Annotated in this window: 105 protein-coding genes, 1 tRNA gene and 9 pseudogenes (1 of these 115 cut by a window edge); 65 read left to right on the top strand and 50 right to left on the bottom strand. The window is 64.5% G+C overall.

Features of this window, described 5'->3' with window-relative positions:
• Together AUC68_RS04210 and AUC68_RS04205 are read left to right on the top strand one after the other, a co-directional pair.
• Positions 1-1,562: the 3' portion of an ABC transporter permease gene (locus AUC68_RS04210; protein ID WP_083240392.1), read on the top strand. 952 nt of this gene lie to the left of the window's left edge; 1,562 of the gene's 2,514 nt are visible here — the last part of the coding sequence; its start codon lies beyond the left edge, outside the window; the stop codon is at positions 1,560-1,562.
• Between the two features lie 160 nt (positions 1,563-1,722).
• Positions 1,723-2,478 carry a Bax inhibitor-1/YccA family protein gene (locus tag AUC68_RS04205; RefSeq protein WP_069436483.1) on the top strand — a complete coding sequence of 252 codons (756 nt, stop codon included), beginning with the start codon at positions 1,723-1,725 and terminating at the stop codon, positions 2,476-2,478.
• Between the two features lie 263 nt (positions 2,479-2,741).
• Here the strand turns inward: AUC68_RS04205 and AUC68_RS04200 are convergent, their stop codons facing one another.
• The 3 genes from AUC68_RS04200 to acnA form a co-directional block, all read right to left on the bottom strand.
• Complete coding sequence (locus AUC68_RS04200) at positions 2,742-3,125, bottom strand: DUF2794 domain-containing protein (RefSeq protein WP_083240406.1); 384 nt, start codon at positions 3,123-3,125, stop codon at positions 2,742-2,744.
• A gap of 433 nt (positions 3,126-3,558) precedes the next feature.
• Positions 3,559-4,212, bottom strand: coding sequence for a DUF1223 domain-containing protein (locus AUC68_RS04195; protein ID WP_158008223.1), 654 nt, complete (start codon positions 4,210-4,212; stop codon positions 3,559-3,561).
• A gap of 278 nt (positions 4,213-4,490) precedes the next feature.
• On the bottom strand, positions 4,491-7,190 hold the full coding sequence (gene acnA / locus AUC68_RS04190; RefSeq protein ID WP_244500386.1) for an aconitate hydratase AcnA: 2,700 nt from the start codon (positions 7,188-7,190) through the stop codon (positions 4,491-4,493).
• Between the two features lie 304 nt (positions 7,191-7,494).
• Here acnA and ccmA point away from each other — a divergent pair, with 304 nt between their 5' ends.
• From ccmA to AUC68_RS04165, 5 genes are all read left to right on the top strand, one after another.
• Positions 7,495-8,145 (top strand): heme ABC exporter ATP-binding protein CcmA, encoded by a 651-nt coding sequence (gene ccmA, locus AUC68_RS04185; RefSeq protein ID WP_069436482.1) that lies wholly within the window; start codon positions 7,495-7,497, stop codon positions 8,143-8,145.
• On the top strand, positions 8,142-8,807 hold the full coding sequence (gene ccmB / locus AUC68_RS04180; protein WP_083240390.1) for a heme exporter protein CcmB: 666 nt from the start codon (positions 8,142-8,144) through the stop codon (positions 8,805-8,807). The genes ccmA and ccmB overlap by 4 nt, the downstream gene beginning before the upstream one ends.
• Positions 8,808-8,902: 95 nt before the next feature.
• On the top strand, positions 8,903-9,661 hold the full coding sequence (gene ccmC, locus AUC68_RS04175) for a heme ABC transporter permease CcmC (protein WP_069436481.1): 759 nt from the start codon (positions 8,903-8,905) through the stop codon (positions 9,659-9,661).
• 15 nt (positions 9,662-9,676) lie between these two features.
• Positions 9,677-9,883, top strand: a complete 207-nt coding sequence (gene ccmD / locus AUC68_RS04170) for a heme exporter protein CcmD (RefSeq protein ID WP_069436480.1) — start codon at positions 9,677-9,679, stop codon at positions 9,881-9,883.
• A 13-nt stretch (positions 9,884-9,896) separates the two neighbouring features.
• The gene (locus AUC68_RS04165; protein ID WP_069436479.1) at positions 9,897-10,727 is read left to right on the top strand and encodes a DsbE family thiol:disulfide interchange protein; all 831 of its coding nucleotides are present in this window, start codon (positions 9,897-9,899) and stop codon (positions 10,725-10,727) included.
• An 11-nt stretch (positions 10,728-10,738) separates the two neighbouring features.
• Here AUC68_RS04165 and AUC68_RS17495 read toward each other — a convergent pair.
• The 6 genes and pseudogenes from AUC68_RS17495 to AUC68_RS04140 all read right to left on the bottom strand — a co-directional run.
• Positions 10,739-11,008 (bottom strand): annotated as a pseudogene (locus tag AUC68_RS17495) (MarR family winged helix-turn-helix transcriptional regulator); the annotation flags it as partial.
• 256 nt (positions 11,009-11,264) lie between these two features.
• Entirely contained in the window at positions 11,265-11,891 is a 627-nt protein-coding gene (locus AUC68_RS04160; protein WP_083240388.1) for a septation protein A, read from the bottom strand.
• Positions 11,875-12,840, bottom strand: a pseudogene (gene ftsY / locus AUC68_RS04155) (signal recognition particle-docking protein FtsY); the annotation flags it as partial. The pseudogene ftsY and the gene AUC68_RS04160, both read right to left, overlap by 17 nt.
• Positions 12,834-14,105 (bottom strand): tRNA (N(6)-L-threonylcarbamoyladenosine(37)-C(2))-methylthiotransferase MtaB, encoded by a 1,272-nt coding sequence (gene mtaB / locus AUC68_RS04150; protein ID WP_069436477.1) that lies wholly within the window; start codon positions 14,103-14,105, stop codon positions 12,834-12,836. The pseudogene ftsY and the gene mtaB, both read right to left, overlap by 7 nt.
• 51 nt (positions 14,106-14,156) lie before the next feature.
• A complete protein-coding gene (gene dapF / locus AUC68_RS04145; protein ID WP_342027453.1) occupies positions 14,157-14,912 on the bottom strand; it encodes a diaminopimelate epimerase in 756 nt (251 codons plus the stop codon).
• 188 nt (positions 14,913-15,100) lie between these two features.
• Positions 15,101-16,226 (bottom strand): annotated as a pseudogene (locus AUC68_RS04140) (MFS transporter).
• Between the two features lie 190 nt (positions 16,227-16,416).
• On the opposite strand from AUC68_RS04140, the gene AUC68_RS04135 reads away from it, so the two are divergent.
• The 15 genes and pseudogenes from AUC68_RS04135 to AUC68_RS04070 all read left to right on the top strand — a co-directional run bounded on the left by AUC68_RS04135 (position 16,417) and on the right by AUC68_RS04070 (position 28,797).
• Positions 16,417-17,613, top strand: a complete 1,197-nt coding sequence (locus tag AUC68_RS04135) for an amidase (protein ID WP_069436476.1) — start codon at positions 16,417-16,419, stop codon at positions 17,611-17,613.
• Between the two features lie 17 nt (positions 17,614-17,630).
• Complete coding sequence (locus AUC68_RS04130; RefSeq protein ID WP_069436475.1) at positions 17,631-17,972, top strand: DMT family transporter; 342 nt, start codon at positions 17,631-17,633, stop codon at positions 17,970-17,972.
• Positions 17,973-18,332: 360 nt separating this feature from the next.
• Positions 18,333-18,758 (top strand): SH3 domain-containing protein, encoded by a 426-nt coding sequence (locus AUC68_RS04125; protein ID WP_083240404.1) that lies wholly within the window; start codon positions 18,333-18,335, stop codon positions 18,756-18,758.
• Complete coding sequence (gene ffh, locus AUC68_RS04120; RefSeq protein ID WP_069436474.1) at positions 18,758-20,245, top strand: signal recognition particle protein; 1,488 nt, start codon at positions 18,758-18,760, stop codon at positions 20,243-20,245. The genes AUC68_RS04125 and ffh overlap by 1 nt, the downstream gene beginning before the upstream one ends.
• A gap of 52 nt (positions 20,246-20,297) precedes the next feature.
• Complete coding sequence (gene rpsP, locus AUC68_RS04115; RefSeq protein WP_069436473.1) at positions 20,298-20,789, top strand: 30S ribosomal protein S16; 492 nt, start codon at positions 20,298-20,300, stop codon at positions 20,787-20,789.
• Between the two features lie 50 nt (positions 20,790-20,839).
• The gene (rimM, locus tag AUC68_RS04110; protein WP_069436472.1) at positions 20,840-21,382 is read left to right on the top strand and encodes a ribosome maturation factor RimM; all 543 of its coding nucleotides are present in this window, start codon (positions 20,840-20,842) and stop codon (positions 21,380-21,382) included.
• A gap of 41 nt (positions 21,383-21,423) precedes the next feature.
• The gene (locus AUC68_RS04105) at positions 21,424-23,151 is read left to right on the top strand and encodes a riboflavin biosynthesis intermediates N-glycosidase (protein ID WP_069436471.1); all 1,728 of its coding nucleotides are present in this window, start codon (positions 21,424-21,426) and stop codon (positions 23,149-23,151) included.
• 13 nt (positions 23,152-23,164) lie between these two features.
• A complete protein-coding gene (trmD, locus tag AUC68_RS04100; RefSeq protein WP_069436529.1) occupies positions 23,165-23,863 on the top strand; it encodes a tRNA (guanosine(37)-N1)-methyltransferase TrmD in 699 nt (232 codons plus the stop codon).
• A gap of 85 nt (positions 23,864-23,948) precedes the next feature.
• Positions 23,949-24,272 (top strand): c-type cytochrome, encoded by a 324-nt coding sequence (locus AUC68_RS04095; protein WP_083240387.1) that lies wholly within the window; start codon positions 23,949-23,951, stop codon positions 24,270-24,272.
• Between the two features lie 196 nt (positions 24,273-24,468).
• Positions 24,469-24,831: pseudogene (rplS, locus tag AUC68_RS17490) on the top strand (50S ribosomal protein L19); the annotation flags it as partial.
• Positions 24,832-25,367: 536 nt separating this feature from the next.
• Complete coding sequence (leuC, locus tag AUC68_RS04085; RefSeq protein ID WP_141701083.1) at positions 25,368-26,774, top strand: 3-isopropylmalate dehydratase large subunit; 1,407 nt, start codon at positions 25,368-25,370, stop codon at positions 26,772-26,774.
• Positions 26,775-26,909: 135 nt separating this feature from the next.
• On the top strand, positions 26,910-27,443 hold the full coding sequence (locus AUC68_RS04080; protein ID WP_244500385.1) for a class I SAM-dependent methyltransferase: 534 nt from the start codon (positions 26,910-26,912) through the stop codon (positions 27,441-27,443).
• A 38-nt stretch (positions 27,444-27,481) separates the two neighbouring features.
• A complete protein-coding gene (locus AUC68_RS17485) occupies positions 27,482-27,706 on the top strand; it encodes a hypothetical protein (protein ID WP_244500384.1) in 225 nt (74 codons plus the stop codon).
• A gap of 7 nt (positions 27,707-27,713) precedes the next feature.
• On the top strand, positions 27,714-28,112 hold the full coding sequence (locus AUC68_RS04075; RefSeq protein ID WP_069436469.1) for a metallopeptidase family protein: 399 nt from the start codon (positions 27,714-27,716) through the stop codon (positions 28,110-28,112).
• Between the two features lie 112 nt (positions 28,113-28,224).
• On the top strand, positions 28,225-28,797 hold the full coding sequence (locus tag AUC68_RS04070) for a hypothetical protein (protein ID WP_069436468.1): 573 nt from the start codon (positions 28,225-28,227) through the stop codon (positions 28,795-28,797).
• A gap of 51 nt (positions 28,798-28,848) precedes the next feature.
• Here AUC68_RS04070 and AUC68_RS04065 read toward each other — a convergent pair whose 3' ends face one another.
• Positions 28,849-29,169 carry a hypothetical protein gene (locus AUC68_RS04065; RefSeq protein WP_069436467.1) on the bottom strand — a complete coding sequence of 107 codons (321 nt, stop codon included), beginning with the start codon at positions 29,167-29,169 and terminating at the stop codon, positions 28,849-28,851.
• 14 nt (positions 29,170-29,183) lie between these two features.
• Positions 29,184-29,579 (bottom strand): PH domain-containing protein, encoded by a 396-nt coding sequence (locus tag AUC68_RS04060; RefSeq protein ID WP_069436466.1) that lies wholly within the window; start codon positions 29,577-29,579, stop codon positions 29,184-29,186.
• 123 nt (positions 29,580-29,702) lie between these two features.
• On the opposite strand from AUC68_RS04060, the gene leuD reads away from it, so the two are divergent.
• A complete protein-coding gene (gene leuD, locus AUC68_RS04055) occupies positions 29,703-30,308 on the top strand; it encodes a 3-isopropylmalate dehydratase small subunit (protein ID WP_069436527.1) in 606 nt (201 codons plus the stop codon).
• Positions 30,309-30,487: 179 nt separating this feature from the next.
• On the opposite strand, the gene AUC68_RS04050 is transcribed toward leuD, so the two are convergent.
• Positions 30,488-30,919, bottom strand: coding sequence for a hypothetical protein (locus AUC68_RS04050; RefSeq protein ID WP_069436465.1), 432 nt, complete (start codon positions 30,917-30,919; stop codon positions 30,488-30,490).
• A gap of 85 nt (positions 30,920-31,004) precedes the next feature.
• Here AUC68_RS04050 and leuB point away from each other — a divergent pair, with 85 nt between their 5' ends.
• The 3 genes from leuB to AUC68_RS04035 all read left to right on the top strand — a co-directional run bounded on the left by leuB (position 31,005) and on the right by AUC68_RS04035 (position 34,190).
• A complete protein-coding gene (gene leuB / locus AUC68_RS04045) occupies positions 31,005-32,108 on the top strand; it encodes a 3-isopropylmalate dehydrogenase (RefSeq protein WP_083240384.1) in 1,104 nt (367 codons plus the stop codon).
• 5 nt (positions 32,109-32,113) lie between these two features.
• Positions 32,114-33,001 carry a hypothetical protein gene (locus tag AUC68_RS04040; protein ID WP_069436464.1) on the top strand — a complete coding sequence of 296 codons (888 nt, stop codon included), beginning with the start codon at positions 32,114-32,116 and terminating at the stop codon, positions 32,999-33,001.
• A 160-nt stretch (positions 33,002-33,161) separates the two neighbouring features.
• Positions 33,162-34,190: an aspartate-semialdehyde dehydrogenase gene (locus AUC68_RS04035; RefSeq protein WP_069436463.1), complete on the top strand. Its 1,029-nt coding sequence runs from the start codon at positions 33,162-33,164 to the stop codon at positions 34,188-34,190.
• Positions 34,191-34,247: 57 nt separating this feature from the next.
• Here AUC68_RS04035 and AUC68_RS04030 read toward each other — a convergent pair whose 3' ends face one another.
• Positions 34,248-34,886: a carbonic anhydrase gene (locus tag AUC68_RS04030; protein ID WP_069436462.1), complete on the bottom strand. Its 639-nt coding sequence runs from the start codon at positions 34,884-34,886 to the stop codon at positions 34,248-34,250.
• Positions 34,887-35,232: 346 nt separating this feature from the next.
• Between AUC68_RS04030 and AUC68_RS04025 the strand changes: the two genes are divergently transcribed.
• The 8 genes and pseudogenes from AUC68_RS04025 to AUC68_RS18580 all read left to right on the top strand — a co-directional run bounded on the left by AUC68_RS04025 (position 35,233) and on the right by AUC68_RS18580 (position 41,167).
• The gene (locus tag AUC68_RS04025; protein ID WP_069436461.1) at positions 35,233-36,438 is read left to right on the top strand and encodes an NAD-dependent formate dehydrogenase; all 1,206 of its coding nucleotides are present in this window, start codon (positions 35,233-35,235) and stop codon (positions 36,436-36,438) included.
• Positions 36,439-36,697: 259 nt separating this feature from the next.
• On the top strand, positions 36,698-38,101 hold the full coding sequence (locus tag AUC68_RS04020) for an L-lactate MFS transporter (RefSeq protein ID WP_069436460.1): 1,404 nt from the start codon (positions 36,698-36,700) through the stop codon (positions 38,099-38,101).
• Positions 38,101-38,238, top strand: a complete 138-nt coding sequence (locus tag AUC68_RS16280) for an MFS transporter small subunit (protein WP_141701082.1) — start codon at positions 38,101-38,103, stop codon at positions 38,236-38,238. Before AUC68_RS04020 ends, AUC68_RS16280 begins: the two co-directional genes overlap by 1 nt.
• Before the next feature lie 174 nt (positions 38,239-38,412).
• On the top strand, positions 38,413-38,502 hold the full coding sequence (gene pqqA, locus AUC68_RS15535; protein ID WP_045363338.1) for a pyrroloquinoline quinone precursor peptide PqqA: 90 nt from the start codon (positions 38,413-38,415) through the stop codon (positions 38,500-38,502).
• A gap of 248 nt (positions 38,503-38,750) precedes the next feature.
• Positions 38,751-38,840 carry a pyrroloquinoline quinone precursor peptide PqqA gene (gene pqqA, locus AUC68_RS16275; protein ID WP_045363338.1) on the top strand — a complete coding sequence of 30 codons (90 nt, stop codon included), beginning with the start codon at positions 38,751-38,753 and terminating at the stop codon, positions 38,838-38,840.
• 280 nt (positions 38,841-39,120) lie between these two features.
• Positions 39,121-39,444, top strand: a complete 324-nt coding sequence (locus AUC68_RS04010) for a DMT family transporter (protein ID WP_069436526.1) — start codon at positions 39,121-39,123, stop codon at positions 39,442-39,444.
• A complete protein-coding gene (locus AUC68_RS04005; RefSeq protein ID WP_069436458.1) occupies positions 39,441-40,511 on the top strand; it encodes a MaoC family dehydratase in 1,071 nt (356 codons plus the stop codon). The genes AUC68_RS04010 and AUC68_RS04005 overlap by 4 nt, the downstream gene beginning before the upstream one ends.
• A gap of 73 nt (positions 40,512-40,584) precedes the next feature.
• Positions 40,585-41,167, top strand: a pseudogene (locus AUC68_RS18580) (superoxide dismutase family protein).
• Positions 41,168-41,224: 57 nt separating this feature from the next.
• Here AUC68_RS18580 and AUC68_RS03995 read toward each other — a convergent pair.
• Positions 41,225-41,644 (bottom strand): hypothetical protein, encoded by a 420-nt coding sequence (locus AUC68_RS03995; protein WP_141701081.1) that lies wholly within the window; start codon positions 41,642-41,644, stop codon positions 41,225-41,227.
• Positions 41,645-42,163: 519 nt separating this feature from the next.
• Here AUC68_RS03995 and AUC68_RS16660 point away from each other — a divergent pair.
• The 5 genes from AUC68_RS16660 (at position 42,164) to AUC68_RS03975 (ending at position 45,952) form a co-directional block, all read left to right on the top strand.
• Positions 42,164-42,319: a hypothetical protein gene (locus tag AUC68_RS16660; RefSeq protein WP_158008222.1), complete on the top strand. Its 156-nt coding sequence runs from the start codon at positions 42,164-42,166 to the stop codon at positions 42,317-42,319.
• Between the two features lie 146 nt (positions 42,320-42,465).
• On the top strand, positions 42,466-42,870 hold the full coding sequence (sdhC, locus tag AUC68_RS03990) for a succinate dehydrogenase, cytochrome b556 subunit (protein ID WP_069436456.1): 405 nt from the start codon (positions 42,466-42,468) through the stop codon (positions 42,868-42,870).
• A gap of 2 nt (positions 42,871-42,872) precedes the next feature.
• Entirely contained in the window at positions 42,873-43,247 is a 375-nt protein-coding gene (gene sdhD / locus AUC68_RS03985; RefSeq protein WP_244500383.1) for a succinate dehydrogenase, hydrophobic membrane anchor protein, read from the top strand.
• 6 nt (positions 43,248-43,253) lie between these two features.
• Positions 43,254-45,095, top strand: a complete 1,842-nt coding sequence (gene sdhA, locus AUC68_RS03980; protein WP_244500382.1) for a succinate dehydrogenase flavoprotein subunit — start codon at positions 43,254-43,256, stop codon at positions 45,093-45,095.
• A gap of 68 nt (positions 45,096-45,163) precedes the next feature.
• Positions 45,164-45,952 carry a succinate dehydrogenase iron-sulfur subunit gene (locus AUC68_RS03975; protein ID WP_069436455.1) on the top strand — a complete coding sequence of 263 codons (789 nt, stop codon included), beginning with the start codon at positions 45,164-45,166 and terminating at the stop codon, positions 45,950-45,952.
• Positions 45,953-46,079: 127 nt separating this feature from the next.
• On the opposite strand, the gene AUC68_RS03970 is transcribed toward AUC68_RS03975, so the two are convergent.
• Complete coding sequence (locus tag AUC68_RS03970) at positions 46,080-46,556, bottom strand: hypothetical protein (protein WP_069436454.1); 477 nt, start codon at positions 46,554-46,556, stop codon at positions 46,080-46,082.
• A 161-nt stretch (positions 46,557-46,717) separates the two neighbouring features.
• On the opposite strand from AUC68_RS03970, the gene AUC68_RS03965 reads away from it, so the two are divergent.
• Entirely contained in the window at positions 46,718-47,188 is a 471-nt protein-coding gene (locus AUC68_RS03965) for a cupin domain-containing protein (protein ID WP_069436453.1), read from the top strand.
• Between the two features lie 18 nt (positions 47,189-47,206).
• Here AUC68_RS03965 and AUC68_RS03960 read toward each other — a convergent pair whose 3' ends face one another.
• The gene (locus AUC68_RS03960) at positions 47,207-47,707 is read right to left on the bottom strand and encodes a hypothetical protein (protein WP_069436452.1); all 501 of its coding nucleotides are present in this window, start codon (positions 47,705-47,707) and stop codon (positions 47,207-47,209) included.
• A gap of 191 nt (positions 47,708-47,898) precedes the next feature.
• Between AUC68_RS03960 and mdh the strand changes: the two genes are divergently transcribed.
• The 6 genes from mdh (at position 47,899) to lpdA (ending at position 56,810) form a co-directional block, all read left to right on the top strand.
• Positions 47,899-48,867 carry a malate dehydrogenase gene (mdh, locus tag AUC68_RS03955; protein ID WP_069436451.1) on the top strand — a complete coding sequence of 323 codons (969 nt, stop codon included), beginning with the start codon at positions 47,899-47,901 and terminating at the stop codon, positions 48,865-48,867.
• 32 nt (positions 48,868-48,899) lie between these two features.
• Entirely contained in the window at positions 48,900-50,066 is a 1,167-nt protein-coding gene (sucC, locus tag AUC68_RS03950) for an ADP-forming succinate--CoA ligase subunit beta (RefSeq protein ID WP_069436450.1), read from the top strand.
• Between the two features lie 61 nt (positions 50,067-50,127).
• On the top strand, positions 50,128-51,000 hold the full coding sequence (sucD, locus tag AUC68_RS03945) for a succinate--CoA ligase subunit alpha (protein WP_069436449.1): 873 nt from the start codon (positions 50,128-50,130) through the stop codon (positions 50,998-51,000).
• Positions 51,001-51,077: 77 nt separating this feature from the next.
• Positions 51,078-53,966, top strand: a complete 2,889-nt coding sequence (locus tag AUC68_RS03940) for a 2-oxoglutarate dehydrogenase E1 component (RefSeq protein ID WP_069436448.1) — start codon at positions 51,078-51,080, stop codon at positions 53,964-53,966.
• A gap of 136 nt (positions 53,967-54,102) precedes the next feature.
• Positions 54,103-55,383: a 2-oxoglutarate dehydrogenase complex dihydrolipoyllysine-residue succinyltransferase gene (gene odhB / locus AUC68_RS03935; protein WP_069436447.1), complete on the top strand. Its 1,281-nt coding sequence runs from the start codon at positions 54,103-54,105 to the stop codon at positions 55,381-55,383.
• A 23-nt stretch (positions 55,384-55,406) separates the two neighbouring features.
• Positions 55,407-56,810: a dihydrolipoyl dehydrogenase gene (gene lpdA, locus AUC68_RS03930; RefSeq protein WP_069436446.1), complete on the top strand. Its 1,404-nt coding sequence runs from the start codon at positions 55,407-55,409 to the stop codon at positions 56,808-56,810.
• Between the two features lie 31 nt (positions 56,811-56,841).
• Here lpdA and AUC68_RS03925 read toward each other — a convergent pair whose 3' ends face one another.
• The 5 genes from AUC68_RS03925 to AUC68_RS03905 form a co-directional block, all read right to left on the bottom strand.
• Positions 56,842-58,014 carry an ABC transporter permease gene (locus AUC68_RS03925; protein WP_069436445.1) on the bottom strand — a complete coding sequence of 391 codons (1,173 nt, stop codon included), beginning with the start codon at positions 58,012-58,014 and terminating at the stop codon, positions 56,842-56,844.
• Positions 58,011-58,937 carry an ABC transporter ATP-binding protein gene (locus AUC68_RS03920; RefSeq protein WP_069436444.1) on the bottom strand — a complete coding sequence of 309 codons (927 nt, stop codon included), beginning with the start codon at positions 58,935-58,937 and terminating at the stop codon, positions 58,011-58,013. Before AUC68_RS03920 ends, AUC68_RS03925 begins: the two co-directional genes overlap by 4 nt.
• Positions 58,934-59,932: an HlyD family secretion protein gene (locus AUC68_RS03915; RefSeq protein ID WP_069436443.1), complete on the bottom strand. Its 999-nt coding sequence runs from the start codon at positions 59,930-59,932 to the stop codon at positions 58,934-58,936. Before AUC68_RS03915 ends, AUC68_RS03920 begins: the two co-directional genes overlap by 4 nt.
• On the bottom strand, positions 59,929-60,612 hold the full coding sequence (locus tag AUC68_RS03910; RefSeq protein WP_083240381.1) for a TetR/AcrR family transcriptional regulator: 684 nt from the start codon (positions 60,610-60,612) through the stop codon (positions 59,929-59,931). The genes AUC68_RS03915 and AUC68_RS03910 overlap by 4 nt, the downstream gene beginning before the upstream one ends.
• Positions 60,613-60,908: 296 nt before the next feature.
• The gene (locus tag AUC68_RS03905; protein WP_069436442.1) at positions 60,909-61,868 is read right to left on the bottom strand and encodes a tyrosine recombinase XerC; all 960 of its coding nucleotides are present in this window, start codon (positions 61,866-61,868) and stop codon (positions 60,909-60,911) included.
• A 203-nt stretch (positions 61,869-62,071) separates the two neighbouring features.
• On the opposite strand from AUC68_RS03905, the gene AUC68_RS03900 reads away from it, so the two are divergent.
• From AUC68_RS03900 to AUC68_RS03875, 6 genes are all read left to right on the top strand, one after another.
• On the top strand, positions 62,072-64,186 hold the full coding sequence (locus tag AUC68_RS03900; protein WP_342027447.1) for a primosomal protein N': 2,115 nt from the start codon (positions 62,072-62,074) through the stop codon (positions 64,184-64,186).
• Between the two features lie 248 nt (positions 64,187-64,434).
• Positions 64,435-64,995, top strand: coding sequence for a F0F1 ATP synthase subunit delta (locus AUC68_RS03895; RefSeq protein ID WP_069436441.1), 561 nt, complete (start codon positions 64,435-64,437; stop codon positions 64,993-64,995).
• Positions 64,995-66,524 (top strand): F0F1 ATP synthase subunit alpha, encoded by a 1,530-nt coding sequence (gene atpA, locus AUC68_RS03890; RefSeq protein WP_069436440.1) that lies wholly within the window; start codon positions 64,995-64,997, stop codon positions 66,522-66,524. Before AUC68_RS03895 ends, atpA begins: the two co-directional genes overlap by 1 nt.
• Positions 66,525-66,532: 8 nt before the next feature.
• Positions 66,533-67,420: a F0F1 ATP synthase subunit gamma gene (locus tag AUC68_RS03885; RefSeq protein ID WP_069436439.1), complete on the top strand. Its 888-nt coding sequence runs from the start codon at positions 66,533-66,535 to the stop codon at positions 67,418-67,420.
• A gap of 19 nt (positions 67,421-67,439) precedes the next feature.
• Positions 67,440-68,927, top strand: a complete 1,488-nt coding sequence (atpD, locus tag AUC68_RS03880) for a F0F1 ATP synthase subunit beta (protein ID WP_083240379.1) — start codon at positions 67,440-67,442, stop codon at positions 68,925-68,927.
• Positions 68,927-69,328 (top strand): F0F1 ATP synthase subunit epsilon, encoded by a 402-nt coding sequence (locus AUC68_RS03875; RefSeq protein ID WP_069436438.1) that lies wholly within the window; start codon positions 68,927-68,929, stop codon positions 69,326-69,328. The genes atpD and AUC68_RS03875 overlap by 1 nt, the downstream gene beginning before the upstream one ends.
• 48 nt (positions 69,329-69,376) lie before the next feature.
• Here the strand turns inward: AUC68_RS03875 and AUC68_RS03870 are convergent, their stop codons facing one another.
• From AUC68_RS03870 to rplU, 13 genes and pseudogenes are all read right to left on the bottom strand, one after another.
• Positions 69,377-69,880 (bottom strand): RNA pyrophosphohydrolase, encoded by a 504-nt coding sequence (locus AUC68_RS03870; protein ID WP_083240403.1) that lies wholly within the window; start codon positions 69,878-69,880, stop codon positions 69,377-69,379.
• 87 nt (positions 69,881-69,967) lie between these two features.
• A complete protein-coding gene (locus AUC68_RS03865; RefSeq protein WP_083240378.1) occupies positions 69,968-70,873 on the bottom strand; it encodes a divergent polysaccharide deacetylase family protein in 906 nt (301 codons plus the stop codon).
• Positions 70,874-71,376: 503 nt separating this feature from the next.
• Positions 71,377-72,726, bottom strand: coding sequence for a S41 family peptidase (locus AUC68_RS03860; protein ID WP_069436436.1), 1,350 nt, complete (start codon positions 72,724-72,726; stop codon positions 71,377-71,379).
• Positions 72,723-74,087 carry a murein hydrolase activator EnvC family protein gene (locus AUC68_RS03855; RefSeq protein WP_069436435.1) on the bottom strand — a complete coding sequence of 455 codons (1,365 nt, stop codon included), beginning with the start codon at positions 74,085-74,087 and terminating at the stop codon, positions 72,723-72,725. Before AUC68_RS03855 ends, AUC68_RS03860 begins: the two co-directional genes overlap by 4 nt.
• 84 nt (positions 74,088-74,171) lie before the next feature.
• Positions 74,172-74,657 (bottom strand): 23S rRNA (pseudouridine(1915)-N(3))-methyltransferase RlmH, encoded by a 486-nt coding sequence (gene rlmH / locus AUC68_RS03850; protein ID WP_069436434.1) that lies wholly within the window; start codon positions 74,655-74,657, stop codon positions 74,172-74,174.
• 39 nt (positions 74,658-74,696) lie between these two features.
• Complete coding sequence (rsfS, locus tag AUC68_RS03845; RefSeq protein WP_083240377.1) at positions 74,697-75,107, bottom strand: ribosome silencing factor; 411 nt, start codon at positions 75,105-75,107, stop codon at positions 74,697-74,699.
• Between the two features lie 175 nt (positions 75,108-75,282).
• Positions 75,283-75,854 (bottom strand): annotated as a pseudogene (locus tag AUC68_RS03840) (nicotinate-nucleotide adenylyltransferase).
• Between the two features lie 83 nt (positions 75,855-75,937).
• Positions 75,938-77,179: a glutamate-5-semialdehyde dehydrogenase gene (locus AUC68_RS03835; RefSeq protein ID WP_069436519.1), complete on the bottom strand. Its 1,242-nt coding sequence runs from the start codon at positions 77,177-77,179 to the stop codon at positions 75,938-75,940.
• A gap of 83 nt (positions 77,180-77,262) precedes the next feature.
• Positions 77,263-78,387, bottom strand: a complete 1,125-nt coding sequence (proB, locus tag AUC68_RS03830) for a glutamate 5-kinase (RefSeq protein WP_069436518.1) — start codon at positions 78,385-78,387, stop codon at positions 77,263-77,265.
• Positions 78,384-79,428, bottom strand: a pseudogene (gene obgE / locus AUC68_RS03825) (GTPase ObgE). The gene proB and the pseudogene obgE overlap by 4 nt, the downstream one beginning before the upstream one ends.
• A gap of 58 nt (positions 79,429-79,486) precedes the next feature.
• Complete coding sequence (locus AUC68_RS03820; protein ID WP_158008221.1) at positions 79,487-79,990, bottom strand: GNAT family N-acetyltransferase; 504 nt, start codon at positions 79,988-79,990, stop codon at positions 79,487-79,489.
• 107 nt (positions 79,991-80,097) lie between these two features.
• Positions 80,098-80,361, bottom strand: coding sequence for a 50S ribosomal protein L27 (gene rpmA, locus AUC68_RS03815; protein ID WP_069436433.1), 264 nt, complete (start codon positions 80,359-80,361; stop codon positions 80,098-80,100).
• 11 nt (positions 80,362-80,372) lie between these two features.
• A pseudogene (gene rplU / locus AUC68_RS03810) lies at positions 80,373-80,893 on the bottom strand (50S ribosomal protein L21).
• Positions 80,894-81,281: 388 nt separating this feature from the next.
• Here rplU and AUC68_RS03805 point away from each other — a divergent pair.
• The 3 genes from AUC68_RS03805 to AUC68_RS03795 all read left to right on the top strand — a co-directional run bounded on the left by AUC68_RS03805 (position 81,282) and on the right by AUC68_RS03795 (position 83,332).
• A tRNA-Ser gene (locus AUC68_RS03805) sits at positions 81,282-81,371 on the top strand.
• 196 nt (positions 81,372-81,567) lie between these two features.
• The gene (locus AUC68_RS03800) at positions 81,568-82,614 is read left to right on the top strand and encodes a D-alanyl-D-alanine carboxypeptidase family protein (protein WP_069436432.1); all 1,047 of its coding nucleotides are present in this window, start codon (positions 81,568-81,570) and stop codon (positions 82,612-82,614) included.
• 88 nt (positions 82,615-82,702) lie between these two features.
• Complete coding sequence (locus AUC68_RS03795) at positions 82,703-83,332, top strand: hypothetical protein (RefSeq protein WP_069436431.1); 630 nt, start codon at positions 82,703-82,705, stop codon at positions 83,330-83,332.
• A 35-nt stretch (positions 83,333-83,367) separates the two neighbouring features.
• On the opposite strand, the gene mdoH is transcribed toward AUC68_RS03795, so the two are convergent.
• The 3 genes from mdoH to AUC68_RS03780 form a co-directional block, all read right to left on the bottom strand.
• Positions 83,368-85,266 (bottom strand): glucans biosynthesis glucosyltransferase MdoH, encoded by a 1,899-nt coding sequence (gene mdoH / locus AUC68_RS03790; protein WP_083240375.1) that lies wholly within the window; start codon positions 85,264-85,266, stop codon positions 83,368-83,370.
• A gap of 3 nt (positions 85,267-85,269) precedes the next feature.
• Positions 85,270-86,811, bottom strand: coding sequence for an OpgD/OpgG family glucan biosynthesis protein (locus AUC68_RS03785; protein ID WP_083240374.1), 1,542 nt, complete (start codon positions 86,809-86,811; stop codon positions 85,270-85,272).
• A gap of 255 nt (positions 86,812-87,066) precedes the next feature.
• On the bottom strand, positions 87,067-87,324 hold the full coding sequence (locus tag AUC68_RS03780) for a hypothetical protein (RefSeq protein WP_069436429.1): 258 nt from the start codon (positions 87,322-87,324) through the stop codon (positions 87,067-87,069).
• A 193-nt stretch (positions 87,325-87,517) separates the two neighbouring features.
• Here AUC68_RS03780 and AUC68_RS03775 point away from each other — a divergent pair, with 193 nt between their 5' ends.
• Positions 87,518-88,324 (top strand): metallophosphoesterase family protein, encoded by an 807-nt coding sequence (locus AUC68_RS03775; RefSeq protein ID WP_069436428.1) that lies wholly within the window; start codon positions 87,518-87,520, stop codon positions 88,322-88,324.
• Here AUC68_RS03775 and AUC68_RS03770 read toward each other — a convergent pair.
• The 3 genes from AUC68_RS03770 to AUC68_RS03760 all read right to left on the bottom strand — a co-directional run bounded on the left by AUC68_RS03770 (position 88,284) and on the right by AUC68_RS03760 (position 91,131).
• Positions 88,284-88,769, bottom strand: coding sequence for a Crp/Fnr family transcriptional regulator (locus AUC68_RS03770; protein WP_069436515.1), 486 nt, complete (start codon positions 88,767-88,769; stop codon positions 88,284-88,286). The two genes, AUC68_RS03775 and AUC68_RS03770, sit on opposite strands and share 41 nt — an antisense overlap.
• A 65-nt stretch (positions 88,770-88,834) precedes the next feature.
• Positions 88,835-89,581, bottom strand: a complete 747-nt coding sequence (locus AUC68_RS03765; protein WP_193407073.1) for an AsmA-like C-terminal region-containing protein — start codon at positions 89,579-89,581, stop codon at positions 88,835-88,837.
• Positions 89,503-91,131 (bottom strand): AsmA family protein, encoded by a 1,629-nt coding sequence (locus AUC68_RS03760; protein ID WP_069436426.1) that lies wholly within the window; start codon positions 91,129-91,131, stop codon positions 89,503-89,505. Before AUC68_RS03760 ends, AUC68_RS03765 begins: the two co-directional genes overlap by 79 nt.
• A 228-nt stretch (positions 91,132-91,359) precedes the next feature.
• Between AUC68_RS03760 and gpmA the strand changes: the two genes are divergently transcribed.
• Positions 91,360-92,103 carry a 2,3-diphosphoglycerate-dependent phosphoglycerate mutase gene (gene gpmA, locus AUC68_RS03755; RefSeq protein WP_069436425.1) on the top strand — a complete coding sequence of 248 codons (744 nt, stop codon included), beginning with the start codon at positions 91,360-91,362 and terminating at the stop codon, positions 92,101-92,103.
• A gap of 19 nt (positions 92,104-92,122) precedes the next feature.
• Here the strand turns inward: gpmA and AUC68_RS15530 are convergent, their stop codons facing one another.
• From AUC68_RS15530 to AUC68_RS03740, 3 genes are all read right to left on the bottom strand, one after another.
• A complete protein-coding gene (locus AUC68_RS15530) occupies positions 92,123-93,232 on the bottom strand; it encodes a hypothetical protein (RefSeq protein WP_083240372.1) in 1,110 nt (369 codons plus the stop codon).
• Positions 93,233-93,654: 422 nt separating this feature from the next.
• Positions 93,655-94,470 (bottom strand): WecB/TagA/CpsF family glycosyltransferase, encoded by an 816-nt coding sequence (locus tag AUC68_RS03745; RefSeq protein ID WP_069436424.1) that lies wholly within the window; start codon positions 94,468-94,470, stop codon positions 93,655-93,657.
• Positions 94,471-94,931: 461 nt separating this feature from the next.
• Positions 94,932-95,984: a GNAT family N-acetyltransferase gene (locus tag AUC68_RS03740; RefSeq protein ID WP_069436423.1), complete on the bottom strand. Its 1,053-nt coding sequence runs from the start codon at positions 95,982-95,984 to the stop codon at positions 94,932-94,934.
• Between the two features lie 662 nt (positions 95,985-96,646).
• On the opposite strand from AUC68_RS03740, the gene AUC68_RS16655 reads away from it, so the two are divergent.
• From AUC68_RS16655 to AUC68_RS03725, 3 genes are read left to right on the top strand one after another with little or no spacing between them, the layout of a single operon-like run.
• Positions 96,647-97,222, top strand: coding sequence for a polysaccharide biosynthesis protein (locus AUC68_RS16655; protein ID WP_069436422.1), 576 nt, complete (start codon positions 96,647-96,649; stop codon positions 97,220-97,222).
• Entirely contained in the window at positions 97,165-98,031 is an 867-nt protein-coding gene (locus AUC68_RS03730; RefSeq protein ID WP_141701079.1) for a lipopolysaccharide biosynthesis protein, read from the top strand. Before AUC68_RS16655 ends, AUC68_RS03730 begins: the two co-directional genes overlap by 58 nt.
• Complete coding sequence (locus tag AUC68_RS03725; RefSeq protein WP_069436420.1) at positions 98,028-99,215, top strand: glycosyltransferase family 4 protein; 1,188 nt, start codon at positions 98,028-98,030, stop codon at positions 99,213-99,215. Before AUC68_RS03730 ends, AUC68_RS03725 begins: the two co-directional genes overlap by 4 nt.
• A gap of 301 nt (positions 99,216-99,516) precedes the next feature.
• On the opposite strand, the gene AUC68_RS15525 is transcribed toward AUC68_RS03725, so the two are convergent.
• The 6 genes from AUC68_RS15525 to AUC68_RS03690 form a co-directional block, all read right to left on the bottom strand.
• Positions 99,517-100,452, bottom strand: coding sequence for a JmjC domain-containing protein (locus AUC68_RS15525; RefSeq protein WP_083240371.1), 936 nt, complete (start codon positions 100,450-100,452; stop codon positions 99,517-99,519).
• 533 nt (positions 100,453-100,985) lie between these two features.
• Positions 100,986-102,194 carry a hypothetical protein gene (locus tag AUC68_RS03710; RefSeq protein ID WP_141701078.1) on the bottom strand — a complete coding sequence of 403 codons (1,209 nt, stop codon included), beginning with the start codon at positions 102,192-102,194 and terminating at the stop codon, positions 100,986-100,988.
• A gap of 210 nt (positions 102,195-102,404) precedes the next feature.
• Entirely contained in the window at positions 102,405-103,595 is a 1,191-nt protein-coding gene (locus tag AUC68_RS03705) for a glycoside hydrolase family 5 protein (protein WP_069436416.1), read from the bottom strand.
• Positions 103,595-104,401: a WecB/TagA/CpsF family glycosyltransferase gene (locus AUC68_RS03700; protein WP_069436513.1), complete on the bottom strand. Its 807-nt coding sequence runs from the start codon at positions 104,399-104,401 to the stop codon at positions 103,595-103,597. The genes AUC68_RS03705 and AUC68_RS03700 overlap by 1 nt, the downstream gene beginning before the upstream one ends.
• Positions 104,402-104,409: 8 nt before the next feature.
• Positions 104,410-106,203, bottom strand: a complete 1,794-nt coding sequence (locus AUC68_RS03695; RefSeq protein ID WP_069436415.1) for a GumC family protein — start codon at positions 106,201-106,203, stop codon at positions 104,410-104,412.
• Positions 106,200-106,649 carry a Wzz/FepE/Etk N-terminal domain-containing protein gene (locus AUC68_RS03690; RefSeq protein WP_069436414.1) on the bottom strand — a complete coding sequence of 150 codons (450 nt, stop codon included), beginning with the start codon at positions 106,647-106,649 and terminating at the stop codon, positions 106,200-106,202. Before AUC68_RS03690 ends, AUC68_RS03695 begins: the two co-directional genes overlap by 4 nt.
• A 417-nt stretch (positions 106,650-107,066) precedes the next feature.
• On the opposite strand from AUC68_RS03690, the gene AUC68_RS03685 reads away from it, so the two are divergent.
• Entirely contained in the window at positions 107,067-108,527 is a 1,461-nt protein-coding gene (locus AUC68_RS03685) for an undecaprenyl-phosphate glucose phosphotransferase (RefSeq protein ID WP_083240370.1), read from the top strand.
• 123 nt (positions 108,528-108,650) lie between these two features.
• Here the strand turns inward: AUC68_RS03685 and AUC68_RS03680 are convergent, their stop codons facing one another.
• Positions 108,651-109,724 (bottom strand): GNAT family N-acetyltransferase, encoded by a 1,074-nt coding sequence (locus AUC68_RS03680; protein ID WP_069436413.1) that lies wholly within the window; start codon positions 109,722-109,724, stop codon positions 108,651-108,653.
• Positions 109,725-110,009: 285 nt separating this feature from the next.
• On the opposite strand from AUC68_RS03680, the gene AUC68_RS03675 reads away from it, so the two are divergent.
• The 4 genes and pseudogenes from AUC68_RS03675 to AUC68_RS03665 all read left to right on the top strand — a co-directional run bounded on the left by AUC68_RS03675 (position 110,010) and on the right by AUC68_RS03665 (position 114,144).
• Positions 110,010-111,377: a lipopolysaccharide biosynthesis protein gene (locus tag AUC68_RS03675; RefSeq protein ID WP_141701077.1), complete on the top strand. Its 1,368-nt coding sequence runs from the start codon at positions 110,010-110,012 to the stop codon at positions 111,375-111,377.
• A complete protein-coding gene (locus AUC68_RS15520) occupies positions 111,374-111,865 on the top strand; it encodes a glycosyltransferase (protein ID WP_083240369.1) in 492 nt (163 codons plus the stop codon). Before AUC68_RS03675 ends, AUC68_RS15520 begins: the two co-directional genes overlap by 4 nt.
• Positions 111,856-112,562: pseudogene (locus tag AUC68_RS16270) on the top strand (glycosyltransferase family 4 protein). Before AUC68_RS15520 ends, AUC68_RS16270 begins: the two are co-directional and overlap by 10 nt.
• Before the next feature lie 397 nt (positions 112,563-112,959).
• Positions 112,960-114,144 carry a glucosamine inositolphosphorylceramide transferase family protein gene (locus tag AUC68_RS03665; protein WP_069436411.1) on the top strand — a complete coding sequence of 395 codons (1,185 nt, stop codon included), beginning with the start codon at positions 112,960-112,962 and terminating at the stop codon, positions 114,142-114,144.
• Positions 114,145-114,268 lie beyond the last annotated feature (124 nt).

Genomic DNA, 114,268 nt, shown 5'->3' with positions numbered 1-114,268 from the left:
GCCTTGCCCTCGGGGCGCTCGCCCCGCTCGCCATCGCAACGCTCTACGAAGAGGCCCTGCCCTTGCCGCTCGCCATCGAGCCCCATCCGGTGCCGCTCATCGTGGCCGCACTTGCGGGTCTTCTCACCATGGTGCTGTTCGTGTTGTGGCCCTTGGGGCGCGCCAGTCTCGTGTCCCCGGCACGGCTTATGCGGTCCGGTCTCACTGAAGAACGGACGCGTTCGGCCAAGCCCTTTGCGGCCGGGTCGGCGGCGGCGGGCTGGCGCTCTTCGTCCTGGCGATCGCGGCGAGCGACGAGCGGCTTGTCACCGCCGCCATCTCGCTCGGCATTCTCCTGGCGTTCGGCCTGTTGCTGGGATTCGGCGCCCTCGTGCGCGCTACGCGGCGCGGCACCGGCGCACGAAGCGCCGGCGGTCGCGCTCGCCTGGGCGAGCATCGGCGCCCCGGGCTCTCTCGCCCGCGCCATCGCCGTCTCGCTGGGGCTCGGCCTCGGGCTGCTCATCGCCGTCGCTTTGATCCATGGCTCGCTGCTGGCCGAGATCGAAAGCCATGTGGAGGTCGACGCGCCCGCCTATTACTTCCTCGACGTGGAGCCCGACGACCTTGCCGCGTTCACGACGACGGCCAAGACCATCGAGCCGGACGCAAGATGGACAAACGCGCCGATGCTGCGCGGGCGCATCGTCGAACTGAAAGGCGTGCCCGTCGACAAGGCCGAGGTCTCGCCCGATACGCGCTGGGTCATTTCCGGCGACCGCGGCTTGACCTACACCGACAGCGTCCCGGGCTCCTCCGAGGTCGAGGAAGGCGAATGGTGGTCCAAGGACTATGACGGACCGCCGCTCGTGTCCTTCGACGGCGAACTCGCGCGCGGCCTGGGGCTGAAGCTTGGGGACATGGTCACGGTCAATATTCTCGGCCGCAACGTGGAAGCCAAGATCGCCTCCATGCGCAAGATCGATTGGGAGTCGCTCGCCATCAACTTCGTGATGGTATTCTCGCCGAACACGCTGAAAGGCGCGCCGCACCGGCTCGTCACCACGCTCGAACTGCCGAAGGGGACGTCACCGGAGACGGAAGCCAAGATCGTTCAGTCCCTGGCCGAGCGCTTCCCACTGGTAACGGCGATCAAGATCGGCGACATCGTCGATGCGGCCAAATCCATGCTGGCAAAGCTCATGGCGGCGATCAGCGCGACCGCCGGCTTCACCTTGCTGATCGGCGCGGCGGTGCTCGCCGGCGCCGTCTCCGCGGGCCAGCAGCGCCGGACCTATCTCGCCGTCCTCTACAAGACCCTGGGTGCAATACGGCGGCAGATCCTCGGCGCCGAACTCATCGAATTCGGCCTGCTTGGACTCGCCACGGCGCTGCTCGCCGTGATCATCGCCACGGTGACGGCCTGGGCACTGTGCACCTTCGCCTTCGACATTGCCTTCGTGTTCGACCCCTGGGCCGCGCTTCTGACCGTTGCGATTGCCCTCGCCCTGGTGCTGTCGGTGGGCGCGATCACCACCTGGCGCGTGCTCTCGGTCAAGGCGGCGCCGTATCTGCGGGCGGAGTAGAGTCGAATCGATCGGAGAACGGCGACAATTCGATCGGCCTTTCCGAAGATCCGGACACGATCCCTTCATCTTGCGGAAATAGTCTGAAAACCCCATATTTCAGGCAAATGTGGCCTTTGCCATACCCAACTCTGAGCAACGGAACAAAGGATTGAAATTTATGGCGGAACTCGAAAGACGTTATGGGCAGACCATCGGACGCGCAGATGCGGGCGTGATCGATGAGGGCCTGCGCGCCTATATGATCCGCGTCTACAACTACATGGCCTCCGGCGTGGCCATCACCGGTGTCGTTGCCTATGTGATCTACGCCATGTCGGTCGTGACGGGCGCGGACGGCACGATCACGGGGCTGACCTCGTTCGGTAACCTGATGTATGCCAGCGCCTTCAAGTGGATCGTGATCTTCGCTCCGCTGGCGATGGTGTTCTTCCTCTCGTTCAAGATTCAGAGCATGAGCGTCGGCACGGCCCAGATGCTGTTCTGGCTGTTCTCCGCGCTCATGGGCGCATCGATCTCGTCGATCTTCCTCGTCTATGCGGGGACAAGCATCGCGCGGGTGTTCTTCATCACGGCCGCCGCGTTCGGCGCGCTGTCCCTGTGGGGCTACACCACGAAGAAGGATATTTCCGGCTGGGGCTCGTTCCTGTTCATGGGCCTGATCGGCATCATCCTCGCGTCGCTCGTGAACCTGTTCATCGGCTCGACGGCGCTGCAATTCGCGGTGTCCGTGATCGGCGTGCTCGTGTTCGCGGGCCTGACGGCCTACGACACGCAGCAGATCAAGGAGATGTACAGCGTCAACGACGATGGCACCGTGGCCGGCAAGAAGGCCGTCATGGGCGCCCTTCGGCTCTATCTCGACTTCATCAACCTGTTCATGATGCTGCTGCAGCTTTTGGGCGATCGCCGCTAAGCGCAACGCAGGCTTCGAGAGGCACGAAAGGCCCCGGCACCCAGCCGGGGCCTTTTTTTCGTTGCGGGACGCGGCCTTTTGACATTCGACGGCTCCTGGCCGCTGCAAGGCTTGAAAAGCGGCGGATCGTCGCCAGATTCCCAGTTCGCGGCGGGCCTCCCTCCCCGTCGCGAGGTTCCCCCCGTACGGAACCGGAGAAGCCCCGAGTCCCCCCGTCTCCGGGGCTTCTCTATTATCTGCTGTCCAAAATCGGCGAAGTCGTCTCAGAATTTGACGAGCTGCAAACCCTTGTCCAGGGCCCGCAAGACGCGCTTCAGATCGTGTCCGCGCTTGAGGATCAGCCCCGTGGCCGCGACCACGCTGTAGGCGCCCTGGCGGCGCGCCAGCTTGGGTATTTTTTCGATGCGATAGAGCGGCATCTCCGAGGAGCGGCGGAAGACCGAAAAAACGGCCTTCTCCTTCAACACGTCGATGGCATAGTCGCGCCACTCGCCGCTCGCGACCTTGCGCCCGTAGACGTTGAGAATTTCGCTGAGTTCCGCGCGATCGAATGCAATGCCTTCGCGCCGCGCCGCTCCCTCATAGCCATACTGATCGCCGCCGGCGCCCCGTGCCAGCGGCAAGACTATTGGCTCCGTTTCGCTCAACACGCGCCTCCTGTGACGGAACCGTCATGATGGCCCTGCGGCGGGGGAAATTCAAGCGGCTCGGGCGACGCGGCGGCAGCCGGATCGGCGCAGCACGACCTGTAACAAAACGTAATATAAATCACAGTTCCGCCCCGTTTCAGTCAACGGCACGCCCCACAAATCCTTACGATCCCTATCGTTGCCTTATGGCCCGGTTCTCGTTGAGAGGTTTCGGAATCTAAGCCCCCCAGCCCCCCGGGGCTTCTCTTGAGGACCGGGCCAATGTTTTCAGTGGCACTGCAAAGGGCCGGCACTTGCCGGTCCTTTGTTTTTTAGGCTGGGTCTCTTCGGAAATCGTTCGCGGCCGGACGCGGCAAACCTGGGGTTTCGCGGGGCGGGCGCTTGCCCTCACGTCCTTGGCTCGAGCCGCGCGTCTATCGAGGCGCGAACGTCATTGGGGCTCGAACATCGCGGCGCCGAGGATCGGCCCTGCGCCTTCCACCTGAAGCAGCGACACGAGGCAATCGCCGCCAATGCCGTGCAGGTCTTTGAGCGGTAGGCGGAGCGTCACCGGCTGGCCCTTCCACATGCCGACCGGCATCAGTTCACGGACAGGGTGCGTGTAGGTGATCGTTTCGCCGCGATTCTCGCCGCGCGTGATCTCCACCACTTCCTTGTCCTTGGCCACCGCAAGCCACACGGTGGCCTCGCGCATGTCGGAGTCCGCAGGCGCCGCGGCGATATCGACAAGCAGGCTGTCGCCTTCCGCCCTCATGGTCATGGGCACTTTCACATCCTTGAGCCGCCGCTCGGCGGTGCGAATGGCCATCTCGATAGCCGCTTCATTGGCGCCGTTCACATGCTTGATGCCGTCGACCACCACTTGCGGCGTGTACACCTTGCCGTCGCCGCGCGCGAGCGCGTAGTCGCGCTGCCGTTCGCTGTTCTCGGGGCTCGAGAGGGTGTCGTGCCAGCCGAGATAGTTCCAATAGTCCACGGAGAACGACAGCGTGATCACACCCGGCTTATCGCGCAAGGACTCCAGAAGCGCATCGGCCGGCGGACACGACGAACAGCCCTGGCTGGTGAAGAGTTCCAGCAGCACCGGCATCTCGCTTTGTGGATCCCGCTCTTCGGCGAGGCTATGGGATATGCTCCAAGACCCAGAAGGACAAACGCCAAAGCGCCGCCGAGATGCGCCAGAGAGGCTCTGGAAATGGCAATTGTCATGGCGCACAGCATGCCGGAATCACGTCCAGTTTTCTGGAAAAATCGCATCGCGCACGGTCACAACTCGGTGACCTGGATCCGCCGAAACTCCGGCAATTCAGGCCCCGATCCGTGTTGGCCGGCGCGCACCCTCTCAAGCCAGGCCAAGTGCTCCTAAGCGGCTTCTTTCACGAGACCACGCAGCACGTAGTGCAGGATGCCTCCGTTCCGGAAGTAGTCCAACTCGTCGTAGGTGTCGATACGCACCTTCAGCGGAACGGTCCGCGCATTGCCGTCCGGATAGGTGATGACGGCCTCGACGATCTGACCCGGCTGTATATCCCCGAGTCCCTTCAGAGTCACGGTCTCGCTGCCCACGAGCCCGAGGGTCTCCCAAGACGCATTGTCCGTGAACGTCAACGGCAGGACGCCCATGCCGATCAGGTTCGACCGATGGATGCGCTCGAAGCTCATGGTGATGACGGCGCGCACGCCCAACAGGCGCGTGCCCTTGGCCGCCCAGTCGCGCGAGGACCCGGTGCCGTACTCCTTGCCGGCGAACACGACCAGCGGAACGTTCTCCTCCTTGTAGCGCATCGCCGCGTCGTACATCGCCAGGCGTTCGCCCGACGGGTAGTGCACGGTGACACCGCCTTCGACGCCCGGGACCATCTGGTTCTTGATGCGGGTGTTGGCGAACGTGCCGCGCATCATCACCTCGTGATTGCCGCGCCGGGACCCGTAGGAATTGAAGTCCGCCTGGGCCACGCCGTTCTCGGTGAGATAGCGGCCCGCCGGGCTGTCCGCCTTGATCGCGCCCGCCGGCGAAATATGGTCGGTCGTGATCGAATCGAGGAACAGGCCAAGGACGCGCGCATCTTCGATATCGGTCAGCGGCGCGGGCTCCATGGTCATGCCGGCGAAGTAGGGCGGCTCCTGGACATAGGTCGAGGTGGTGTCCCACTGATAGGTGAGGCCGCCTTCGACGCATCGCCTGCCACTCCGGGTCGCCCTTGAACACGTCGGCGTAGCGGTCCTGAACATGGACTTCTTGACCGCCTTGCGCACGAGCTTCGCGATTTCCTTCGTCGACGGCCAGATGTCCTTGAGATAGACCGGCTTGCCGTCCTTGCCGGTGCCGAGCGGCTCGGTGGTGAGATCGACCGTCACCGACCCCGCCAAGGCGTACGCGACCACAAGCGGGGGCGACGCGAGATAGTTCGCCCGGACGTCATTGTTGACCCGGCCTTCGAAGTTGCGGTTCCCCGACAACACCGAGGCAACGGCAAGGCCGTTCTCGTGGATCGTGCGCGAAATCTCGTCCGGCAACGGTCCCGAATTACCGATGCAGGTGGTGCAGCCATAGCCGACGAGGTTGAAGCCCAGCTTGTCGAGGTCGTCTTGCAGATCCGCCTGTTCCAGATAGTCGGTGACCACTTGCGAACCCGGCGCCAGCGAGGTCTTCACCCAGGGCTTCACGGTGAGGCCCTTCTCGACCGCGTTGCGGGCAAGAACGCCCGCGCCCACCATCACGTAAGGATTCGAGGTGTTGGTGCAGGAGGTGATGGCGGCGATGACCACGTCGCCATGGCCGAGGTCGTAGTTCTTGCCCTCCACGGGGACGCGCTTGTCCGCCTCGCCGCCCTTGCCGTATTCCTGGTCCAGGACCTTGGAAAAGGACGTGGCGGCGTTGGTGAGTGCGACGCGGTCCTGCGGCCGTTTCGGACCCGCGATGGACGGCACGACGTCTCCAAGATTGAGCGACAGCGTATCGGTGAAGACGGGATCGTCCGTGTCCGCCTTGCGGTACATGCCTTGTGCCTTGGCGTAGGCCTTCACCAGCTCCACGCGCGAGTCCTTGCGCGCGGTCGCCTCCAGATAGTCCAGCGTCTCCTTGTCGATGGGGAAGAAGCCGCAGGTCGCACCGTATTCCGGGGCCATGTTGGCGATGGTCGCCCGGTCCTCGAGCGGCAGGTGATCCAGCCCCGGGCCGTAGAACTCCACGAATTTTCCGACCACGCCCTTTTCGCGCAGCATCTCGACCACGGTGAGCACGAGATCGGTCGCCGTGACGCCCTCGCTCAGCTCGCCCGTGAACTCGAAGCCGATCACTTCGGGAAGGAGCATGGAGATCGGGCTGCCCAGCATCGCCGCTTCCGCCTCGATGCCGCCCACGCCCCAGCCGAGCACCGAGAGCCCGTTGACCATGGTGGTGTGGGAGTCGGTCCCCACAAGCGTGTCCGGGTAGGCCAGCGTCGCGCCGTTCTCCTCTTTCGTCCACACGGTCTGGGCCAGATATTCGAGATTGACCTGGTGGCAGATGCCGGTCCCCGGCGGCACCACGCGGAAATTGTCGAACGCGCCGGCGCCCCAGCGCAGAAACGCGTAGCGCTCGCCGTTGCGTTCGTATTCCTTGTCGACGTTGAACTTGAATGCAGCCCCCGAGCCGAAAGCATCGACCATCACCGAATGGTCGATCACGAGATCGACGGGCGCCAGAGGATTGATCTCCTTGGAATCGCCGCCGAGCTTGGCGACCGCGTCGCGCATGGCCGCGAGATCCACCACCGCCGGAACGCCGGTGAAATCCTGCATCAGCACGCGCGCGGGCCGGAAGGCGATTTCGCGGTCGCTGCGCTTGTTCTGTACCCATTCGGCCAGGGCCCGGATATCGTCGGAGGTCACGCTGCGCCCGTCCTCGTGCCGCAGCAGGTTCTCGAGCAACACCTTGAGGGAGAACGGCAGGCTGCCGACGCCGGTCAGCCCGGCCTTCTCCGCCCCTTTCAGATCAAAATACTCGTACTCGTGCTTACCGACCTTCAGAGTGCGCCGGCACTTGAAGCTGTCGAGCGAGGTCAAAACCGCCGATGTCAATGAAATCTCCTTTACGAGCCCGATCGATGGGCAAGTCCCAGCAAATATGAGCGCCTACGCCAATGGCATGCAAAGACGCAGCCAACCGTGCCCAGCCTTTGGCCAAACCTCACCGAATGAGGCCGCCGAGCCCGTTTTCGGGGCCAATCTGGAGCGGAACCGCCGTCTTGACCTTTGGATACACGCTTTTCCGCCACTATAAAGACCCTTGCGACGACCAGACAATGACGCGAAGAGACGCGGTTTCCATCCATAGAGCCCATCGAAATGCCGAAACTTTGCGCAGCCCGGCCATAGACCTTTCATGAACACCCCCTTCACCGTCACCCTCGAAGCCCGGGGCGTCGCCTGCGACCGCGGCGGGCGCCGCCTTTTCGAGGACCTGTCCTTCGCGCTCGCGCCGGGAGAGGCCCTCCTGGTTCAGGGCCCGAACGGGACCGGCAAGACCAGCCTCATGCGCCAGATCGCAGGCCTGCTGCCGCTCGCGGCCGGGGAAATTTCGGCGAAGGGCGCCGAAGCCGGCACGCCGACGGCCGAGCTTTGCCACTATGTGGGTCACCTGAACGGGGTGAAGACCAGCTTGAGCGTCCGGGAGAACCTGACGTTCTGGGCCGACTACCTGCGGGGAGATGCGACGGGCGGCGACGTGAATGCTGCCCTCGGGGTGTTCGGACTGGCGCCGATCGCGGACATTGCCGCGGGGCTCCTCTCCGCCGGCCAGAAACGAAAATTGGCGCTTCTGCGTCTGTTCGCCTGCCCGCGCCCGATCTGGCTGCTGGACGAGCCCTCCGTTTCGCTCGACGTGGCATCCGTCGAACGGCTCCGGCAGGCGATTACAGGCCACCGAGAGGCCGGCGGGATCGCGATCGTCTCGACCCACGTTCCGCTCGGCGAGGCGTTCACCCATACGCTCGATCTGCACGCGCTCGACATGGCCGAGGAGCCCGCACCGTGAAGGCCGTGCTCGCCCTCGTCCGCCGCGACATCGCTCTGTCCTTTCGCGAAGGAGGCGCGATCGGCGTCGCGCTCGGCTTCTATCTGGTGGTCGTGGCCATCGCTCCCTTCGGGCTCGGGCCGGACCTCAACTTGCTTGCGCGCGTGGCGCCGGGCCTTCTTTGGATCGCGCTCCTCCTCGCCGCGCTGCTCTCGGCCGACCGCATCTTTCATAACGACTACGAGGACGGATCCCTCGACGTGCTGGCCATGGGGCCCTTGCCGCTCGCCGGCGTGGCCGCGTCCAAGTCGCTCGCCCATTGGGTCACCACCTGCGTGCCGCTAGCGCTGCTCGCGCCAGTGCTTGGGCTTCTGTTGAACTTCCCCATTCACACGATCCCGCTCCTGGTGCTCGCCATGCTCGCGGGCACGCCGGCCGTCAGCTTCATCGCCGGTATCGGCGCGAGCCTCACGCTGGGATTGCGGCGGAGCGGGCTCTTGATTGCCCTGCTTGTCCTGCCGCTCTACGTTCCCGTGCTGATTTTCGGGGTCTCCACCATCTCCGCGGCAGTCACGGACCCGGTTCGCCTTGGCCGCCGTTTCATGCTGTGCGCGATCAGCCTGGCCAGCATGGTCCTGGCGCCGCTCGCCGCGGCGGCCGCGCTCCGTACCGGCTTTCGCTGAGGACGCCCACCCGGCCATATTTTCGGCGCCGCTATCGGATTTTTCTTGCCGCTTCTGCTTTGCGCTTTGCGGCCAAAGCCACTAGATCAGCAACGATGACATTCTCTCTGACCAATCTCGCCAACCCGACGCGCTTCCTGAACTTCGCCGGAACGGTGATTCCCTGGCTCGCCGCGCTGACGGTGCTCCTGCTTGGCGTGGGGCTGTACCAAGCGGTCTTCGTCGCCCCCACGGACTACCAGCAGGGCGAGACGGTCCGCATCATGTACATCCACGTGCCCGCCGCCTGGGTCGGGATGGGCTGCTACGCGGTGATCGCCATCGCCGCGCTCGGCACCCTGATCTGGCGCCACCCGCTGGCCGATGTCGCGGCCAAGGCCGCGGCGCCCATCGGGGCCGCCTTCACCTTCGTCATCCTGGTCACCGGGTCGCTCTGGGGCAAACCCATGTGGGGCACCTATTGGGTCTGGGATGCGCGGCTCACCTCGCTGCTCGTCCTGTTTCTCCTGTATCTCGGGCTGATCGCCCTGTGGCAGTCAATCGAGGACCCGGGCCGCGCCGGTCGCGCCGCCGCGATCCTCGCGCTGGTCGGGGCCGTCAATCTCCCGATCATCAAATTCTCGGTGGACTGGTGGAACACGCTGCATCAGCCGGCAAGCGTGTTCCGCACCGGCGGATCCACGATCGACCCCGCGCTCCTCACCCCGCTTTTCGTGATGGGCGGCGCCTTTCTCGCGCTCTTCGTGCTGCTGCATCTCATCGCCATGCGCGCCGAAATCCTGCGCCGCCGGGTGCGCGTGCTGCAACAAACCCAAGTTCAACAAGCCCAAATCGCCCAGGCGGCGCGGGCTTAAGCTCAGGACCTTTCGATGCTCGGCCTCGGACCTCATGCCAGCTTCATCATCGCCGCCTACGCGGTGGCCTTTGTCGCCTTGGGCGCGCTGACCGTCGCGACGGTGGCCGACGACCGCAAGCAGCGCCGCCTGTTGGCCGATCTCGAACGGCGCGGCATCACCCGGCGTTCCGCGAAGCCGAGGCCCGCGGCAACGCCGACCGTGACGCGGACCGCCCCATAGCGAAGACATCCGTATGATCGAACACACGGACCCGAACCGCGGCAAGGAAGCCGCGCCGAAGACCGAGGCGCCCAAGCGCCGGTTCGGTGTCTTGCTGCCGTTTGTGATCTTTGCGGCCGTCGCCGGCCTATTCTTCCTGGCCCTGAAGGCTGGCGATCCATCGAACCTACCTTCCGCCCTGATCGGAAAGCCGGCGCCGCCGTTCGATCTGCCGCCGCTGATGGAGGCCGGCACGGCAACGGTTGCGCCACGGAACGTGACCTCCGCGTCGCTCGGCAACGGCACGCCCGCGATCATCCACTTTTTCGCATCGTGGTGCGGGCCCTGCCGCGAGGAGCATCCAAACGTCATGGCGCTCGCGGAGAAACTGCGCGCGCAGGATCCGGCGATCCCGTTCTACGGCATCAACTACAAGGACGATGCGAGCGCGGCACGCCGCTTCCTTGGCGGCTACGGCGATCCCTACACCCATATCGGCGTCGACCGCTCGGGGCGGACAGCCATCGATTTCGGCGTATACGGCGTACCGGAGACCTACGTGATCTCAGGCGACGGAACGGTCGCGTTCCGGCAGGCCGGGCCGCTGACACAGGACGTCATCGAGGAGAAGATCCTGCCGCTGTTGCAGAACAAGGGCGGGCCCGCGGCAACGGGCCAGAAGCCGGGCGGTGACGAAGCCTCGCCGGGGTCGTCCCCGGCCGCCACGATCCGGCCGAGCGTCTGCAAGAACTCGTTCCGCTTGGTGGCGCTCAGTCCCGCCAACAGCCGGGAATCGGCCGCAGATGCTGCCGGCTGCGCTTTGCTCAGGGCGCGCATGCCCTTGGCGCTCAGCTTGATGGCGTAAGCCCTGCCGTCCTCCTTGGCGCGGCGGCGCTGAATCAGTCCCCGCCCCAAGAGCCGGGCCACGATGTCGGCCAGGGTCGACCGGTCGATCCCGGTCCGCGCGACGAGTTCGGCCTGCGGCAAGCCTTCCTCCAGTGACACGGCCGTCAGGACCGCATACTGCCGGGGCGTGAGGCCACCCTTCTTTGCTTCTTCGGCGAAGATGTCAGCCGCCCGCTGACCTGCGCGATGCAACAGATGCGTGGCTGAGTTATCGAGCGGATTCTTGCTCTTTGTCGTCATAAGGACGTTCCCCGTATCGAACGGCGCCTCGGCCCAGAAGACTCGGACCTAACAACTTCCGGCGCCCAATGTCTCTCAATTCAAGGACACACCCGGCCGAACCATGCGGCAACCGGACATGCTGTCACCCCGAAACCAAACCTCAGAGTACGTTCCAACTTGGGAGCCGAACCGCACACTGAGGAGCTCATATCGGCACCGAGAACGCAACCTGCAAGGGACTCGCGTAGAATCCCCGCATGCGGAACATGCCGTCTCAATGGTGCTGGGAGTTTTCCCCGACCCCATAGCGCTGCATCAGCGGCACCTGGGACATTGCGAAGACGAATGTGATCGGGAGGAAACCGAAGGCTTTGAAACTCACCCAGGTATCGGTCGAGAAACTACGCCAGACAAACTCATTGAGTATCGCCATGGCTACGAAGAATATCGCCCAGCGTATTGTCAGTTTACGCCAACCTTCATCGGTTAGATTGAAAACCGGACCGAACAGCAACGCCAACACCGGTTTCCGCGCAACGAGCCCGCCGATCAGCAGGACCGCGAACATCGTGTAGACGATCGTCGGCTTGAGCTTGATGAACGTGTCGTCGTGCAGATAGAGCGTCAGCCCGCCGAAGGCGAGAACGAGCCCCGCACTGACGATCGGCATCACGGGCACCTTGCGGTAAAGCCACCAGGCAAGGCCCAGCGCGATGAGCGTCGCCACCATGAAGGCGGCCGTCCCCACGAAAATACCGGAGACCGCATTCACCCCGAAAAACACGAGCAGCGGACCGAGCTCGATGAGAAGCTTTCCGGCGACGGATTGCTCGGAGTCCTTGGCCTTCTTGATTTCGACCTTCGGTCCCGTCTCGGGCGCGGACTTAAGCGGCTGCGTCATTTTCCTGTCCCGCTCCTGCAATCGCGGCTGCGAAATCGTGTGGATCGAATGGCTCGAAGTCCTCGATCCCCTCGCCGACACCGACGGCGTTGATGGGAAGACCGAACGTCTCCGCGATCGCCACCACGATGCCGCCGCGCGCCGAACCATCGAGTTTGGTCACGACGAGATTGGTGACGCCGGCGATCTCGCGAAAGGTCTGGACTTGGTTCAATGCGTTCTGCCCCGTGGTCGCGTCAAGCACGAGCAACACCGTGTGCGGCGCGGTCTCGTCGAGCTTCTTGAGAACGCGTACAATCTTTGCCAGTTCCGCCATGAGGTCGCCCTTGTTGTGCAAGCGCCCCGCCGTATCGATCAACAGCACGTCGGTACCGCTCGCTTGCGCACGTTCCAGCGCCTCGAAGGCGACACCGGCGGGATCGGCGCCGACGGACTTCGCGATCACCTCGGCGCCGACGCGCGCGCCCCAGATCTTGAGCTGATCGATGGCGGCCGCACGGAACGTATCGCCGGCGGCCAGCATCACGCTCTTGCCGTTGCGGGCGAACAGATGTGCCAGCTTGCCGATCGTCGTGGTCTTGCCGGTGCCGTTGACACCGACCACCAGGATCACATGGGGCTTGGCCGCGTCGTCGAGTTCGAGCGGTTGGGCGACTGGCTCCAGCACGCGCGCGACCTCCTCCGCCAGGATCGCGCGCACATCGTCCGCGCCGAGGCCCTTGTCGTGCCGGCTCTTCGACAGCGCGCGAATGCGGTCGGCCATGGCGAAGCCGAGATCCGCCTTGAGCAGGACCTCTTCCAGTTCGTCGAGCGTCTCCTCGTCGAGTTTGCGCTTGGTCAGAACGCCGGTGAGGTTGTCGCTGAGCGCGTTCGACGTGCGCGACACGCCGGCCCTGAGCCGCGCGAACCATCCCTTCTTTTCCGCAGGAGTCTCGCCGCCGCTCACCGCAGCGCCTCCGCGAGCCATGCCGCACCGTCGTCGCCCGAAACCACGCAATCGACCAGCGCGCCCGCAGCTGCCGCGCACGGATCGACGCGGACAGGCGTGAAGTCCGCCGAGCGGCCTTGGGTTCCGGTTTCCATGAGAACCTGGATGCGGCGACCCTTGGCGTTTTCCAGATGCGCCCGGAGCGCGGCGGTGCCCTTTTCGCGCAAGGCCCGGGCGCGCTCGGCGACGGTTGCGCCGTGGACCTGCGGCATGCGCGCGGCGGGCGTGCCTTCGCGCGGCGAGAACGGGAACACATGCAGGAAGGTCAGGCCGCAATCGTCCACCAGGGCGAGCGAGTTCTCGAACATGCCGTCGGTCTCGGTGGGAAAGCCGGCGATGATATCGGCACCGAACACGATGTCGGGACGCGCACGCCGCATCGCCTCGCAGAACGCGACCGAATCGGCGCGGGCGTGACGTCGCTTCATGCGCTTCAAGGTGAGATCGTCGCCTGCCTGCAACGACAGGTGCAGATGCGGCATCAGCCGTTCTTCCTCGGCAATGGCCGCGATGAGGTCGGGGTCCGCCTCGACGGAATCGATCGAAGACAGGCGCAGGCGCGGCAATTCGGGCACGAGCTTCAGCACCGACCGCACGAGCTTGCCCAGCGTCATGGCGCCGGGAAGGTCCTTGCCGTAGGCCGTCATGTCGACGCCGGTCAGCACGATCTCCCGGTAGCCGTTCTCGACGAGGCGGCGGACTTGCGCAACGACCTCGCCCGCGGGCACCGAACGCGAGGGACCGCGCCCGAACGGAATGATGCAGAACGTGCAGCGATGATCGCAGCCGTTTTGGATTTGCACATAGGCCCGCGCGCGCCCGCCGAATCCTTCGATCAGATGGTTCGCCGTCTCCGTGACCGACATGATGTCGTTGACGGAGACTTTCTCGGTGTCGCTCGTGCCGAGGCCCGCCGGCGCAAGCGCGTGGAAGGTGTGCGCCTCGAGCTTTTCCTGGTTGCCGACGACGCGGTCCACCTCGTCCATGGCGGCAAACCGATCCGGATCGATCTGGGCCGCGCAGCCGGTCACCACGATCTTGGCATCGACTTCGCGCCGCGCCTTGCGGATCGCCTGGCGCGCCTGGCGCACCGCCTCGCCCGTCACCGCGCACGTGTTGACGATCACCGCGTCGGCGAGACCGGCGGCGTCGGCATGCTGGCGCATGACTTCGGACTCGTAGGCATTGAGCCTGCAGCCAAAGGTGATGATTTCCAGATCGGACATGTCGCGGCTTCTAACAGAATTCCAGGAGTGTGTCAGACACCTTTGGGCGTGTCAGACACCTTGCGCCTCGCCGGCATCGAACAGCTGCGCCGGCAGCGTGCCTTCGAAATCGAGCGCGTAGGGGCCGGTCATCAACACGTGGCCGTCGCCCTCGCGCCATTCGATCACGAGGTCGCCTCCCGGCAACGTCACCGTGACTTTGCGGTCCGTCAGGCCGCGCCGCACGGCCGCCACGCCCGCCGCGCAGGCCGCCGTCCCGCACGCGCGGGTGAGACCGGCGCCGCGCTCCCAGGTCCGCAAGCGGACGTGCTCGGGGCTCAGGACCTGCGCGATCGAGATATTGGCACGCTCGGGAAAGAGCGGATGGTGCTCCAGCATGGAGCCGATCCGGTCGAGCGCGATCGCATCCACATCGTCGACGAAGAAGATCGCATGGGGATTGCCCATGCTGACCACGCCCGGCGAATGCATCACCGGCGCATCGATGGGACCGGCTTGAAGTTCGATGCGGCTCGTGTCGTGGAAGTCCTCGGCGAGCGGAATCTCGTCCCAGCGAAGCCGCGGCTCGCCCATGTCGATGGTTACGAGACCGTCGGCGCCCGCGTAGGCCCCGAGCACCTGGTCTTCGGTTTCGATGGTGACGGCGGGCCGTCCCAGCTCGCTCGAGACCACCGCCGCCACGCAGCGCGCGGCGTTGCCGCACGCGGCCACCTCGCCGCCGTCGGCGTTCCAGATCCGCATGAACACATCCGCCTCCGAGGACGGATCGAGCGCGATCAGCTGATCGCAACCGATCCCCCGTCGCACGGTCGGCAATGGCGCGCACCGTATCGGCGGACAAGGCAAGGCCGTCCGTGCGGCGGTCGATCACGACAAAGTCGTTCCCGAGCCCGTTCATCTTACGGTAGCTATGGGCAGTCGCGTCCATCGTCTCCAGTCCAAAATCCCGGTCATTCTATAACGCCGCTCGCGCCTTTGCGGCTAGCTCTCGGCAGCTAGGCCCGCGCGGCAGGACGCACCGCCACGAACGCGGCCATGGCAACCACGGCGAATCCCGCGCCAGCGAGGAAGGTCGCCTCCGGCGACACCGCCTCCCACAGCACCCCGGCGATCACGCTCGCCACCAGCGTGGCGGCCCCGACAACAAGGCCGAACACGCCGAAGGCGTCCCGCGAACCTCCGCGGGCGCCGCATGGGCCACGAGGGCCGCCAAGACACCCTGTGTCAGTCCCAAATGGAGACCCCAAAGCCCGATGGCAAGGAAGATGGCGGCGAGCCCGCCGCCGAACGCCAGCAGCAGATCGGCGGCGACCAGCGTGCCGAGGCCCGCCAGGAGCAGCGGCCGTGCGCCGAAATGATCCTGCAAGCGGCCCGCCGGATAGGCCGTGACCGCGAAAACGATGCTCATCACCGCGATCACCGCGGGCGCCAGCGCCAAAGGGAGCCCCGCCCCATAGGCGCGGATGACCAGGAACGCCTCGCTGAACCGGGCCAGCGTGAACACGGCGCCTGCGCCCACCACCAGCCAATAGAACCGGCCAAGGCCGCCGAGCTGGCGAAGCTTGATGGGCACCCGTTTCGGCGCAGCGGGCCTTGCCTCTTGCGATCCCGGGTCCCGCACGAAAATGACGAGAATGGCCACCGCGATCACGGCCGGAATGACCGCGAACCACAGCACGGCGCGGATGTCGTCGTTGAAGGCCGCCATGAGCCCGATCGCGGCGAGCGGCCCGAGTGTCGCGCCGACCGTGTCGAGCGACTGCCGCAGGCCGAAGGCCGCGCCCCGCTGTTCGGGCGGCGTCACGTCGGCGACCAGCGCATCGCGCGGTGCCGCGCGAATGCCTTTGCCGAGCCGGTCCACGAGGCGGGCGAAGGCCACGAGCGACACCGTACCGGCCAGGGGAAAGAGCGGCTTGGTCACGGCCGCGAGGCCATAGCCGACGACCGCGAGCGCCTTGCGCCGCCGGAGCGTGTCGGACAGCCAGCCCGAAAACACCTTCACGATCTGCGCCGCGGCCTCGGCGATCCCCTCCACCAGCCGAGAACGGCGGCGCTGGCCCCCAGATTGACCACCAGGAACAGGGGCAGAAGGCCGTGAATCAGCTCCGACGACACGTCCATGAACAGCGACGTGAAGCCGAGCGCCCAGACGGTGGGCGGGAGCGCCTTGCGGGGTGTCGTCGTCGTTGCACGCACCGGACCTCGGCCTCCTCGCAAACCTTTCGGGCTCGTCAAGCGTTGCGGTGGGGGCACTTCTATGGCGTTGTGTTGGTTCCTGCACCCTCTTTTCAGAAGACGGAGGCTGAGAAAAATGTTGGGCGTCCCCGAACACGATGCTGTCCACGCACTCGTCCCCCACACGCTGGAGGAACCCATATTGGGGGCGCAGGACGGCCCCCTCGCCGGACGCAGCTTCATGGTGAAGGACCTGTTCGCCATCGAAGGGCGGAAGACCGGAAACGGCAATCCGGAGTCCTATGCCGCCGCCGCGCCGGCCGCCGAGACGGCGCCCGCGATCGCGAAGCTCCTGGGCGCCGGCGCCTCGCTCACGGGCATTACCATTTGCGATGAGTTCTTCTACAGCGTGCTCGGGACCAACGCCCATTACGGCCAGCCGGTCAACCCGCGCGCCGGGCGCTATGTGACCGGCGGCTCGTCCTGCGGGTCTGCGGCGGCGGTGGCCGCGCAGATGTGCGATTTCGCGCTGGGTTCGGACACGGGCGGTTCGATCCGCGTCCCGGCCTCCTTCTGCGGGCTCTACGGCCTGCGTCCCAGCCATGGCCGCATCGACTTGACCGGCGTCACCCCCATGGCCCCGAGTTTCGACACGGTGGGCCTTCTTGCCCGGGACGCAGGTCTGTTTCGCACGGTCGGCCGCACGCTGCTTCAAGGGAGCGGCACCGAGGCGCCCGTCGAACGCTTGATCCTCGCAACGGACATTGTCTCGGAATGCGAGGCCAGCGTGGACCAGCTCGTGTGGGATACGCTCGAAACCCTCTCGCCAGCGCTGCCGGAGGTGGAGCACGCGACCATCGCCGGCGGGACCCTTGCCGCCTGGCGCGCCGCCTTCGCCACCATCCAGGGCTTCGAAGTCCAGTCGACGCTCCTGCCCTTCGTCGAAGCCAACAACGTGGAGCTCGGGCCCGGGATCAAGGAGCGCTTCGAGATCGCCTCCCGGATCACGCCGGAAGAGGCCGAGGACGCGCGGGGCGTCCGCCGCACCGTGGAGTCCCACCTCAAGACGATCCTGCAGCCGGGGACCGCCATCGTCCTGCCGACGACGCCGACCCAGCCGCCGGAGCGCGATATCCCCGACGGCGCCTCCTTCGTGGAGTTCCGAACCCGGACCCTGCAGACAACGTGCCTCGCCGGACTGGCCGGCCTGCCACAGATCTCGGTTCCCGTTGGGGAAGCCGCGGGCTGTCCCGCGGGCCTGTCCTTCGTCGGCTGGGTAGGCGGCGACGAATCCTTGCTGGACTTCGCCGTGGGCCTCTCCGATCTGCTTTAGAAGGCGGCAACTGACCCGTGTCCACGCTCAAACCCTATCTCTATCTCGCCGTTGCGATCGTCTTCGAGGTGATCGGGACGTCGGCACTCAAGGAATCCGATGGGTTCACGCGCCTCGGCCCGAGCATCGTCACCGCGCTGGCCTATGCCGTCTCCTTCGGCGCGCTCGCGCTGACCCTGAAGACGATCCCCGTGGGGTTGGCCTATGCCATCTGGTCGGGCGTCGGCATCGTCCTGATCGCGACGATCGGCTGGATTCGCTTCCGCCAGACCCTCGACACGCCGGCGATCGTCGGGCTTGTCCTGATCGTCGCGGGTGTCGTGGTCATCAACGCCTTCTCGAAGTCGCTCCCCCATTAGGTCGAATTCCCGGATGCGCTTGACTTCTAGGATGCGCTGACCGACATTCCGCGGAAATTCATGGCAGCTCCGTTTCGAGCCGCCACCCTTTCCGGGGTCTTCGCAAGAGGAAGATTAGGAAAGGGCGGTCAACACCCGTCAGCGCGATGCGCCCACGGGTGCTTTTTTTGGTTGCGCTACCGGCCTTTGGCCTACTTGAGCGCGGGTTTGGTCGCGCTACCGGCCTTCGGCCTACTTGAGCGCGGCTTTGGTTGCGCTACCGGCCGTTTTTCTGGCCCTACCGCGCTTCGCGCTACTTGAGGGCTGTGGCCTGATCGAGCGCAGCAGAACGAGTGTCTAGTCCGCGTGGAGGCGGATGTGATGAGGCGAACAGTGACGGCAGGAGATGCGAAGCGGCACGTCTTTGGCGTGACGGCCGCGCTTGCGCTCTCGAGCCTCTCCATGACGGCCCTCGCCCAGCAGCCCGAGATTCCGGTCCTTGCGGGCGGAGAGGCGGATTTCGACGCCTGCGGCTCGCAAGGCGTGGTGCGCGGCCTCGATCCGAGCGGCGACGGCTTCCTGGCCGTCCGTTCCGGCCCCAGCTCCAAACACGCCGTGCTGGATAGGGTCTACAACGGCGCCATTCTCAATCTCTGCGACCAGCGCGGCCGCTGGCTGGGTGTTGTCTACTCTCACGAGACCATGGATTGCGGCGTCGGCACGCCCTGGCCCCGCAGAGACGCCTATTCCGGCCCATGCCGCTCCGGCTGGGTCTTTCGCAAATACGTAGCGGATTACGCCGGCTGATGTTCGAGACCCTTTCAGATCGCCTTTCCGGAATCTTCGACAAGCTCACGCGCCGCGGCGCGCTGAGCGAGGCCGATGTCTCCGAAGCCATGCGCGAGGTGCGCCGGGCCCTGATCGAGGCCGATGTCGCGCTCGACGTGGTGAAATCCTTCACCGACCGGGTGAAGGCCAAGGCCGTCGGCCAGGACGTGGTGAAGTCGGTGACGCCCGGCCAGATGGTCGTCAAGATCGTCAACGACGAGCTGGTCCGCATGTTGGGCTCCGATGCCCAAGGGATCGACCTCCGCCGCAACCCACCCGTCGTCATGATGATGGTCGGCCTGCAAGGCTCCGGTAAGACGACCACCACGGCCAAGCTCGCCCATCGCCTCACCACCCGCGACAAGCAGAAGGTCATGATGGCCTCGCTCGATACGCGCCGCCCGGCCGCGCAGGAACAGCTGCGGGTCCTGGGCGAGCAGGCGAATGTCGCGACGCTCCCGATTGTCGAAGGCCAGAGCCCGACCGAAATCGCCGAACGCGCCGTCAAGGCGGCTCGGCTCGGCGGCTTCGACGTGCTGCTGCTGGACACCGCCGGCCGCACCCATATCGACGAAGAGCTGATGGCCGAGACGGCCGCCATCGAGAAGATCGCCCAGCCCCACGAGACGCTGCTCGTCGCCGATGCGCTCACCGGTCAGGACGCGGTGAACCTCGCCAAGAACTTCGGCGAGCGCGTCGATCTCACCGGCATCGTCTTGACCCGCGTGGACGGCGACGGGCGCGGCGGCGCGGCGCTGTCCATGCGCGCGGTCTCGGGCAAGCCCATCAAGCTGATCGGCGTCGGCGAAAAGCTGGACGCGCTGGAGGACTTCCATCCGGACCGGATCGCCGGCCGCATTCTCGGCATGGGCGACGTGGTGGGCCTCGTCGAAAAGGCCATGGAGACCGTGGAGGTCGACAAGGCTCATAAGATGGCCGAGCGCATGAAGAAGGGCGCGTTCGACCTCAACGACCTCTCCGAACAGCTCGGGCAGATGCAGAAGCTCGGGGGTATGGGCGGCGTGCTCTCGATGCTGCCCGGTATCGGCAAGGTGAAGAAGCAGCTCGACGCCGCCAATCTCGACGACACCGTTCTCAAGCGCCAGCAGGCGATCATCGGATCGATGACGAAATCCGAGCGCAAGAATCCAAAGCTCTTGAACGCCTCGCGCAAGAAGCGCGTGGCGGCGGGGTCGGGCACGAGCGTGCAGGACATCAACAAGCTCGTGAAAATGCACCGCCAGATGGCCGACATGATGAAGGCCATGGGCAAGAAGCGCGGCGCGCTGGCGGGCCTATTCGGCGGCGGCATGCCGCAAATGCCGGCAGACATGCCCGAAGGCGGAAGCCTTCCGAAGGGCGCCGAGCTTCCGGCCAATTTCCCGGGCCTGCCCGGGGGCGGACTTCCCGGCGGCTTGCCGCCCGGGCTTCCAGGACTTCCCGGCCAGCGCAAGAAGAAGCGCTGACCCGATCTCAAATGCCAACGTTAATTCGACTAACACTTAGGAGTAAGAAACCATGTCACTGAAGATCAGACTGTCGCGGGGCGGCGCCAAGAAGCGCCCGTTCTACCGCATCGTCGTCGCCGACTCGCGCAGCCCGCGCGACGGCCGCTATATCGAGAAGGTCGGCACATTCAACCCGCTGCTGCCCCGCGACTCGGCGGACCGCATCCAGCTGGACACCGACCGCGTGAAGCACTGGCTCTCCAACGGCGCCCTGCCGACGGACCGCGTGCTCCGCTTCCTGGACGCCGAAGGCCTCATGAAGCGCGAGCCCCGCAACAACCCGGAGAAGGCCAAGCCCGGCAAGAAGCGCCTCGAACGCGAGGAAGCCAAGCGCGCCGCCGAGGAAGAAAAGGCCGCTGCCGCCGCCGAAGCCGAGAAGGACGCGGCCGAGAAGGCTGCCGCCGAGACCGAGGCCGACGACGCTGCGGCCGCCGAGGAAGAGGCCGACGAAGAGGCCACCGACGCGGTTGCCGACGAGGAAGCCAAGGAAGCCTCCGAGTAGGGCACGATCCCATTCGAGGGCACGACAGGACCTGAGACGAGGAGACGGACTTGAAAGGACAGCCGGACCTCGTACTCGTCGGCGAGATCGGCGCGGCGCAAGGGCTGAAGGGCGAAGTGCGCCTGCGCTCCTATACGGCGGACCCGGCCGACATCGCCGCCTACGGACCCTTACGGGACGAGGCGGGCACGAAATCGATCGAGATCACCCGTGTCCGCGTCACCCCCAAGGCCCTGATTGCCGCCATCAAGGGCGTGACCACCCGCGAAGCCGCCGAGGCGCTGAACCGCACCAGGCTCTATATCGCGCGAAGCGCCCTGCCCGAGGCCGCGGCTGATGAATGGTACGTCGCCGACCTGATCGGCTTGACGGCGGTCTCGCCCGACGGCGCTGCGCTCGGCACGGTGACAGCCGTCCATAATTTCGGCGCGGGAGATATCGTCGAAATCGAGCCCAGCGGGGACGGCCCGTCGCTCCTCGTGGCCTTCACGGACGACACGGTTCCGGAGATCGACATCGCGGCGGGACGGCTGATACTGATCCCGCCCGAAGAGACCGAGGCGTCGGAAGAGGGCGACGACGGAAACATGTAACGCCATCGCGGCAAGGCGCATCGCGAGTTAGGCTGTTGGCCATGACCATTCGCTTCTTTTCGAAATCCACGCGCTACAGCGACTTTTCGAACTTCGCGAACTATCCGATCGAGATCGACGGCATCGTCTGGCCGACGAGCGAGCACTACTACCAAGCCCAGAAGTTCGACGCCCCGGAACGCCAGGCGCGCATCCGCGAACTGCCAAAGGCCGCGGCGGCGAAGCGATACGCAAAGAAGTACCGCGCCGAGATCGCCAAGGACTGGGACGGCCGCAAGGACGCGGTGATCGAACGCGCCCTGCGCGCCAAGTTCACGCAGCATCGATCCTTGCGGGCTCTTCTCGTTGGCAGCGGCGACGAGAAGATCGAAGAGGACTCCGCCAAGGACTTCTATTGGGGCACCGGCGCCGACGGGACGGGGCAGAACAAGCTCGGCACCATGCTGATGCAGCTCCGCGCCGAGTTGCAGTCGAGCGCCGCCGGCGCCGACACGACCGGCGCGGCGTTCCTGTCGTGGCTCGGGCCCTTGCGCCGTTTCGCCGAGATCGGCATCGCCGGCTATCCGCGCGAGGTGCGCATCCGCCTCGCGATCATCAACGTGATGGCCCTTCTGATCGCCGCGACGTCGATGACCTACGTCGCGACCTATGCGAGCTTTGGCGTCGCGAAATACTGGCCGCTGATCGCGGTCAACCTCGCCCTTGTCACGGTCGCGCTGCTGTCGCCGCTCGCCCATCGCATCAACGACTGCGCGGCGATGATCGTGATCTGGGTCGCCGAATATGCAGCGCTGTTCTTCTTCGTGCGCGAGCTCGGGCACAACTCGGGCATTCAGCTGAACTACATCATCGGCGCGGCGGTCGCCTTCGCGATTTGCGGGCTCGGGCATATTCGGCTCGTCGTCGCGGCGGTGCTGTCGGGCCTGGCGCTGCATCTGGCCGCGTGGTTTCTCTACCCGCCCGAAAGCGCCCGCATCGAAGCGGATGTGGCCCTGCTGGCGAACCTTTACGTCTCCTCAGCCGTCACCACGTTCGGCATCGTCGCCCTCGTGGTGGGCTACGCCTTGACCAAGGCGGACCGCGCCCGGGCCGAGGCGGACCGCCTGCTCGCCAACATCCTGCCCGGGCCCGTCATCGAGCGCCTGAAACAGGACCCTGCCACGCGCATCGCCGACGCCGTACCGGACGCCTCGGTCCTCTTCACCGACCTTGTCGGCTTCACAGCCCTCTCCAAGGAGCTCGGCGCCGCGCGGACCGTGGAGATTCTCGACGGGCTCGTGACCGAGTTCGACCGGCTCGCGGCCGAGCACGGGGTCGAGAAGATCAAGACCATCGGCGACGGCTATATGGCCGTGGCCGGCGTCAGCCGCCGCCAGACCGACCATTGCCAGCGCCTTGCACGGCTGGCGCTCGCCCTGCCGAAAGTGGTGGCACGGCTGTCGGAGGCCCACGATGTGGACTTGCGCATCCGCATCGGGATCGCCAGCGGACCAGTCATGGCCGGGGTGATCGGCGCGGACAAATTCTCCTACGATGTGTGGGGCGAGACCGTGAACTTCGCGGCCCGGCTCGAATCGCACTCGCTCCCGGGCGAGATTCAGGTGTCGGCCGAGGTCCGCGAGGCCCTCGACGGCGGGTTTCTGATGACCGAGCGCGGCCCCATATCCATCAAGGGCGTCGGGACGCGCGAAACGTGGTTCTTGATCGAAGAGGCGAGCAGCGGCTCGACGGCACGTCCTGACGGCGCCGCTCCGAGGACCTCACCATGACTTGGAATACACCATGACTTGGAAGGCCACGGTCCTGACCCTGTTCCCCGAGATGTTTCCGGGGCCGCTCGGCTTGAGCCTTGCGGGCAAGGCGCTCATCGAAGGCCTTTGGAGCTTCGAGGCGATCGACATTCGCGACTTCGCCACCGACAAGCACCGCTCCGTGGACGATACGCCCGCCGGCGGGGGGGCGGGCATGGTGATGCGCGCCGATGTCGCCGCGGCTGCCATCGACGCCGCCAAGGTCGCCGCACCGGCCGGGAGCCCCGCGATCTACCTGTCGCCGCGCGGGACGCCCCTCGCCCAGGAGCGCGTCCAGGCGCTGGCAAAGGGCCCTGGCGTGATCCTGCTCTGCGGCCGCTTCGAAGGGCTCGACCAGCGCGTGCTGGATGCGCGCGCCATCGAAGAGGTCTCGATCGGCGACTATGTGCTCTCCGGCGGGGACCTGGCCGCGCAGGTGCTGATCGACGCCTGCGTGCGGCTGCTGCCCGGCGTTCTCGGCAATGACGGCACGCTTGCCGAGGAGAGTTTCGCCGCGGGCCTCCTGGAATATCCGCACTACACGCGGCCCCGAGAGTGGGAGGGCCACGCCATTCCCGACGTGCTGCTCTCGGGCGATCACGCGAAAATCGCTCAGTGGCGCCGCGAGCAGGCCGAAGCGCTCACCAAGGCGCGCCGGCCCGACCTTTGGGCGAAACGCGGGAAGTCCTAGTCTTGATCGTCGTGTCAATCTTGATAGAGGTCAGGGCGGGCTCGGCCGCGCAAGTCAACGTTCGTCGAAGAAGAAGGAGCTGGGCATGAAAGCGATGATGGTCCTCGTTGCCGCGATGGCGGCCGGGGTGACGCCGGGCGCGAAGGCGCAAGAAGCCAATGTCGCGGCGGGACGGGCCTTTGCGGTGGAGGTCTGCGCCGGCTGTCACGCGGTGCTGCCGGGCGAGGACCTCTCCTCGACAATTGGCGCCACGCCGTTCCAGGAAGTAGCCGAAACGCCGGGCATGACCGAATATGCCCTGTCCGTTTGGTTTCAGAGTTCGCACCCGACCATGCCCAATATCATCCTGGAGCAAGACGATATGCGGAACGTGATCGCCTATATCCGCAGCCTCGACCGCAGGCCCTAAGGGCTGGATTTCGGCCCCGAAAACCATCGACAAGGCGCACCGGCTGGGGTAGGAAAGCCCCGCTGGCTGCCGGGCTTTCGCTTGGGCGGTCGCATCCGTCTGGACATTCGAAGTCCGGACCCCGATCAATCAAAAAGAATGGCGTTCGTTCTTGGGCCGGCACCGGCCCGGCAGGCGTCCCACGAAAGGTATCGAGATGAACATCATTGCCGAGCTCGAAAAAGAGCAGGTCACCGAGCGCTTGAACAAGCGCAGCGTGCCGGAATTCGGCCCCGGTGACACCGTCCGCGTCAACGTGAAGGTGGTGGAAGGCGAGCGCAGCCGCGTTCAGGCCTATGAAGGCGTGTGCATTGGCCGCGCCGGTGGCGGCATCCACGAGAACTTCACCGTCCGCAAGATTTCCTACGGCGAGGGCGTGGAGCGCGTCTTCCCCATCCATTCGCCGCTGATCGAGTCCATCGAAGTGGTCCGCCACGGCCGCGTGCGCCGGGCCAAGCTCTATTATCTTCGCGGCCGCCGCGGCAAGGCCGCCCGCATTCCGGAGCGCCGGGACACGCGCGGTGACGCGAAGGGCAAAAAAGCCTACAGCTTCAAGGGCTTCACCAAGCCGAAGGGCGAGCCGGACGATCTCAAGCTCATCACCGGGATCACCGAGGATCTCGAGAAGAAGCTGAACAAGCTCGGCGTCACCAAGATCGAGCAGATCGCGACCATGAACGACGACGCGATCGCCTATCTCTCCGACAAGCTTTCGCTCGGCGAGCAGATCGAAGACGGCGACTGGAACGGCAAGGCCATCGCGGTCATGGCCGAAATGACGGTCGACGAAGTTCCGGCGATCGAGGACGAGGCCGAAACGGCGCCGTCGGAAACGGCTGAGAACAAGGACGCGTAGCGTTCGCGGATAGTCTGGCCGGGCTCCGTCCCGGCCGTCCCTTCGAAAACGGCCGATGTTTCCGACGGGCGGCTCACCCGCACGCCCCTGCCGGGCGCGTCTCGCGGTTTGCCGCAGAGCTGGAAATTCCGGATTCAATCGCCATCTGAGGCGTGACGATCCGAAAGATTGCGTTCAAATCCAACCCTAAGCTCGAATCCATGGCAAAGCCCCGCACGCTCTACGACAAAATCTGGGACGAACATCTGGTCCACGAGGCCCCCGACGGGACCTCTCTTCTCTATATCGACCGGCACCTCGTCCACGAGGTCACGAGCCCGCAGGCCTTCGAGGGCCTGCGCATGGCCGGCCGCAAGGTGCGAAGCCCCGAGAAGACGCTGGCCGTGGTGGACCACAACGTGCCGACCACGGACCGCTCCAAGGGCATCGACGATCCGGACTCCGCGACGCAGGTCGCCGCGCTCGCCAAGAACGCGGACGATTTCGGCATCGACTATTATCACGAGCTGGACGAGCGCCAGGGCATCGTACACGTGGTCGGCCCCGAGCAGGGCTTCACCCTGCCCGGCACCACGATCGTGTGCGGCGACAGCCATACCTCGACCCACGGGCCTTTCGGCGCCCTGGCCCACGGCATCGGCACCTCCGAGGTGGAGCATGTGCTCGCCACCCAGACGCTGATCCAGCAAAAGGCCAAGAACATGCTGGTGCGCGTGGAGGGCAAGCTGCCCGAGAACGTCACCGCCAAGGACATCATCCTCGCCATCATCGGTGAGATCGGCACGGCGGGCGGCACCGGCCACGTCATCGAATATGCGGGCGAAGCCATCCGCGACCTTTCCATGGAAGGGCGCATGACCGTCTGCAACATGTCGATCGAGGGCGGCGCCCGCGCCGGCCTGATCGCGCCCGACCAGAAGACGTTCGACTACATCATGGGCCGCCCGCGCGCGCCCAAGGGTGGCGCCTTCGAAATGGCGAAGGCCCATGGGAGACGCCTGTTCTCCGATGAAGGCGCCCATTTCGACGCCGAGGTCGTGCTGGACGCGGCCAACCTGCCGCCCATCGTCTCCTGGGGCACGAGCCCCGAGCAGGTGGTCTCGGTCGCGGGCCGCGTGCCCAGCCCCGAGGACATCGCCGACGAGACCAAGCGCCAGGCGGCGATCCGCGCGCTCGATTATATGGGCCTCAAGGGCGGCGAGAAGATCACCGACATCACGCTCGACCGCATCTTTATCGGCTCGTGCACCAATGGCCGCATCGAGGATCTGCGCGCCGTGGCCAAGGTGGTCGAGGGCCAGCACGTCAACGAGAACCTCAACGCGATGATCGTGCCGGGCTCCGGCCTCGTGAAGCTCCAGGCCGAAGCGGAAGGCCTCGACAGGATCTTCACCGAGGCCGGCTTCGAATGGCGCGAGCCGGGCTGCTCCATGTGCCTGGCCATGAACCCGGACAAGCTGGCGCCCGGCGAAGCGCTGCGCCTCGACCTCGAACCGCAATTTCGAAGGCCGTCAGGGGCGCCTGGGCGCACGCATCTCGTGTCGCCGCAAATGGCCGCCGCCGCCGCGATCGCCGGCCACTTCGTCGACATCCGCGATCTGCACTAGAATGCTTGTCATTCCCGCGAAGGCGGGAATCCAGTAAGCGTTGCCGCTTGCTGGAACGGGGCCCGTGCCAATTACTGGATTGCCCGGTCAAGCCGGGCAATGACACCATGCGGGGTTGATGGCAGAAACAGCATCATGACTTCTCTCGTTCAAAAGAAATTCGGTGAAGCGGCGGCCGATTACGCAGCCTGCGCGGTGCACGCCGAAGGGCCCTCGCTCGCCCGGCTCACCGAACTGATCGACCCGCTGCCCACCTGGCGGCAGCTGGATGTCGCGACGGGCGCCGGACACACGGCACTGGCCTTCGCCCCGAGGATCGCCAAGTCGACCGCGTCCGACATCACCCCGGAGATGCTGGCCCAAGTGAAGCGGCTCGCCAAGGAGCGGGGCCTCGGCAACGTGGTGACCCGGCAGGCGAACGCGCAGGATCTGCCGTTCCCCGACACGAGTTTCCACCTGGTGACCTGCCGGCTCGCGGCGCATCACTTCCCGAAGCCGAAGGACTTCGTCGCCGAATCCGCGCGGGTGATGATCCCCGGCGGCATCTTCGCCCTGGTCGACAATGTCTCACCGGACGATGCGGACGTGGCGGCGGCCTACAACGCGTTCGAGAAGCTGCGCGACCCGAGCCACGGCCGGGCGCTTTCGCTCAAGGCTGGTGTGCGCTGATCGACGAGGCCGGTCTGGAGCTGACCTCGGCGGAGGTCATGGACCAGGATATCGGCTTCGAGGCCTGGGTGGCGCGCATGCGCTGTACGGACGAGACGGTCGCTCGCCTGAAGGACATGCTGGACGCCGAGCCCTTGCGCACGCTCCTGCGTCCGCGCGAGACCGCCGACGGCCTCACCTTCACCTTGCGTGAGGCGATTGTCCTGGCGGCCAAACCCGGCAACCTCGGGCGGACGGCGCCGATGCCCGAGCGGCACCGGTGAGCCACCCATGACCTCCCGCCGTCTCCCGAACCTCGCCGACTTCGAGGCGGTCGCGAACCGGACGTTCGCGGCGCTTCCGGCCAATTTTCGGGATATGACCAAGGACGTGCTCATCCGCGTGGAGGACTTTCCCACCAGCGAGGCCCTCGACGCCCTCCACATCGATTCGCCCTACGGGCTGCTGGGGCTCTATCACGGCGTCGACCTGACCCGGCAGAGCGTGCTGGACGTCTCGCCGCTCCCGGAAATGATCTTCCTCTATCGCCGGCCGATCCTGGCCTATTGGGAGACCCACGACGAAGCGCTCGAGGACATCATCGCCCATGTGCTGATCCACGAGATCGGGCATCATTTCGGCCTGTCCGACGCCGATATGGAGCGCATCGAGTCCGAAGCCGCCGGCTAGGACCGCCCGACGAATGGCGCTGCGACAATCCTTAGTCATTGTCTGAACACCATTCCCGCTCTAGACTGCCCCCACGATGGGTTTCAAAGACGCGATAACGCGACCAGGACTTTTGGCCACCGTCATTCTTGCAACCGCGATCGGCTGGTCGGGGATGGCGTCCGCGCAGGAGTTGATCTTCCGCGGCAACCGGGCCCAAGCCCCGAGTGTCGAGCAATATATGAAGCAAGCCGGCCCGCAGACCAAGGCGGTCCCGCACGGCGCGCTCAAGATCGACGGCCAGCAGGTCAATTGCGGCACCCGGCCGACCGTGCTGAACCCGAAATTCGATAGCTGGGGCGGCGCCTTTCCCGGGTTTGTCATCCTGAACACCACCAGGATTCAGGGCCTGTCCACCCAGGTGAAGCTCTATATTTACAGCCACGAATGCGGGCATCAGTTCATCGGCGCTAGCGAGACCAAGGCCGACCTGTTCGCCATCCGCCGGGGCGTGAGATGGGGCTGGCTTGACGCCCAGGGCATGGAAGAGATCTGCACCTTCATTTCGAAGCTGAAGGGCGATGCCGTCCACCCGCCGGGTCCGCAACGCTGCAAGACCATGCGGGCCTATTACCGCGAGCTGGTGCACGGAACCCAGCGGGCAAGCTCGGGCATGAATCCCCATACGCTCGGACCGGCGAACTAGACACGCCGCCGTCTTAGGTGCTCTTGGACCTCACCCGGGTGCCCTTGGATCTCAGAAGATCCAGGCGATCATCAGCCAGAAAATCACGAAGAAGATCAGGAAGCCGGCAATGGTGAAGGGCAACTCGCCGAGGATGGCATCGCCCCCGGACGCCACCGCCATCACCAGAATGGCGACAAAGGAGACGGCGAAGGAGATCAGCGCCGCGCTCTTCAGTCCAAGGCCGTCGGAGAACGGATCCGCCTGCCCCATCGCCGCCGTCAGGTAGTAGAACCCGGCAACGCCCATAAGAACGAGCAGGACCAGCGCGACCGCGGCCGCGACGAACAGCTTCGTGGCCTCCTTCCGGTCCTGACGGTCGCCCTCGCCCACGATGCCGCGCGCCTCTAATCGTCCATCCGCAGGGCCTGCGCCCGGCTGATGGCCTCGCGCACCTCGTGCGGATCGGGGAGTTCGCCCACGGAGAATTCCGGCTCATCGCCCGCAGTCGCTATGATCACCTCGCCCACTCCCAAAATGCGGTTGAGGAAGCTCTGGTTCACCTGCACCGAGCGGATATGCCGAAGCGAGACCGACAGCCGCTCCTTGCTCAGGATGCCCTGTTCGTACATGAGCTCATTCTCCGTCACCGTCAGGCAGGTGGCCTTCGTCTTGATGTACCAATAGAGCAGCAGGAGCAGGCCGAGCCCGAACGCCGCGATCAGCAGCACGCAAAAGACAAACCAGAAGGGATGCGCCCGAAACATCGCCGGATGCGCCTCGTAGATCACCGTGCCCGCCATGCCCGTGTCTCCCTAATGGCCCTTGGTCTGCGCGAGGCACCATGACCGGAATTCTGCGCGGGACTGTGACAGTAGAAAGTCGCCCCGGAAAGCTCTATATGGCTCAGCGAACAGAGGATGAGCATGGAAAAATTCACGAAACTCACGGGCATCGCCGCCCATTTGCCGATGATCAATGTCGATACGGACATGATCATCCCCAAGCAATATCTGAAGACGATCAAGCGCACCGGCCTTGGCGAGGGCCTTTTCGCCGAGCTGCGCTATGACGAGAACGGCAACAGGCACGAGGACTTCGTGCTTCACCGGGAACCCTATACGAAGGCGCAGATCCTGATCGCGGGCGAGAATTTCGGCTGCGGCTCGTCCCGCGAGCATGCGCCCTGGGCCCTGCTCGATTTCGGCTTTCGCTGCATCATCGCGCCGTCCTTCGCGGACATTTTCTACAACAACTGCTTCAAGAACGGCATTTTGCCCATCGTTCTGCCGCAGGAGGAGATCGCCAAGCTGATCGACGATGCCGCGCGTGGCGACAATGCCCGGCTCACCATCGACCTGGAAGCCCAGGAGATCTCCGGGCCGGACGGCGGCAAGATCCATTTCGACGTCGATCCGCATCGCAAGCGCTGCCTGATCGAGGGGCTGGACGATATCGGCCTGACCCTCGAGAAAGCCGCGCAGATCGATGCCTACGAGCAGAAGACGAGCGCCGCCAAACCCTGGGTCTAAGCTGCGCTCATGCCGTCATGCCCGGACTGATCCGGGCATCCACGATCTTCACGATCTTCGTGCAAAACTGTCAGACGTGGATGGCCACCGGGGTCCGGCTCCGCGGGCGAAGGCTCACAACACGCCCGGCCATGACGAAATCTGGTGAAGTTCGAAGTCCGAGTCTAGGCGAGCGGGACTCACTCGAACGGAACGGGATCGGTTTCCTGCTCGGCGACCGTTTCGCCGCCGCGTGTGACGGTCACCTTCGCGGTGTACTCCCCTTTGGGCCACCCGCCGGCCGGAACGCCCGTCTTGCCGGCCTGGAGCAGGACGTCCGTGTCCTCCTCGGCGACCTCGCGCACATTGTGCATCAGGGACGTCCCGTCCTTGGTCAGATGGACCTCGACCGTGTCGCCCTTCTTGGCGTGGGCCACCCAGCCATAGGCGACGCCGGGCGAATCGAAGCGCGGCTTGGGCAGGGCCATACGCTTCATCAGTTCGGTCTCGTCGACCTTGTGATCGGTGATGCCGAGGCTCACGACCGTGGTTTTCGGCTCCGCGTCCTCGGCCATGCCAAGCCCGGCCCCGAAAGCGAGCACAAGAAGAGTCAACAGCACCCTTGTCAGCATGTCCTACTCCCGCTACCCAAAACGCCGCCGGAGCGTTTCCGGCCTTTCTTCGGTGGGTGCTTTAGCATAGGGCGGGCGTAACTTCATGGCTTCATTCAAACTCTTACTTCTTCCCGGCGACGGCATCGGCACCGAGGTGATGGACGAGGTGACCCGCCTCGTCGACTGGGCCAACGGCACGGGCGCCGTTTCGATCGAGACCGAAACGGACCTCGTGGGCGGCTGCGCCTATGACGAGCACGGCGAGGCGATTTCGGAAGCGGCCATGCAGACCGCCCATGCGGCCGACGCGGTCATGCTGGGCGCCGTGGGCGGGCCGAAATGGGACGGCGTTCCCTACGACAAGCGTCCCGAAGCCGGCCTCCTGCGTCTCCGGAAGGATCTCGAGCTGTTCGCGAATTTGCGCCCGGCGATCTGCTATCCCGCGCTGGCCGACGCCTCCTCGCTCAAGCGCGAGCTGGTCGAGGGGCTCGACATCATGATCGTGCGCGAACTGACCGGCGGCGTCTATTTCGGCGAGCCAAAGGAGATCACCGATCTCGGCAACGGGCAGAAGCGCGCCGTCGACACGCAAGTCTACGAGACCTACGAGATCGAGCGCATCGCCGCGGTCGCCTTCGATCTCGCCCGCAAGCGCGGCAACCTGGTGCACTCCGCCGAGAAGCGCAACGTGATGAAGACCGGCGTGCTGTGGAACGAGGTGGTCACCCGGGTCCACAAGGACGGCTATTCCGACGTGAAGCTCGAGCACATCCTGGCCGACAACTGCGCCATGCAACTCGTGCGCGCACCCAAGCAGTTCGACGTGATCGTGACCGACAATCTGTTCGGTGACGTGCTCTCCGACGAGGCGGCCATGGCGACGGGCTCTCTCGGCATGCTGCCGAGCGCTCGCTCGGCGCGGCGGACGCGAACGGCATGCGGCCCGCCATGTACGAGCCGGTGCATGGCTCGGCGCGACATTGCCGGACAGGGCAAGGCGAACCCGATCGCGACCATCGCGAGCTTCGCCATGTGCTTGCGCTACTCCTTCGACCAGGGCGAACTGGCCGACAAGATCGAGACCGCCATCGCCGCCGTCCTGGACCAGGGCCTGCGCACCGGCGATATCGCGCAGGAGGGCTGCAAGACCGTCGGCACCCGCGAAATGGGCGATGCCATCATCGCGTCGCTTAACTCTGCAAGTTAAGACCCATGAGACACGCTTCCGCCTGGCTTTCCTTGAGTTTCACCCTCTTGCTGGCGGCCCCGCTTGCCTGGGCCGTCGAGGACTCCGGTGACGGAGAGCCCGCGGCATCCAAAGAGCCCACCGCCTCCGAAGAGACGACCGAAGCCACGGACCCTGCGGACGATGCGATGCAAGCCGAAGAGCAGCCGCAAGCAGAAGACGGTGCGGAGGCCGACGACGACGCGGACCCCGCGGACTCGCAAGCGACGGACGCAGAGCCTGAAGGCACGGGGACCGAGGACAGTGAGATCGCTGAGCCGACGGCGCCCGGGCTGGGCCCGCAAGTCTCCTCCAAGATCGAGCTGACGCCCGAGGAGAAGGCCGAGAAGGAAGCCCGCAAGGCCTGCAAGATCGAGATCTGCGATATCATCGCCACGCGCGAGCCGCTGGGCGAGGACATTGCCTGCGACATCAAGAAGACCTGGCGCGCGGATTCGCTCACCGAAATGCTGGGCAATCAGATCGGCTGGCCCTGGGGCAAGGCGGTCTGCGAATCCAAGCTCAACCTGTCGCGGGCCGATCTGGCCGAGGCGATGCTGGTCAAGGACGCGACCATCAAGATGGACACGTTCGCCGTGACCTGCGCGCTTCACCGGGAGAGCAGCGAACCTTACGTGGTCGAGATGGAGCTCGCACCGGAAGTGACCTTCAAGAACGGCGAGGCGGTTTCCGCCAGGATCAACTGGGGCGACGTCTCGGCGCCGCTCCTGATCTATCCGGTCGTGTACGCCGGCACCGGCCTCGACAACCAGTCCAACGTGCTGGGACCGGACGTGGTGAAGATGGTCAATGAATTCACCCACAAGAAGTGCGCCGAGGTGAAGGACGAGCTGCCCGGCCGGCGCGTGAACTAGGCGGTAGGCCCCGCAAAAACCGGGGCGTCTTTACTTTGGCGCCGCCTTCCCATACATCCGCCGCGAGGCAGGTCAAAAACGCCGCACGGTTCGCCGTGGCCAGGCGCGCGGCCCACACAACTTTGGTCGACCAGGCAGCCGTCACCGGCAGGAGTATCGAATGGGTTACAAAGTCGCCGTCATCGGCGCGACCGGCAATGTCGGGCGCGAGATGCTCAACATCCTCGCAGAGCGGGAGTTTCCCGCCGACGAGGTCATCCCGATCGCGTCCCGGCGGTCCATCGGGACCGAGGTGTCCTACGGCGATGCCCGCCTGAAATGCCGCGACCTGGAGAACTTCGATTTCTCGGGCATCGACTTCGCGCTGATGTCCGCAGGCTCCGCCATCTCCAAGGAGTGGTCGCCCCGGATCGGCGCGGCCGGCTGCGTCGTCATCGACAATTCCTCGTGCTGGCGCTACGACCCGGATGTGCCGCTCATCGTGCCCGAAGTGAACCCGGACGCGATCGCCGGTTTCACCAAGAAGAACATCATCGCCAATCCCAATTGCTCCACGGCGCAGCTCGTGGTCGTGCTCAAGCCGCTTCATGACGCGGCCAAGATCAGGCGCGTGGTCTGCTCGACCTATCAATCCGTGTCCGGCGCGGGCAAGGAGGCGATGGACGAGCTTTGGACCCAGACCAAGGGTATTTTCGTCACCGATCCGCCCGCGCCCGAGAAGTTCACCAAGCAGATCGCCTTCAACGTCATTCCCCATATCGATGTCTTCCTAGACGACGGTTCGACCAAGGAGGAATGGAAGATGATGGTCGAGACGAAGAAGATCCTCGATCCGAAGATCAAGCTCACCGCGACCTGCGTGCGCGTGCCCGTCTTCGTGGGCACGGCCGAGGCCGTGAACATCGAATTCGAGAACCCGTTCAGCGCGGACGAAGCGCGCGAAGTCCTGCGCGAGGCCCCGGGCGTGCTTGTGGTCGACAAGCGCGAGGACGGCGGCTACGTGACGCCGGTCGAGTGCGTCGGCGACTACGCCACCTTTGTCAGCCGCGTTCGCGACGACCAGACCGTCGACAACGGCCTGACCCTGTGGTGCGTCTCGGACAATCTGCGCAAAGGCGCGGCGCTCAATACGATCCAGATCGCCGAGACCATGATCGAACGGGACATGCTGAAGAAGAAGGCAGCGTAGACGCCATCAAAAAGGCTTGGGGCCGAGGGTGCTGGCGCTGCCGCGACGGGCCGTAGCTCAGGCCTCGACGGTCTCGGGCAGCGGCGCGAACGCGTCGGTCTCCGGGTCGTGCGCCAAAATCAGGCCGCTGCCGATATCGAAATGCAGCCCATGCAGCGCGAGGATCCCCTCGGCCTCGCGGTCCCGGACGGTATCGAACATGCGCAAATTCGCGAGCGACTGGCGAATGCCGGCGAGCTCGAACGCCGTCTCCTGACCGAAGGTCCGGATGTCCTCGTCCTTCACTTCGAGACCGTCGAGCTGCGTCAGCCACGTGCCGATGAAATTCGTGCCGTCGGGCTTTCCTTGCAGCTTCTCGCGATAGGCGGCGATCCCGCCGCAATGGGAATGGCCCAACACGATGATATTCGGCACGTTGAGCACCTCGGCGCCGTACTCGACCGCGGCGCTCGTGCCATGGAACCTGCCATCCGGTTCGAAGGGCGGCACCAGATTGGCCACGTTCCTGACGATGAAAAGATCGCCCGGTCCCGCGTCGAAGATGGCCGACACGTCGACGCGGGAATCGCAACACGCGATCACCAAAGCTGTCGGCGCCTGGCCGAGCTTGGCCAGCTGTTCGTAGCGGCCCTTGTCGGCGGCATGGTTCTCCCGGCGAAACCGCCAGTACCCATCGAGAAGCGACTTTGAGAGCACGGGTTCTCCTTTCCTGGTCGGCCGTAAAATTCCAGCCGCGCCGGGATTTGTCCAGCGGGAGTCGGCTGCAAGGTCGATAGGAATATCCGATCACGCTATTCGGAGTCCCATCTTGATCCCGCATCGCAGCGGGAGCGTAATGCCATTGTCGGCCTCGCAGAAGCGCAATACGGAATGTGCGCCAGCCGACATGAGGAAACGCGGTCCAGGCCCCGGCGCACGACGATGATGCCGGCCCCGGACCCCCAACTCGCGACATGCACTGCACGTCGTCGATCTCCGCTTGTGGGCGCTGGCGGGGCGTCCTGAGCGTGCGCGTCCATGTCGCTCCGAAAGGAGTGCCGATATGGCAAAAGTTCTTTGTGTACTCTACGACGATCCGATTGACGGCTTTCCGCCGAGATATGCCCGCGACAGCATCCCCCATATCGCCGGCTACGCGGATGGCCAGACGGCCCCCACCCCCGATGCCATCGACTTCACGCCCGGCGAGCTGCTCGGCAGCGTCTCCGGCGAGCTTGGTCTTCGCACGTTCCTTGAGGCGAATGGCCACGAACTCGTCGTGACCTCCGACAAGGACGGCGCGGATTCGACCTTCGAGAAGGAGCTCGTCGACACCGACGTGGTCATCTCCCAGCCCTTCTGGCCGGCCTATCTGACCGCGGAGCGCATCGCCAAGGCCAAGAACCTGAAACTCGCGCTGACTGCGGGAATCGGCTCTGACCACGTCGACCTGCAAGCGGCCATGGACAACGGCGTGACCGTGGCCGAGGTGACCTTCTGCAACTCCATCAGCGTCGCCGAGCATGTGGTGATGCAGATCCTGTCCCTCGTGCGCAACTACATCCCGTCCTATCAGTGGGTCGTGAACGGCGGCTGGAATATCGCCGACTGTGTCGAGCGGTCCTACGACCTGGAAGGCATGGAGGTTGGCACCGTTGCCGCCGGCCGCATCGGCCTTGCGGTGCTGCGCCGCCTGAAGCCGTTCGGCGTGAACCTGCACTACACCGACAAGCACCGCCTGCCGGCCGACGTGGAGGTCGAACTCGGGCTGACCTTCCATCCGGACGTCGAGTCCCTCGCCAAGGCCTGCGACGTCGTCACCATCAACTGCCCGCTCCATCCCGAGACGGAGCATCTCTTCGACGATGCAATGATCGGCAAGATGAAGCGCGGCAGCTATCTGGTGAACACCGCGCGCGGCAAGATCTGCGATCGCGACGCCGTGGTGCGCGCGCTCGAGAGTGGCCAGCTCGCAGGCTACGCGGGCGATGTCTGGTTCCCGCAGCCGGCGCCCAGGGATCATCCCTGGCGCACCATGCCGAACCACGGCATGACGCCCCACATCTCCGGGACGTCGCTGTCGGCCCAGACGCGTTATGCCGCCGGCACGCGCGAGATCCTGGAGTGTTTCCTCGCCGGCAAGCCGATCCGCGATGAATATCTCATCGTTCAGGACGGCACGCTGGCCGGTACCGGCGCGCATTCCTACACCGCCGGTGACGCGACCGGAGGCTCCGAGGAAGCCGAGAAGTTCCGCAAAGCGTCCTAACACCCCGATCGACGCAGTCGGGGTTTGGCCCCGTGCCCTTGACACAATTGCCGGCGGTCATCCGGCAGGTTCAAGGCACGGGGCCTTGCATTTGGGCTGCGAGGCTCCAGCAACGTGTCACGCGGCTGTCGTATTAGACCGCCAGCGGCCGGCTCAGAAGCGCTTTGCGCGCCAAGTACCTTGCGGTATCGGCCAAGCCCGTTCAGAGTAGCCGCCAATAAGCGCACAAATGCGCCATTCAAACGGGGGGAGCTCGCATATGACGACCGCAGCACACGCGGAATCCGGAGGCTTGTTCGGCTGGCTCGACCGGTCGCACACAATAGCGAAACCGGGTTTCAGCCGATGGCTCGTGCCGCCGGCGGCACTTTGCGTCCATCTCTGTATCGGTCAGGTCTACGCATTCAGCGTCTTCAACCTGCCCATGACCCGGCTGATCGGCATCACCGAATCCGCGCCCGACGATTGGCGCCTCACCCAACTCGGCTGGATCTTCTCCCTCGCGATCGTCTTCCTCGGACTGTCCGCGGCGTTCACCGGCACCTGGCTCGACCGGGTGGGGCCGCGCCGGGCGATGTTCACCGCGGCCCTGTGCTTCGGCGGCGGCTTTCTCCTCTCGGCGCTCGGTATCCACCTGCATCAGCTCTGGCTCATCTATCTCGGCTACGGCGTCATCGGCGGCTGCGGCCTCGGGCTCGGCTACATCTCCCCGGTGAAGACGCTGATCACCTGGTTCCCGGACCGTCCGGGCATGGCGACCGGCATGGCCATCATGGGCTTCGGCGGCGGCGCGATGATCGCATCGCCCCTGTCGGTCTGGCTCATGAAGTACTTCTCGAGTCCGACGGATGTCGGCGTCATGGGCACCTTCATCACACTCGGCCTGGTCTATCTGTTCTTCATGATGATGGGCGCGGTGCTGGTGCGCGTGCCGCCCAACGGCTGGCTGCCGGAAGGCTATGAGCCCCCCGCGCAGCCGAAGAAGATGGTCACCACCGCTCATGTGCACGTGGACGAAGCGCTGAAGACGAAGCAGTTCTATCTGCTCTGGGGCGTGCTCTGCCTCAACGTGACGGCCGGCATCGGCGTGCTGGGACAGGCCTCGGCCATGAGCCAGGAGATGTTTCCGGGCCAGATCACGGCGGCCGCGGCGGCCGGTTTCGTCGGCCTGCTCAGCCTGTTCAACATGCTCGGCCGCTTCTTCTGGGCCTCGTCCTCCGACTATATCGGACGGCGTAACACCTACATGATCTTCTTCGCGCTCGGCATGGTGCTCTACGCCATCGTGCCCTGGACGGGACGGATCGACTCAATCGTTCTGTTCGTCGCCTGCTACGCGGTGATCCTGTCCATGTACGGAGGCGGTTTCGCCACGATCCCCGCCTATCTCCGGGACGTTTTCGGCACCCGCTACGTGGGCGCCATCCACGGCCGCCTTCTGACGGCCTGGTCCGCGGCCGGGGTGTTCGGCCCGGTCCTCGTCAACTACATCCGCGAGTACCAGATCAATCACGGCGTGCCGAAGGCCGACGCCTACTCGGTGACCATGTACATCATGGCGGGACTGCTGTTCATCGGCTTCGTCCTGAATTGGCTGATGACGCCCGTCGATGAGAAGCACCATATGAGCGAGGCCGAGTTGAAGGCCTCCATGGAGGACTGATGACCGAAACGAGCCACCACGAGGACGTCTCCGCCGCCAACAAGGTCAAGCTGGTCCTGGCTTGGACCTTTGTCGGCATTCCGCTGCTCTGGGGCGTGTTCAATACGCTGGCAAAGGCCGCTTTGCTGTTCCAATAAGAGCCGGAACCTGACAGAACGCCGCACCAGCCCGCGAACGAAACCGTCTAACTAGCTGTTTATAAGTGATTTTTCCTGTAAGAATCTGTTAATGTGCCAGTCATGCGGTTCTCATTCACCATCCCCATTATCTAGGGACGACGACGTTCACCGAACGAACTTAAGGAGACGACCATGAAAGAGTGGCTGAAGCCTGAGATCACCGAGTCCGAAGCTGGTATGGAAGTCACTTCCTACCTTCCTGCTGAGCTCGACCGCGCTTAATTCGCGCTGATCTAGCAAGTTTTCAAAAATGGCGGTCCTAGCGATTTGCGGGGCCGCCATTTTTATTTGTGCCGTTTAGATTTCTGCGCTGGGTTATCTCGTTTTTGTCCCGGCCGTTCCTTCCGTTTCCGGCGCGCCTTTGACCGAACACCGCTTCGCGCCGTTCAGATTGTTTTCATTGACGCGTCATGCGCTTCTCATCCAAATTGTCGCACCCTAGGGATCTAGTGAAACACAAGGAGACGATCATGAAAGAGTGGCTGAAGCCCGAGATCACCGAGTCCGAAGCTGGTATGGAAGTGACTTCCTACCTTCCTGCCGAGCTCGACCGCGCGTAATTCGCGCTGATCCAGCGAACCTTTGAAGAATGGCGGTTCTCGCGATGGCAGAGCCGCCATTTTTCGTGGGCTTCGCGCAATGCCGCCCGCGGCGCGCCGCGTCCGCGTCTTGCTTTTCGCGTCCTGCCAACCACGCCTTGAAGGGTGACAGGACCCCGTCCCGAAACTATGGTCCGGACCGTCGGCCCGCCGCTCGGATTGAGCGGAGCGCCGTTCTCCGTGCAACACGCGACCGGTCTTCGACGACCGCGAGACGATCGCAGCCAAGAGGACCATGGTCATGTCCTGGGCCTATCTGATCCTGGCAGGGCTCTTCGAGGTCGGCTTCGCCTCGACCCTCAAGCTCACCCAAGGCTTTACGAAGCTTTGGCCGACATTGATCTTCGCGGTCTGCATCGTTCTCAGCTTCATCTTCCTCAATAAGTCGCTCAAGGACATCCCGATCGGGACGGCCTACGCCATCTGGACCGGGATCGGTGCGGTTGGCACTGTCATTGTCGGCATCCTCGTCTATAAGGAGCCGGCCACGGCCATGAGGCTGTTCTTCATCGTCACGCTCATCGGCTCCATTATCGGTTTGAAACTCGCAACGACGACCACATGACCCAGACACAGAAGATCGACCGCACCGTCACCGGAAACTATTTCGAGGATTTCAAAGTCGGCGAGCAGATCGTGCACGCCACGCCGCGCACCGTCACCGTCGGCGATGTCAGCGTCTACACCGCGCTCTACAGCGGCCGTTTCGCCGTGCAATCGTCGGACGCGTTCGCCCAAAGCATCGGCTATCCGCGCTCGCCCATCGACGATGTCCTCGTCTTCCATTTCGTGATCGGCAAGACCGTGCCGGACGTGTCGCGCAACGCCATCGCCAATCTCGGCTACGCGGAGTTCCGCTTCCTTGCGCCCGTTTATCCCGGCGACACCATCGCTTCCACCTCGGACGTGATCGGCGTCAAGCAGAACTCCAGCGGCAAGAACGGGACGGTCTATGTGCGCACCACCGGCCGGAACCAGAACGGCGAAGAGGTGCTGTCCTTCGCGCGTTGGGTGATGGTCGTGAAGCGCGATCTCGATGCGCCCGCGCCCGAGACCGTGATCCCGGAGCTGGACAAGACCGTCTCGCCCGAGACCCTCGGTAAGGCGCTGCCGCCGCTGAAGCTCACTGTTTACGACTACGGGCTCGCCGGTTCGCCCCGGCGCTGGGACGACTACGCGGTCGGCGACAAGATCGACCACGTGGATGGCCAGACCATCGAAGAGGCCGAGCACCAGATGGCGACGCGGCTCTACCAGAACACCGCGCGCGTCCATTTCAACCAGCACCGGGAGTCCCAGGAGCGCTTCGGCCGCCGCCTGGTCTATGGCGGGCACATCATCTCGATCGCCCGCTCCTTGAGCTTCAACGGACTTGCCAACGCCTTCCACGTCCTGGGGCTCAACGGCGCGCGCCACGCGGCGCCCTCCTTCGCCGGCGACACCATCTATGCGTGGAGCGAGGTGCTGGAAAAGGCCGAGCTTCCGGGCCGGTCGGACGCCGGCGCGCTGCGCCTGCGCACCTTCGCCGTCAAGGACCGCAATTGCGCGGACTTCCCCGGCCTCATGGAAGACGGCCAGCTCGAAGACGGAGTCGTGCTCGACATGGACTACTGGGTGGCATTGCCCCGTTAGACAACCGTGGGAGGCGTGCCCTCACGCCGCCTTTCCGCGATCGTCCCATCCGCGTTATGCTGGCGCAACGACGATGCGCGGCCCGGCCCCCGCGTCGAAAGTCGACCCAGGGAGTCCGCAAGGGAAGAGTCCCCCCAAAGGAGATGTCACGATGACCCGCACCACACTCCGTTCCGCCGCGCTCCTGGCCGTGCTGTCTGTGGCGACCTCCGCCGCGGCGGCCGAGACGGCCACGGCGGTGCTCAAGGATCCGGAAGGCAAGGAGGTCGGGACGGTCACGTTGACCGCCGTCCCCACCGGCGTGCTCCTGGACGCGGAGCTGACGGGGCTTCCCGAAGGCACCCATGCCTTCCATATCCACGGCACCGGGGCGTGCGAACCGCCGGACTTCAAGTCCGCCGGCGGGCACTTCAACCCGGAAGAGGATGAGCACGGGCTCAGAACCCGGCCGCCCCCATGCGGGCGACATGCCCAATATCCACGTGCCGGCGAGCGGCGCACTTCATATCGAGGTGCTGAACCAGATGGTCAGCCTGCCGGGCCTTTTCGGCGGCGAAGGGACGGCCATCGTGCTCCATGAGAAGGGTGACGACTACGTCTCGGACCCCGCGGGCGACGCCGGCCCCCGCATCGCCTGCGGTGTGATCGAGAAATAGTGCTGCAACCTTGGATAATTGTAATGCGCACCCATTGGGCCATATTACCGGGCGGGCCTAACCGTCTGCAGACAAGGTATCAGCGTCACCGTCCGCCGTTACACTCGCATATGTCTTGAACTGCCGCCAAAATTTGACTTCAAACAGCGAAGTCAGGCCGTCGTCTTCGGCAACAACACGCCGCACGACGATGCCAGGTTCGCGAGCGTAAACCTTGCCGCATCTATCAAACGCAGCCATCCACGGGTTGGTGGCGTCGTCGGCAAATACGAAGAACTCTATCTTATAGGGCTGTTGAACGAGTCTGCCGTCTTCGACATAGATGATGCCGCGCACAATCTTCTCGGTAATCCTCTCGAAGTGCTTCTTCGGCACGAGTATGGCGGATCGTTCGCCAGAAATGTCAGGCCACCGATCCCCGAGGCCGGGAAAGATGCCGTGATCTGGAATCTGGTCTCCCACTAAAGCCTGTTTCAATATCGATTGTCCCTTTCGGCGACGGTGTTCAGCATCGTGCCGGTTGTGCCCAGCCGATGGGCGCAGCGAGCGGAGCGCCTTATCTGCGATGCTCGCGGAGGCTGGATCGTATGGATCGAGGCAGAGACCTAACTTAATCAGAAGGTCTCGCTCCATCCGCCCATAGTCGCTGTTACATGGAATGCAGCTCGGAACCTGCCATTTCTCTAGATTTGGAGGCGTTGAATCTGGATACCACGACTCTGGAAATACGTGGTCAGAGTTGCGCTCCTCCACCTCTTCCAAACAGTGGACGCAAATCCCTGGCCCTAATTTTCGTCTACCCATACCGTCAACCTAGCAGATTCGCATAGGCTGTTATCACGTGGCGACGGACCCCGCGGGCGACGCGGGCCCCCGCATCGCCTGCGGCGTGATTACAAAATAGGCACTCCCGCCCGGCCGTTAGTGTAAACCTTCTGTAAAAGAATTCGGTTGCATTCTTAAGCCTCTTAGTTCCGCGACTAGGGGGAGTTGCACATGGCTTGGGATGGACCGTATGACGGCTTGATGGGCGGCGTTGCCTATATCGTCGGCTCTCACGTTTGGGAGTCCCTCGACGGCGGTCAGACCTGGATCATGTCGAAATTCGTCGACGACGAAGAAGCCTGTTACGAAATCGCAAAGCCCGCCTGACGGCTTCGTTCTCAGCATAAAGCCCGCCGCATCGCCCGCGCGACCCCGCCGCCGGGATTCCCGCCCGAAAAACCAGGCGTCCCGATTGCCCCTGCCTTCTCTCTGCGTTATGAGAAGAGTGGACTGGGCAACGCACAATAATACCAATGACAAACAAGCTTGAGGCGGAGCGGCCTCTTTCGCCGCATCTGCAGATCTACCGGCCGATGCTGACGATGATGATGTCGATCGCGCATCGCATCACCGGAGCGGGGCTGGCTGTCGGATTCGCACTTCTGACCTGGTGGCTTGTGGCCATCAGCATCGGCCCCAATGCCTACGCCTACGTGCAGGACTTTTTCGGCAGTCTTCTTGGCCGCGCCCTGCTCTTCGCGTTCACCTGGGCGCTGATCCACCATATGCTCGGTGGCATCCGTCACCTGATCTGGGACACGGGCGCGGGCCTCGACAAGCAAACCATCGAAATCTTCGCGCTGGCGACGATTATCGGCTCCATCGTGCTGACGGTGCTCGTCTGGATTATCGGTTATTACGCGATGGGAGGGCTCTAGTCGTGGCGACCCCGCTCAAACGCGTGCGCGGCCTCGGCGCCGCCCACCACGGAACCGAGACCTTCTGGCGCCAGCGGCTGACGGCCGTGGCCAATGTTCCGCTCGTCATCTTCCTGATCTGGTTCGTCGTCCGCAATGCCGGCGCAAGCTACAACGACGTGAAGGCGTGCCTTGCGAGCCCCGTCGTTGCCGTGCTGATGCTGGCGCTGATCTGGTCGGGCGCGATCCACATGCGGATCGGCCTGCGGGAGATCATCGAGGACTATCTCCACAACAAGCTCTGCAAGACCGCCTCTCTCATGCTCGCCACCTTCTTCGCCGCGCTGGTCGGCATCGCCTCGACCCTCGCCATCGTGAAAATCAGTTTCGGAGGCTGATGCACCGTGCCTCAAGACGCCAACCCCGCTACACCGCACAACGCCGTCACCGTGAACGGCCGAGCCTACGAGATCACCGACCACGCCTATGACGTCATCGTCGTCGGCGCGGGCGGATCGGGACTTCGCGCCGTGGTCGGCGCCAGCGAGGCCGGCCTTCGCACCGCCTGCATCTCCAAAGTCTTTCCGACCCGCTCGCACACCGTGGCGGCCCAGGGCGGCATCGCCGCGGCGCTCGGCAATATGGGTCCCGACGATTGGCGCTGGCACATGTACGACACCGTCAAGGGCTCGGACTGGCTCGGCGACCAGGACTGCATCGAATATCTGTGCCGCCACGCGCCCGAAGCCGTCTACGAACTCGAGCACTGGGGCGTGCCTTTCTCGCGCACCGAGGACGGCAAGATCTTCCAACGTGCCTTCGGCGGCATGACTACGGAGTTCGGCAAGGGCCAGGCGCGGCGCACCTGCGCCGCCGCCGACCGGACCGGCCATGCCCTGCTGCATACGATGTACGGCCAGGCACTGCGCCATTCGGCCGAGTTCTTCATCGAGTATTTCGCCATCGACCTGATCATGGACGACGAGGGTGCCTGCCGCGGCGTGATCGCCATCAACATGGCGGACGGCTCCATCCACCGGTTCCGGGGCCATCAAACCATCCTCGCTACCGGCGGCTATGGGCGCGCGTATTTCTCCTGCACCTCGGCCCATATCTGCACCGGCGACGGCAACGGTATGGTGCTGCGGGCGGGGCTCCCCTTGCAGGACATGGAGTTCGTGCAGTTCCACCCGACCGGCGTCTATGGCGCGGGCGTGCTGATCACCGAAGGCGCGCGCGGCGAAGGCGGCTTCCTGCGCAACTCCGAAGGCGAGAAATTCATGGAGCGCTATGCGCCCTCCGCCAAGGACCTGGCCTCGCGCGACGTGGTGTCCCGCGCCATCACCATCGAGATCCGGGAAGGCCGCGGTCACGGTCCCGACAAGGAATACATGCACCTGCATCTCGACCATCTGGACCCGGCCCTGATCGACGAGCGCCTGCCCGGTATTTCCGACCTCGCCCGCATCTTCGGCGGCGTCGATGCCCGCAAGGAGCCGATCAAGATCATTCCGACCTGCCACTACAATATGGGTGGCATCCCCACCAACATGCACGGCGAGGTGATCGCGCCTAAGGACGGCAACCCCGACGCCACCGTGCCGGGACTGATGGCGCTGGGCGAAGCGGCTTGCGTGTCCGTTCACGGCGCCAACCGCCTGGGCTCGAACTCGCTGATCGATCTCGTCGTGTTCGGCCGGGCCGCAGGGCTGCGCTGCGCCGAGCTCATCCCGCAAGGGTCCGCCATTCCGGAACTGCCGAAGGGCGCGGGCGAAGCGGCCATCGCGCGTCTCGACGGGTTCCGCTACGCCGATGGCGGCACACCCACCGCCGAGCTGCGGCTTGCCATGCAGAAGACCATGCAGCGCGACTGCTCGGTGTTCCGCACCAAAGAAGTGCTCGAAGAAGGCATCAAGAACATCAAGAAGGTCTGGGACGACGCGGCCGACATCAAGGTCACCGACCGTTCGCTCATCTGGAACACGGACCTGATCGAAACCCTCGAATTCGACAATCTCATTTCCCAGGCCGCCGTGACCGTGCAGGGCGCCCATGCGCGCGACGAATCGCGTGGTGCCCATGCCCGCGAGGACTTCCCCAAGCGCGACGACACCAACTGGATGAAGCACACCCTGTCCTACGCCGATTATGGCACGCACACGGTGAAGCTCGATTTCCGCCCGGTGCATGCCTACACGCTGTCGAACGAGATCGCTTACATCGAGCCGAAAGAGCGGGTTTACTAGGAACGCGGACGAAAAAAGACGCGGTTCGGGCCGAGGCAACGCTGGCCGGCGCAAAGGACGAAGCTGAGATGGTTCAATTCACACTTCCCAAGAACTCGAAGATCACGAAGGGCAAGGAGTGGAACCCGCCCGCCGTGGACGCCGAGCCGGGGCGCTGGCGCGAATACCGCGTCTATCGCTACGACCCGGAAACGGCCGACAATCCGCGCGTCGACACGTACTGGGTGGACATGAACGATTGCGGGCCGATGGTCCTGGACGCGCTGCTGTGGATCAAGAACAAGATCGACCCGACGCTGACGTTCCGCCGCTCCTGCCGCGAAGGCGTGTGCGGCTCCTGCTCGATGAACATCGACGGCACGAACACGCTGGCCTGCACCATGCACGCCGAGGAAGCCAAGGGCGCGGCCATCGCGATCTATCCGCTTCCGCATATGCCCGTGGTCAAGGACCTCGTGCCGGACATGACCCGGTTCTACGCGCAGCACCGGGAGATCGAGCCCTGGCTCAAGACCGACAGCCCCACGCCGCAGAAGGAATGGCGCCAAAGCCACGACGATCGCGAAAAGCTTGACGGGCTCTACGAGTGCATTCTGTGCGCGTGCTGCTCCACGGCCTGCCCGTCCTATTGGTGGAACGGCGACCGCTATCTCGGGCCCGCCATTCTGCTGCAGGCCAATCGCTGGGTGGAGGATAGCCGCGACGAACGCACCGGCGAACGGCTCGACGATCTGGAGGATCCGTTCCGGCTCTATCGCTGCCACACCATCCTGAACTGCACCAAGGCCTGCCCCAAGGGCCTGAACCCGGCGGCGTCCATCGCCAGCCTGAAGCGAAAGATGGTCGAGCGGTCGTAGCGCCGCGCACTTGGGCGCCGCACACTTGGGCGCCGCGCACTTGGGTGCCGCGCACTTGGGCGCCGCATTTCGCAGCGGCCCGATAGGCCTTACGGAGAGCCCGGCCCGCGCGCCGGGCTTTTTTCGTCTAGCCCGGACAGCGCGGCAGCGAGAACACGCAGCTTGGCGCCTCTTCCCGCTTCATCTGCGCCTTCTTCTCGGGGTTTTTCTCCGCCTGCCAGGCATAAGGGCTGCGGCCTTCCTTGTGCGCGTAGCTCACGCGGATCAGCTTGCCGCCTTCGAAAGTGAGGCTGGCCGTACAGGCCGCATCCTTCGGCGTGCCGCCCGGAACGGGCCCGGCGCCATTGTAGTGGTAGACGAGCGTTTCGGCGCCGCCGCTCGCCGGAATACGCGAACGCGGTTGCCCCGCGCAGCTTATGACCTGCTCCTTGCTCATGCCGATATAGGGCTTGCCGTAATCGACACGCGTGAGGTCCTTGATGGCCTGTTCGGGACCGGAGAACCCGCCCGTGCAGCCGGACGCAAAGGCGGCCAGGCTCCCGATCAAGGCGGCCACGCCAATCGAGCTGGCCGAGAACTCTTCCCGTCTTGCGCGCAACGTCATGTCATCCAATAGCCCCAAGCACGCCGTAACGCCAGATTGCGGGCGCTTTGCGGCGAGGGCCCGCCGCGAAACGCCACGAATTCCCTGGTCCGGCGGATGTTCCGGGCTATGGTGCGGCCATGATCGCAAAGAGATCGAGACGCCCGAGACCGTGGAGCGCCATGGCCGGTTGGGGCCTGGCGCTGGCGGTCTTGCTTGGCGCCTCGAGCCTGCAGGCCCGCGAGCCAAGTGCGCCGCCGAAGGTCGAGGCCCAACACGTGGCGACCACGCCCCTCGCGGGCGAGCCGGACAAGGTGATCGACATTCAGATCTATACGTTTCCGCCGCAAAGTGCCGTGCCCTGGCACATCCATAAAGACGCAATCGAGATCGAATACGCGCTTCAAGGCTCGATCATGTTGGAGGAAGAGGGCAAGCCGCCTTACCCAATCGCCGAAGGCAAGACCAACATCCTGGCCCCCAACGTGGTGCATCGCGGCTGGAACCCCAGCAAGACCGTACCGGCCAAGCTCTACGTGGTTCGGATCAAGCCCAAAGGCGCCCCCCTCGCGACCCTGGTCGAGACGCCGGCCAACGCGTCGGGCGCACCGGCCGCGGCGGACTATCCGGAAGACGCAAAGCCGGAGAACTAGCCTAGGGGGAGGCGTGGCTTAGGGCCGATCGCTCCGCTTGAGCAGGGCGTACAGCCCCGCCGTCCACGCAAAGGCCACGACCACCCAATAGAAGATCTTGGCGGGCGTCCCCAAATGCATGCCGAGCGCCGATCCCTCGAACGTCCCAAAGCCGGCGATGACCGTGTAGAAGGCCGCGAAGGCGAGAACGAACGCGGTGGCATGGCGCGGCCGGAAGAAGCCGACCAAGGTCCCGGCAAGCCCCCAAACGAAGTTGACCGCGGCCTGAAGCGGGTTCAGCCGGAAGCCGGGCGGGAAGCTATTTGGATCGGTGTCGAAACCGTACACCGCGTAGGACACGAGCATGATCCCGCCGAGCGCCAGGAAGTAGCTGGCACATCGCGCGGCCCAGACCACCAGCGGCAAAGGCGGCGTGGCATCCAGCTCCTCGTCGGTCGGCGCACGCCGCTCCTCACTCTTGCCGGGGCCAGAACCGGCGCCCGTCCCGGAACCGCTCTTCGGAGATTGGTCGCCTGTCATCGCCTCTCCAGGATTTCCATCCGACGGCTTCAGACTACCGCCTATCGGGCTCTACTGCGAACCAAAGATGCGCCGGACGCCAATCGCAACCTTGCGCGCAGGCGCGATTGCATCTAACCATCAATCGATGTGTTAGCGACCGGAAAATGACGGCGTCGCAGCCGGGAATGCGGAACGCGGGAGGGAAAGTTATGGCGCGGAATAAGATTGCATTGATCGGCGCGGGCCAGATTGGCGGCACGCTTGCTCACCTGGCGGGGATCCGGGAACTCGGTGAAGTCGTGCTCTTCGATGTCGTGGACGGCGTCCCCCAAGGCAAGGCTCTCGATCTTTCGCAGTCCGCGCCGGTCGAAGGCTTCTCTCCGAAATTCAAAGGCGCCAACGAGTACGCCGATATCAAGGACGCCGACGTGGTGATCGTCACCGCCGGTGTCCCGCGTAAGCCCGGCATGAGCCGCGACGACCTCATCGAGATCAACCTCAAGGTCATGGAGCAAGTGGGCGCCGGCTTGCGCAAATACGCGCCGGAAGCCTTCGTGATCTGTGTGACCAACCCGCTCGATGCGATGGTGTGGGCCCTCCAAAAGACCTCCGGCCTGCCCCGCAACAAGGTGGTGGGCATGGCCGGCGTGTTGGACAGTGCGCGGTTCCGGTATTTCCTTTCCGAAGAGTTCGATGTCAGCCCCCAAGACATCCACACGATGGTCCTTGGCGGCCACGGCGACACCATGGTGCCGCTCATCCGCTACTCGTCGGTGGCGGGCATTCCGCTCGCGGATCTCGTCAAGATGCGCTGGATCACCCAGAAGCGGCTGGACGAGATCGTGCAACGGACCCGCGATGGCGGCGCCGAGATCGTCGGCCTCCTGAAGACCGGCTCGGCCTTCTACGCGCCCGCCGCCGCCGCGCTCGACATGGCCGAATCCTATCTCAACGACAAGAAGCGCGTGCTGCCCGCCGCCGCCTATCTCAATGGCGAGTACGGTGTGAAGGGCATCTACGCGGGCGTTCCCGTGATCATCAGTGCCAAGGGCGTCGAGCGCGTCATCGAGCTTGACCTGAGCTCCGCCGAGAAGGATGCGCTGATGCATTCCGTCCAGGCGGTGAAATCCCTGGTGGAGATCTGTCAGCGCATTGCGCCCAACCTTGCAGCCTCTTAAGACGAAGCAGCCCCCCGCCGGAGAGAGTTTGTATGAACATTCATGAGTATCAGGCCAAGGACCTCCTTGAGGCCTATGGCGCCCCCGTGTCGAAAGGGGTGGTCGCCAAGACCGCCGACGAAGCGGTCGAACTGGCCAAGGAGCTGAACGGCGACATCTTCGTCGTGAAGGCGCAGATCCACGCGGGCGGGCGCGGCAAGGGCGGCGGCGTCAAGATCGTCAAGACGATCGAAGAGATGCACGCCGAGGCCGACCGCATGCTCGGCAAACCGCTGATCACGCCGCAGACCGGGCCCAAGGGCCGCGTGGTGCGCAGCGTCTATGTGGTCGAGGATTGCTCCATCGCCCGCGAACTTTACCTGTCGCTGCTCGTGGACCGTGCCACGGGCCGGGTCGCGTTCGTCGCATCGACGGAAGGCGGCGTGAACATCGAGGAAGTCGCGGCGGAAACGCCCGAGAAGATCACCACCATCGACGTGGACCCCGCCTCGGGCCTGAGCGGCTTCCACGGGCGCGTCATCGCCGATGCGCTGGAGCTCAAGGGCGATCTCGCCAAGCAATGCGGCAAGCTGATCAAGACGCTCTACACGCTCTTCATCGAGAAGGACGCAAGCCTCATCGAAATCAACCCGCTGGTCGTGACCAAGGAAGATGCGCTGACCTGTCTCGACGCGAAAATGGGCTTCGAGGACAACGCGCTGTTCCGCCACCCGGATATCGAGGCCCTGCGCGACATCCACGAAGAGGACCCGGCCGAGGTCGAAGCCGCCAAGCACGATCTGTCCTACGTCAAGCTCGACGGCAATATCGGCTGCATGGTCAACGGCGCGGGGCTCGCCATGGCCACCATGGACATCATCAAATATTATGGCGCCGAGCCGGCGAACTTCCTGGACGTGGGCGGCGGCGCGACCAAGGAAAAGGTCACGGCCGCGTTCAAGCTCATCCTGTCCGATCCGAACGTGAAGGGCGTGCTCGTCAACATTTTCGGCGGCATCATGCGATGCGACACGATCGCCGAGGGCATCATTGCCGCGGCGAAGGAGACGAATATCGCCGTGCCGCTGATCGTGCGCCTCGAAGGCACCAACGTGGAGCGCGGCAAGGAGCTGCTCTCCGAATCCGGCCTCGCCATCATCCCCGCCGACGATCTGGACGACGCCGCCAAGAAGGCGGTGGCCGCGATCGGCGCCGGATAGCGCATCCGGGTGTTTATCCTTCTGTCACAAATCCTTCCTCGAACCGGCTTAACGTTGCAACATGTCAGTCCTCGTCGATAAGAGTACACGCGTCATTTGTCAGGGCTTTACGGGCTCTCAAGGCACCTTCCACACCGAACAGGCCATCGCCTACGGCACCAAGATGGTCGGGGGCGTCACCCCCGGCAAAGGCGGGACGACCCATCTCGACCTGCCCGTCTTCGACACGGTCCGCGAGGCGGTCGCACAGACCGGCGCGACGGCCTCGGCGATTTACGTGCCGCCGCCCTTCGCCGCCGATGCCATCCTCGAAGCGATCGACGCAGGCATCGAGCTCGCCGTCTGCATCACCGAGGGCGTTCCCGTCCTCGACATGGTCAAGGTCAAGCGCGCGCTGACCGGCTCCAACACGCGCCTGATCGGGCCGAACTGCCCGGGCATCATCACGCCGGGCGAATGCAAGATCGGCATCATGCCCGGCCATATCCACACGCCCGGCCGCGTGGGCATCGTGTCCCGGTCCGGCACGCTGACCTACGAGCCGGTGGCCCAGACGACCGCCGTGGGCTTCGGCCAGACGACCTGCATCGGCATCGGCGGCGACCCCGTCAACGGCACGAATTTCATCGACGCGCTCGCGCTGTTCCTCGAGGACGACGCCACCGAGGCCATCATCATGATCGGCGAGATCGGCGGCAGCGCCGAGGAAGAGGCCGCGGAGTTCCTGGTCAAGGCTGGCAACAACAAACCGATCGTGGCTTTCGTGGCCGGTGCCACCGCACCGCCCGGACGCCGCATGGGCCACGCCGGTGCCGTTATTTCGGGCGGCAAGGGCGATGCAAAGAGCAAAATTGAGGCAATGCAGGATGCCGGGATCGTGGTGTCCCACTCCCCTGCCGCGCTTGGAACGACGCTTGCAGGAATATTTAGTTAAGGTGCGCTGGGCGCCAAACGCTTGCCTTTATTGCCCGGCACGCCGTAGGTCCTAGAACGGACCTAGAGGTTGGTGCCATGACACGATACGAAGCCAGCGAGGTTTTTGCCAACACCTCTTTCCTGGACGGTGCCAACGCAACCTATCTCGCCGAGCTCTACGCCCTCTACGAAGCGGACCCCTCCTCGGTTTCGGAGGACTGGCGCAACTTCTTCGCCAATCTCGGCGACGACGCCAAGAACGTCATCGCCGACGCGGAAGGCCCGTCCTGGGGAGCCTGGAACAGGGCACCCTCCTGGAAGAACGGCGCAGCGGCGCTCCCCGTGGCCACGGCACCCGCCGGTGCCCTGACACAGGCCGAAGCGCTCGATGCCGCCCGCGACACGCTCGGCGCGCGCATGCTGATCCGCGCCTATCGCACCCGGGGCCATCTGATCGCGAAGCTCGACCCGTTGCGCCTCACCGAGCGGGGCGACCATCCCGAGCTCAATCCCGAGACCTACGGCTTCACGCCCGCGGATTATTCGCGGCCGATCTATATCGGCGGGGCGCTCGGCTTCGAATTCGCCGATCTCTCACAGGTCCTCGCGGTCCTGGACAAGACCTATGCGGGCACGATCGGCTTCGAATACATGCATATCTCCGATCCCGAACAGCGCGCTTGGATGCAGGAACGCATCGAGGGTGCGGAGGTCGCATTCACGGAGCAAGGCAAGCGCGCGATCCTGAACAAGCTGATCGAGTCCGAAGGCGCCGAGCGGTTCCTCAACGTCAAATATACGGGCACCAAGCGCTTCGGCCTCGACGGCGGCGAGTCCATGGTTCCGGCGCTCGAGCAGATCATCAAGCGCGGCGGCCAGCTCGGGGTCCGCGAGATCGTCATCGGCATGCCCCATCGCGGCCGCCTCAACGTGCTCGCCAATGTGATGGCCAAGCCCTGGCGCGCGATCTTCAACGAGTTCCGCGGCGGTTCGGCCCACCCGGACGACGTCGAGGGTTCGGGTGACGTGAAATACCATCTCGGCGCCTCGTCGGACCGCGAGTTCGACGACAATCGGGTCCATCTGTCGCTCACGGCGAATCCCTCGCATCTCGAGATCGTCGATCCCGTGGTGCTCGGCAAGGTGCGCGCGAAGCAGGACCAGATCGGCGATACCGAGCGCAAGGAGATCATGCCGCTCCTCCTCCACGGCGACGCGGCGTTCGCGGGCCAGGGCGTCGTGGCCGAGTGCCTTGGGCTGTCGGGCTTGCGCGGTCACCGCACCGGCGGGTCGATCCACTTCATCGTGAACAACCAGATCGGGTTCACCACGGCCCCGCGCTTCTCGCGCTCCTCGCCCTACCCGTCCGATGTCGCCAAGATGATCGATGCCCCGATCTTCCACGTGAACGGCGACGATCCGGAAGCCGTCGTCCATGTCACCAAGATCGCCACCGAGTTTCGGCAGCGCTTCGGCAAGCCGGTGGTCATCGACATGTTCTGCTACCGGCGCCACGGCCACAACGAGGCGGACGAGCCCGCCTTCACCCAGCCGCTGATGTATCAGCGCATCGCCGAGCACCCCCGCGTGGTCGAGATCTATTCGGACCGGCTGATCAAGGAAGGCCTCCTCTCCAAGGAGGAGGTCGAGGGGCTCCAGGCGCAGTTCCGCGACTTCCTCGAAGAGGAGTTTCTCGCCGGCGAGACCTACCGCCCCAACCGGGCCGACTGGCTGGACGGCCGCTGGTCCGGCATCGGCTTTGCCGAGGAAGGCGCCCGTCGCGGGCTCACCGGCGTCGATCTCGACGTCTTGCGCGAGGTGGGCCACAAGCTGACCGAGATTCCGCCGACCCTGACGCCCCACAAGACGATTGCCCGCATCATGGCCACGCGCCGCAAGTCGATCGACGAGGGCAAGGGGATCGACTGGGCGACAGCCGAGTCGCTGGCCTTCGGCACGCTCCTGGTCGAAGGCTTCAAGATCCGCCTTTCGGGCCAGGACTCCGAACGCGGGACCTTCTCCCATCGCCACTCGGTCCTGATGGATCAGGTGAACGAGAACAAATACACGCCGCTGAAGCATCTGGGCAAAGAGCAGGGCGACTTCGAAGTCATCAATTCGATGCTCTCCGAAGAGGCCGTCCTCGGCTTCGAATACGGCTACAGCCTCGCCGAGCCCAATGCGCTCGTCCTGTGGGAAGCCCAGTTCGGCGACTTCGCCAACGGCGCCCAGGTGGTGATCGATCAGTTCATCTCCTCGGGCGAACGCAAATGGCTGCGCATGTCCGGCCTCGTGCTGCTGCTGCCCCACGGCTATGAAGGTCAGGGTCCGGAGCATTCCTCGGCCCGGCTCGAGCGCTATCTCCAGCTCTGCGCCGAGGACAACTGGCAGGTCGTCAACTGCACGACGCCGGCGAATTACTTCCACGTGCTGCGGCGCCAGCTCCACCGGCAGTTCCGCAAGCCCTTGGTGCTCATGACGCCGAAATCCCTGCTCCGGCACAAGAAAGTCAAATCCGACATCGCCGATTTCGGACCGGACTCGAGCTTCCACCGACTGCTCTGGGACGACGCCGAGCGCGTGGAGGATTCGCCCATCAAGCTCGTACCCGACGCCGACATCCGGCGCGTCGTGCTCTGCTCGGGCAAAGTCTATTACGATCTGGAGGCCGAACGCGAGGCGCGTGGCACCGACGACGTCTATCTCCTGCGCATGGAACAGCTCTATCCCTTCCCGGCCCGGGCGCTGATCCAGGAGCTGGGCCGGTTCAAGAACGCCGAGATCGTCTGGTGTCAGGAAGAACCCAAGAACATGGGCGCCTGGTCCTTCGTGGAGCCGAATCTGACGTGGGTGCTCGATCATATCGATGCCAAACACCGGCACCCGCGCTATGCTGGCCGTCCGAGTTCCGCGGCAACCGCGACGGGGCTGATGTCAAAGCATGTGAGGGAGTTGAAGGCGCTGCTCAACGAAGCCTTGGGCTAGACCGGGAGGCGACGCGACTCGCGAGCGCCCAGTGGGCAACGGATCGCCACAAGGGATCGCGGCAAGGGATCGCGGCAAGGGATCGCGGCAAGGGATCGCGGCAAGGGACGGACTGGGAAGGACGACAAAGACTGCCATGACGACAGAAATCCGGGTTCCGACATTGGGCGAATCCGTCGTTGAGGCGACGGTGGGACAGTGGTTCAAGCAGGCTGGCGACGCGGTGGCCGCCGACGAGCCACTGGTCGAGCTCGAAACCGACAAGGTGACGGTCGAAGTGCCGGCCCCTGCCGGTGGCGTCTTGTCCGAAATCGTCGTCAAGGCAGGCGACACGGTCGAAGTGGGGGCGCTTTTGGGCGCGATCGCGGCCGGAGACGGCGCGGAAGTGGCGCCCGCCCCGAAAGCCGCCGCGCCCAAGCCGGCTGAGCCGGCCCCCGCACCGCAGCCGGCACCGGCACCCGCCGCCGCGCCCGTTGCGCTCAAGCGTGAGCCGTACACCCGCACGGAGATCGCCCCGACCTCCATGCCACCCTCGCCGGCCGCACGGAAGCTTCTCGAGGAGACGGGGCTGGCGGCCGACCAGGTCGCCGGCACCGGGCGCCGGGGGCAGATCCTCAAAGGGGACGTGATCTCCGCGGCGGCCGAGACCTTGCGCGAGACCCCGCGCGAAGCGAAGCCGCCGGCCGCGCCGCGCGCGCCCGTCACCCCGGACGATGCCGCGCGCGAGGAGCGCGTGCGCATGACGCGGCTGCGCCAGACCATCGCCAAGCGGCTGAAGGACGCCCAGGACACCGCGGCCATGCTGACCACGTTCAACGACGTGGACATGAGCAAGGTCATGGAGCTGCGGAAAGAATACCGGGACGCGTTCGAGAAGCGCCACGGCGTGAAGCTCGGCTTCATGGGCTTCTTCGTGAAGGCCTGCGTCCAGGCCCTGAAGGACATCCCCGCCGTGAACGCGGAGATCGACGGCGACGATCTCGTCTACAAGAACTACTACCATATCGGCGTCGCGGTCGGCACGGAACGCGGGCTCGTGGTACCGGTGATCCGGGACGCGGACCGTATGACCCTCGCCGAGATCGAAGGCACGATCGCCGATTTCGGCATCCGCGCCCGGGAAGGCAAGCTGGGCCTCGCCGAGATGCAGGGCGGCACCTTCACCATCTCCAACGGCGGCATTTACGGGTCCATGCTCTCAACGCCCATCCTCAACGCGCCCCAGTCCGGCATTCTCGGCATGCATCGCATCGAGGAACGTCCCGTGGTGCGCGACGGGCAGATCGTGGCGCGGCCCATGATGTATCTCGCGCTCTCCTACGACCATCGCATTGTTGACGGCAAGGAAGCGGTGACGTTTCTGGTGAACGTGAAGGACTCGCTCGAAAACCCCGCGCGTCTGATCCTCGATCTTTAGCTCCTGACTCCAGAGACCGTTCCATGAGTACCTCTTACGACCTGATCGTCATCGGCACCGGCCCTGGCGGTTATGTGTGCGCCATCCGCGCCGCGCAGCTCGGCATGAAGGTGGCCGTCGTCGAAAAACGCGGCACCCATGGCGGCACCTGCCTCAACGTGGGCTGCATCCCGTCCAAGGCGCTGCTGCACGCCTCGGAGGCCTTCGCGGAAGCGACCGGCCACTTCGCCGAGATGGGCATCAAGGTGAAGCCGGAGCTGGATCTTGCCGCCATGCTCGCCTTCAAGGACGAAGGCGTGAAGGGCAATGTGGACGGCATCGAGTATCTTCTGAAGAAGAACAAGATCGACGCCTATCACGGTCTCGGCACGATCGTTGCCCCGCACGCGGTCGAGGTCACGCCGGACAAGGGCGACAAGCAGACGCTCGAAATCAAGGCCATCGTCATCGCCACCGGCTCCTCGAGCGCCAACGTGCCCGGCATCGAGGTGGACGAAAAGCGCATCGTCTCCTCCACCGGCGCGCTGTCGCTGCCGAAAGTGCCCAAACGCATGATCGTCATCGGCGGGGGTTATATCGGGCTCGAATTGGGCTCGGTCTGGTCGCGGCTCGGTGCGGACGTGACCGTGGTCGAGATGCTGCACACCATCACGCCGGGCCTCGACGGCGAGGTCGCCAAGCAGCTTCAGAAGATCCTCAAGAAGCAGGGCCTCGCCTTCAAGCTCGGCGCCAAGGTCACGAAGGTCGATACGTCCGGCAAGAGCGTGGCGCTCACCATCGAGCCGGCCGAGGGCGGCGAAGCCGAGACGCTCGAATGCGACGTGGTGCTCGTCTCGATCGGGCGCGTGCCGAACACCGAAGGCCTCGGCCTTGCAAATGTGGGTGTCGAGACCCATGCCCGCGGCCGCATCGTGGTCGACCACGCCTTCCAGACCAACGTGCCGGGCATCTACGCCATCGGCGACGTGATCGCCGGACCCATGCTCGCCCACAAGGCCGAGGAAGAGGGCGTGGCCGTCGCCGAGATCCTGGGCGGCCAGGCGGGCCACGTGAACTACGACGTGATCCCGTCCGTGGTGTACACCGCCCCGGAAGTGGCATCCGTCGGCAGGACCGAAGAGCAGTTGAAGGAGGACGGCGTCGCCTACAAGGCCGGCAAGTTCCCCTTCACCGCCAACGGCCGCGCCAAGGTGAACCGCACCACGGAAGGCTTCGTCAAAGTCCTGTCCGACGCCGTCACCGACCGTGTGCTCGGCGTGCACATCATCGGGCCCGACGCTGGGACCATGATCGCCGAGGCCGCCGTTCTGATGGAATTCGGCGGGTCGGCGGAAGACCTCGCGCGGACCTGCCATGCGCACCCGACGCTCAACGAAGCGGTCAAGGAAGCCGCCCTCGCCGTCGACAAGCGCCCCATCCATATGTAGCGGCTTGGAGGCGCCCCAGAAGCGCGGCCGCCTAATCCAGTGTGCGGCGGAAGCGCAACAGCGCGAGCCCCATGGCGGCGGCAAGGAAGATCACCAGCGCCAGCACGTCGAGCTCCATGTCGGCGAAGCCGTTTCCCTTCAACATGATCCCGCGCACGATGCGCAGGAAATGGGTGAGCGGCAGCACCTCGCCGATCCATTGCGCCCATTGCGGCATGCCCTTGAACGGGAACATGAACCCCGACAGCAGGATGTTGGGCAGGAAGAAGAAGAAGGTGAGCTGCACCGCCTGTAGCTGGTTCTGGGCGATGGTGGAGAACGTGTAGCCCACGGCGAGATTCGCGGCGGCGAACAAGGTCGTCAGCGTGATCAACAGGCCGAGACTGCCCATGATCGGCACCCCGAACACGAAATAGGCCGCGGCGATGATGATGCTCATCTGCACGAAGCCGACAAGCACGAAGGGCGCGATCTTGCCGATCATGATCTCCACCGGCTTGATCGGCATGGCCAGCAGGCTCTCCATGGTGCCGCGTTCGATCTCGCGCGTCACCGCCAGCGCCGTGAACATCATCATCGTCATGGTGAGCACGATGCCCAAGAGGCCGGGCACGATGTTGAACCGGGTCTCGCGTTCCGGATTGTAGCGCTGCTGGAGCACGACATCGAACGGCGGCGGACGCGCGGCAACCTTGTCGTCGGGCCCCCGCAACTCACGCCGCAGCGCGGAGTCGGTCAGCCCCTGCAGCGCCGAGATCGCCGTGCCGGTCGCCACCGGGTCCGTCGCGTCGGCGATGACGAGAAGCGAGGGCCGGTCGCCACGCCGGATGTCGCGTTCGAAGCTCGCCGGAACCTCCACGGCGAACAGCGCCTCGCCTGAGCGCAGCATCGCATCGAGCTCGGCGGGACTGCGCACGTGGCGCGTGAACTTGAAATAATCGCTGTTCCGCATCGCCGTGAGGACCGCCCGGGTCAACGGGCCGTCGTCGCGCAACAACACCGCTGTCGGCAGTTCCTTGGGGTCGGTGTTAATGGCAAAGCCGAACAAGGTCAGTTGAAGCACGGGAATGAAAATCATCGTGGCGAAGGTCATGCGGTCGCGCCGCATCTGCACGAACTCCTTCACGATCATCGCCCAGGTGCGTTTGAGGAACCCCGGGTCGGGGCTTGTCACGAGGGGGCGCGTGTAGCTGGATGCTCTCATGAGAAATTGTCCTGCGCGCGATCCATCATGAGGATGAAAACGTCTTCGAGGCTCGGCTCTCCGCGCATCCAGTGATGGGACGGGTCCTCCTGCTCGGCCGCCGCGACGGTGCGATCCAGCGCGGCGTGGTCCCGGCCCGCCACATGCAGCTCCGTGCCGAACGGCGCGACCATGTCGACCCCGGGCTCGGTGCGAAGACGCTGGGCGAGCGCATGCAGGTTTTCGCCGGTGACGATCCAGGTGCTGAGACCCGACTGGTCGATGATTTCCTGAGCGGTCCCGCGGGCGAGCAAGTCGCCATAGGCGATATAGCCGAGCTCGTGACAGCGCTCGGCCTCGTCCATGTAGTGGGTGGAGACGAGCACCGTGATGCCGTCCGCCGCGAGCCCGTGGATCTCGTCCCAGAACTCCCGGCGCGCTTTAGGGTCCACGCCCGCCGTCGGCTCGTCCAGCAACAGAAGCTGCGGGTTCGGCAGGATGCAGGCGCCGAGCGCAAGCCGCTGCTTCCAGCCGCCCGAGAGTTCGCCAGCCAGTTGCTCGGCACGGCCCGACAGCCCAAGCCGGTCGATCGCGCCCCGGGCCGCCGCCCGCGGATCGGACAGGCCGTAGACGCGGGCAACGAACTCCAAGTTCTCGCGAATGGAAAGGTCCGTATAGAGACTAAAGCGCTGGGTCATGTAGCCCACATGTCTCTTGATGGATTCCTGATCCCGGCGGATGTCGTATCCGAGACACGTGCCTTCGCCCGAGTCCGGCGTCAGCAGCCCGCACAGCAGGCGGATGGTCGTAGTCTTGCCGCTTCCGTTCGGCCCGAGAAAGCCGAAGATCTCTCCCTTGGGCACTTGCATGCTGAGATCGTGGACGACCGTCCGCGCGCCGAAGCTCTTAGTCAAGCCGGTGACGTCGATGGCGATCTCTTTCATGGCGCGACCGCGTCCTGTTCCTGCGCCGCCGGGCCAAGCGTCACCGTGACCGGCTGTCCGGCGGTCAGCTTGGCGGCCTCCGGGCCGGGCTTGGCCTCCACCAGAAACACGAGCTTCTGACGTTGCTCGCGGGAAAAGATCACGGGCGGGGTGAATTCGGCCTCCCGCGCGATGAAACTGATCTTCGCGCTCAAGTCCGGCGGGCAACTGTCGCAGCTCAACGCGACCGTCTGGTCGAGATGCAGTGTGGCGAGCTCCGGCTCCCCCACGAAGAAGCGCACTTTCAGATTCTCCGGCGGCAGCAGGGCCACGACGCTCTGGCCGGCGGTCACCACCTCGCCGGGACGGAAATAGACTTCCTCGACCGTGCCCGGGGCCGGCGCGAAAACCGCGCGTTTCGCGAGCGATTTCTCCGCCTCCTCGAGCGCATGCTTCGCCGCCTCGACGCCCGCCTTGGCCGCATCGATCACCCCGGAACGGCCGGGGAGCTTCGCGGCAGCGATACGGCGCTCGGCCTCGGTCACCGCCGCCTGGTTGCTCTCGTCCGCGGCCACGGCTTCGTCGAGAACCGCCTTGGCGACCCAGCCCTTCTCGTGAAGCGACCGGGCACGTTCCAGATCGAGCGCCGACTGCCGGGCCATGGCTTTGGCGCGTTCGAGCGCGGCCGACAGGACCTCGATCTCGCGTGGGCGCTGCTGCTCGGCCTCCACATCCGCAAGCCGGGCCCCGGCCTCCACCAGCCGCGCCTTGGCCGCGGCGACGGCGGCCCTCTCCTCCGAGCTCTCCAGCGTGAAGACCGGATCGCCGGGCGCGACCGCGTCGCCCTCCTTGACCGAAAGCGAAGCGATGCGGCCGGGCTGCTCGGACCCGACCAGAACGAGGTCGGCCTCCATATAGCCGGGGACCGCCCCGCCCTCGCTTGCCGGAAGCGAGAGGTAGAAAAGGGTGCCGCCGAGCGCGGCAATCGCGAGGGCGATGACAACAATGCGGCTCATGGCCCGTCTCCGATGGGATCGCGGCCGGGCGCGCGGATCGCGCCTGCGACAAGATCGATATGGGTCTTCAGCAGCGCATCCGTGTCGAGATGAACGTGTGTTTCGAACAGGCTCCGCCAGATCACGGCCATGAGGGCCGGCGCCACGAGCAGCTGCGGAAACTCCTCAAGGGCCGTCGGCCTGAATTCGCCGCGCGCGACGCCACGCTCCAAAAAGGCGCGCAGGGCGGCGAGCCCCTTCGAGACCACGTGATCGTAGTAGAAGCGCGTCAGCTCCGGATGTTTGTGCCCTTCGCTGATGAGCAGCCGCGCGATCAGCATGCGGCGCGATTTCACGAGCTCCTGCAGGAAGGTCAGCAACGGCCCCTTGAGGAAGGCTTCGCTCGGCATGTCCGTGGTCAGGATCCGCTCGCGCATCTGGTCGAACGCGGGTGTGAACACCCCCCGGACGACGGCCTTGAACAGCTCCTCCTTCGTCTTGAAGTAGAGATAGGGCAGGCCCTTGGAGACCCGCGCCCGCGATGCGACATCCTCCAGGCGTGTTCCGGCGTAGCCTTTGGCCACGAACTCTTCGAACGCCGCCGAGACGATCTCATCCGCGCGATCGCGTTTCGGCCCGCGCCGGGCTGGTCCTTCGTCCTCGGGCCTCTTGTTGGCCGCCGTCTTGCTGAGTTTGGCCATGGGATACCGCCTTTCCGGGAGACTTCTTTTCGGGAGACTTCCGGCCCATCGGTCGACGCCCGTCCGCCAAATGACGGACCGGTCTTCAACAAATATGACTGACTGGTCAGTACTGCAATGGCTGAAATGTGAAATCAGCGGCGCCAGCCTGTCTCCGCGGGTGCTCCCCGTGGTCCCTGAATGGGCGTCAACAGCCTGGATTTCTGGGGATCTGCGGCTTCAGCCCTCAACCTGGGCCCCTTCAGCCCCAGGCCCTTGAGCTCCATAAGCCCTTGAGCTCTATAAGCCCTTGAGCTCTAAGCCCTTGGGTGGGCGCTCTCATAGGCCTTCAGAAGATGGGCGCGGTCGACCTCCGTATAGCCTTGGGTGGTCGAGAGGCTCGCATGACCGAGCAATTCCTGGATCGCCCGCAAGTCGGCGCCAGCGCCCAGGAGATGCGTGGCGAAGGAGTGGCGGAGCGCATGGGGCGTGGCCGTAGCCGGAAGCCCCAGCGCGGCCCGCGCCTTCTCCAGGCGAAGCTGGATGATGCGCGGGGAAAGCCGCCTGCCCCGGACGCCGATGAAAAGCGGATCGTCCGGACGGAGCGTGCTGGGGCAGAGATCGAGATAACGCTCGATCGCCGCGCGCGTCACCGGCAGCACCGGCACCACGCGCGCCTTGTTGCCCTTGCCCGTCACGCGAAGTGTGTCGCGGCCCTTGATCGGCGCATCGGCGACCTGGAGCGACAGCGCCTCGGAAATGCGCAGACCCGAACCGTAGAGCAGTGTCAGCACGGCGGTGTCGCGGGCGAGAGTCCATTCCGGCGCGTCGGGCGCGGCGATGTCCGCACTCTCCATGAGGGCGGCCGCCTTCGGCTCGGGAAGCGGTTTCGGCACCGCGTGGGGCAGCTTCGGCATGGCAACCGCACGGACCGCGTCGTTCTTGCCGTAGCCGCGCCGCTCCAGGAACCGGAAGAACAAGCGCAGCGCACTCAAGGTGCGGGAAAGGCTGCGGCTTCCCACATCCTGACCGCGGCGAAAAGCAAGGAACGAGCGCACATCGCGCGCCGACAGCGCCAGCAGCGCGGCCATGTCCGGCGCCCCGCCGAAATGATGGCCGAGGAAGCGGAGGAACTGCCCGAGGTCGCGGGTATAGGCCTCGACCGTATGGGCGGCGAGACCGCGCTCGGTGGTGAGATAGGCCAGCCAAGCGTTCACGGCGGCCGCCACGTCCGGCGCCGTGCCGATTTCCGCCAATTGTTGAGGTCTCGAAGCCATCACGCTCCCCGACGATAGCACTCGCGCTACTATGGCGCGGTGAGTCGTTAACCCCCAGCTAACCTCAACGCTGGCGAACCGCAACGGAAACGCCGGGCCTTGGCCAAGCGCGAACCAGAGCAGGACCTGCTGATCCCCGAGGCCGCGCCCGACACGGTCCCGGTGCTGGTCCCGCTCGCGCTGCCGCCCCGTACGATTATCTCGTGCCCGAGGGCGTGCCGGTACGGCCGGGATCCTTCGTGGTCGCCCCGCTGGGCCCGGTCAACTATATCGCCGCGGTCTGGCGGCGGCCGCAAGGGGCGCCCGCGCCGAAGATCCCGAGAGCCAAGCTCCGCGCACTTCTCGGCGTGCTGGACGACGTGCCGCCGCTCCCGCCCATCTCCATGGATTTCGCCGAATGGGTCGCCGACTACACGCTGACCCCGGCCGGCATGGTCCTGCGCATGATGATGAGCGCCAGCGCCGCCTTCCAGCCTCCGGCGCCGCGCTACGGGGTGCGCCTGGCCGGGCCGCCGCCCGAGCGCATGACGCCGGCGCGGACACGTGTGCTGGAGACGGCGGAGAACGGGCTGATCTGGGTGAAATCGCTTCTGGCGGAAGCCGCGGGCGTCAGTCCCGGCGTGATCGACGGCCTGGTGGACGCGGGCACCCTCGTCGCCGAGCCCCTGCCGGATACGATCGCGCAAGAGCTCGACCCGTCCCTGCTCCGCGCCACGCTCTCGGGAGAGCAGACCAAGGCGGCCGAACAGCTGCTCGAGAACACGGCCAGCGGCTTCACCGTCACGCTGCTGGACGGCGTGACGGGATCGGGCAAGACGGAGGTCTATTTCGAAGCCATCGCCCAGGCGCTTAGCACCGGCAAGCAGGCGCTGGTCATGATCCCCGAGATTGCGCTGACGTCCGCCTTCCTCGCCCGCTGCGAGGAGCGCTTCGGGGCACGGCCCGCGGAATGGCACTCAGGGCTCACCCAGTCGGCGCGCGGCCGCACCTGGCGCGCGGTCGCGAAGGGCAAGGCGCAGCTGGTGGTCGGGGCGCGGTCGGCGCTGTTCCTGCCCTTCCCCAATCTCGGGCTGATCGTCGTCGATGAAGAGCACGACCAGGCCTACAAACAGGACGACCGCGTCTCCTACCAGGCCCGCGACATGGCCGTGGTGCGCGGGCATCTCGGCGGTTGTCCGGTCGTGTTGAGCTCGGCGACACCATCCATCGAGAGCCTGGTCAACGCTACCCAAGGCCGCTACCGGCATATTCCCTTGCGCGCCCGTTACAAGGCCGCGGGGCTACCGGACCTCAAAGCCATCGATTTGCGGAAGTCCCCGCCCGAGCGCGGGTCCTGGCTGTCGCCGGTCCTGACCGAAGCCATGGCGGAGACTTTGGCCCGCGGGGAGCAGGCCCTGCTGTTCCTCAACCGGCGGGGCTACGCGCCGCTGACGCTGTGCCGCAAATGCGGCTATCGCTTCGAGTGCCCCAATTGCTCCGCCTGGATGGTGGAGCACCGCTTCCGCCACCGGCTCGAATGCCACCATTGCGGCAAGTTCGCGCCCCTGCCCGAGGCGTGCCCCAGCTGCGGCGCCGAGGACTCCCTCGTCGCCTGCGGCCCGGGCGTCGAACGGATCGCCGAAGAGGTCGAAGCGCTGTTCCCGGAAGCGCGGCGCGCGATCCTCTCGTCGGACCTCACCCCGCGCATCGCGGACCTGCGCGAGACCTTGCGCGAGATCGAGGACCGCGAGGTGGATATCGTCATCGGCACCCAGCTCGTGGCCAAGGGGCACCACTTCCCGGGGCTGGCGCTGGTAGGCGTGGTGGACGCCGATCTTGGCCTCGCCCAAGGAGACCCGCGCGCCGCCGAGCGGACCTTCCAGCTTCTGAGCCAGGTCACGGGGCGGGCCGGCCGCGAAGCGATTCCCGGACGCGGCCTGCTCCAGACCTATATGCCCGAGCACCCGGTCATCCGGGCCCTGGTCGCCGGCGACCGCGACGCCTTCTACACCCAGGAGATCGCAGGGCGGCGCGAGGCGGGCATGCCGCCGTTCGGCCGGCTCGCCTCTCTTCTGATATCGGGCACGGACCGGGCCGCCGCGGAAAGCCATGCCCGGGCCGTCGCGCGAGCCGCGCCGCCCGCCGAGACGATCCAGGTCCTGGGGCCCGCCGAAGCGCCGCTGTCAGTGATCCGGGGCCGCTATCGCTTCCGGCTCCTGGTCAAGGCGCCGCGCGAGGCCGACATCCAGGCCTATTTGCGGCTCTGGATGGCGGACGCGCCCAAAGCGCGTGGCTCGATCCGCCTCGCGATCGATATCGATCCGTACAATTTCCTCTGAGGGGGGCGCCGTTCCGCCGGGACGGGTCCGAAATCGCGCGCGTGCGGCATCAGAATCGCCCGCCTATGTTGCACCGCCGTCACCCCTATGTTACAGGCTGCGCGGGGTGTCCAAAGAGTGGTTCAGCGGGGCCTTTTTCGGGGCATTTTACCGTTGACGCGGGGGCTCTAATCCCAGCATTTACCGGGCTATAAGAGGGTAGGAGGGCGTTGACCCGCGCCTGCCCGCGAGGGAAAGGCTTGAGGGACGTGGCAGCTGAGGAACATACCGTATCGGGCGTTGCAGGCCGCTATGCCACCGCGCTTTTCGAGCTTGGGCTCGAGGAGAAGGCACTTGAGAAGATCGAGGCCGATCTTACCCGGTTCGGCCAGGCACTGGACGCTTCCGAAGACCTCGCACGGCTCGTCAGAAGCCCCATGTTTTCCGCCGAGGAACAAGGCCGGGCGCTCCAAGCCGTCCTCGAAGAAGTCAAGATCGACGGCCTCACCAAGAATTTCCTGCTCCTCGTCTCGAAGAACCGCCGGCTTTTCGCCGTGCCGGGGATGATCGCGGCGTTCCGCGCGCTCCTCGCCGACCATCGGGGCGAGATGAGCGCCACGGTGGCCTCGGCGCCCCCGCTCAACGACACCCAAATTACAGCCCTGAAGCAGGCCTTGAAGGCCGCCCTCGGCAAGGACGTCATGCTCGATCAGCGTGTCGATCCGAGCCTGCTCGGCGGCCTCACGGTGAAGGTCGGCAGCCGCATGATCGACACCTCGCTTCAAACCAAACTCACCCGTCTCAAGCACGCCATGAAAGAGGTTGGCTAATGGATATCAGAGCCGCCGAGATCTCCGCGATTCTCAAGAACCAGATCAAGAATTTTGGGCAGGAAGCCGAAGTGGCCGAGGTCGGCCAAGTGCTCTCCGTCGGTGACGGCATCGCCCGCGTTTACGGCCTCGACAACGTTCAGGCCGGTGAAATGGTCGAATTCGCCGACGGCACGCCGGGCATGGCCCTCAACCTGGAAATCGACAATGTCGGTATCGTGATTTTCGGCGACGACCGGAACATCGGCGAAGGCGACATTTGCAAGCGCACGGGCAACATCGTGGAAGCCCCGGTCGGCAAGGGCCTTCTGGGCCGCGTGGTCGACGGTCTCGGCAATCCGATCGACGGCAAGGGCCCGATCGAAGCCACCGAGATGCGCCGCGTGGACGTGAAGGCGCCCGGCATCATCCCCCGCCAGTCCGTGCATGAGCCCATGCAGACCGGCCTCAAGGCCGTGGACGCGCTGATCCCGGTGGGCCGCGGCCAGCGCGAGCTGATCATCGGCGACCGTCAGACCGGCAAGACCGCGATCATTCTCGACACGATCCTCAATCAGAAATCGGTCAACGACCGCGGCGATGAATCCGAGAAGCTCTACTGCATCTATGTGGCCATCGGCCAGAAGCGCTCGACTGTCGCGCAATTCGTGAAGGTCCTCGAGGAGAACGGCGCGCTGCCCTACTCCATCGTGGTTGCTGCCACGGCCTCCGATCCGGCGCCCATGCAGTTCCTGGCGCCGTTCACCGGCTGCACCATGGGCGAGTATTTCCGCGACAACGGGATGCACGCCCTCGTCAACTACGACGATCTGTCCAAGCAGGCCGTCGCCTACCGCCAGATGTCGCTCCTGCTTCGCCGGCCGCCAGGACGCGAGGCCTATCCGGGCGACGTGTTCTACCTGCACTCCCGCCTGCTGGAGCGCGCGGCCAAGCTCAACGCCGACAACGGTTCGGGCTCGCTGACGGCTCTGCCGGTGATCGAAACCCAGGCCAACGACGTGTCGGCCTATATTCCGACCAACGTGATTTCGATCACGGACGGCCAGATCTTCCTGGAGACGGACCTGTTCTACCAGGCATCCGGCCCGCGGGTGAATGTGGGTCTGTCGGTGTCCCGCGTGGGCTCCTCGGCGCAGGTCAAAGCCATGAAGCAGGTCGCCGGCAAGATTAAGGGTGAGCTGGCCCAGTATCGCGAGATGGCTGCCTTCGCCCAGTTCGGCTCCGACCTCGACGCCACCACGCAGAAGCTGCTGAACCGCGGCGCGCGCCTGACCGAGCTTCTCAAACAGCCGCAATTCTCGCCGCTGAAGGTCGAGGAGCAGGTCGTCTCCATCTATATGGGCGTGAACGGCTATCTGGATCCGCTGGCCGTATCCGATGTCGGCCGCTTCGAGGACGAGTTCCTGCGCTTCATGCACACCGAGCACCAGGACATTCTCGACACCATCCGGGACGAGAAGAAGATCTCCGACGAGACCGGCGACAAGTTGAAAGACGCCGCCGACAAATTCGCCAAAGCCTTTGCGTGAGCTGATCCATGGCCTCGCTGAAGGAGCTTCGGAACCGCATCGCCTCGGTTAAGGCGACCCAGAAGATCACCAAGGCCATGCAGATGGTGGCCGCGGCGAAGCTTCGGCGGGCGCAGATGGCGGCCGAAGCCGCCCGCCCCTATGCCGAGCGCATGGAGGCCGTGCTTGCCAATCTCGCCAAGGCTCTCGAAGGCCTCGAGGGCGTCGGTACGCCCCTCATGGTGGGGACGGGCAAGGACGACGTGCACCTCCTGGTGGTCTGCACCTCCGAGCGCGGTCTGTGCGGCGGCTTCAACTCGTCCATCGTGCGCAAAGCGCGCGAGCAGATTCTGGCGCTGGCCGGACAGGGCAAGCAGGTCAAGATCCTCTGCGTCGGCAAGAAGGGCTACGACCAGTTACGCCGTCAGTTCAAAGCGCTGATCGTCGATACCGTCGAGTTTCGCGGCATCAAGCAATTGACCTTCGAACATGCCGATCAGGTCGGCCAGAAGGTCCGCGCCATGTTCGAGGCCGGCGAATTCGACGTGGCGACTGTGTACTTCTCGGAGTTCAAGTCGGTCATCAGCCAGATCCCGACCGCCCAGCAGATCATTCCCGCCTCCATTCCCGAGGCGACGAAGGCGGGGTGGACCTCGAAGGGGGCGATCTACGAATACGAGCCGGAGGAAGCGGACATCCTCGCCGATCTCCTGCCGCTCAACATCACGACCCAGATTTTCAAGGCACTCCTTGAAAATGCCGCGTCCGAGCAGGGCGCGCGCATGAGTGCCATGGATAGCGCGACGCGCAATGCCGGCGAGATGATCGGCAAGCTGACGCTGAACTACAACCGGACCCGCCAGGCCCAAATCACCAAGGAGCTGATCGAGATCATCTCCGGCGCCGAGGCCCTCTAGTCAGTCAAGGAACGGAACGATGGCAAACAAACCCGTGGTGGCAGAAACCAAGAAGCAGGAGAAGCGGATCGCCGAGGGCAAAGGGCCCAAGGGCCAGATTCGCCAGGTGACCGGCGCCGTGGTCGACGTGCAGTTCGACGAGCACCTGCCGGAGATTTTGAACGCGCTCGAAACGGAGAACCAGGGGCACCGCCTCGTTCTGGAAGTCGCCCAGCATCTCGGCGAGAACACCGTGCGCACCATCGCCATGGACTCGACCGAGGGCCTGGTTCGCGGTCAGCAGGTCGTGGATACGGGCGAGCCGATCGCCGTTCCCGTCGGCCCGAAGACGCTGGGCCGCATCATGAACGTCATCGGCGAGCCGGTGAACGAGCTCGGGCCGATCGAGACCAAGGACTCCCGCCCGATCCACGCACCGGCCCCGGCCTATGTGGACCAGGCGACGGAATCGGAAATTCTCGTTACGGGCATCAAGGTCGTCGACCTCCTCGCCCCTTACGCCAAGGGCGGCAAGATCGGCCTGTTCGGCGGCGCGGGCGTGGGCAAGACCGTGCTGATCATGGAGTTGATCAACAACGTCGCGAAGGCCCATGGCGGTTATTCCGTGTTCGCCGGCGTCGGCGAGCGGACCCGCGAGGGCAACGACCTCTATCACGAGATGATCGAGTCCGGCGTGAACAAGGACCCGAAAGAGGGCTCCATCGAGGGTTCGAAATGCGCGCTCGTGTACGGCCAGATGAACGAGCCGCCCGGCGCCCGCGCCCGCGTGGCCCTCTCCGGTCTGACGGTCGCCGAGTCCTTCCGTGACGAAGGCAGGACGGTGCTGTTCTTCGTGGACAACATCTTTCGCTTCACGCAGGCGGGTTCGGAAGTGTCGGCTCTCTTGGGCCGCATTCCTTCGGCCGTGGGCTATCAGCCGACGCTCGCCACCGACATGGGCGCCCTGCAGGAGCGCATCACCACCACCCAGAAGGGATCGATCACCTCCGTGCAGGCCATCTACGTGCCGGCCGACGACCTGACCGACCCGGCGCCGGCGACCTCGTTCGCGCATCTGGACGCCACCACCGTGCTGTCGCGGACGATCGCGGAGAAGGGCATCTACCCGGCCGTGGATCCGCTGGACTCCACCTCGCGCATGCTCGACCCGCGCATTCTTGGTGAGGAGCACTACGCGGTGGCCCGCCAGGTGCAGGAGATCCTGCAGCGCTACAAGGCCCTGCAGGACATCATCGCCATTCTCGGCATGGACGAGCTTTCCGAAGAGGACAAGCTCACCGTGGCCCGCGCGCGCAAGATCGAGCGCTTCCTGTCACAGCCCTTCCACGTGGCCGAGGTCTTCACCGGCTCGCCCGGCGTGCTGGTCGACCTTGCCGACACGATCAGCGGCTTCAAGGGCCTGTGCGAAGGCGAGTACGATCACCTGCCCGAGGCGGCCTTCTACATGGTCGGAACGATCGACGAGGCCATCGCCAAGGCCGAGAAGCTGGCAGCCGAGGCCGCGTAATGCCCGATCCGTTCAAGTTCGAACTGGTATCGCCCGAGAAATTGCTGTTCTCGGGCGACGTTGAGCAGGTGCTCGTGCCGGGCGCCGAGGGCGACATGACCATTATGGCCAGGCACGCCCCGCTCATCACGACGCTCCGCCCCGGACTGCTCGAGCTCGACTTTCCGGACGGCAAGCGGCAGCGCTTCTTTGCCCGGGGCGGCTTCGCCGAGGTGATCCCGGCGGGCCTCACGGTCCTGGCCGAGACGGCCATCGATCTCGACGACATGGATCCGGCCCACCTCACGCAAGCCATTTCCGATGCGGAAGAGGACGTGGCCGATCTGTCCGGCGAGGCGAAGGATCGGGCCCAGATGACGCTGGAGCATTTGCGGCAGGTCCAGGCGGCCCTCACCGCCTAGCAGCGTCTTCTGAAGCCTCGCGGCGCGACGGATGCCGAGCCCGCGTCGCTATTCGAGGCTGAGGGACGCGAAGGTCTCGATGACCGTCGCGTAAACGGCGCGTTTGAACGGCACCACGAGCGCCGGCAGATCGGCCATCGGCACCCAGCGCCACGCATCGAACTCCGCCTTGTGGTCCGGTCGCGGCTTCAAATTGATCTCGTGCTCGGCCCCTTCGAAACGCGCGGCGTACCACATCTGTTTCTGACCCCGATACTTGCCCTTCCAGGCCACGCCCACGAGCTCGGCGGGCAGGTCATAGACAAGCCAGTCCTCGGTCTGAGCCAGGAACGTGGCATTGCGCACGCCGGTCTCTTCCCATAGCTCGCGCCGCGCGGCGTCTTCGGCCTCTTCGCCCTTGTCGATCCCGCCTTGGGGCATTTGCCACCATCGGCCCTCACCCTCGGAGGCGCCTTTGCGCTCGGAGCGCCGCCCGACGAATACGTGCCCGTCGGCGTTCAAGAGCATGACACCCGCGCAAGGGCGGTAAGGCAGTGAGGACGGTTCGGTCATGGTCGAGGTACTGATGGGCTGAGCGTTGCAGTCGCAGGACACCGTTGGAAGAGACACCAGCCGCCGCGCGGGCGCAAGATGCAAAGGTCAGCCCTGGCGCGGTGTCCGGACGGCCGCGCTCACCGGAACGAGCACGAGACCTTTGCCTTCCAGCGACCCGGCCCAATCGGCGATCCGCTTGACGGTCCCCGGCGCGGCCTTGGCCACACCGATCGCGGTTCCGTTCTCTTTCGCCGCCGCTTCGAGCTTTGCAAGCTGACGATCCATCCGCCCATTGTCGAGATGGACATCAGCCACGTCGTATTCGAGTTCGAGCGCCGTCGCGACGCGGCCCGTGACCGAACCGTCCGTGCTGCCATCGGCGAGATAGAGAAGGCCGCGGCGTTTTGAGTCTTCGAAGACGGGGGCGATCGAGCCGAGGTCCGACTGGAACTTCGCGCCCATATAGTTCGTCACGCCAATATAGCCGGCATAGCGCGACATCGCCCATTGCAGGCGCTTGATATTGTCTTTTGGCGGGAGGGTCGTGAGGAGAGCGTGGGGGCCAGGATCTTTCGAGGGGTAGTCTTCGGGCTCCAGGGGAATTGCGAGGAAGACCTCGTGCCCAGCCGCGCGAGCCTCTGTCACTCGCTCCTGGAGGCCGCGCCCGTAGGCGCCGTAGGCGAGGCTCACCGGCGGCGGCAGCCCCTTGATGATGTCGCCGTCGGCCGCCCCGGGAACACCCAAGCCGTTGAGGAGCACGGCGACACGCGGAGGCCCGCCGTCCACGGCCGCATAGTCGGAGGGCCGGGCATAGACGTCGGCGGGCCGGCTGCCGTCGTCGGCGACCTTCGGCAACGGACCGTACGGCGACTCTTCGACCACGGCCGGCAGAGGCGCCTCGGGCAACGGGTCTTCCGTCGACCGATCGATGCCTGGCACGAGGCTGGCCAAGGCGACGTGGAGGCACGCGTTGCGGTGCGGGTGCGGCGGCCGCCACACTCTCGTTCTCATCGTCCAGCGCGCCGCTCTGCCCCGGAAGCGGTGGCGGCGGCGGAACCTGACCGGGCGCCATGGGCACCATATTCGTGCCCTGCCCCGGCGGGGCCAGTGTCGGCGCCCCGGGCTGTGGCGCGCCGGGCGGACGCGGACCGGCGGGCCCCATGGCGGGCCCTGTCACCGAAAAACCGGGGGGCAGGCCGATGGAACTGGGACTGCCGGCGGCGGGCGCCGGCGATGGGGCGGTGTCGATCTGCACGACTTCGGCAGGTTCGGGCCCGGACAGGAAAATCAGCGCCGTGACGCCAATCACCAAGGTCCAGAATACAATCCCCGAAGCGAGCGCTAGGGCCTTCATTCTGTGGCCTTCATGTTGTCGTCCTCCCCACTTCCAAGCCGGACCGCCTGGTTACCGCCTTTGTGCCAAGGCTAGTCCATCAACGCTAGTCCATCACGAGGCATCCGGCCAAGCCCGCTTTGCGGACCTCCCACGGCCTTTTGCGTCGCAAGCTGGCGGTCTAGTTGGCCGCCTCCGCTTTTTGCTTCAACGCTGCGTCGTCCACCGACTTAATACCGCGCAAGATGTCGAGCGCATAGTTGAGTTGCGTATCCTTTTCCTTGTCCTCAGGCACGTAGGAAGAGCTGCCGGATTTTTCTTCTTCGGCTTCCTCGGTGGCCTCGTTCTTGAGATGGCCGCGCAGATTGGCTTCGCCGCGGGTCCCGAGTACGTCCTGCTTCTTCTTCAACTCTTCGGGGAGTTCCTCCTCGACCAGGATTTCGGGATCGATGCCCTTGGCCTGAATGGAGCGTCCGGACGGCGTATAGTAACGCGCCGTGGTCAACCGCAAGGCACCGCTCGATCCCAGCGGGATGATGGTCTGCACCGAGCCCTTGCCGAAGGAGCGCGTCCCGATCACCGTGGCACGCTTGTGATCCTGGAGCGCGCCCGCGACGATTTCCGAGGCCGAAGCCGAACCGCCGTTGATCAGCACCACGATCTTCTGGCCGTCCGTAATGTCGCCCTTGCGCGCATTGGACCTCTGAGTCTCCTCGAGGTTGCGCCCGCGCGTCAGAACGATCGAGCCTTGATCGAGGAACGAGTCCGACACCGAGATGGCCTGGTCGAGCAGCGCGCCGGGATTGTTTCTCAGGTCGATGATGTAGCCCTTCAGGTTCGACCCAAGCTGCTTCTCGAGGTCATTGACGGCCTTCACCAGATTTTCGGTGGTCTGCTCATTGAACGTCGTGATCCGGATGTAGCCGACGTCGTCGCCCTCGGCGTTGTACTTCACCGGGTTGATGTGAATCATGTCGCGAACGACCTTCACCTCGAACGGGTCTTCGACCCCCTCCCGCACGATTGTCAGCATGATGGGCGAATTGACCGGCCCGCGCATTTTCTCGACCGCTTCCTGAAGCGTCAGGCCGAGGATCTGCTCCTTGTCGAGATGGGTGATGAGGTCGCCGCTCATGAGGCCGGCCCGCGCGGCTGGCGTGTCCTCGATCGGGGACACAACCTTGACGACGCCGTTCTCCATGGTGACTTCGATGCCGAGCCCACCGAACTCACCGCGGGTCTGCACCTGCATGTCGCGGAAGTGCTTCGGGTTCAAATAGGCCGAATGCGGGTCGAGGGCCGTCAGCATGCCGTTGATCGCGGATTCGATCAGCTTGGCATCCTTGGGTTCTTCCACATAGTCCGCCCGAACACGCTCCAGCACCTCGCCAAACAGGTCGAGCTGCTTGTAGATCTCCGAATTCGCGGCGGAGGCAGACGGGCTTCGCGCAAGGCTCACCATCGTCGTGCCCGCGGCAATCACCGCAACCACCAAGAGCGCCCACAGAGCGTATTCGGACTTCCGCATCATCCTTGTACCTTCTCGGATGCCTCGGCCCACCATGGGCCGGGGTCTATTGGCTGACCGTCCTTTCTGAATTCGACATAGAGGACGGGGCGTGAATTCTGGTCGCCGCGATTGCCCGGCGCCACTGCGTTGCCCATGACGGCGATCGGCTCGCCGGCAAGAACGAATTGGCCGGGGCTAACATCAATGCGGCTCATCCCCGCGAGCAGAATATGATAGCCCCCGCCCGCGTTGATGATCAAGAGTTGGCCATAGGACCGGAACGGGCCCGAATAGACCACCCAGCCGTCCGCCGGCGCCGTGACGCGGGCCTCGGCACGGGTCTGTAGCGAGACGCCTTGGACCGCCCCGCCCGCGGCGTCCTTGTCGCCGAAGCGGTGGGTCTGCCGCCCTTGCGCCGGAAGCCTGAGGCTGCCTCGTGCGTCGTCGAACGACATGGCCGGCTTCAGCCGGTCCGGACTGGCGAATGCGACCTTCGTGGACTCCGGCTTGAGCTCGACCACCCGCTCGTTTCCGGGCGTGGGCAGGACCTCTTGCTGCAGCCGCTCCTGCAGCGCCTTTTCCGCCGCAAGTTCGGCGTCGTATTGTGCGACCTCGGCCTTGGCGATCTTCTCGTCCAGCACCTTGACCAGGTCGCTCAGGCTCTCGACTTCGGAGGCCAGTGTCTGCGCCGACTCCGTCAGCGCAGTGAGCTCCTCCTGATCGCGGGTCTCTCTGGACTTCTTCTCGGCGATCAGCTGGTCGAGGCGTTCGCGTTCCGCCGCGAGCTGATCGGCCTCGCTGCGCTGCGCGTCGCGTTCGGCGCGGACGCGCTCCTCGATCGCGGACAAGTCCTGGAGGCTCTCCGTCAGACTGTCGGCTTGATATTTGAGTTCCGGATAGACTTCGGCCAGCAGCATCGCGCCGCGCACGACCTTCAACGCGTCGTCGCGCCGTGTGACGATCGCCGGAGGCGGCGTCCGCCCGATTCTCTGCATGGCGCTCAGCATGGTCACAATCGCGGTCTTTCGCTCGTTGATCGAGGTCTGCATGACGTTGACTTGTTCCGTCAGTTCGGCAAGTTCGCCTTCGGTTTCGGAGAGCGTCGCTTCGCTCGCCTGAACGCGTTTGCCGGCCTCGATCAATTCGGTCTTGAGCCGTGCCCTTTCTTCTGCCAGAGCCGCAAGGTCCTTGGTGAGGCCTTCGGCCCTGACCTTGCTGGATTTCAACTCTTGTTCGGTCTCGTCGAGACGCTTTTTGGCTTCGTCCCGAGACAGATCCTCCTGTCCGAGCACGGTCCCCATAGGCACCACGAGCAGCGCCCCAAGAATTAGGGCGGCGCGAATGTTTCGAGAGGTGAAAATTCGTCGCTCGTCGTGCGCCATGCGTCCTGGCCGTTCAGTCGATGGCACCGGAGGGAAGCGGCAGAATAAAGGCAGCAGCCTTAAGAATCCTTAACCTTTCGGCCCTTACGCCCGGTGATAGGGATGCCCCGCTAAGATCGTCATGGCCCGGTAGATCTGCTCCGCGAGGACAACCCGGGCCAGTCCGTGCGGCAGCGTCATGGGCCCGAGCGACAGCGACAGGCCCGCGCGGTCGATGACCCCTTGTCCGAGCCCGTCGGGGCCGCCGAGCACGAAGGCAAGCCCCGGGGCCCCGGCATCGTCCCGGCGCGCCGCCAGTTCGTCCGCGAAGGCCTCGCTCGAAAGCAACGCGCCGCGCGGGTCCAGACAAATAACGGCAAAGTCCTCCGGAAGTTTCGTCAGCAGCGCCTCGGCCTCGGCCGAGCGGCGCCCGGGCGCGTCCTGCACGCGCGATTCGGCAAGGTCGACGACGGAAATCGGCGACAGCCCGAGATTGCGGCCGAGAGCTTCGGCGCGGCCGAGATAGTGGGCGCAGAGCTCACGCTCTGGTCCCTGCTTGAGCTTACCGACCGCGGCGATCAGCAGACGCATAGCCAACCTCCGCCGCGCGTGCCGGTGGCGATCTCTTGCTCAGACCACCAATCGCTCCATGGGCCGGTCCGCGGACCACATCTTTTCGAGGTTGTAGAACTCACGAACCTCCGGCCGAAAGAGATGGACAATGACCTCGCCCGCATCGATCAGGACCCAGTCCCCCTGGGGCAGTCCTTCGACGCGCGCACGGCCATAGCCTTCGTCTTTGAGCGCTTTGATGAGATGGTCGGCTACGGCGCCGACATGCCGCTGCGAACGACCCGAGGCAACAACCATGTAGTCGCCAATCGAAGTCTTTCCTTCCAAATCGATGACCGCGATGTCTTCGGCTTTGGCGCCGTCGAGCGTGTCGGTCACGACCTTGAGCAGTCTTCCTGGCTCGGCGCTGAATGACGCAAGCCCGGATGGAGGCGTACCGTTCTCGGTACCCTCGCTAGGTGAGCGCATGTTTGCGTGGGTTTCCTTCTGCCATTGCTCCTGGAAGCGGCTCCAAACGATGTCCCTTGCACGACGCTTGGGGCTTCTTCGACAAATGCCGCTTCACCCCTTCACAATAAACTGCCGGCCGGCCTAGTTTCAATAGATAGTAGGAGCCGGTTCTTCTTGCTCTTGATCTAGTAAACTAGTCCGATTCCAAGACATTTTCGCGAAGGGCGGTCGACGAAAGCCCCGACAGCCGATGGGTGAGGATGGTCCAGGCGGGCGCCCGCAAGCTTGCGAGCCCGGCCGCGTCGGTCTCATCCACATAGCGCGCGCGAAACGATGGGCCGCCCTGCTCGCCCGGGCCTTGAGCCGGTAGCCGGGCCGGTCGAGGACCGCAACGGGAACGAGCTGGAAGATCTTGGGCCAGGATTTCCAGCGGTGAACCGTGGCGAGATTGTCCGCGCCCATGAGCCAGACGAAATCCACGCGCGGGTAACGCTGGACAAGCGCGGCGAGCAAATCGGCCGTGTAGGGGGTGCCGGTGCCGCCGTCGAATCCCGTGACGATGATTCGCGGATGGTTCGCCACGGCCCGCGCATGGCGCACCCGTTCCGAGACGGGCGGCAGGTCCGAGAGGTCCTTCAGCGGATTGCCGGCCGAGACGAGCCACCAGACCTGATCGAGCCCCAGCCGTTTCAGGGCCGCGAGGCTGATTTGCCGATGCGCCGCGTGGGCGGGATTGAAAGACCCGCCGAGGAGACCGATCCGCATGCCGGGCGCCGCCATCGGCGCGCGCAAATCCATCGGCGCGCGCAAATCCTCAGGTGCCCCCGGGTTCATCGCACGTGACCCGCTCAAGGCCGCGTCTGGCCCTGCCCGCGCACCACATATTTGAACGTGGTGAGTTGCTCCACGCCAACGGGACCGCGCGCATGGAAGCGCCCGGTCGCAATGCCGATCTCCGCGCCCATCCCGAACTCGCCGCCATCGGCGAATTGGGTGGACGCGTTGTGCAGGACGATGGCGCTGTCGACGCGAGAGAGGAACTGCGCCGCCGACGCCGCGTCGAGCGTGACGATGGCATCGGTGTGGTGCGAACTGTGTTCGCCGATATGCGCGATGGCGTCGTCGAGATCGTCGACCACCTTGACCGCGATGACCGGCGCCAAGTACTCCGTATCCCAATCTTCGTCCGTCGCCGTCTTCACGCGACTGTCCGTATGCTGCGTATCCGGATCGCCGCGCACTTCGCAGCCCGCCTCGATCAGCGCATCGACGATCGGCGTGAGGTGGGTGTCCACCGCGGCACGCGAAACAAGGAGCGTTTCCGCAGCCCCGCAAATGCCGGTGCGCCGCATCTTGGCGTTGACCACGATGTCACGCGCCATATCGAGCGGCGCCGTCTCGTCCACATAGACGTGGCAATTGCCTTCGAGATGCGCGAATACGGGCACGCGGGCCTCTTTCTGAACCCGCTCCACGAGGCTCTTGCCGCCGCGCGGCACGATGACGTCGATGGCCCCGTCGAGCCCGCCGAGGATGTAGCCGACCGCCTGCCGGTCCACGGACGGAACCAGTTGCACTGCTTCGCCGGGCAACCCGACGGACTTGATCGCGTCCGTCAGGATGTTGGCGATCACGAGCGACGTCAGAAAGCTGTCGGAACCGGAGCGCAGGATCACGGCCGTTCCCGGACTGAGACACAGGGCCGATGCATCGGCCGTCACGTTCGGGCGGCTCTCGTAGATCATGCCGATCACACCGAGAGGGACCCGGACGCGCGCAATCTCAAGCCCGTTGGGCCGGGTCCAGGAGGCAATGGTCCCGCCGACCGGGTCGGGCAGGTTCGCCACCTCGCGCATCCCCGAAGCCATGGCAGCGACGCGGGCCTCGTCGAGCCGCAACCGGTCGAGGAAGGCCGCATCGCGTCCATTCCTTTCGGCCGCTTCCAGATCCTTGGCGTTCGCGCCGAGAATTTTCTCCGTACCCGCCTCGAGCGCGGCCGCCATCGCTTCCAGCGCCGCGTTCTTTTGCTCGGTCGAGGCCACGGCCAATTCGGCCGCGGCGGCACGGGCGAGACGGCCCATATAGAGCATCATCGGCTCGAGACTGATGGCCGGATCCTGGGCGGGAAGAGACACGTCGAACACCTTTCGTTTCCGTCTGAAGATCGTCTTGTCTACGAGCCCTTCTTGCGGAGGCTCATGTCGTCGCGATGGATCAGCTCGGGACGGCCGAGATAGCCGAGTATATCAGCAATTTCACCGCTCTTCCGCCCGATGATCGCAGCCGCGTCCGTATGGCTGTAGGCGACGAGCCCACGGCCGATCTCCGCGCCCTCGGCGCTTCGGATCGCCACGGCGTCGCCGCGCTCGAAAGCCCCGTCGACCCGCGTGACACCGGCCGGAAGCAGGCTCTTGCCCGACGCGAGCGCCGCCGCCGCGCCGGCATCGACGAACGCGCCGCGGGGTTCGAGCGTCCCGCCGATCCAGCGCTTTCGCGCGGTCACCGGATCCGAGTGGGCCAGGAACCAGGTGCAGACCCCGGTCGAGGCGAGCACCGACAACGGGTTCAGGACCTTGCCGCTCGCGATCACCATATTGGTGCCCGCGGCCACGGCGATCTTCGCCGCCTCGATCTTGGTGACCATACCGCCGCGCGACAATTCGGAGCCGACGTCGCCCGCCATGGCCTCGATCTCGGCGGTGATGTCAGCGACCTCCTCCAGCCGTCTCGCGTCCGGAGTCGAGCCGGGCGGCGCCGTGTAGAGCCCGTCCACGTCCGACAGCAGCACGAGGCAGTCCGCGCTCATCATCGAGGCCACGCGCGCGGCCAGCCGGTCGTTGTCGCCGTAGCGGATCTCGTTGGTGGCGACCGTGTCGTTCTCGTTGACGACCGGCACCGCGCCAAGCTTCAGCAGCGTGGAGATCGTACTGCGCGCGTTGAGGTAGCGCCGCCGCTCTTCCGTGTCGCCCAAGGTCACGAGCACTTGCGCGGCGGCCAGACCGCGCGCGCGAAACGCGCTCTCATAGGCATGGGCCAGGTGAATCTGTCCGACGGCGGCCGAGGCCTGACTGTCTTCGAGCTTGAGCGGCCCCTTGGGCAGGCCGAGCACGTTGCGTCCGAGCGCGATGGCGCCCGAGGACACGAGGATCACTTCCTTGCCGGATTTGCGGAGCGCGGCGATGTCGTCGCATAGCGCGTCGAGCCACGCCGACCGCAACACGCCGGCCCCGTTGTCGACCAGGAGCGCGGACCCGATTTTGACGACGATGCGGCGCGCCTTCTGCCACTCGCGCCTCATGGCCGCCACCCCTCGTCGGCCTGTCGAACGGGCTCATGGGTTTCGGCCGTCCGCATGGCCTCGACCTCGCGCGCCAGGGCCGCCAGAACTTCGGGCACGCCTTTGCCCGTCACGGCGGAGACGAACAACGGCTTGAGACCCGCGACGTCCTCGAGCGCGCGGGCCTTTTTCGTCGAGCTCGTCCGCATCCACGGCATCGACCTTCGACAAGGCGAGCACCTCCGGCTTGTCCGCGAGCCCCGCGCCATAGGCCTCCATTTCGCCTCGCACGATCCGGTAGGCCTCGACGGGATCCTCAGCCGTCGCATCGACCAGATGCAGGAGCACTGCGGTCCGCTCCACATGACCGAGGAAACGATCGCCGATACCCGCGCCCTCGTGCGCGCCCTCGATCAGGCCGGGAATGTCCGCCAGCACGAAGTCGAGCCCGCCGAAACGCACCACGCCGAGATTGGGATGGAGCGTCGTGAAGGGATAGTCGGCGATCTTGGGCTTGGCCCGGCTCACCGTGGACAGGAACGTGGACTTGCCGGCGTTCGGCAGCCCCACGATTCCGGCATCGCCGATCAGCTTCAGGCGCAGCCAGATATACATTTCCTCGCCGGCCTGACCGGGATTGGCGCGCCGCGGGGCCTGGTTCGTGGACGTCTTGAAATGCGCGTTGCCGAAGCCGCCATTGCCGCCATGGAGCAGGACGAGTCGCGTTCCCGGCTCGGTCATATCCGCGATCAACGTCTCGCCGTCCTCATCGAGGATCTGCGTCCCCGGCGGGACTTTCAGAACCACGTCCGCGCCCTTGGCCCCGGTCCGGTTGGACCCCATGCCGTTGCCGCCCTTCTTGGCCTTGAAGTGCTGCTGGTAGCGGAAATCCAGGAGCGTGTTCAGATTGGCGACGCATTCGACGATCACGTCGCCGCCGCGCCCGCCGTCGCCGCCATTGGGGCCGCCGAACTCGACATACTTCTCCCGCCGGAAGCTGACGCACCCGTTGCCGCCATCGCCGGAGCGGACAAAGACCTTTGCGGAATCAAGAAACTGCATGGGAAGCCATTAGCACCAGGGCCATCATGTTGCACGTATTGCGGCCGCGCCGCGCGCCTTACGGCTGCCGGAGCGCCGCCGCCGCCCGCTCCCGGTCGAGCCGGTAGGTAAGGCACGGGACTTGTTCGCCCCGCGCGGCGCAATCCCGCATCTCTTCCCCGTCCGGAGAAAAGCCGAGCTTGTCGAGAACGCGCCGGGAGCGCGGATTGTCCACGAAGTGGCCCGCCCTGACATAGGCGAACCCATGGGCGTCGAAGGCATGGGCCACGACGGCGCGGACGGCCTCGGTCGCGAAGCCCGCGCCCCAATAAGGCTTCCCGAACCAGTAACCGATCTCGGCGTGGTCGGCATCCATGGGCATGTACCCGGAGCAGCCGATCAGCGCACGCTCCCGCGCGACGGCGAACACGACCCCCTCGTCGCCCTGGTTGGCGCGCTCGATCCAGGCGAGGGCGTCCCGCTCGCCATAGGGGTGCGGAATCATGCCGGTCATGCGCGCCACGTCGAAATCGCCCGCAAGCGCGCCGATCGGCGCGGCGTCGGCACGCTCAAGCGGCCGCAAACTCAGCCTTTGCGTTCGGATCTGCATGGGAGCCAGCACATACGCAAACGCGCCCGCAAAATGACGGGCGCGCGCTAAGAGATTTCGTCGGTTGGGAAGCGGCGCCCTTAAGAGGCGGTCTCCGGCTTCACCGAAACATAGGTACGGCCCTTGGCCTTGGTCGCGAACTCGACCTCGCCGTCGACCAGCGCGAACAGCGTGTGGTCCTTGCCGATGCCGACACCGTCGCCATTGTGCCACTTCGTGCCACGCTGGCGGATGATGATGTTTCCGGCGATCACCTTCTGGCCGCCCGACTTCTTGACGCCAAGGCGCCGTCCCGCTGAATCGCGGCCGTTACGCGAGGAGCCGCCTGCCTTCTTATGTGCCATGGTGGTGTCCTTTAGCTCTTCTTCGCCGGGGCTTTCTTGGCCGGGGCCCTCTTGGCCGGGGCTTTCTTAGCCGCTGTCTTCTTCGCGGGCGCCTTCTTCGGCGCGGCCGTCTTGGCGGGCGCCGTATCCTCGGCCGCAGCCTTCTCGGCGGTCTCGGTCTTGGCCGCGCTCTCGGTCTTCGCCGGGGCCGGCTTGGCCGCCGCCTTCGAAGGCTTCTTGCCGCCGGTGAGAATCTCGGTGATGCGCAGGGCCGTCAGTTCCTGCCGGTGACCCTTGGTCCGGCGGTAGCCTGGCGGCGCTTCTTCTTGAAGACGATGATTTTGTCACCGCGCTTCTGTTCCACCACCTCGGCCGCGACCGTGGCGCCGGAGACCGTGGGGCTGCCCGCCGTCGCGGCACCCTCGCCGCCCAGCAGCAAAACCTCGGAGAGCTCGACGATGTCGCCGGGGTTTCCGGCGATCTTCTCGATCTCGATAATGTCGTTCGGCGACACGCAATACTGCTTGCCGCCCGTGCGAATGACCGCGAACATGATTCCAATCCGTCTCTTGGGGCTTGTTTTGCCAGCGCATTTTCGCAGCCGGCACGCCTCTAAAGGAGCGATAAGCGGCGCAATATAGAGGGCAAACCTAAGAAGTCAATTCCTAGAAAGCCCCAAAAATCGCCCCTTTCGAGGAGGTCCAGGGGATCTACGGCACCGCATCGAACGTTTCGGCCGGTCCTGAGCCCTTACGGGCGGCGTTCGGGCCCTGGGGCCGTGCGGATCGCATGGGCCTTGAAGCTAGGAGCACAACGCCAAAACCATGACGCGACGACCGTGATGCGAAGACCAAGCCCGTCGGGCTTGAAGGCGGGGCGCCACGCCGGACCGCCATCTACGGCTTGCGGTGATCGTCCCGCCGAGCTACATCAGCCCGCTCGGAGAGGTGCCGGAGTGGTCGAACGGGGCGGTCTCGAAAACCGTTGAGCGCGTGAGCGTTCCGAGGGTTCGAATCCCTCCCTCTCCGCCAGCGGCGCGCCTCCAGGGCGGCGGCCCGCAATGGTGCGACGACCGCCCTCCGCTGCGGCGCGCGGAACCTCTTGCTCCCTCTCGACCCGCCCAGACATGGACAGAGCGCCGTTGGCCTTCAGTGCTGGGCGTGGCACCCTTGCGGCCGGTGGCGCCCGAACGCGCCGATACACGGAGAATGGCGGTTGGCCACGAACATGGCAGGCAAGACGACGCGGGCGGCCCTGCGCGCTATCGCCTTCGCGGCCGTGATCGCGGCCGGGAGCCAGACCGTTGGAGGACCCGCTTTGGCAGAGGCCGCTTCGGACAGACACGCAGCAGGACGAGAAGCGGCTGGTGACGCGGCCAAGCCGCCGCCCGGCGTCAGCGCCAAGTCCGTTTTCGTCATGAACGCCGACACCGGACAGGGTCTCTACGAAAAGAACCCAGACGCGGTCTTCAGGATCCTGAGCCTGACCAAGCTGGTCACCGCCTACATCCTCGTGGACCGGATGGGCGACCGGCTGTCCGAAACGATCACGATCGACGCGCCGCATCTCACCGGCGGGTCGTCCGCGAAGCTCAAGCGGGGCGATATCTGGACACTGCAGGATTTGCTCTACGGCATGGTCCTGGTTTCGGGCAACGACGCCTCGCTTGCGATCGCCGACGCGGTAGGCCGCGATCTCCTGGCCGCCGACGGCGAACGCGCAAACACCGCCAAGGCGACGAAGCGCTTCGTTGAAGAAATGGCGACGGTGGCCACGGCGCTCGACGCCGGCAACGCAACCTTCGCCGACCCTTACGGGCTGTCGCCCAAGAACGCCGCCACGGCGCGCGACATGGGCTTGATCGCCGCGAAGATCTTCACCGACGCCCGGCTCCTGCCGGCCTGGGCCTGTCCCGAACGGACGCTTCATATCGAAGGCAAGCGCCCGCGCGACGTGGTCCTGAAGACGAGCCTCGAAATTCTCGGCGAAGGCACGGTGATCGGCGCCAAGACGGGATCGCATGTGTCCAAGAACATCTACAATCTCGTCACAGCTTGGCGCGCGCCCGGCGGTCAGACCATCGTCGGCGTCGTGTTGGGCAGCAGCAGCAATCCCGCCCGCTACGATGACATGCGCGCGATCATCGAGCGTTGCGCGCGTTTTCCCCCGAGCCCGGCGACACCCCGACCATCGCGAATCCCCCTTCGGCCGATCCGTGCGGCTAGCGCGGCCCTTCGCGCCTTGGTGCGCCCGGAAGGGCGCTTAAGAACTTGAGGGCATAGATCGGTCCCGGCCATGGCCGCGCCCTAGATCGGGGGTCTGGGCTGTGGCATAGTGGCCCTTAGCGTAAGGAGTAGCGTCAATGGCCGAGCACAAGCTTCTCGGAATTCTTCTGGCGATCGGTCTGTGCCTCGTTGCGGGCGTTTTCTTCTTGATCGATACCGAGGACACAACCACGAAAGACACGATGGGCATGACGGTCGCCGTCGCGCCGCCCGTCGAGCAGGCCGGCCCGGCCAACACGAACGCCAAGCCGGCGATGGGGACGCCTCTGCCCCCAGGTTCGCCGCTGGCGGGCAAGGTGCTCGTCTCCAAACAGCCCGTGCAGGTTCTGTCCTCGCCCAGTCCCTCCGCGTCGCCGCTTTACAGCCTCCCCATGGGCCGGCCGTTTCGCGCCGTGGCCAAACAAGGCAACTATCTGCGTATCCAGGACGTGAACAGCGGCGCCGGCGGCTGGATCGAAGAAGCCGCCCTCGCGCCGGCTCCGGCCCAGACACGGGCCGTGGAGGCGACGCCCGACGCTCCTCCTCCAGCGCAGAGCACGGCCTCCACACCGCGCAGGACGGCCCCGGCCACGCCGCCGAAGCAGACGTCATCGAGTAGCAGCGGCAGTAGCAGGAGCACGGCGTCCGCGCCCAAGCAGGAGACCAAGCGCCGCTCGGGCGGGCTCTTCAGCGGCAACGGGCCCTTGAAGGGGCTGTTCGGAAACTAGCGTTCAACGCAGCAAGCGTGACGTCGCCAATGGTGTCAGCCGGGGACGGCCTCTCCTTTCGGTAGCGGCGCGTGGCTGCGTTCGCGCTTCTCGCCCGCGATCAGGAACAGGCCGAACCGCCGCGCCGCCGCGCCGGCCCCGCGTCGCGCCGCGAAAAAGGCGAACGGGATTGCGATCACCAGCCCGAGCCAGACGGGCAAGAGCCACAGCCAGACCGATACGGACACGTTGAACGCGGCGCAGGAGAGCGCAAGCCCGAGGGCCGTGTGTCCCAGATGCTGCCGCGCGACGGTCAGAAACGGTGCGTCCGCGGCGAGCCGCTGTTGCGCGCCCCAACCCGAATCGCGTCCCAACAGCACGTCCAGCACCGCGCGGCTTTGCATCAGCATGAGCACCGGCGCCAGGAGCGACGACAAGAGAACCTCGAGCAGGACGCTGAGCGTCAGAGCGAGCCCGCCGCCGGCGGCGCGCCGCCGCTCCGGGTCGATCATGACCCCGGCCCAGGCCAGAACCTTCGGGAGAAGCAGGACCGCCAAGGACACGCCCAAGAGTGACAAGGCCTGCCGCGCGTCGAACTGCGGCCATGTCGGATACAGCGCGAACTCTCGTGGGAAGTAGTCCGTCGGGACAGCTTCGGCAATCCAGCTCAAGGCGAAACCGGTGGCGAGGAACAGAAACCAAATGGGCGAGGCGAGATAACTCATGATGCCGTTCACGAGGTGGAACCGGCTCATCCAATGCAGTCCCGAAGCGGCGACGATCCGCGCGTGCTGCAGATTGCCTTGGGCCCAGCGCCGGTCGCGCGCCGCGTGCTCTGCCAGCGTCGGCGGTGTCCCCTCGAAGCTGCCGGCAATATCGGGACGCATATAGACGTCGTATCCCGCCCGGCGCAGCAAGGCCGCCTCGATGAAGTCGTGGCTCAGCACCGGCCCGCCGAAAGGCGGCGCACCGTCTAGGCTCGGCAGCCCGCAGCATTGCGCGAAGGCCGCGACACGGATGATGGCGTTGTGCCCCCAATAGTTGCCGTCGCGGCCGTGCCACAACGCGAGCCCGGAGGCGTGCAACGGCCCGTAGACGGCCGCAGCGAACTGCTGCAACCGGGCAAAGAGCGTTTCGCCGCCGGTCAGGCGGGGCAGCGTTTGAATAAGGCCGGTCCGGGGCTCCGCGTGCATCGCCCGGACGAGCGCGACGATCGCGTCGGCCGTCATCGCACTGTCCGCGTCCAAGACGACCATGTAATCGTAGCGCCTGCCCCAACGGCGCACGAAGTCGGCGACGTTGCCGGCCTTCTTGCCCTCGTTGCTGGGCCGCTTGCGATAATAGGTTGCGACGCCGCGCCGACCCATCGAACGGAGCCGCCCTACGGCCGAGGCCTCCCGGCGCAGGATGTCCGGGTCGCGCGTATCGCTCAAGACGAAGATCTCGAAGTGCCGCGCACAGCCCTTGGCGGCGAGTTCGCGTGCAAGTCCGGCCAGCATCCCGCACACGATCTCGGGATTCTCGTTGTAAACGGGCATGACGATCGCGGTTCGCGCCACGAATTCGGCCGGAACCTTGCGGTCTTCGGCACGCGCGCGGTCGTCTTCACGACGTGCGCGGCGCAGGACCACGACACAGAAGCCGAACAACGCGGTGGCCGCGGACAACGTGATCCACGAAAAGGTCACCGCGAACAGGGCCACGAGGACGAACTGCAGGTTGGTCGCGCTGCTTTGCCCCACAATCGCGTACATCTGTGTCGCCCCGTACAGGGTGACAGCCCCCGACGTCAGAAACACGATGAGACGCGCGAAGGCCGCATGCCAAGCGGTCCGCCCGCGCATGGGGGGGCCGGACCACCGCCTGAAGCTTTGCCGGGGCATGAGGAGCGGCGCCTCGTCCGGCACGAGTGAGCCCCCGTCATTGTTTGTGGCCGTCGTCTCCATTTTCCGCATGGCTCAACCCGTCCACCGGTAGAGCCAAGTTTCGCTCGCGACCTCGTCGCCATGCTTCAGCATAAGCCGGAGCTCGCTCAGCGCGACACTGCGCGTGTCCAGTTCGAAACTCACCCGATAGCCGCCCGTGACTGTGTTGGGATAGCCGACGACGTTGGTGATCTCACCCGCGCTGGCCCACACGTCGGGCTCGATCGCATCGGGAAAATAGTCCGCCCGCTCGCGGCCGCCGGGGGCCGCCACATCGAGAGGCGCGACGAAGTCCACGACGAACAAGTTCTTGCTGCGGTCGACGGTGAGGCCGCCATGGGTCTCTTCGACTCGCGCGAGGCCGCTCTCGGTTACGGGCCGTCCCCAGCGGAGCGCATACGCGTATGTCAGGGGCGAGCCCGGCTTGAGCGGACGCGCCGGACGCCAGAAGCTGACGATGTTGTCATTGAACTCCCCGTCCGACGGGATCTCGACCAGCTCGACGGCCCCCCGGCCCCAACCGTCCTTGGGCTCGACCCATACGCTGGGCCTGAGCTCGTATTTCGCCTCCAGGTCCTTGAAGTCGGCAAACCGGTTGGAGCGCTGCTGCAGACCGAAGCCGCGCAGATTGTTCGCGGCGAACGCGCTCATCTGCAGGGACTTCGGATTGGCAAGCGGACGCAACACCCAATCGCCACCCGCTTCCGCGATCGCCAGTGCATCGGAATCGTGGACGGCCTCGCGATAGTCGGGAAAGCGCGGCCGCTCCATCGAGCCGAACAGATACATGCTTGTGAGCGGCGCCAGGCCCAGATGGCCGATTTCGGCGCGCGCGAACAGCGTCGCGTCCACGTCCATCAACGTCGAATGGCCGGGCCGGATGCGAAAGGTGAATGCGCCGGCGACGCGCGGACTGTCCAACAGAGCATGGACCGTCACCGCACGGGCGCCACGCATGGGGCGCTCGACCCAGAACGCGCGAAAGAGCGGAAACTCCTCGCCGTGAGGCTCGCCGGTATCGATCGCAAGGCCGCGGGCCGAAACGCCGTAGACCTGGCCCTCGCCAAGCGAACGGAAATAGCTCCCGCCCTGAAAGACGGCGACCTCGTCCCGATAGCCCGGCGTATTGATCGGATAGCGCAGGCGGATGCCGCTGAACAGGCGCGCGCCGGGGTGAGCGGGAAGGTCGTTGTGCCCGAACGAGAAGAGAGACGGATCGTACCGGACCGGCTCCACGGCACCGGCCTCGACCAGATAGACGTCGACCGGCGTGTCGTAAATGAAGCCGGCATGCAGCAGCTCCAACGAGAAGCCTCGCTTCTCACCTGACCAGATGGCGCGGTCGAGCCGAAACTGAATGTCCCTATACTGATCGTAGCCCAGATGACCGAAGGGGCCCGTCACGCGCCCCGGCGGCTCGTACGCGTGCTCGGCCAGCTCCCGCGCGCGCTCGACAACATGATCGCGAGCGAACGGACGCGTCGGGACCTCCGCATAGGCTTGCCTCCCCAGACACGGAGCGATCGCGCAAAATGCGCTTCCGCCGCCCGCAGCCAGAAACTCACGACGATTCATCCCAACTCCGCAGCAAATCACCCAGCCCCGAAGACCAACGTAGTTTGGCGCGCCGTGTTCCGGCATCGGACTCGGTATGCGCGTTGATGCGCAGGCAAAAGGTCGCATCCCTCACACATGCCGCATGCTTGGGCACGCGTGGCGGGCAGATTGCGCAAAGCACGTGCGGACAGCGCGCTGCTTAGGCACGTGAGTGAAGCGGGATTTGAGAACGGGTTTTCGAGGTGCGCGCGGTGCGCGCGATCGCAGGGTGCGCTAGAGCGGGCGGTGTTTCCCCACGGGAACGCCGACGATGAGATCTGCGCTCGCGGACTCGACGCCCATCGGTTCGGGCGCCGGGACCGACGACAACCCGTTGTCGATCTGCACGCCGAGCCAGACCGCCACGATGGCACCCGTCAAGCCGAACAGCTCCGCGAGCTGATAGCGCTGGATCACGGTCCGGAGGCGGGCGGGACGCCGCGGCCTCAGGAAACGTTTGCGCCCGTAGAAGGGTGTCATGAATTCGTACATCGTCTTATGCTGACTGTTGGTCCCAGGGGAGGCCTGCAAGCCAAGTCTTTGGAGTATCCGAGCCTTCGGTGTATCCGAGGCTTTCCGGTCTAACCCGAGGCGACCCAAAGAACCGTTCACGACGGCGCCGATTCTCCGTTTTTCACGGACAACCTGCGAACAAGGTGAGCGAATTATTGACGTTGGAAACGCCATGCGCCTGCTTCTGGTCTCCGACCTGCACTATTCGCTGCCGCTGTTCGACTGGGTTGTCGGCGTTGCCGGCGACTTCGACGTCGTGGTCATGGCCGGCGACCATCTCGATCTTGCCTCGCTCGTCGACGGGCGCGCGCAGGCCGCCGTGGTCAGGAAGTATTTCAACCGTATACGTACCAAGACGAGACTGCTCATCTGTTCGGGCAATCACGACCTGGACTCCAAGAACGAGGCCGGCGAGTGGATGGCGCGGTGGCTGCTCGGCCGCCGCAATGACGGGGTGCTTTCGGACGGCGAGTCGACGACGATCGGCGATATCCTGTTTACGGCATGCCCCTGGTGGGACGGCCCGATCTCGCAGGCCGAGATCGGCCGGCAATTGGCGGAGGCGGCAAAAGACCGGCAAGGCCGCTGGATCTGGCTCTATCACGCACCCCCGGCGAAATCGCCGATCGCCTGGGGCGGCCAGCGCTATTTCGGCGACGACGCGCTGGTCCGCTGGATCGACGAGTACAAGCCCGAGATCGTCATGTGCGGCCACGTGCACGAAGCGCCCTACGTGGCGGACGGGTCATGGGTCGACCGCATCGGCACGACCTGGGTGTTCAACACCGGGCACTATCTGGGGGCACCGCCGGCCCACATCATCATGGACACGGACGAAAGCGAAGCGATCTGGTTCTCGGCGGCCGGCACGCAACTCGTGCGCCTCGAGGACGACCTGACGCGTCCCATCCCAAACCTGAAAGCGCTGCCGGACTGGCTTAAAGACGGGGATCCGTCTCCCGCTCTGGACCAGGCTTGAACTCGTCTTCCTGGTTGTGCATCAGCGTGTCCAGCACCTCCCCGACCATGCCCAGATGGTCGGCGCGGTCTTCGAACTGGCGCTTGATGTCCGCGAGATAGCTGGTTGCCGCATTGAGCCGGCCCGCGATGAGCCTTGCGACGTGATACGCGACTTGGGGATTTGAGCGCAGAAAATTCGCGGCATCGTCGAACACGTAGAGTTTGCAGGGCGTCAGGGTGCGGACGGTTGCGGTATGGGGCCGGCTCAGCAGGACGGACATTTCGCCAAACAGCGCGCCCGGTTCTTCCACGGTCGCGACTTGCGTGTCGCCGCGCAAGACCTCCACAACCCCCTCGTTCAACACGAAGAGATGTCCCGACGTCGTGCCCTCGGGCAGCAGCACCTCGCCGGCCGGAAACTCGGTGAGCCGGGCGCCCTGACAGACTTCGAGAAAGGACCGCATGGGCTTGAGCCTATCGCGCGCCCAATGTTTGTCAAACGGCCGGCACGAGGCACGGCGCCGCATCGCTACTGCCCGGAAAGCCAATTGTTGAAGAGCTGCTTCCCGACGTCCTCGGCCTTCAGCTTCTTCTTCTTTTTGTTTTTGGTCTGCGTCGCATTCTGCCCTTGGCTCTGAGAGGTGGCATTGGTCGTGGCGGCTGCACCGGTCGCGGCACCGGTATTCGACTGCGTCGCGGCGTTGTTGCCGCCAAGCAAGCCGCCAATGCCCTGCACCAGCGCGTCCTTGTCGATCTTGCCGTCCTTGACCACACCTTGAAGCGCTGCCGCATTCCCGCCGATGCCCGGGAGGTTCTTCAGATCCTTGCCGAACTGCTTGTAGCGCGCGATTGCCTCTGCGGGATTCTCCAGAATGCCCTTGATGTCGGGATAGATCTTCGGACTTGCCCAGGGCCCGACGATCATGACCGGCACACCGAGGCCGGACATCTCCTCCGTCCGGCCTTGGCCCTCCAACGATGCCACGAGCTGCGGATCCACACGAAGCTTCAAAGCGCGCCCTGGTAGATTCACCGTGCCGCCGCCGCTCACCGTCACCAGCGGCCCGACGAGGTGAATGTCGTTTGTTTGGGCCTGCCCCTGCTTGATCTGGAACGTGGCGCCGAGCGAGGCGAAATCCGTCTTCTCGGCCGCACCGCCCTGCCAACCGTAGACGGCACCCTGGCCCAGATTGCGGATCATCTTCGCGATGTTGACGCCCCGGATAGCACCGTTGGCGAACTCGACCTTCGCCGTGCCGTTAAGTGCACCGACCATCGCCCGCTGACTGGCGCCGGCCGTGGTGAGATTGACCGACACGGTGCCCCGGCCTCGATGGAATCCAATGCCGCCGCGTCCTTGAGGAAGGTATGGCCGTCGAAATTCTGCAAATTTGCGACCACCCGCTGCGTCGGTGTCTTGCCGCTGGCATCAACGATCGCGGACACGGTGCCCTGCCCGCCATAGAGCCCGAATGGACCCGTCTTTGCGTCGAGCCGGCCGCCATTGAGCGTCAATTGCAGCGTGAGGGGCTGGATCTTGACCTGATCGTAGACGAGTTGCTCCGCGCGCAGATTAACGCGTGCGTTTACCGTCTTCAGGGCCGAGAAGTCGATCCGCTCGTTGCTCCAGCCGTTCCCCGCCGCCTGACCGCGGCCCGCAGGCTTGGCACCGGCTTTCTTGCCGCCTCCGGCTGCCGGCTTGGACGGCGAGGCCTTGCCGCCACCCGTCAGCCTGTTGATGTCGACCGTCTTGGCCCCGAATGCGGCCACGACGAAGGGCACCTCCTTCGTCAGATTCGCTTTGACCCGACCTGCGAGAACGGTACCGCGCACATTGGCCCGCAACGGATCGATGTTGACGATATTGTCCTTGTAGGACACGGTGCCGGCGAAGGTGTCGCGCCCAATTGTACCGGTGAGCTGGTTCAGTGTTGCCGCGCCATCCTTGTAGACGGCCGACCCCGACAGCGTCTTGTCCCCGGACTTGGCACTGAACTGCGACAAGGCAAACGTGTCGTTCTTGTAAGAAGCCATGCCGCTTAAACTAAGTGGAGCGTCCAACGCGGACGGCATGGTCGCCTTGAGACGCACGGGCACCGAAGCGCCCCCAAGGAAGGGGCCGAAATTTCCGATCGACGCCGCGATGTGAATGGCCTTGCCGTCGACGAGGGCGCCGGTGCTGAGGGTGAGCGGCGCATCGTAGCCGGGTAGCGAGGCGTTGAGATTGAACTTCTCGATGCGCGTGCCAGGGTCTCCGCCCGAGGCCGGCAGCGTCACCGTCCCATTGGTGACGACCAGGCTGTCGAGGGAGATGGATTTCAGTTGCTCGGCGAAGTCGGCCAAGCCCGACGTCTCCGCGGGCGCTGGGGCCGGTGCCGCGACTGGGCCTCCTTGCGCGGCACCAGGCGCCGCGCCCGGCGTCCCCGCAGGTGGCGCCGTCTGGAGACTGGGCGCCTGTGGTGCCGCCGCTCGGCTCTGCGGCACGGCAACCACGGGATTGACCAGGGTCACTTCCCGCACGCGAACCTTGCCCTGCAGGATCCCCGTCCACAACAGATCGAACCGCACCTTCTCGGCGGTCGCGAACTCCTTGTCGCCGCTGGCCGTGGGCTCCGCAATGCCGACGTCCTCGGCCACGAGCGCGAGCGAAGGAAAGACCGTGATGTCCAGAGGGCCGCTGACGCGGAGCCGGTAGCCGGTCATCTGTTCGACCCGCGAGAACACCTCGTTCCGCACGTCGTCCGTGGAAATGAACATCGGCGCGACAAAGAGGAGGCCCACGATCAGGACCACGATGGCCGTCAGAATTGAAAATATGAGCCGCAAGATGCTCCTCCGCACGTCCGGTGAGGGTCCCTGCCAGAATACAGCGATTCCCGGTTCCTCTGGAAATCCCCTCCAGACTTAGCAAATCAGCGCCATGAATGCGCAAACTGACTTGGAAATACGTGCAAATCACGGCCGGACCCCGTGGAGACGTTGCACGAGACCGGCTTGCCCTTTTTGCGGCGCCCTCCTAAACCGTCAAGGCTGACAACTTCCCAGGAGATCTCCATGCCGCGCCTCATTCTGCTCCGACACGGCCAAAGCGTCTGGAACCGGGATGCGATCTTCACCGGCTGGACCGATGTCGATCTCTGCGACAACGGGATCGAGGAAGCCAGGCACGCGGCGGAACTTCTGCGGACGCACGATATCCATTTCGATCAGTGCTTTACCTCCTATCTGCATCGCGCCATCCACACGCTGTGGATCGTCCTTGAGGCGCTGGACATGACCTGGCTGCCGGTCGAACGCAACTGGCGGCTCAACGAGCGGCACTATGGCGCACTCCAAGGGCGGAAGCGCGACGTGGTCATGGAGGAGGTCGGTCCCGAGCAGCTTCACATCTGGCGCCGGAGTTACGCCGTGCAACCGCCGGCGCTGACGGAAGACGATCCGCGATTTCCTGGCAACCAGCGCAAATACGCGAAGGTCCCCCAGCGTCACCTGCCGCTGACCGAAAGCCTGAAAGACACGGTCTCGCGGGTCCTGCCGTTTTGGCAGGAGCGCGTGGAACCGGTCATGATGCAGGGCGGCACGCCGCTGATCGCAGCGCATGGGAACAGCCTGCGCGGCCTGATCAAATATCTCGACGGCATCTCCGACGAGGACATCCCAAGTCTCGAGGTACCGACCGGAAAACCCTTGGTCTACGATCTGGACGAGGGCCTGCGCACCATCCGGAGCTTCTATCTTGAGGACGGGCAGGAACCCCATCGCCTGCCGAAGGCCAGGGCCGCCCCCTCCACCGCTTGAGGCGAGGCCGGGCGAAAGCTCAACGACGGCTTTCGCTACCAGAAGCTATGCGGTCCGTAGCGCCGCACGCGCCCTGCAGCCTCGTATCGCCGCCGAGCGCCTGGCAAATCTCGACTTTCTTGAGGGGATTATCCCGCACTTGGGCGTCGGAAACGCGCCAGCCGTAACTCCGGGCCACACGTGCGATTTGCCGGTCCTGGCAAAGTGGCGTCGAAATCAGGCCATTCTTGGTGACCTGGAAAATCCCCTTGCAGCGGATCTTCGCGGCCGCCGGGGACGCGGTCGCCACGGTCACGGCCGCCGCCAGGATGACCGCGGCAAGGGCCGCGGCGAGCGCCGCGGCGGGGCCGTGCCCGGTCTTGCCGCCGCCCAGGGTCGCGCTCTGCATCGCCACCTCCTCCTTTACGAACCGATCGGAACCGACGCGCTGACTACCACTCGACGGACTGCAACGCCGGAAAGAAGCCGTCCTCGCGATAGGCGTAGCTTCGCCATTCGGCCACACCGCCGCGGGACGCCCGTCGGTGACGAGGGTTCCATTCTCCAGGGTCAGCCGGGGCAAGGGCAAGCAGACGAAGCGTTCCCCGACGATCCAGAACGAGCCGAGCCCGGCCATCAGGGCATCGGCGAAAGGCAGATAGGCCTCGTTGAGATCTTCCAGCCGCTCGCTGTCGACGCTGGCGCTTGCCACCACGTCGCGCATCACCGATGTCACCAAGGACGCCACATTATAGCCGCGCGTGCCCGCATCGCCGGGAATGAGGTTGCGCAGCGCCAGGGCAAAGACTTCCAGATGCAAGGCAGCGGCGATCCGTTCGGCCGCCGTCGCTTGCGCCTCCCGGTAGGCCGTCAACACCGCCTCGTTCGAACTGAGTTCGGCCAGCGCCCGGTCCCGCATCGATTTTGTGGTTTCCGCCCAAAGACAGGATTCGGAACTGTCGAAGTCGATGCCGGCGAGTTCCGCATCGGCCTGCTGCGGTCCCATGGCCCAGGTAAAGGCGACATCCCGGAAGCCAATCAGCCGCGCATGCCGGCCGACGGCCTCCTCCACCACCAGCGGGTCGAAATATGGCCGCTCCGGGTCGATGCCGTTCAAGCGTGAGATAATCTTTTCGACTTCATCCACCACGGCCTTGTTCTCCCTGTAAAGCGCCCTTCCAGGATGTGCCGGATACACCGCCCCCTCCTGATTTGGGTCTTGATTCTGTATTGCGGGTCCAGCTCGAAAAAGCGGCGCAGCTTGCTGCGGACCGTCCCGCGCGGACTATACGCCTATGGCGACCGCTGTGAAACGCCTTGGGGGCACTTGGCCGCCAAGTGAAACGCGAAGCGCCGACGCTCGGCGCGGCATCGGGCGGCCAATTCATGACGAAATTCGTGGCGCATGAGCCGCGAGGGCACCGTGGACCCCAAGGAACGTCCTGGACCCTACGCGTGTAGCGCTTGTGGCCGAGACAGTTCGCGAGCGCGCCCACGGCATCAGAGAACACGGTCGCGAAAATTGAGGCCACGACGGACGGACCAAGGATTGGCGCGCTGAGCGGCGAGGACTCAACCCAGCTTGAGGGGCGTGACTGTCGAGATCGGCTCCAAAGCAAGAATATGGACCGCCCTCACATTTGTAACGGCATAGCGCGGAAACAGCCGGCGAGGTTCAAGCCAGAGCCGGTACAGCCACTCAAACCCGATATCCTGCATCCACTGTGGGGCCCGGCGGTTTTGGCCAGACAAAAAGTCGAACAGACCGCCCGACGTCTTTACAACGCCCACGTTCAGTTGCGACCGCCACCGCAGCGCGAACTCCAGTTCCCGTGGGGTACCCATTCCAACCCAGAGAATGTCGGCCCCGCTCTTGTTGATCTCCTCTACCACGGCCTCTTCTTCATCGGCCTCCAAGAACCCGTGACGGAAGCCCGCGATATGAAGATCGGGGTACATTTTCCGGACCGCGGCGACCGCTCTTTTGATAATCTCCTCCGACGCACCAAGCAGAAAGAACGTGACGCCCTTCTTCTGCGCAAGCTGCGCAACATCGTGAAAGAGGTCCGTTGTAGCGACACGTTCCGGCAGTGGCGTTTGGCCACGCAGCCTGGAGGCGAAAACCAACGGCATTCCGTCCGCGTTGATCATGTCTGCCGAAAGAAACAGCTCGCGGACTTTGCTGTCGGCAGCGCACATAGACAAGACGTGACCGTTGGCGGACGTCACCACGTAGGGGCACGCATGAGACAGCCGAGCCTTTAGGGCGGCGTCTACGAAAAACCGCGCAGAGTCCTGACGGTCGATGACGGCCACAGGCAGGCCTCCGATCGAAATGCGAGACACCTCCTGCGGCGGAGCGGCCGTTGTCGCGACATGATCGGTCATGCATTCCTCGGCGAATGCCGTTGCGGGTCCAGGGCCAACCGCGCGAGCGGCCTCTTAAAACGGTATGCGTTATTTAAGGGTTCCGCCGACCGGCCCTGCATGGCACGCGGGCTCCTCGGGAAATTGCTACGCGATTTCTCCAACCCCGCAGACTTTTCGCCAGATAAGCACAACATCGAAACCTTGTCCTCTAAGCCGTGTCGACGTTGGGCCGTGCCGACACAAATATTCAAGCAAATTCACACGAGTCGAACTCAAACTAGCAAAAATGGATGCCATTTCTTGCTGGTCGTCGGCGGCAAACCCGTCAACAAAGCTTCAGTCCTAAAATTTCGTTAGGTCCCGGTCGCGGCGCCATCCAACTGCAATGTGTCGTCTCGGGCCCGAGACATCGGATTCTCTCTTGGCCACTTGGATCGTGGGCTCATACGCGATCTGGACCCTTGGCCACCTGCCCATTTTCATGTGGACTTGAGCTTGGTTCGCAAAGCGAACGCAAGCCCAGCCAGGCTGGCAACCGCCGGATGTCCCAACCACAAATGCCACATGGCAGTCGGTTCGGTACCAAACTTCTTCTTGTAGGGTTCATCACCAATGGTGAAATCGAAAACCTGGTCACCTCTCGATATGCTGTCCTCGATCGCGCTCTCCATACTCAGTGTACCGACTGAGTGTTGACCAAAACCTTCGGAATCAAATCCGCCCAACAACAAAGCCACGCGGCCCTGATGCACGACACAGAAATCCACCGCAATTGCTCTGCCTTCGCAGGTTGTGAGATAGGTGCGCGTCAGCCCAACCGGCTGGCCTCGAACAGCGATGTCCAGATAGAACTCGAAAAAGTCAGGGCGACAGAACTGACCATCTTCCCAGCGATCCTCATGCATGGAACGCAGTGCGAAAAATGCATCCTTGATCGCATCGGGATCCGTCACCTCCTGGAAACGAAAGTCGGACCGGGCGCTGAGCGAGCGCCTGTTCCGCTGTAGGTCTCTCCGGAATTTGCTGGAAATCACGTCTTTGCGCCATTGCGTGAACGGCGCGTACAGGGGCACGGCGTGAGCACAGAGGGGCGAGGGCGTCCAATTGCGCGTCTTGAACATCTCCGTTCTTATCACGCTGTCGTCGCGAACCTTCTGCAGACGGCAGAGCGGGAACCCGCCAAAGACCCCGAGAACGCTTCGCTGAAGGTCCGGGTCACGTGCAATCATGGCTTCAAAGCCGCAATCGATGACCGGACCGCAATAGTCCGAGACCCCCAAATCGGCAAACTCGACAATCGGAACCGGGCCGTAGCGCCGCCGTAGCATTGGCGCTAAGAAGACCAGCGTCGCGTCCCCTGGCACGCGACCCGTTATGATGACCGGCTCTGCGCCAAGGGCCGGGGCTAAACGCGAATACACGCCATCAAGCCACAACGGCTGCTGAAAAACCGTCGCAGACGATCGTTGGAAGAGCTGCCGGTACTCCTCCGACAAGAAGTCGAACTCGCGAAGCTGTTCGAAGTGAATCATGACGGTTTTCCCGGACCCGAAAGACAAATTTGTTCGTGACAGTCTTGGCGGCGGCGGATGCGAATTTGGTCCAGATCCATTGACAATTTGGAGGGTTGGCTGTTGGCGCGTGCAGGACCCAGTCAACCAGTATTTCGTTACGCTATTCGATACCTATGCGCGATCAAATACAGATTGGCGATGGCCACAAGAGACTTGCGGGTATCCGTATCAATTCTATGGGATAGCGACGATTCTCGCCGCCACGCGTCCCGTCGGCAAGGCGGTCGGCGCAGGACTCGCGCGAGAGTTGCGCGGTGCCGCGGCGGACAACGGATGCGTCCGTCGGGACCACCGGAGTACTTTGACACGCCCGCATTCCTTCAGGGCACATCCCCGGCACTGTCGCGCGTCTTATAAACCCAGGCCCCGACAATGGCTTGGCAGGCCAAAGTCGTTAAGCGTGTATCAAACACAAGCATGAGATACGAATACAGATCGGTTCGGGAACGCGCGCGCTTCCCCTCAGATTCCGGAAGAGTAAACCGCTCCGGCTCGGAGCTACCATGGCTGGCAGTGACAGGGAGCGCTGGTCGCAGCTGAACGCTGGGGTAATTTTTGACCTCGATCTCGTTTGACCGCAGTCGGTTTCAACCACGCCAATCGTACGTCGCGAAGAACAAATGTTACCTTCGGCCAAATCAACGACAGTAGCGCTCAAGGCTCTGTTGCGGCGCGCAGTCGGCAGCAGCATTTTTGTGGGCGGCGGCGTATCTCTCGTGCTGATTTTCGCCGCCTCTGTCTCCGGCTTCGTCATGTTCGCGCTCGCAGCGCGGCAAATGGAACCTCACTCTTTCGGGTCCCTCGTCGTCATCTTCAATGCGATGGGTTTCCTTGGCGTTGCGGTCGTCTTCGGCCAGGAATCCCTGATCTCTCGTTCGTGGGGAGAGTATTGCGAGACGAACCGACCCGCCCTAGCTCGTGGGGCGCTTGCATTCGGGATGACGATCGCCACGGTCGGAGGCGCCGTCGGCGCGCTGTTGTGCCTTTGCTTGTGGCTGCAGTTTGGGACCTACGAATCGGCGTGGATCCCAGTCGCGGCAAGCCTGTTTTTGCTTGCAGAAGCACTCGTCACCTTCTTTTCGCGCTTCGCGCTCGTCGCCGGCAACGTGGTCGTGGCCGTGCTCCCGAGGGACATACCATGCGGCTCGCGATCATTGCCCTCATACTGTGCGGGAGCTACGTCGGCATGCATCTGAACGTTGCGACCTTCTTTTTCGTCGCAGCGGCTGCAATGGGCCTCAGCCTGTTGTGCCAAGGTTGGCGCGTTTGGCAGCTTGTCCCTGATTCCGTTAAGAATGCCTCGGCAGAGTTCGACGTCGCGAACTGGCGCCTTCGGTCATCCAGGATGTGGCTTTCGTCGCTACTCGATGCCAGTGGCCAGTATCTCGAAGTGATCGTGATTGGCATCGTACTTGGCCCCTCAACGGCGGCTTACTATTTCAGCGCCACGCGGATCACCAATGTCTTCGCAATGATCGCTGGCGCCATGACGATCTATGCGACACGCCACATTAGTCCCCTCTATCATGGAAGAACAACGGAAGAACTCCGAGATTTTCTCTCCTCCCTGGCGATCTTGAGTCTCTTGCTTGGGTTGGGGGCCTTCATCGTCATCATGCTCGGCGGCAAGCTGCTTCTTTCCTTGTTCGGGCCCTCCTACACCGACGTCTATCCTGCCCTGCTGATCCTCGCCGTCGGTGGCTCCTTGACCGCCATGGCCGGGCCCGCGCCGTACCTTCTATTGCTCACAGGTCACGACGGCCTTTACCCGTGGATCGTGGCCGGAACATTGGCCGTGAGAATTGGCCTAATCGTCATCCTTGGCTATTGGCTTGGTCTCATAGGCGCCGCCATCGCAGGAAGCCTCGGGGCGGCTGCCACCGCGGTCGCGCTGGTGGTGGCATGTCGCTGGGTGCTTGGCGTTGACCCTTCTGTTCTGGCTGCCGTTCGTCGCATTCCGCTCGGCGCGAACCGCAAAGACGAGGGGCCGCGGGAGGGGGCATGAAAGCAACCAAGGCACAGGGGCCCAAACAGCAACCGAGGCGGGATGCTGGAAGCAGCGGCGCGGTAGCGCGCCGCCTCGTCCTGCTGCAAACCCAGGCGGAAGCCGCCGGCGCCCAGGAAATTTCCCGGATTCTCGACCTTGGATTGACCCAACGTGGTTACGACGTACACAACATTTATCTCTACCGACGCACCGGCGCCTTCGACGAGCAGTCCAACTCTTCGTTTTGCGCCATGGAACGTCCCCACGGCCCACTGGGTTTGCTCAAGCTCGTGTACAACCTTGTCGCGCGTCTCCGCGCCCTCAGGCCGGAGATCCTAATCTGTTTTCAAGATTACGGTAATATTGCCGGAGCAGTGGCGGCAAAGCTTGCGGGCGTCCCTTATGTCATTGCCAATAGAAACGGCGCGGCAGGGCTCGTCGCAAAATGGGTTTGGCCGGTTGACAAAGCGTTCGGAACGATCGGCCTATTCGACCGTGTCGTGGTCAACTGCAAGGCGGTGGCGGACGAGTACTTGGACTATCCCGCGTCCTATCGCGCGCGCATCTTGCGCATCGACCATGGCTTCGATCCAAAGCGCAGTAATCTGAGCAAGGTTGAGGCGCGGCAACGATTTGGCTTTCCAAAGGACGTGACGCTTCTTGGCACCATCGGCCGGCTCAGTGTGAACAAACATCTCGACAGCGCAATCAGGCTGCTCGCAAACCGCGATTGGTCCCTTGCGATTGCGGGGCAGGGCCCTGACCGCGAGAGCCTCGAGACACTTGCACGGTCTCTAGGCGTGAGCGACCGGGTTAGCTTCGTCGGCGAGCTTCCTCCCGAGGGCGTTGCGGCGTTCTTGCGGGCTCTCGATGTATTCGTATTTCCCACGCGGATGGAGACATTTGGTCTCGCAGGCGTGGAGGCTGCGGCGGCAGGCGTGCCAGTCGTGGCCAACGATCTCCCTGTCTTGCGGGAAGTTCTGGCCGTCGATGGTAAGCCCGCCGCTGTGTTTGTGGATACGACCAACGCCGCTGGTTTTGTACACGCCGTTGACGATCTTCTCGGGAACAAGACCATGCGTGACGACATCTGCGCCAGGGGTCGCAGCCTTCCGGGCCGCTATGGCCGAGAGCGAATGGTGGACGAGTATGCGGCCCTGATTGAGGGACTTCGAGGTGAGTCCCCCTATCGGACCCTCTAATCCAGCCAGAGCGCTAGCGCCGGGTTGCGGAGCCGGCAAACCATGACGGGTCAGGCCATCCGTACCCTGATTGACCGGCAGCGTCGTCGGCCGTCACGGGCCACTCTCACCGATCGTCTCGCGGAAAGGGCCCGCCACGCGTGCTTCGTCCGCATGCACGCCGCCTGCGTAGGCAGCATACGGATCGGTGATCTCTTCACAACTGTCGAGACGAACACCAATGGGCTTTCCCGCGTCGCAGCTCGGCGCCAACTTGGGGGCGGAGGTGTCGTTTCAATCGGAGCTCGACGTCTTCAACATTTCATGCAGGCGCGTGAAGGGCCGAAAGCGCGCCAGGAGACAGCTCAATCAACTCCAGAGTATTTTCATCAAGCTCAAATACGATGGGAGCAGGAGCGGCTTTGGGAGGGGGGTTCACCAGTTTGCTCGCTCTGGCGATGGCCGCTTTGGCGATTTGGTCCAAGCCGATCTTGTCCGTCAGTCGCGGCTTGAGGCCCAGTTTGCGGCGAAGCAACCCATTCGTGTAGATCGCATTCGCTCGGATCAGGGCCGGCAGCGTCAAGAACTCACAAGAGAGGGACACGCACAAGCTATCCGAATTCTGAACACGATGAGGCGCGGCTTGCGGCCATGTGACGGCGTCGCCGGGATTCATCACAAGTTCGACCGCCGCCTTATCAAACTGACTTTGGAATGTCAGTTGTTCCTCTTGTTCTCGCAGCGCGATGCCTTCGACTTGTGGCTGTGGCGCGAAGGGTTCGTTGCAGGGATAAACGTACACCGTTTTTTGTCCGCGAAGATGCACGAGACAAACCATGGGAATGTCCAGGTGATAGTGAACGTGCTCATTGGGAGAGGAAATCAACACACCAACGTCTCGCTTGAAGGTTCTTTCCCCCGTCGCGGCCTCGAACTGTTCGAAGACTGTGTCTTCAATTGCCTTGTACTCGGGGAGGTAGGCGCCGACATTTCGCAAGTTCAGCCACATACGGCCCTTTCTTACCGCTTCCAGGAGTGTTGCACCCGAGGCGGTCGGCGCTTGGCAGCGAGACGCCGCGACAGCGCCGTCTGAATGCGGCGGAAAAGTATAAAAGCCCAACTTTTCACGCGGATAGCGGTCTAGCAGGTCCGCAAGAGCTTCGTCTGAAAACAAGTTCGACGTATGCACATCATGCGTTGAGCAAACGATCTCTTTTCGAAATCGCGACGCCATATCGGCGGGCCAATCAAACTTCATTTTCGTGTACCACTTCGTCAAAGAAAAACGAACTTAACCTGCATTCACAGACATTCCATACTAGGAATGGCACAACACTCTGCACAGTATATAAGTCGGATTTGGTTGAAATTAACCGTTACTTTTTCCGAACTCGTCGAAAATCTCGGATCGTGGACTCGCTTAAGGTTTCCGCTCCTGCTGCCGTCTCTCTTGCGGCGAACGTGCTCATGTCACCCGCGCTCTTCGCAGCGCGGATCGCGGTGCGAAACGGGACGTCGGCCGTACCACACGGCGGAGTAGCGGGGCAGGTTCGGAAGCCGTAGCAACGCCCTCACGGTAGAACGAGCCCAGGAGTAGGCCCGCAAAGCCGGCAAAGAACGCCCCCGCGAGCGGGGAGAACAACGCCTCCTCCTGGAAGATGCCATTGACCACCACAGCCGCAAGACCGAGACTTCCTGCCACGAACACGAGTTGACCGGAAACCTTGTAGTCGTTCCACAGGCATCGACTGATCCAAAAGAGAAGAGCCAGGAGCACAGGGGCGGCAATGCCTACCTGGTAGAGAAGGACGCCGACGGCACTTTCGACTCCGACATCCGTGTACCCGGTCTGTTGGGCCAGGCCCCAATCGCGGGGCCGTCGACGGGAGACAAATTGCCACCTGCGCCAAGGCCATGCCCCAACGGATTGGCCAGGAAACCTCTGATACCGCCGATGAAACCGACGACGTGATAGTCACTCGTCCTTATGCCGACGATGATTCCGGCGACCGCGTAGACCGTCAGGATAAGCATATAAAACCAATAGCGGCGGGAGGCCGGGACATACTTCGAAAGGAACAGTGCCATGGCGCACAATGCAAACAGGATGACGGCACCCTTCGAGCCCACGATGAGGACCAGTGGCACGGCAAGCACCGGCACGAGCCAACGGCCGGTGGCCATCAAGATGAGCGAAGCGCCAACCAGGAAATAGGCATAGCTGATCGGATGGAAGTTTGGTCCAACGACGCGGCTTACCGTGATGTTCCAGTCGGCCAGTAAGGGCGTGTTGAACAGGCTGACCTGCATCGTATCGAGGTAGCTCCGCAACACGAATCCCGTCTGCTGCATCTCTTCCAGGAACGTTCCCTGCTCGAACGACTTTTGCACGCCGAGCTTCAGATAGGCCTCGCCGTTTGTGAGCTTGTAGAAGTCTTCCTGGAAGAACAGCTCCGCATAGCCGTACATCAGCGCCAGGAACGCCATGACGGCAAGCGGTCGCACGAACTCGACCTTTCCGCGATAGGCCACCAATGCGAAGATCTGGATCAGGAAAAACGGAGTCGCGACGTTTCTCAGATAGACGACCGCCGGAACGAAATTGGAAACGGCGCCCAGGCAAAAATAGAGCCCTATAAGGACGAGGGCGCCGGTGGTGAAATCGATCAACCGGCGCAGCCGCGGATCCATGTCCTTGCGCTCGATCCAATATCCCGCATAGAGGACGAGCCAGACGACGGCCGTGATTACGAAGTTGTAGGCTCGGATCGCGTCCAACTCCTGGGGCGACGATAGCCCGGGAGAAACGAATGCCACGACCAGGTTCTGGAACAGGTAGGAAAAGACCAGGACGACCGGCACGACGGATGTCGCAAAATTGGCAACCATGACCGCCACGACCGCGCAGAGCAGGATCGCAAGCGCGGGGCTGACGAGATGAAGCGTCACGGGCAGGCCGATCGCGAGGAGGCCGAGAAAGATCCCGCCCCAGTCGCGCACGAACACCGCCCCGGGATTCTCTCCCGAAGACCGCGCTCTTACCCGTTCATGTGTCAGCTCTAGCGACACCGCTTCCGCCTCTTCCGATCCGACGCCCGTCAAGTGCAGGCGCGCGTCTCATTGGGCCGCCCTCGACCGCCGCGGTCTGAGGGCCTTTTGCGCCGAACACGTCCCAAGAACCGCCGAAGGAGCGTTTCCGGGGGCAGACTCCTACGCGCTAGGGGTGAACATCCTGCTTAGGACGCCCAGACAAATCTCCGAACAACGCGACGAGCATGTCCTCATCAGGAATCTCCCGGCCGTGATCGCGTTGGACGAACCCGAACCCTTGCGCGTAGTCCCACAGGCCCAGCCGAAGCAATGTGTCTCGGCCAAGCGGCTGACCGCCCCATACCAGTACAGGCGGTCGGCCCGGGGTGCGGCCCAGGACAACGCGCCAAATTCATTGATGATGACGGGAACCCGGTTTTGCCGTGCCCACTGAGCGGCCCCGGCGATGGCATGGTCGATGCGGCCATCGTCCCACGGGCTATTCAGCGCGTCGGTGAGCGTCTCTGCGGCTTCGTCGTGGCCGTCCCGGCGAAGCTGCTGCTGCAGCGCCACGACATCGGGATCGTCCGCATGCAGCGGAAATGGCACACCATGCAAATCACGCAGCGGCCCGTCGCCCCAATCGCGGCCTTGGTGCGTAAAGACCATGGGATCGTAGTAGTGGGCCGCGTACACGACATTGGGCTCGTCGAGCGGCCTCTGTCTGGTCATCTCATCCAGACGCTGAAGCGGCGTGAGTGCGTAGACGATCGTGTGATCGGGAGCTTCGGCGCGGATGGCCTTCACGATCTTCGGGCCCATGCGCTCCCAGTCGGCTGCCGCGACGGAGGGCTCGTTCAGCACCTCGAAATAGAGCGTATCGGGCGAGCGGCCGGCATAGCGCCGCGCGATCTTGCGCCAAAGTCCCTTCACCAGCTGCAGCCCCGCATCAGGAGCCGCATCGAACACGCGGCCGAGCCGCTTGCCGGGGTGGAGATCGATGCTCACCGCGAAGCCAAGCTTCTGCAGCTGATCAAGCGCCGCATCGAGCTCGGAAAAGTTGCGTGCAATCTCGGCTTGGTCGCTGAACGGCTTCATGAAGCGGGCCGGCTGGATCGGCAAGCGGACATGGGTGAACCCGCGGGCTCTCAGTTCCGCCAACGCCAAGACATCCGGTGCAATGCCCTCGTCGGTATCGAGCCAGCCGTTGAGGTTGAAACCCCGCGCCAGGGCATCGATCCGGCTGGCGGACACGGACGCGCTGAACTCGGCGGCGCAGTCCTTGGTGCGCGCGAGCGCGTTCCCCGGGTGCATGACCGCCAGGACCGACGTGACGAGTGCCGCTACGAGTAGACGCGCACGATGCGGCATCAGTCCGGCTCCGCGTCGCAAGCGGGAAGGACGGCAACAGGCATTGAGAAAAGGAGATACGTGGCGTGTATGTTTGTAACGGCATAGCGCCAGAACAAGCGGCGCGGTTCCAAACCCAGCCGGTATAGCCACTCGAGCCCGGCGTCTTGCATCCACTGCGGCGCCCGGCTGTCCCGGCCGGAAAGGAAGTCGAACAGGCCGCCCGATGTCTTCAGAACGCCGACCTTCAGCTGGGGGCGCCATCGCATGGCAAATTCGAGCTGGCGCGGTACGCCCATGCTGACCCATAGAATGTCGGCGCCGCTCTTGTTGATCTGATCGACAATGGCCTCTTCGTAGAGGCTGAAATAGCCGTTGCGAAAGCCCACAACCTCCAGATCGGGGTACATCGTGCGCACGTTGGTCACGGCCTTGCTGATGTTTCCCTGGCTGGCGCCCAGCATGAAAAACCTCGCACCCTTTCTCTGGGCCTCTCGCGCCACGTCGTGAAACAGGTCGGTCGTCGCAACCCGCTCCGGGAGCGGCGTTTGCGCCCGCAATTTCGAAACGTGAACCAGCGACATGCCGTCGGCGCTGATGAGATCGGAGGAAAGATAGAGATTCTTGATCTTGGGGTCCGACGCGCAGAGGGACAAGACCTGCCCGTTGGCAGACGAGACGATGAGCGGGGCCACATCGCGACCGCGCGCGGCGAGCGCGGCGTCCACCAGGAACGCTGCGGTCTCTTCACGATTCATGACAGCGATCGGCAGGCCGCCCATCGAAATGCGCGGGACCGCCTGCACGGACGTGGGTATGCTGGACATATGCACGGTCACGCTTCCCTCGGGAGACACAGCGGCGCCGCTCCGGCGGCGTAGATATCGGGATCGTAGTGCCGGTCGGCGGAAGACGTAGGCCTCCCCTCGAAAGGCGCCTTGCTCAGAACGACTCCCGCGACGTGGGATTCATGCGGACCCATCATGTCCAAGGCGTCGATGACATCAGAGCGGTCGGTGCGCCGCCACTCGGCCAACATGACAATCCGGTCGGCGCATTCGATCATGCGGCCGCCGGTCGGCAGAATCGCCGGACTGTCGACGACAATGACGTCGAAATAGTCCTGGAAGTCCTTGAGCACGGCGGAGACCGCCCGCTCGTCCAAATGGTGGAATTGTGCGCCTTGCATGTCGCCGGTCCCCACCACATAGAGCCCGCTCGATACGTCGCTCATAGCGGTATTGCGGACGTGCCGCCGCCCCTCGGTGAGTTCCTGTAGGCCAGGCCCGATGACGCCGAACATCCTCGTGATCTGTCCCGAGTACCCGTCGCCGTCGACAAGCAACGTCTTCACCCCGGACGCCGCGGAGGCCCGCGCCAAGTTGGCGGCAAAGGTCGACTTGCCTTCTCCAGGCAAGGCCGACGTCACGACAACGATCTCGCCCTCTTTGGCGGCCGAGCGACGCAGACGCCGCGCAATCGCCGAAACGGTGCGCGTGTACTCCGCTTGAGCGCGCGCATCTTCGGCTCGCCGGCCGGATCCACCAAACCACGACAAGGGATTGAGCGGCGAGCGCGCCTTTCGCAAATCAGGCAGCGTGCCGAGATAAGGCAGTCGCAAAACCTGCTCGACTTCACTCGCCGAGACCAGTCCGCGCCGTTGTTGCTCAAGAACCAGCGCGAGCGCGGTGCCGCAAATGCCGCCGACAATGGCCGCCGCCATCACCAGAATGAACTTGCCCGGGCGCGAGGGTTTCAACGGCGCAAGTGCCGGAGAGATAACGCGCGCGTTCTCGAAGCGCAGCGTCTGCTCCTGTCTCGTTTCCTTGAGGCGTCCCAGATACTGCTCAAGCAGCGCACGGTCGGCCGCTGCCTCCCGCGTCAGGGCCGCAAGCGGGACACTGGCTTGGCGCGCCTTCTCGGATTCCTTCTTGAGAGTGTTGAGCTCAGCCTGGAGCGTGGTGGCCTGCTCCGCCGCCGCCCTCTCCTCGGTACGCAACCCCTGGAGCACCCGTGCCACTTCCTGGTCGATCTGGCGCTTCAATTCGACCAGCTGCTCGCGGGACGCAACCAGGACCGGGTGCTGCGAGCCATAGATCGCACGGTATTGGGCGTCCAAGCGCGCGGCGTTGGCGTACTGATCGCGCAAACCCGTCATCGTCTCCGACTTGAGGATTTCGGAGAGCGCCTCGGCAGCATTCCGGCCCTTGGCGGCGGCCTGCACCTCCTTCAGGCGCGCACCGACTTCGGCCTCGCGCGCCTGCGCCACCGCAAGCTGCTCCGAGATATCCTCCATGCGCCTCTCGACAAGCTGGTTGCCCTGCGTGACATCGACAATGTCGTGCTCGGCCGAGAAGTCCGCGACCGCCTGTTCGGACTTCCGAACCCGCTGGCGCATGGTCTCGATCTGCGCGTCGAGCCACTTTGATGCGCCCAAAGTCAGTTCGGCCTTCAGGTCCTGCTGGCCTTGAATATACGCATCCGCGACCGCATTCGCGATCTGGGCCGCCTTGTCCGGATTCGTCGAACTGAAATTGATCTCGAGAACATATGTGAGACCGCGGCGCTGAACCTCGAGCGCGTCCTCGAACTGGTCCACGAGTGCCGTCTCGCGCTGTTCGGGCGTCATCTCGCCAAGGCCAAACTCGGCCTTGATGTCGTCCAGGATGGACGTTGCTGTGAGTCCGGGTCCGACTCGAGGTGGAGTTCGGCAATGACCTTACGCGCCAGCACGGGCGACTTGACGAGTTCGATCTGGCTCTCAACCGCGGCGGCGTCACTGCCGATCCCGGACAGAACCTCCTCCGAATTCGTCACGCGCGGCTGACGCGGGTCGAGCAGCACGATGGCGGTCGCCGTGTAGTTGGCGGGAAAGAGCAGCAGAAATGCCGCCGCCAAGGCAGCCGCGGCCAGCGCCATGCCCAAGATGAGCTTGGCCCGGGACAGGAGCACTTTGATCAACTGTCCAATATCCAAAGGCGCCCCCAACCCTCCCTGGTCGAGACGTGGGCCGCGCATGAGTTCGTTGCGCGAGCCTTCCGGTTCGATCGAAGTTTCCTCACTCAAGCACAGCATCGAAAAGGAGTCCTTAAAGACCAGCGCGCGGGGAGGCCCCCCCGGGGGAAGAAAAGCTGCAAAGAATTCGATGGCTATCAAGCTGCTTGGAGCAAAACCGGTGCCAGTTCCAGATGGAACCAACGGCAAACCGAGTCAACAAACGGTTAATCTTAAATTTCCGTAAGCCTGTCTCGTACTGCGTGTCCGCCCCGTGCCATTGCGGCGCAAATGCGTCAACTTGTGACATTAATATTTCGTTAGCCATACTGGCAACTGGCCCAAACGGCCCCCAAGTGTGCCGGCGTGAGACAGTCGGCGTGCCGTCCCAGCACAAATGCCTGTCAAACAGCAGTCCAAGGCCCCGCCGCATCCTGTGGCACGCATCTAGCACTCCGAGGCCAATTCAACTCGTTGAGACAGAAGAGACCGTTTGGCATGAGCGACACGCTTGTTTCGCGTTGGAAACCAGAGAAGCGCGCGCAAAACTGGAAGAGTTTCGCCACCGAGCTGGCGGCTCTCGCGGCCGTGGCCACGGAAACGGCCGCAATCGCCGCCGCCTCGGTGGTGAGCGGACTTCTCTACCATCTGGTGGCCTACGGCGAACGCGGGGACGTCATCGGCTATTTCCAGGTGGGAACCCTCGCGGCCTCGATCATTCTGATCTCCAACCTCTTCCGGGGGGAATACCGGCTCAGTCATTTCCTGAGCTTCAAGACCCACCCGCGGCGGCTATTCCAGCTGTGGAACGCAACCTTTGCCTGCCTCCTCGTGCTTGGTTTCCTGATCAAGGCCAGCGAGGACTATTCGCGGGGCTGGCTGCTTCTCTACTACGTCACAGGCTTTGGCACGCTCCTTCTCGTCCGCTATGCCCTTGTCCGGCTCGTTCGCCGGGCCGCCAGCGCCGGCATTATAGCCACCAAGCGCATCTTCCTGATTGGGACGCCCCAGGAGGTCGAGCGGTTCACGGCGCATTTCGACACCTCGGCCCTCGGGATCGAGATCGTTGGCAGCAGCTATCTGAGCGATGCCACCCTCCGGGAGACGGCGCCAGTCCGACAGGAGGAACTGAGCCGCGACCTCGCGACCGTCTCGCCCCATGTGCGCCATTTGGAGCCGGACGCGATCTTCGTGCTCATTCCGTGGTCCGAGCGGGATCTGATCGACCGGTGCGTTCAGGTCCTGGTCGGCCTGCCTTGCGAAGTCCATATCGGCCCGGACCATGCCCTACAGCACTACAGCAATGCGGATCTTGCCCGCCACGGCCCGCTCGCTAGCCTTCAGCTCGTTCGCGCGCCTCTGTCGCGTTTCGATCTGCTGCAGAAGCGGGTCTTCGATTTTTTCGCGGCAGTCTTCGCTCTCGCCGTCGCCGCGCCGTTCATGGTCGTCATCGCGATCTTGATCAAACTCGACAGTCCGGGCCCCGTGTTCTTCCGTCAGCAGCGGTATGGCTTCAACCGGAAGCCGTTCCCGATCTTGAAATTTAGAACGATGACCACGCTCGACGACGGACCCATCGTCAATCAGGCCACACGGCATGACCCGCGTATCACGCGTGTGGGCCGCTGGCTGCGCCGGTTGAACCTCGACGAACTGCCGCAACTTCTTAATGTGATCCGCGGAGAAATGTCGCTGGTGGGCCCTCGTCCGCATGCGATCGCGCACGACCACGAGTTCGAGAAGGTTGTCGACAGCTATGCCTGCCGCCACAACGTCAAGCCGGGAATCACGGGCTGGGCGCAGGTTCATGGGTATCGCGGCGAGACCGACACGCCCGACAAGGTCGAGCGGCGCCTCGAGTACGATCTGTTCTACATCGAGAACTGGTCCCTCGCCCGCGATGTGCTGATCCTGTTCTGGACCGTCTTCTCGGCCACCGCCTACCGCAACGCGTTCTAGAGACGATTCTGTCGTAGTCGGGATGGCTTGGCTGCCCCTCCGGCCGGATGCGCCGCGGGCTGTCGGCCGCGCCTACGAATGGGCCAGCGCAAAGACGTCTGCCGTCAGAACTCGCCCGGCATGCTACGGCGTGACCAGCCGTGTCCTGGCCGAGCGGATCTTCGCTCGGGCGCCTTGAGCGACGCTCGCGACGCGCGCGGCCGCGGGCGGCCCAAACCATGCCGCATACATCGGCGTCGAGACGGTTCCGAAACTGTCCTTGTACGGTTCATCCCCGATCGTCAGATCGAAAACCCTCTCGTGCCGTGCAATCGCATCCTCGATAGCGCTTTCGATCATCAGCAGGCCAACGGAGTAGTTGCGAAACACGTCGTAGTTGACACCCATGAAGAGCAAGTAGAAGCGCCCGCGGCTGGCCAGACCAAAAAGGACGCCGGCGGGCTGCCCGTCGGCCGTCAGCAGATATGTGCGCGCGGCGCCAACCCGGCTGCCCTCAAGCGCAACATCCCGATAGAAGTCATAGTAGATTTCCTGCTGCAAGAGGCTGTTGGTCCAACGTTGCCGGTGGAATGCCCGGAGCGCGCGAAAGGCGGTCTCGATGGTCTCCTCGTTCGTCGCGACCGAAAATTCGATTTCGGCCTTCTTCCCGAGCAGCCTGCGCTTGCGGTCCAGAAAGCGCCGGAAACTGTCCGTCAGCGCCGTCTCACGCCATGTCGAGAACGGGGCCTTGATGAGGGCCGAGTGCGCGTGGACAGCCATCGTCGTGCAACACGCGGATTGTAAGCCAAGGATTTGGCGGACATTCTCGGCATGCAGTTTCTGAAGCCGCGCAATCGTGAATTGCCGCCAGGCGGCCCCGAGATCCTCGCGCAAAGCCCTATCCGTCCGGAGTGCCTTGGCCATCCAGTCGTCGACGACGGGGCTGCAGTAGTCCATCACGCCCAGGTCCGCATACTCGCCATAGGACACCGACGCGAAGGAGCGCTTCACCATGGGCACGACATAGACGAGCCGGCCGTCGGATTTGCGATACCCGGTCAAAATCGCGGGATGCACGCCCTTCGCCGGGACAAGCTGGCCATAGACGCGTGCGAGCCAAATGGGGTGCTGAAAGCCGGACGCGGCGGACCGGCCGAACAGTCTCTCGTACGGCTCGGACCGGAAATCGAATTCATTGCACCACGTGAAGTCGACCATGACTTGCGCATCCCTCGCAGACCCTGCGCTACGTCGGCAAGGTATCGCGGCTATGAGCCTTCCCTGGCAGTGTTGTCGCAAATCAACGTTAACGAGTTGGGTAACGTTCCGTGCCGTAATTTTGCTTTGGTCGCCTGCTTGGTGCCTGCGACATCGCTGCGCACGCGCCTGTCCGCGCGGCAAGTACGCCACCGGCGTTCGAGCAAGACGCCGGATCGCTCTAGTATTTCTTCACAATTGCGCGTTAGAGGACGAGGGCAAGCTACGGCCCGGAAGGAGGCCCTCGTGTTGACTGCCCGCATTCGTGGCATCCTATCGAACGGTACATTGCTCGGCAGCGTCTCGACACTTGCCGTGAAGGCTTGCGGGTCTGCCTTGGCCTTCATCATGTTCGCCCTCGCGGCGCGGCAAATGAACCCGGATGCCTTCGGTCAATTGGCCGTCGTGTTCAACACGCTCTCATTTATCGCAATTGCCATGAACTTCGGCCAGGAAGTGCTCATCGCGCGCTCCTGGGGCGAGTATGCCGGCACCAGCCCGTCGCTCGCCCGCGGGGCCCTACAATTCGGCGCCCGGATCGTCCTGTATGGAGCGACCCTCTCGTCGCTTGCGGTCGTGCTCTACTGGTTCCTTTCGGGATCGGCTCCGGGGCCATGGTTTGCCGCCAGCGCAGGCCTATTCCTGTTTGCGCAAACGCTGACGACATTCACCAGCCGGCTGTCCTTGGTCGTATCGGGTGTCGCACTTGCGGAAATCCCACGTGAATTCCTCTGGCGGACCACCGTCATTGTCGCGATCCTTGTGATCGCCGGCACGGGAGCGAGCTTTACGGCCACGGAATTCTTCCTCGTAAGCGGCGCGATTCTTCTCGTCTCCGTCTTCGGTCAATGGCTGCGGATACGGCAGGTCATTCCGGCCGCCGTACGGGAGGCGGAGCCTCAGTTCGAACGGGATCTGTGGCGACGCCGTTCCTCTCGCATGTGGCCATCGGCTCTACTGGACTCAAGCAGCCAATATCTCGAAGTGGTGGTCGTCGGATTCATTCTTGGTCCCGCTGCCGCCGCGTTCTACTTCGCCGCCACGCGAATCACGAACGCGTTCGCCATGATCGCGTCCGGTCTGACGACTTACGCCACGAGACACATCAGCCTGCTCTTCCACAACGATTCCACTGCCGAGCTTCAGTCGATGCTGCGCTCGCTAGCGATCGTCAGCCTGCTGCTCTCGGGGGCCATCGTGGGGGTCATTGTGGTCGCGGGCAAACTCCTGCTCTCCTTCTATGGCGCGCCCTACGTGGATATCTATCCCGTATTGGTCATTCTGACGCTGGGCGGGCTCCTGACCGGGCTGGCAGGCCCCGCTCCCCATCTCTTGTTGCTAACGGGGCACGAACGCCTCTATCCCGTGGTGATGACAACCGCCTTGATCTTGCGGATGAGCTCGATTGCCCTTCTTGGGACCTTGTTCGGACTGACAGGTGCGGCGATCGCGGGAGCGGCGGCAACGGCTCTAACGGCCGGAGCCCTCGTCGTGGCGTGCCGCCGGTTCATTCGCATCGACCCATCCGTACTGTCACTGTTTCAGCAGAAGGCGCTCGCCGAACTGGCCCAGCCCGGCGAAGGCCCAAATCTGGCAAAAAGCGAGAGAGCATGACCAGTCTTGCAGCAGCTTCCAGCGACAACAAGGGCGCAACCGTGACGACCGCCCCGACCGGTGGATGCCGGCGCATTGTCCTGCTCCAGACTCAGGCCGAAGCCGCCGGCGCACAGGAGATTTCGCGCAATCTCGATATCGGCCTAACCAAGCGCGGATACGAAGTTCATAACGTCTATCTCTATCGCCGCACGGATGCCTTCGACGATCAGCCTAACGTCATGTTCTGTGCTCCGGAACGGCCCCGCGATCTCGTCGGGCTCTCGAAAGTAGCCTACCGGCTTTGTCGCTACCTCCGGGAACTCAAGCCCGACGCCATCGTCTGTTTCCAGCACTATGGCAACATCGTCGGCGCAGTCGCGGCGCGGCTGGCGGGCGTCCCTTTTGTGATCGCCAACCGCAACGGTCCCGCCGGTGTGATTCCCAAATGGGTCTGGCCGATTGACAAGCGTTCGGAACCATCGGTGCTTTCGACAGCGTGGTTGTGAACTGCAAGACGGTCGCCGACGAGTATGCCGGCTACCCCGCCGCATACCAGAAGCGAGTCTATCGCATCGATCACGGGTTCGACCCCAAGCAAAGCCGGGCGACCAAGACGGAGGCGCGGGAGGCGTTTGGACTTCCCACAGACGTCACCCTTCTCGGATCGGTCGCGCGGCTCAGTCCCAAGAAGGGACACGACAGGGCAATCAAGCTGCTCCCCGGTACAGACTGGCACCTGGCCATCGTGGGGCAAGGCGCCGAACACGACACCCTCGCCGCGCTCGGAAAATCCCTGGGCGTGTCCGACCGGCTTCATTTTCTGGGCGAGGTTCCGCCCGAGGGCGTTGCTAAGTTTCTAAGAGCTCTGGATGTTTTTGTCTTCCCGACCACCATGGAAACCTTTGGGCTCGCAGCGCCGAAGCCGCGGCGGCAGGCGTTCCCGTCGTCGCGAGCGACCTTCCGGTTCTGCGCGAAGTTCTGGCCGCGGACGGAGAGGCTGCGGCCGTTTTCGTGGATACCACGGACACGGTTGCATTCGCCCACGCGGTGCAGACGGTGCTCGATGACGCTGGCCTGCGAAGCGAAATCTGTGCCCGCGGCCGCGCACTCCCGGAGCGCTACAGCCTGGACGGGATGGTCGATCAGTATGCTGTACTGATCGAGGGCCTACATTCGCAGACGCGCAAGGCCAACAGGGCCTGACCCGCCCTAAAGCATCGATGGAACAGCGAACCGGATCAGACCATCACATCGCCGTCCTCGTGGACCCAACACGGCTGCGGTCCTTCCACGCTGCCCTTGTGAAAAGACTGCAAGAGCGCAAAGGCACACGGGCTTCCCTGGTCGACACGGCGCCCGCATCCCGGCTACCGGCGGCGGTGGACCTCTTTCTGTCGCTCGAGGCGATGCTCAACGGCAGAACCGGACCGCGTCTCTCCGCGGCGCTACAGGACGGTCTCGCCTCTGGCGGTGATCTCGCGATGCCGACATCACCATCGATCTTTGCGATGACGAACCGAGGCCCCATAAGACCTACGCCGTCCTGTTCGACGATGCGCCGGGCGAAGCACCGCTTGTCGGAGCACTCCTCGCAGGGCGTATGCCTCTGATCACGGTCAAGGACGTGAATACCGGCGAGATTCTCGCGCAAGGAACCGCCAGCGGCGACAATGCCCGAACGGTTGTCGAAGCTCTGGAGAATGTCCTCGTCCGCACACTCGACGTCATCGACCTTGCCCTGGACGGGTCCGCACCGCCCGCGCCGCGCCCGATGCCGGCGGCGCATGCCGCAAGGCTTCGCGACGTCGTCGCGTTTGAGGTCAAGACGCTGCCCTACGTCATCGCCCGCCGGCTCTACCACCTATGCTGTTACGCACCGCACTGGCGAACCTGCTGGCGTCATGTCGACGGTCCGGGCGTCTTGGAAACGGGCTCGCTTGCCGGAACGCCCTGGAATATCGTCCCGGATCCAGGCTTCCAATTCTATGCGGACCCATTTCCGTTTGTGCACGACGGGTCGGAATGGGTCTTCGTCGAGGCATTGGATCACAGAATCCAAAAGGCCGTTATATCGGTCATACCCTTCGGCAGCGATGGTCCGCGCGGCACGGCAAGAACCGTCTTGCAAGAAGACTGGCATTTGTCCTATCCGGGCGTTTTCCACCATCGCGGCGAAATCTGGATGGTCCCCGAGAGCGAGCAAAGCGGTACCGTCCGACTCTACCGCGCTGATCCATTCCCGGATCACTGGACCTATGAGGCGACACTCCTTGAAGGGGTTGAGGCCAGCGATCCCACGATCTTCCACCATGACGGCACGTATTGGATGACCGCGACCACGCGGTCGGGCAGCGGGTCGTGGTCGGACGCGTTATCGATCTTCTTCGCATCCGATCTGCTCGGACCCTGGGAGGCCCATCCCGGCAATCCCGTGCTGATCGATCAGGCGGCGGCGCGGCCCGCCGGGGCCGTCGTGGCCCGCGGCGGCCAGTTGTTCCGGCCGGTCCAGGACTGCACGAACGGCTACGGCACCGGCATCGGCTTGGCCGAGATCACGCGGCTGGACCGCGAACACTTCGCGCAGACGGTTCGCACGGTGCTTCGGCCAATGCGCGGGTGGCCTGGCAAGCGGCTGCACACCCTCAATCGGGCGGGGCGGCTGGAATGTATCGACGGATCGGCCCATTCCCCTCGCAGCCGCCTGCTCGGGCGCTGGCTTGAAGATTGGTCTGGGCGTCGCGATGCAGCCGGCATGGCGCGTGGAGTGCCGACACCCCGAGCGTGATCCGGTCCAGATCCCCGGCGCGGCGGTGGACGACAAGCCTCGATCTGCCATCGACCTATAACGGGACATCCGCTCAGCATTTATTAACCATGCGAAGGGTAGGTTCGGGACGTATCGACGCCGT

Origin of the sequence: Methyloceanibacter methanicus, assembly GCF_001723285.1 — a bacterium.
Classification (GTDB): Bacteria; Pseudomonadota; Alphaproteobacteria; order Rhizobiales; family Methyloligellaceae; genus Methyloceanibacter; species Methyloceanibacter methanicus.
The sequence above is the reverse complement of the archived record's forward strand: the minus strand, read 5'-3'. Positions and strand labels throughout refer to the sequence as shown.

Coding starts and splice junctions, on each gene's coding strand:
- leuC (WP_141701083.1), top strand. CDS start 25,368: ATGGCAAAGCCCCGCACGCTCTACGACAAAATCTGGGACGAACATCTG.
- AUC68_RS03690 (WP_069436414.1), bottom strand. CDS start 106,649: ATGCTGTGCTTGAGTGAGGAAACTTCGATCGAACCGGAAGGCTCGCGC.
- AUC68_RS04095 (WP_083240387.1), top strand. CDS start 23,949: ATGAAAGCGATGATGGTCCTCGTTGCCGCGATGGCGGCCGGGGTGACG.
- ccmC (WP_069436481.1), top strand. CDS start 8,903: ATGACATTCTCTCTGACCAATCTCGCCAACCCGACGCGCTTCCTGAAC.
- sucC (WP_069436450.1), top strand. CDS start 48,900: ATGAACATTCATGAGTATCAGGCCAAGGACCTCCTTGAGGCCTATGGC.
- AUC68_RS04050 (WP_069436465.1), bottom strand. CDS start 30,919: ATGCTGACAAGGGTGCTGTTGACTCTTCTTGTGCTCGCTTTCGGGGCC.
- rpsP (WP_069436473.1), top strand. CDS start 20,298: ATGTCACTGAAGATCAGACTGTCGCGGGGCGGCGCCAAGAAGCGCCCG.
- AUC68_RS03875 (WP_069436438.1), top strand. CDS start 68,927: ATGCCCGATCCGTTCAAGTTCGAACTGGTATCGCCCGAGAAATTGCTG.
- odhB (WP_069436447.1), top strand. CDS start 54,103: ATGACGACAGAAATCCGGGTTCCGACATTGGGCGAATCCGTCGTTGAG.
- ccmA (WP_069436482.1), top strand. CDS start 7,495: ATGAACACCCCCTTCACCGTCACCCTCGAAGCCCGGGGCGTCGCCTGC.
- sucD (WP_069436449.1), top strand. CDS start 50,128: ATGTCAGTCCTCGTCGATAAGAGTACACGCGTCATTTGTCAGGGCTTT.
- AUC68_RS04165 (WP_069436479.1), top strand. CDS start 9,897: ATGATCGAACACACGGACCCGAACCGCGGCAAGGAAGCCGCGCCGAAG.
- AUC68_RS04005 (WP_069436458.1), top strand. CDS start 39,441: ATGACCCAGACACAGAAGATCGACCGCACCGTCACCGGAAACTATTTC.
- AUC68_RS03765 (WP_193407073.1), bottom strand. CDS start 89,581: ATGGTCGGTGCACTTAACGGCACGGCGAAGGTCGAGTTCGCCAACGGT.
- ccmD (WP_069436480.1), top strand. CDS start 9,677: ATGCTCGGCCTCGGACCTCATGCCAGCTTCATCATCGCCGCCTACGCG.
- AUC68_RS03925 (WP_069436445.1), bottom strand. CDS start 58,014: ATGAGAGCATCCAGCTACACGCGCCCCCTCGTGACAAGCCCCGACCCG.
- leuD (WP_069436527.1), top strand. CDS start 29,703: ATGGAAAAATTCACGAAACTCACGGGCATCGCCGCCCATTTGCCGATG.
- AUC68_RS15525 (WP_083240371.1), bottom strand. CDS start 100,452: ATGAAGTTTGATTGGCCCGCCGATATGGCGTCGCGATTTCGAAAAGAG.
- AUC68_RS03800 (WP_069436432.1), top strand. CDS start 81,568: ATGGCAGGCAAGACGACGCGGGCGGCCCTGCGCGCTATCGCCTTCGCG.
- pqqA (WP_045363338.1), top strand. CDS start 38,751: ATGAAAGAGTGGCTGAAGCCCGAGATCACCGAGTCCGAAGCTGGTATG.
- AUC68_RS15520 (WP_083240369.1), top strand. CDS start 111,374: ATGACCAGTCTTGCAGCAGCTTCCAGCGACAACAAGGGCGCAACCGTG.
- AUC68_RS03915 (WP_069436443.1), bottom strand. CDS start 59,932: ATGAGCCGCATTGTTGTCATCGCCCTCGCGATTGCCGCGCTCGGCGGC.
- AUC68_RS03665 (WP_069436411.1), top strand. CDS start 112,960: ATGCCTCTGATCACGGTCAAGGACGTGAATACCGGCGAGATTCTCGCG.
- AUC68_RS03860 (WP_069436436.1), bottom strand. CDS start 72,726: ATGATGCGGAAGTCCGAATACGCTCTGTGGGCGCTCTTGGTGGTTGCG.
- AUC68_RS03740 (WP_069436423.1), bottom strand. CDS start 95,984: ATGATTCACTTCGAACAGCTTCGCGAGTTCGACTTCTTGTCGGAGGAG.
- AUC68_RS03775 (WP_069436428.1), top strand. CDS start 87,518: ATGCGCCTGCTTCTGGTCTCCGACCTGCACTATTCGCTGCCGCTGTTC.
- AUC68_RS04060 (WP_069436466.1), bottom strand. CDS start 29,579: ATGGCGGGCACGGTGATCTACGAGGCGCATCCGGCGATGTTTCGGGCG.
- AUC68_RS03680 (WP_069436413.1), bottom strand. CDS start 109,724: ATGGTCGACTTCACGTGGTGCAATGAATTCGATTTCCGGTCCGAGCCG.
- AUC68_RS03885 (WP_069436439.1), top strand. CDS start 66,533: ATGGCCTCGCTGAAGGAGCTTCGGAACCGCATCGCCTCGGTTAAGGCG.
- trmD (WP_069436529.1), top strand. CDS start 23,165: ATGACTTGGAAGGCCACGGTCCTGACCCTGTTCCCCGAGATGTTTCCG.
- mtaB (WP_069436477.1), bottom strand. CDS start 14,105: ATGTCCGATCTGGAAATCATCACCTTTGGCTGCAGGCTCAATGCCTAC.
- AUC68_RS03835 (WP_069436519.1), bottom strand. CDS start 77,179: ATGCTCTATATGGGCCGTCTCGCCCGTGCCGCCGCGGCCGAATTGGCC.
- AUC68_RS03865 (WP_083240378.1), bottom strand. CDS start 70,873: ATGAGAACGAGAGTGTGGCGGCCGCCGCACCCGCACCGCAACGCGTGC.
- AUC68_RS03970 (WP_069436454.1), bottom strand. CDS start 46,556: ATGACGTTGCGCGCAAGACGGGAAGAGTTCTCGGCCAGCTCGATTGGC.
- AUC68_RS03785 (WP_083240374.1), bottom strand. CDS start 86,811: ATGAATCGTCGTGAGTTTCTGGCTGCGGGCGGCGGAAGCGCATTTTGC.
- AUC68_RS04035 (WP_069436463.1), top strand. CDS start 33,162: ATGGGTTACAAAGTCGCCGTCATCGGCGCGACCGGCAATGTCGGGCGC.
- AUC68_RS03965 (WP_069436453.1), top strand. CDS start 46,718: ATGGCCGGTTGGGGCCTGGCGCTGGCGGTCTTGCTTGGCGCCTCGAGC.
- AUC68_RS03870 (WP_083240403.1), bottom strand. CDS start 69,880: ATGACCGAACCGTCCTCACTGCCTTACCGCCCTTGCGCGGGTGTCATG.
- AUC68_RS04135 (WP_069436476.1), top strand. CDS start 16,417: ATGTTGGGCGTCCCCGAACACGATGCTGTCCACGCACTCGTCCCCCAC.
- AUC68_RS04125 (WP_083240404.1), top strand. CDS start 18,333: ATGAGGCGAACAGTGACGGCAGGAGATGCGAAGCGGCACGTCTTTGGC.
- AUC68_RS16660 (WP_158008222.1), top strand. CDS start 42,164: ATGGCTTGGGATGGACCGTATGACGGCTTGATGGGCGGCGTTGCCTAT.
- AUC68_RS03685 (WP_083240370.1), top strand. CDS start 107,067: ATGAGCGACACGCTTGTTTCGCGTTGGAAACCAGAGAAGCGCGCGCAA.
- AUC68_RS03920 (WP_069436444.1), bottom strand. CDS start 58,937: ATGAAAGAGATCGCCATCGACGTCACCGGCTTGACTAAGAGCTTCGGC.
- mdh (WP_069436451.1), top strand. CDS start 47,899: ATGGCGCGGAATAAGATTGCATTGATCGGCGCGGGCCAGATTGGCGGC.
- AUC68_RS16655 (WP_069436422.1), top strand. CDS start 96,647: ATGTTACCTTCGGCCAAATCAACGACAGTAGCGCTCAAGGCTCTGTTG.
- AUC68_RS03795 (WP_069436431.1), top strand. CDS start 82,703: ATGGCCGAGCACAAGCTTCTCGGAATTCTTCTGGCGATCGGTCTGTGC.
- lpdA (WP_069436446.1), top strand. CDS start 55,407: ATGAGTACCTCTTACGACCTGATCGTCATCGGCACCGGCCCTGGCGGT.
- rpmA (WP_069436433.1), bottom strand. CDS start 80,361: ATGGCACATAAGAAGGCAGGCGGCTCCTCGCGTAACGGCCGCGATTCA.
- AUC68_RS03705 (WP_069436416.1), bottom strand. CDS start 103,595: ATGCCGCATCGTGCGCGTCTACTCGTAGCGGCACTCGTCACGTCGGTC.
- mdoH (WP_083240375.1), bottom strand. CDS start 85,266: ATGCGGAAAATGGAGACGACGGCCACAAACAATGACGGGGGCTCACTC.
- AUC68_RS03745 (WP_069436424.1), bottom strand. CDS start 94,470: ATGACCGATCATGTCGCGACAACGGCCGCTCCGCCGCAGGAGGTGTCT.
- AUC68_RS03910 (WP_083240381.1), bottom strand. CDS start 60,612: ATGGCCAAACTCAGCAAGACGGCGGCCAACAAGAGGCCCGAGGACGAA.
- AUC68_RS04205 (WP_069436483.1), top strand. CDS start 1,723: ATGGCGGAACTCGAAAGACGTTATGGGCAGACCATCGGACGCGCAGAT.
- AUC68_RS04025 (WP_069436461.1), top strand. CDS start 35,233: ATGGCAAAAGTTCTTTGTGTACTCTACGACGATCCGATTGACGGCTTT.
- AUC68_RS03960 (WP_069436452.1), bottom strand. CDS start 47,707: ATGACAGGCGACCAATCTCCGAAGAGCGGTTCCGGGACGGGCGCCGGT.
- gpmA (WP_069436425.1), top strand. CDS start 91,360: ATGCCGCGCCTCATTCTGCTCCGACACGGCCAAAGCGTCTGGAACCGG.
- leuB (WP_083240384.1), top strand. CDS start 31,005: ATGGCTTCATTCAAACTCTTACTTCTTCCCGGCGACGGCATCGGCACC.
- ffh (WP_069436474.1), top strand. CDS start 18,758: ATGTTCGAGACCCTTTCAGATCGCCTTTCCGGAATCTTCGACAAGCTC.
- atpD (WP_083240379.1), top strand. CDS start 67,440: ATGGCAAACAAACCCGTGGTGGCAGAAACCAAGAAGCAGGAGAAGCGG.
- pqqA (WP_045363338.1), top strand. CDS start 38,413: ATGAAAGAGTGGCTGAAGCCTGAGATCACCGAGTCCGAAGCTGGTATG.
- AUC68_RS04040 (WP_069436464.1), top strand. CDS start 32,114: ATGAGACACGCTTCCGCCTGGCTTTCCTTGAGTTTCACCCTCTTGCTG.
- AUC68_RS04020 (WP_069436460.1), top strand. CDS start 36,698: ATGACGACCGCAGCACACGCGGAATCCGGAGGCTTGTTCGGCTGGCTC.
- AUC68_RS03730 (WP_141701079.1), top strand. CDS start 97,165: ATGCGGCTCGCGATCATTGCCCTCATACTGTGCGGGAGCTACGTCGGC.
- AUC68_RS03975 (WP_069436455.1), top strand. CDS start 45,164: ATGGTTCAATTCACACTTCCCAAGAACTCGAAGATCACGAAGGGCAAG.
- AUC68_RS04075 (WP_069436469.1), top strand. CDS start 27,714: ATGACCTCCCGCCGTCTCCCGAACCTCGCCGACTTCGAGGCGGTCGCG.
- AUC68_RS04080 (WP_244500385.1), top strand. CDS start 26,910: ATGACTTCTCTCGTTCAAAAGAAATTCGGTGAAGCGGCGGCCGATTAC.
- AUC68_RS04160 (WP_083240388.1), bottom strand. CDS start 11,891: ATGACGCAGCCGCTTAAGTCCGCGCCCGAGACGGGACCGAAGGTCGAA.
- sdhC (WP_069436456.1), top strand. CDS start 42,466: ATGACAAACAAGCTTGAGGCGGAGCGGCCTCTTTCGCCGCATCTGCAG.
- AUC68_RS03700 (WP_069436513.1), bottom strand. CDS start 104,401: ATGTCCAGCATACCCACGTCCGTGCAGGCGGTCCCGCGCATTTCGATG.
- AUC68_RS04010 (WP_069436526.1), top strand. CDS start 39,121: ATGTCCTGGGCCTATCTGATCCTGGCAGGGCTCTTCGAGGTCGGCTTC.
- AUC68_RS03940 (WP_069436448.1), top strand. CDS start 51,078: ATGACACGATACGAAGCCAGCGAGGTTTTTGCCAACACCTCTTTCCTG.
- rsfS (WP_083240377.1), bottom strand. CDS start 75,107: ATGCGCTCACCTAGCGAGGGTACCGAGAACGGTACGCCTCCATCCGGG.
- AUC68_RS03855 (WP_069436435.1), bottom strand. CDS start 74,087: ATGGCGCACGACGAGCGACGAATTTTCACCTCTCGAAACATTCGCGCC.
- AUC68_RS03905 (WP_069436442.1), bottom strand. CDS start 61,868: ATGGCTTCGAGACCTCAACAATTGGCGGAAATCGGCACGGCGCCGGAC.
- atpA (WP_069436440.1), top strand. CDS start 64,995: ATGGATATCAGAGCCGCCGAGATCTCCGCGATTCTCAAGAACCAGATC.
- AUC68_RS03770 (WP_069436515.1), bottom strand. CDS start 88,769: ATGCGGTCCTTTCTCGAAGTCTGTCAGGGCGCCCGGCTCACCGAGTTT.
- AUC68_RS17485 (WP_244500384.1), top strand. CDS start 27,482: ATGGACCAGGATATCGGCTTCGAGGCCTGGGTGGCGCGCATGCGCTGT.
- AUC68_RS03780 (WP_069436429.1), bottom strand. CDS start 87,324: ATGTACGAATTCATGACACCCTTCTACGGGCGCAAACGTTTCCTGAGG.
- AUC68_RS03695 (WP_069436415.1), bottom strand. CDS start 106,203: ATGACGCCCGAACAGCGCGAGACGGCACTCGTGGACCAGTTCGAGGAC.
- rlmH (WP_069436434.1), bottom strand. CDS start 74,657: ATGCGTCTGCTGATCGCCGCGGTCGGTAAGCTCAAGCAGGGACCAGAG.
- AUC68_RS16280 (WP_141701082.1), top strand. CDS start 38,101: ATGACCGAAACGAGCCACCACGAGGACGTCTCCGCCGCCAACAAGGTC.
- AUC68_RS04105 (WP_069436471.1), top strand. CDS start 21,424: ATGACCATTCGCTTCTTTTCGAAATCCACGCGCTACAGCGACTTTTCG.
- AUC68_RS03725 (WP_069436420.1), top strand. CDS start 98,028: ATGAAAGCAACCAAGGCACAGGGGCCCAAACAGCAACCGAGGCGGGAT.
- proB (WP_069436518.1), bottom strand. CDS start 78,387: ATGAGGCGCGAGTGGCAGAAGGCGCGCCGCATCGTCGTCAAAATCGGG.